Origin of the sequence: Microbacterium sp. NPDC006705, from assembly GCF_044903545.1 — a bacterium.
Lineage (GTDB): Bacteria > Actinomycetota > Actinomycetes > Actinomycetales > Microbacteriaceae > Microbacterium > Microbacterium plantarum.
In genome coordinates this window covers 54516-166250 of record NZ_JBJDQQ010000002.1, presented here as the reverse complement: position 1 = coordinate 166250, position 111735 = coordinate 54516, and the positions used below count along the sequence as shown (strand labels likewise).

Sequence of the window (111735 nt, the reverse complement as noted above, 5' to 3'; positions counted from 1 at the left end):
GGTCCTCGTCGGTGGGGTTGACGATGGCGGCGAGGAAGTTGCCGGCCGTGCCGGACTCGTCGGCGATGACCATCGCGTTGCGGACGTCGAGCGGGCCGGACGGCGGGATGTTCACGCCGTCCGAAGCGGAGAAGTCGATCGTGGTCGCCTGCGGCGCGATCATGCTGCAGCCGGCGGCTCCCAGGGTCAGGGCGGCGCCCACGGCAATCGAAGCGACGATTCGCAGTTTCACGGATCCTCCAGGCAGGCAGACGGCGTCCTCAGCAGTCTAGAGGGTGACGAGGCTGGTCCGCCGACATCGGCTGGATGCTGCGGGGCATAAGCGGCGGCAAACCTTACTGTATGCCCCCTGTGTTATCCTGGATGTTGCCGAAGGGATATAACTCCATGCTTTTTGAGGTTGGCGAAACCGTCGTCTACCCCCACCACGGGGCAGCCACGATCATCGAGGTCAAGGACCGGATCATCAAGGGCGAGACGAAGAAATACCTGAAGCTCAACGTCACCCAGGGAGACCTCATCATCGAGGTCCCGGCTGACAACGTCGACCTGGTCGGCGTTCGCGACGTCATCGGCAAGGACGGTCTCGAGCGCGTGTTCGACGTCCTGCGCGCTCCCTTCACCGAAGAGCCGACCAACTGGTCGCGTCGGTACAAGGCCAACCTCGAGAAGCTCGCCTCGGGCGATGTCATCAAGGTGAGCGAAGTCGTTCGCGACCTGTGGCGTCGCGATCAGGACCGTGGCCTGTCCGCGGGTGAGAAGCGCATGCTCGCCAAGGCGCGTCAGATCCTCGTCTCCGAGATCGCGCTCGCGCTGAAGGCCGATGAGGACCACGCTTCGGGCGTCCTCGACGAGGTCCTCGCCTCCTGAGGCCGATCCGGCATCCGCTGCCGTGGGCATCATCCCCGTTCCGCGCGTCGCTATCGTCGTCGTCGCGGCCGGTTCCGGAACACGATTGTCGGCCGGGGCGCCGAAGGCTTTCGTCGGTATCGACGAGCATTCGATCCTGAGGCACGCCCTCGACGGCATTGCCGCGGCGCCGGCGGCGCAGGTCGTGATCGTCGTTCCCCGCGGACGTCAGGGCGACGCGCAGACCGAGGCCGAAGCGGCGTTCGGCGGGCGGTCCGATCTCGTGTCGGTCGTCGTCGGTGGCCAGACGCGGCAGCAGTCGGTCGCCGCGGGGCTCGCAGCGCTGTGGGCCGACGTCGAGACCGTCCTCGTCCATGACGCCGCTCGCGCCCTCACCCCGCCGGATGTCTTCGAACGGGTGATCGCCGAGGTCGAACGCACCGGCGCCGGGGTCGTCCCCGCCCGACCGGTCGTCGATACGCTCAAACGCGTGACCGGCGCCGTGGTCGACGAAGCCGTCGATCGCGCTCCGCTCGTAGCGGCGCAGACTCCCCAGGGTTTCCCCCGCGCGCTCCTCGAGGCGGCGTACGCCGCGGCGACGGAGGAGTACACCGACGACGCCGCCCTGTTCGCGGCCGTCGGTCACCCCGTCCACACGGTGATGGGCGACGATCTGTCGTTCAAGATCACCACGCCCGCCGACCTCGATCGAGCGCGTCACCTGTTGCGGCCGGCGACTCCTGCGGCATCCGTGATCCCGCTCGTCGGTATCGGTACCGACGTCCACGCCTTCGGGGGGGACGGGGAATTGCGGCTGGCTGGGCTCGATTGGCCCGGCGAGGCCGGACTGCGCGGTCACTCCGACGGTGACGCCGTCGCCCACGCGATCGTCGACGCGGTGCTCGCGGCCGCGGGCCTCGGCGATATCGGCACCCACTTCGGCGTCGACCGTCCCGAGTACGCGGGTGCCTCGGGCGTCGTCTTCCTGCGGCGGGTGCGCGAGCTCGTGTCTGAGGCCGGGTTCGCGATCGGCAACGTCTCGGTTCAGGTGCAGGCCAACCGCCCGCGATTCGCGCCGCGCCGTGCCGAGGCCGAGGCGGTCTTGACAGATGCCCTCGGGGCGCAGGTTTCCGTCGCCGCGACGACGACCGACGGGCTCGGGTTCACCGGCACCGGCGAAGGCGTCTCAGCGACCGCCGTCGCCCTCGTTCACCGCATCCGCTGACGGGTCAGCCGGCATCCGGCACGGGTCGGGCGCAGTTGCGCGGATGAAGCGCGGTTCGAGCTGCGCCTGATGCATCGAAGTGCGCCCGACGTCGACCGTGCTGCGGCTCAGCGAGCAGCGGACTCGGTCGCGGGATCGAGGTCGCGCGTCATGAACACCGACAGCGGATCGGGGGAGTAGTCGCCGAAGGGCGGGCAGTACGAGAACCCGGCGCTCTCGTAGAGTCCGCGTGCCGGGACGAAATCCGCGCCGGAGCCGGTCTCGAGTCAGAGCGAGCGGATGCCGGCGTCCCGGGCTTCCCGCTCGAGGTGCTGCAGCATCGCGCGCCCGAGCCCGCGCCCGACGAAGGCCTCCGAGACGCGCATGGACTTGATCTCCGCGCGGTCGCTGCCGAGAACCTTGAACGCTCCGACGGCGGCGATCTCGTCGCCCAGCCAAGCCGAGTACACCCGCACGGAGGGATGCTGCAGCGCCGTCAGGTCGAGTGCGTGCACGCTCTCGACGGGCGTGTTCGCGAGCATGCCGGCCAGATGTGCGGCCAGCAGCCCGCGCGTCGCGACGCCGGAGAGATCATCTCGGACGATGGTGAGCGATTCCGTCATGTCAGGCCTCCAGGGGTGTCGGGGCGGGGTTGCTGCGAGAGCGCGAGGTCGCGGCGAGCAGCACCAGGCCGGCGGCGAGCACCGCCAGCCCAACGAGCGCGAGCGGAGCGAGACGTTCACCGAGCAGGATGACGCCGAGCAGACTTGCCGTCAGCGGTTCGGCGAGGGTGAGAGTCGCCGCGGTCGCGGCGCTCAGACCGCCGAGCCCCCAGGTGAACAGGGCGTAGGCGAGCGCGACGGTCGCGAGCCCGAGCCAGAGAGCCATCGTCCAGCCGCGGGCGTCGGTGAGCCAGCCCATGTCGGTGAAAGGGAGCATCGCGACGCCGCACGCCGCAGCTCCGGCTCCCATCGCGCCCGAGACGGTGAAGGCGTCCCAGCCGCCGGAGATCAGCCGCCGCTGCGCGTTGGCGATCACCGCGAACGAGGCGCCCGCCCCGAGTGACCCCAGCACGCCAAGACCGTCCGCCCCCGCCGAGCCGCCTCCCGCGACGGCGAGCAGGGCGACTCCGGCCGTGGCCAGGGCGGTCGCTGTCATCCACGACGTCGTCGGCCGCCGCCGTGTGAGGGCCCACTCGAGCAGTCCGGCCAGCACCGGCGCGGATCCGAGTGCGATGACCGTCCCTACGGCGACACCGTTGCGCGCCGTGCCGAGGAAGAACAACGGCTGGTAGAGGGCGAGGCAGAGTCCGGACAGTGCCATGAGGGCGACGGCGCGCGAACTTGCGACCGGGCGGATGCCGTCGCGTGCGAAGCGTGCGCGCTGTCTTCGGGCCCCGACCGAAAGGCCGACGGCAGCGAGCGCCGTGCCGCCGACGATGAGCCGGGCGGCGCCGACCCCCAGCGGTGTGGTGCTCTCGGGGCCGAGAGCCTGTGCGGTGCCGGTCGTGCCGAACAGCACTGCCGCGGCGAGGACGGCGATCACGGGCAGCACCCTCCAGTTCTACCGCGTCTCGGAGCGCGCTCATGCCACGGCGGCGTGGCAGCCCGCCGGTAGGCTGGTGCAGTGACCGTTCGCCTCTACGACACCCGCGCGCAGGCGCTGCGCGATTTCGCGCCGCGCGACCCGTCGAACGTCACGGTCTACGTCTGCGGTCCGACGGTCCAGTCGGGGCCCCACATCGGCCATGTCCGGGCCGCTGTCGGGTTCGACATCCTGCGTCGCTGGCTCGAGTACCGTCACGGGCGGGTGACTTTCGTCCGCAACGTCACCGACATCGACGACAAGATCCTCGCCAATGCGACGGATGCCGAGCCCTGGTGGGCGCTCGCCTACCGGATCGAGCTCGAGTTCACTCGCGCTTATGCGGCGGTCCGCGTGCTCGCGCCGACGTACGAGCCGCGCGCCACGGCATCCGTTCCGCAGATGATCGAGCTCATCGAGACCCTCATCGAGCGCGGCCACGCCTATGCGGCGCCGGACGGATCGGGAGACGTGTACTTCGATGTGCGGTCGTGGCCCGATTACGGCTCGTTGACGCGCCAGTCGCTTGACGCGATGGAGGCCGCGGCGGACGCCGACCCGCGAGGCAAGCGCGATCCGCGCGACTTCGCCCTGTGGAAGGGCGCCAAGCCCGAAGAGCCGTCGGACGCCGCCTGGAGCTCCCCCTGGGGACTCGGCCGTCCCGGCTGGCACATCGAGTGCTCGGCGATGAGCCGGCGCTACCTCGGCGGCGAGTTCGACATCCACGGCGGCGGGCTCGACCTGCGCTTCCCGCACCACGAGAACGAGCTCGCGCAGTCCACCGCCGCGGGTGACGCCTTCGCGCGCTACTGGGTTCACAACGGCCTCGTCACGGTCGGCGATCAGAAGATGTCGAAGTCGCTCGGCAACTTCCTGCTCGCCGACGATGTGCTGCGTGAGCACGACCCCCGCGTCGTGCGATACGCGCTCGGAGCCGCCCACTACCGATCGAGCCTCGACCTGACCTCACAGAGTTTCGATGAGGCGGAGGCGGCGGTCGCCCGCATCCAGGCGTTCCTGCAGCGCGCCGCGCGCGTGCTTCCCGACGCATCAGCGCCTCGCGACGTCGAACTTCCCGCCGCCTTCGCCTCGGCGATGGACGACGATCTCGCCGTCCCGCAGGCGCTCGCCGTGCTGCATGAGACGGTTCGGGCGGGCAACACCGCTCTCGACGCGGGCGATCGAGACGCAGTGGCGCATGCCGTCGCAGCCGTCTCGGGAATGCTCGCTGTGCTCGGACTCGACGCCGCCGGCGAGGCGCGCGGCGACGACGCCGAGACCATCGCTCTCGATGCGCTCGTGCGCACCATGATCGACCAGCGCGCCGAGGCGCGCGCCACCAAGGACTGGGCGACGGCCGACCGCATCCGCGACGCGATCGCGGCGGCCGGCATCGTCCTCGAAGACGGTCCCGAGGGGACCCATTGGAGTGTGAACCGTGGCTAAGCCAGGAAACCCGTCCGCCGGACGCGGCAAGAAGAAGGGCCCCACCAAGGGCACCGGCGGCAAGAACCGTCGCTCGCTCGAGGGGCGCGGCCCGACCCCCAAGGCCGAAGACCGCGCCTGGCACCCCGCCGGTAAGCGCAAGGCCGCCCAGGAGCGCTACGTCGCTGCCGGCGGCAAGCCGCAGCAGCGCCAAGGCAGCTCGAACCGCGCGCCCAAGTCGAAGTCGGGTGACGACACCGAGACGGTCACCGGCCGCAACAGCGTCCTCGAGGCGCTGCGCGCCAAGATCCCCGCCACCGCCTTCTACATCGCGCAGCGCGTCGAGATGGACGACCGCGTCAAGGAGATGCTGTCGATCGCCACGAACCGCGGCATCCCCGTGCTCGAGGTCACGCGGCAGGAACTCGACCGCATGGCCGGGTTCGACGGCGTGCACCAGGGCGTCGCGATCAAGGTGCCTCCGTACGAGTACGGCCACCCGCAGGATCTTCTCGAGCAGGTCATCGACTCGGGCGAGACGCCGCTGCTGGTCGCGCTCGACGGCGTCACCGACCCCCGCAACCTCGGGGCGATCATGCGCTCGGCGGCCGCCTTCGGCAGCCAGGGCGTCATCGTGCCGCAGCGCCGCTCGGCGGGCGTCAACTCGGCCGCCTGGAAGACCAGCGCCGGCGCGGCCGCGCGCATCCCGGTCGTGATCGCACCGAACCTGACGACCACGCTGAAGGAGTTCAAGAAGCAGGGCGTCTTCGTGCTCGGTCTCGACGGCGGGGGAGATGTCGCGCTGCCGGCACTGCAGCTGGCCGACCGCCCGGTCGTCATCGTCGTGGGCTCGGAGGGCAAGGGTCTTTCGCGTCTGGTGACGGAGACGTGCGATCAGGTCGTCTCGATCCCCATCTCGTCGGCGACCGAGTCGCTCAACGCCGGCATCGCGGCGTCCGTCGCGCTCTACCAGGTCGCCACGATCCGCGCCGCCCAGGAGTGATCGCGGTGACGCCGGCTGTGACCGAGCGATGACCTTCCTGTAAATTCCGGGCGGTCCATCAGAGACGACCCCGCGGGATGACGATCCAGCGGGTAGTTTCGAAGCGTGAGCGAGAACGACAACACCTCCGGCTCCCGCACGATCATCGCGACCCACCCGCTGGCGCTCGCGCCGGTGAGCTCGCCTCCGGCCACGGTCGACGGTTTCGTGCGTGAGTTCCTGCTGAACCTCAACATGGAGCGCGGCGTCGCGCTGTCGGCGGCCACCGAGACCGACAAGTACATGGCGCTCGCGGCGACCGTCCGCGATTACCTCGTCGCGCGGTGGCTCGAAGATCAGCGACGTCAGCGCGAGGACCAGCGGAAGGCCGTCTGCTACCTGTCGGCGGAGTACCTGCTCGGGCGCCAGCTCGACAACAACCTGCTCGCGTCGGGGCTCACCGACATCGCCACCGAAGCACTGGCCGCGTGCGGCATCGACATCGACACGATGCGTGCCCACGAGGTCGAGCCGGGCCTCGGCAACGGCGGTCTCGGGCGACTGGCCGCGTGCTTCGTCGACTCGCTGGCCACCCTCAGCGTGCCGAGTATCGGCTACGGCATCCGCTACGAATACGGCATCTTCCGGCAGGTGTTCCGGGGCGGCGAGCAGATCGAGAAGCCGGATGCCTGGCTCGCACTCGGCTCGCCGTGGGAGTTCCGTCACCCCGAAGCGGCGCAGACCGTGTCGTTCGCGGGTCACACCGAGACCTACGACGATGACGGCGTCATCCGCAGCCGGTGGGTGCCGGCCTGGAGCGTCCGTGCCGTGCCCTACAACTACATGGTCCCCGGCTACCAGAACGGTCGGGTGAACACCCTCCGCCTCTGGAGCGCCGAGGCGACGAAGGCCTTCGACCTGCGCACCTTCAACAGCGGCGACTACGTCGAGGCGGTGCGCGCGCAGACCTTCGCCGAGAACATCTCGAAGGTCCTCTACCCCGAGGACTCCACTCCGCAGGGCAAGGAGCTGCGCCTGCAGCAGCAGTACTTCTTCGTCGCGGCATCCATCGCCGACTACATGACGAAGGTGCTGCCTGAGGACTTCGATCTCGAGGATCTGCCCGACCGCGTCATCTTCCAGCTCAACGACACCCACCCCGTCATCGCCGTCCCCGAGATGATGCGCGTGCTGGTCGACGAGCGGAAGCTCGACTGGGATGCCGCGTGGGCGATCACCCAGAAGTGCTTCGCCTACACCTGCCACACCCTGCTGCCCGAGGCGCTCGAGGTCTGGTCGGTCGATCTGCTCGGACGCCTGCTGCCGCGGCATCTCGAGATCATCTACCGCATCAACGACGAGTTCCTGCTGCGTGTGCGCGAGCGGTTCGGCGACGACGAGCAGCGTCTGCGCGACATGTCGATCGTCTCCGAGCACCGGGCCGTGCGCATGGCCTACCTCGCGACGGTCGCCGGGGCGAAGGTGAACGGCGTCGCCGAGCTGCACTCGCAGCTGCTGCGCGAGAAGGTGCTGCATCAGTTCGACGAGATGATGCCCGAGAAGTTCACGAACGTCACGAACGGCGTCACGCCGCGCCGATTCATGCGGCTGGCGAACCCGAAGCTCTCCGAGCTCATCACGGCCGCGCTCGGCACGGGCTGGCTCACCGACCTCGAGCGGTTGCGTGAACTCGAGTCGTACGCGGAGGACCCGGACTTCCGCGCTGCCTTCGCCGACGTGAAGGCCGCGAACAAGCGGCGCCTCAACGACGTTCTGATGAAGCGCGACGGCTTCGAGATCGCCGACGACCATCTGCTGGACGTCATGGTCAAGCGGCTGCACGAGTACAAGCGTCAGACGCTGAAGCTGCTGCACATCGTCACCCTCTACGAGCGTGTCGTGTCGGGCCGAGTGGCGGTATCCGACCTGCAGCCGCGCACCTTCATCTTCGGCGCGAAGGCGGCTCCCGGCTACGCGATGGCCAAGCGTGTGATCCATCTCATCAACGCGGTTGGCGCAGTCGTCAACAACGACCCGCGCCTCGAGGGGCGCCTCAAGGTCGTCTTCCCGCCGAACTACAACGTCACCCTTGCCGAGCGGGTCATCCCCGCCGCCGACCTGTCGGAGCAGATCTCGCTGGCCGGCAAGGAGGCTTCGGGCACGGGCAACATGAAGTTCGCCCTGAACGGCGCGCTCACCATAGGCACCGATGACGGCGCGAACGTGGAGATCCGTGAGCTCGTCGGTGACGACAACTTCTTCCTGTTCGGCATGAGCGAGCCCGAGGTCGAGGAACTCTGGGCCGCCGGCTATCGGCCGGGAGAGTTCGCCCAGGCTGACGACGAGCTGCGCCGTGCCCTGGACCTGATCGGGTCGGGCGCGTTCTCGGAGGGCGACCGCTCGACCTTCGAGCCCGTCGTGTCGAACCTGCTCTACGACGACCGGTTCATGGTGCTGGCCGACTACACGTCGTACATCGCGGCGCAGGAGCGGGTGGATGCCGCCTACGCCGACCGCGATGCCTGGACCCGTTCGGCCATCCTGAACGTCGCCCGCACGGGTTTCTTCTCGTCGGACCGCTCCATCCGCGACTACATCGACCGTATCTGGCACACCCAGCCCGCTCGCTGACTCGCCACACGCGCGGACCGCGGTCTGCGCTCGACACCCAACGGAGGTAACAGTCATGGCACGCATCGCTGTCATCGGAGGCACCGGCTACGCCGGCAGCCACATCGTCGAGGAAGCCGTGTCGCGCGGCCACACCGTGGTCTCGGTCGCCCGCAAGGTTCCCGCTGAGCGCGTCGAGGGTGCGACCTACCTCGAAGGCACCCTGCTCGACGTGCCGGCGCTCGTCGGTCAGCTCGAGGGCGTCGATGTCGTGGTCTCCGCCGTCGCGCCGCGCGGCGACATGCAGGGCCAGGTGCGCCCGAACACGGCGCTGCTGGTCGAGAGTCTTCCCGAGAACGTGCGCGTCGGCGTGGTCGGCGGCGCGGGTGGCAGCCTCGTCGCGCCGGGCGGTCCGCGCCTGATCGACAGCGGCTTCCCCGAGGAGTTCAAGGACGAGGCGCTCGAGGCGATCGGCATCCTCGACGACCTGCAGGCCGACGAGAGCGGTCGCGACTGGTTCTTCATCCATCCCGCCGGCGGCTTCGGCTCATTCAACCCGGGCGAGCGCACCGGACACTATCGCGACGGTGGAGACGTGCTCGTGACCGACGAGAACGGCGACTCGTTCATCTCGGGCGCCGACTTCGCCATCGCGGTCGTCGACGAGATCGAGAACCCGAAGCACGTCCGCGAGCGCTTCACTGTCGGCTACTGACCGGCGGCACCCCCTCGGAGCGCGGGCGACCTGGCGCTCAGACCAGGTCGCGCCAGTCGACCTCCGCCTCGTCGTCGTCGACCGGGACGGAGTCGGTGACGATCGGCACCGACATCGTCTCGGTCGGCGGCCCCATGACGGTCGCCTCGTCGCGCCGGTGACGGAGCACGTTCTCGACGTACGACGACAGCACCTCCGCGAGGGGAACGGACCGCCCCTCGGTCTGCGAGAGGTACCAGCGGTGCTCGAGCACCTGATGGAAGAGCTCCGCCGGTTCGAGCTTGGCGCGCAGGTCCCACGGCACCGAGAGGACGACGGGCTCGAACACGCGGGTGAGCCACTCGTGCGCGACCATCTCCTCGTTCGACCCGAGGCGTGACACACGCGCGCTGAACTCATCGAGGTCGTTGAGCAGGCGGCGGGCCTGGTTCTCCTCGACATCCAGTCCCGTCAGGCGGAGCAGGCGACGCTGGTGGTGGCCGGCGTCGACGACCTTCGGTTGGATCGATACGCGTGTGCCGTCGGCGGCCGCGTCGATCGACATCTCGCCGATGTCGAACCCGAGCGAGTTGAGCTTCTGGACGCGCTCGGTGATGCGCCACGACTCGTTCGCCGAGAACGTCTCCTGGTCGGTGAGGGCCGCCCACAGCGAGTGGTACGACGACATGATGCCGTCGGCGATCGCGATGGCGTCCACACCGCCTTCGAGGCGGCCACCGGCTTCGAGGTCCATGATCTCGCCGGCGATGTTCGTGCGTGCGATGTCGAGGTCGTGCATCCGCTGACCGCGCGTGAGGCCCCGCTCATGCAGCTCGCCGGTCTCGGCGTCGACCAAGTACGCGGCGAACGCGCCGGCGTCGCGGCGGAAGAGCGTGTTCGACAGGGAGACGTCGCCCCAGAAGAAGCCGACGTTGTGCAGGCGCACGAGGAGCACGGCGAGGGCGTCGACGAGACGGGTCGCCGTGTCGGGACGCAGCACCTGGGTGAAGAGGGCGCGGTAGGGGAGGGAGAACTTCAGGTGGGCCGTGACGAGGGCAGCGGGCAGTTCCTCGCCGTTCTCGTCGCGACGTCCGTCGATGACTGCGACGCGCTCGACGCAGGGCACGTCGAGGCGCTGCAGCGAGCCGAGCATCTCGTACTCGCGCCGAGCCATCGTCGCCGTCGTCTCCTTGATCGCCACGACGCGTCCGGACAGGTTCGCGAAGCGCACGAGGTGACGCGAGATGCCCTTGGGAAGGTAGACGATGTCGGGCGTCGACCAATCGGCGAGGGTCGTCGACCAGGGGAGGGCGAGCAGACCCGGGTCGACGCTGCTGGCGGTGATCGAGAGCGAGGCGGTCACGGATTCTCCGATCGGATGTGAGGCGCAAAGACTGCGGCGCGGGCGACCAGAGGCCACCCGCGCCGCAGCGTACGAAGATACCGGATCAGGCCGAAGCGATGGCCTTGTCGGTGAGGCGCTCGCCGGTCTCGCCGTCGAACACGTGGACGTGTCCGGTGACGGGGGCGAGGACGACCCGGTCGCCCGCGTTCGGGTGACGGCGGCCGTCGACGCGCGCGACGATGTCGGTGCGCTTGCCGTTGATGTCGGTGTGGCCGTAGAGGTAGCCGTCAGCGCCGAGCTCCTCGACCAGGTCGACGTCGACGGTCAGGCCCTGGCCGTCCTCGGGGTTGACGATGATGTCCTCGGGGCGGATGCCGATCGTGACCGTCGAGCCGTGAGCCTTGCCGAGCGTGTCGGCCTCGACCGCGGCGACCTTGGTGCCGAACTGCACACCGCCCTCGGCGAGCGACGCCGTGAACAGGTTCATGGCGGGCGAGCCGATGAAGCCGGCGACGAAGACGTTGTTCGGCTTCTCGTACAGGTCGCGCGGCGTGCCGACCTGCTGCAGGATGCCGTCCTTGAGGACCGCGATGCGGTCACCCATGGTGAGGGCCTCGGTCTGGTCGTGCGTGACGTAGACCGTGGTGACCCCGAGGCTGCGCTGCAGCGAAGCGATCTGGGTGCGCGTCTGGACTCGGAGCTTGGCGTCGAGGTTCGACAGCGGCTCGTCCATGAGGAACACCTGGGGCTTGCGGACGATGGCGCGGCCCATCGCGACGCGCTGACGCTGACCACCCGAGAGGGCCTTCGGCTTGCGGGTCAGGTACTCCTCGAGGTCGAGGAGCTTGGCGGCCTCGAGCACGCGCTGCGCGCGCTCTTCCTTGCCGACGCCGGCGATCTTGAGCGCGAAGCCCATGTTCTCGGCGACCGTCATGTGCGGGTAGAGCGCGTAGTTCTGGAAGACCATCGCGATGTCGCGGTCCTTCGGGGGAACGTCGGTGACGTCGCGCTCACCGATGCGGATGCTGCCCGAGTTGACCTCTTCGAGGCCGGCGAGCATGCGCAGCGAGGTGGACTTTCCGCAACCGGAGGGGCCGACCAGGACGAGGAACTCGCCGTCGCCCACTTCGAGGTTGAGCTTGTCGACCGCGGGGCGCGTGCCACCGGGGTACAGACGGGTTGCGTTGTCGAAAGTGACAGTCGCCATCGTTTCTTCTCCTTCACCGGCAGGTACGTGCCGGACGATCCGTTGTGAATGGAACGGGGTCGCCCCCGTACGCCCCTCATCGGGCGCGCTCTCAGTATGGCACGGGCGCGGGCGTGCGGGAGACAACGCATTCCGGGTGGTGCTCTGGGCTTTCCCAGGCTGGCTGATTACCATCGAGTGACCCGTGAGGCCCGCCGCGAGTCGCCCCGCGCGGCCTCATCCTTACTTCTGTTCCCCGAGGTTCCATGTCTTCTGACGACACTCCTGACGCTCCCGAATCGCCGGCAGTCATCGACCGTCGCGAGGCGGTGCGCGAGAAGGCGCTGCAGGTTCACACCCGGCAGTCGCGTGCGCGCATCGCGCGTCGCTCGGGTCTCGGGGTGCTCGCCGTCGGAGTCGTGGCAGCCGCAGCGGTGGCAGTCACCATGACCGTCTCGAGCGCCGGCAGCAAGCCGCAGCTCGAGCCCGCCACCGCGTCGGGCGACGGCTTCGTCGTCGCCGACGTCGTCAATACCTCGGTCTCCACCGACATCGCCGCCGAGACCGACGCGTCCGCGCCTGCCGAGCCCGCCCCGGATGCCGCGGCCGCGACTCCCGCCGAGGGCCTTCCTGCTCCGACCTCCACGACGGCACCGCCCGTCGAGATCCGGGTCTACGTCGACTACCTCTCCGCCGGCGCGCGCGAGTGGCAGGTCGCCAATGCGCAGCAGCTGACCTCGTGGGTCGACGACGGTGCGGTCACGCTCAGCTACTACCCGGTCGCGATGCTGACGGCGAAGTCGAACGGGACGAAGTACTCGCTCCGCGCGGCCAGTGCTGCAGCCTGCGTTGCGACGAACGCGCCCGACGCCTTCTTCGCGTTCAACAACGAACTGCTGACGCGTCAGCCCGAGGTCGACTCCGACGGCTACTCCGACACCGAGCTCGCCAACATGGCGCAGGCTTCCGGCGTCGACTCGACCCGCGTGGTCCGCGACTGCATCGAGTCGGGCTCGTACGCCGCATGGGCGAAGTCGGCGACCGAGCGCGCCGTCGCCGGCATCCCTGACACGAATGGGCTGGCGCTGACCGGAACACCGATGGTGCTCGTCAACGGCAAGCAGTACATCGGCGACCTGAGCGACCCGGCCGAGTTCTCGCAGTTCGTGCTGACGACCGCGAGCGACGCGTACTACAAGTCCGCGCCCACCCCGACTCCGACCCCGACCGAGGCGCCCGCGTCCTGACGGGCCGCCTGCGGCCGCCGACGTTTCGGCGCCGCTCGCGTCCGTCGCTAGACTGGACGCCTTGCCGACTTGGCGCAATTGGTAGCGCACCGTACTTGTAATACGGGGGTTACGGGTTCAAGTCCCGTAGTCGGCTCCGTAATGTCAGCTCAGCTCGTGGGGATCCGTCCCATCACGTCGCGTGCGAGTTCCGCGGCGGTCGTCTTGGTGACGAGCGTGCCGTCGACGATCACCCATAATCCGTCGCTCAATGCATATGCCAGGACACTCCCGATGCCGTCTTCGACATCGCGGTGGAAGACATCGACACGCGAGAAGCTCTCGTAGGTGTACTCGTTCGAGGCCGTGAGCGCGGTCCGCAGCTCCTGCTCTACCTGAGGCTCGAGAAGGGCGACTTCCACGTTCACGACTCCGTCCGACATCGGAATACCCCAGCCGCAGCTCGTCGTTTCGCGAGCGCCCTCATATGCGGCGCGAGCCAGCGGGCCGGGCAGAGCTTCGGCGCTCCACGCGATGGTGGAGAGAGGGCCGATTCGGGCGTCATCGTTAGCCGCTGCACGCACCTGCTCGGTGGTCAGCATCTCAGCGCACGACGGTACGGAGACGACCCTGGGCGTCGGCGCCGCCGTTGGCGTCGACGGCGCGGGTTCAGCCGTCTGCTGCGGAGCTTGCGATGGAGGAGGCGTCGTCGTGAGCCTCGTCTCCTCGTCGGGAGTATTCGCCGTGCACCCTGTCGCTGCGAGAAGGAGGGCTAGCGAGAGCAGGCTGAGGCGGCGCAGACGATGGCGGGGCTTCATGTCTCGCAACGCTATCGCAACGCCTCGGCTCAGTAGCCCTCGAGATCGGGGTCCCAGTCGTCCGTGTCGATCGGCGTCATCGGCTGCGCCTGTCCGGCGGGGCGCCGATAGGGGTAGTGCGGGTTCATCCGGAGCAGGGTGGCACCGGTCGAGAAGTCCGGTTCGTCTCCGTGCCACGGAGCGGGCTCGGACATGATCGCGATGCCGGGGCCGAGGATGAGGTCGACGCTGCTGTCCGCGGAATCGCCACTCGCGACGGGAATCGTCACCCGCTCGGAGTGCGCAAGGTTGGCGAGGGCGACGTTGAGTCGGAGCAACACGTCGGCGACGTCGTCCGTCGTGAGGACGACGCCCGTTCCGTAGTGGATCCGACGCACCGGACAATTGTCGTCGGGTGGCGAAAGTATGCAAGGTGGCTTGCGCGAGCGGGGGAGCGCGACGCATCATTTGCACCCTCGGCGCGGTCTCCCGACGCCCGACGGGCGCGGTACATTTTGGTCAGCCGCTCGGACGCTCAGGCGTCAGAGGAGCCCCGGTCCGGGGCGGGTCGGGACCGCTGCTCGAGAGGGAGAACCATGGGACATCTGATCTACGGTGTCGCACCGGCCATCAACATCGACGACTGGGCGCTGCAGCATCTCCGTGCGGTCATCGTCACCAAGCTCCGTCGCGACGAGAGCTTCGTCTTCACATGGGGCAGCGAGCCGGACACGCATGGTGACGACGCGGCCGCGGGGCAGGAAGGCGAGTACGGAAGCGTCTGGATCTCACGCGCCTCCTCGCTGTACTTCAGCTTCACCGAAGCGCCGACGGGGACCCTCAACCGGCGGTGGCTCGTGGTTCTCAATGAGGCGGCGAACAGCGCGGCCGGGTTGCGGTTGGTCCCGGAGCCGCCCGGCGACTGAGTCCTCAGGCCGCCCGGTTGGCGATGAACGCGGCGGACTTGGACTGCAGGAACGAGCACAGAGCGGACACCATCGCGAGCTCTGAAGAGAGTTCGAAGGCGCGGCCCGCGTCGAGCTTGACGTCCTGCTCGCGCGCTTCGAACGTGATCGCCCAGTGCGTCGACCCGACGGGCTCGGGCTGCAGGTAGGTCACGGTGCCGGCGTTCACCAGGTCGAGGCCGATGAGGCCGGTGTCGTGGCCCCCGGTGCCGTCCTGAGGCATGACCCGCAGCCGCTCGCTGATCGGGTAACCGAGCTCAGCGAACTCGGCCAGCCAGGCCTCCAGTGTTTCCTTCGTGCGAAACGGCATGCGCTCCTCCAATGGCACCCGGCAAAACACCCTGTCGTGTTGCCAGCGCTCATTATCACCTGAGCTCGCGACCGTTCCCGACGCCCGCGCCCGCGGCGTTCGCTTCGATGCTCGCCTCTACTGAAACGGGATCAGCACGTCGCGTTCCACAGCTCCGTGCCACACTGCGGCAGGCATCAGATGATGTCGATCGCTCCGCCGAAATCGTCGTTCCACGACGTGAGGTCGTCGGTGTCGGCTGTCGGTCCTGGCTCAGGCGCGAGCCGGGGATAGTCGGGATGAAGCTGCAGCCAGCCGACGGCATCCTCGAAATCCGGCTCCGGGATGTCGATGGCGGCGGGCCGGGACAGGATGTGGATGCCCGTCCCGATCACGAGGTCGACCTGCGCGGGTTCCTCCGATCCCGGCTCGATTGCGAGGATGGTGACGACTTCACTTCCCGATGTGGCGGCGACGCTCGCGGTCAGAGCCAGCAGCGCGCGGGCGACGGCGTCGCTGGTGATGAAAGTCTCGCCCCCGTACTTCACGTAACGCATCGCCGTGCACGATGCCACCTCACCCCGCGATGCGGCACGGGGTTGCCAACTCGCGCTCGGCGGGCTAACCGCGCCTGTGGTCGCTCCGACGCGTGACGGCGTTGCGCCAGACGACCGTGTTGAGCTCGCCGGCGGGGCTCATCCAATGCACCACCACGACGCGGTCGTTCCATCCGTGTGCGACAGCCGCGACCCGTTCGGCCGGCTTGTGCGGCCACGACACCCATGCCCACACCGTGGGCCGCTCCGCCGGCCACTCGAGCGGGTCGGGGCCGTAGGCCTGCATCGGGATCGTGCACGGCGGGATGCGCATGAGGACCCGCTCGGTGCGCTCGTCGGCACGGCGATCGATCGCATCGGCGTAGCGCTTGTTGGTCCCCACAGGCCGGGTTCTCCTCTCCCGGCCCGAAGACTGTCATGGCCCGACGACATCCCGACGAGATGGCGCGCGGACGCGTCGTCAGTGCTTGCGGATGTTGACGAGCTGCCAGCCCTCCGGCACCTGCGCGAAAAGCGCCTGCCGGTCATCGGCCTCGATGTCGCGCAAACCGTCGCGCCGCTGATACGTCGCGGTCGCCTTCAGCTCTGTGCTGCCCTTGATCATCTGGACGGGAGCCGACACGAGGTCGAAGCCCTCCGGCGCGGCAGCCTGCGCCTGATCGCGGATCTCCTCGAGCGAGTGCCCGGCAAGCTCGACGGTGGTGTTCTCGACACGACGAATGGTGCCCACGTACATGGGACAAGCCTAAGCGTCGCGTCAGTGCAGCCCGATCATGTCGGCACGATCGTGCATCGTCACGGCATCGCGACCGCCGCGACCGCGAGGGGTCGGCTCCGGGGTCAGGTACAGACCGCTCCCGGAATTCGCGACGGCGGTGAGCGCCTCGAGCCAGTCGCGGTTGAGCTGCGGCGAACGGTGACCGTGGTACTTGAATACCAGGTCGGCGTTCTGATGGATCCAGACCGACCGCCGCCCGTCGCCGATGCTCACGTCGTCGCGCCACGTGAAGAAGAAGCACTCGTTGCGCCGCAGCTTCGACCCGATCACCTGCTGCAGGTGCGCGAGCGCGCGGTCCTCGATCTCGACTTTGGTGTTGCCGTTGCCATAGATGAATCGCCCCATGATGGTCCCCGAGAAGAACGATTCGCGGGTCGGCCGCCGCACCGAGGGGGGATGTGCGACGTGCGGACCAGACCCGCGAACCGTTCCCCGTTCTCCTTCTCCACGGTCCCGGTTCGTCCTGCGAGCGTCAAGAGGGGGCGGATGCAGTGCTCGCGGGTTCGTGGCGTGCGGCGCTCCTGATGCACTATTGACCGAGTGACCGATCAGACTCGACCCCCGGCTCTGCCGCTCGGAGCGGCGATCGCCGCGACGGTGTTCATCGGCGTCCTCACCGCCGTTCAAGCGCGCATCAACGGCGCGCTCGGCGCAGCGATCGGTGACGGGTTCGTCGCGGCATCCATCTCGTTCGGAAGCGGGCTGGTGCTCATCCTCGCGATCACCCTGCTGGCTCCCAGCGGGCGGCGGGGACTCCGTCTCCTGATCGCGGGGGCGGGGCGCGGCATCCCGATCTGGATGCTGCTGGGCGGCCTCGCGGGCGCCGTCACGGTCGCCACGCAGGGACTCACCGTCGCCACGATCGGAGTCGCGCTCTTCACCGTCGGGTTGGTCGCCGGCCAGACGGCGGGCGGACTGGTGCTCGACCGCGTCGGGTACGGACCCGCCGGGGTGGTCGCCGTGACCGTGCCCCGCCTGGTCGGGGGACTGCTCGCGATCGTCGGCGTTGTGCTGTGCGCGCTCGGTCAGCGGGGTGAGCCGGTCGCGTGGTGGATGCTGGCGCTGCCGCTCATCGCCGGAGCCGGCATCGCCTGGCAGCAGGGCACCAACGGGCGCCTGCGCCAGGAGCTCGGCAGCCCGTTGTCGACGACGGTCGTGAACTTCACGGGCGGGTCCGTCGCGCTCGGCATCGCGGCTGCGGTGAGCGTGACCCGCAATGGAATGCCCGCGGCGCTGCCGTCGGAGCCCTGGATGTACCTGGGCGGCGCGATGGGGGTCGTCTACATCGTCATCTCGGCCGCGCTGGTGAAGCGCACCGGGGTACTGCTCCTGGGCCTCGGATCGGTCGTGGGGCTGCTCGCCGCATCGATCGTCCTCGATGCGATCGCGCCCCCTCCGGCCGGACCGTCGCTGCTGGCCGCCACGGTCGCGGCCGGTGTGGCCTTCGTCGGCGTCGTCATCGCCGTCGTACCCTGGCGGCGCCGAGTCCGCTGAGGTGTGATGAGCGCGACTCAGCGACGAGCGGCGTAGTGCTCCGCGAGGCGCGCGAGGCCCTCATCGATCGAGACGGTCGGCGCCCACTGCAGGTCGCGCCGGATGTCGGTCTGATCGAACCAGTGCGCGGTCGACAGCTGTTCGGCGAGGAAGCGCGTCATCGGCGGCTCGTCGGCGCCGGGACGCACCTCCCAGACCTTCTCCACGGCGGCTCCCGCCGCGCGCGCGACGGCAGCCGGTAGGCGCAGCTTCGGCTCGGGGGCTCCCGCCGCGCGGCAGATGCCGGCCATCAGGTCGCCCACGGGCCGCGGTTCGCCGTTGGTGAGCACGTAGGCGCGACCGCCGACGGCATCCGCCCGGTGCAGCGCCGCGACGATGCCGGAGGCGGCGTTATCGACGTACGTGGTGTCGATCAGCGCCGTGCCGCCGTTGAGGAGGGGCAGGGTGCGCCGCCGCGCGCGAGCGACGATGCGCTCGATGAGCTGCGGGTCGCCCGGCCCCCACACCAGGTGCGGCCGCACCGCGACGACGTGCATGGCTGCGCTGTCGCGGCTCAGCGCGATGAGCTCGGCCTCCGCCTTCGTGCGCGCGTATTCGCCGCGCGCGCGGACGGGGTCGGCCGGGTCGGCCCCCGCTCCCGCGAGCGCAGACCCGGCATGGGCGACCGATGGTGAGGAGACCTGGACGAAGCGCGCCACGCCGGCTGCCGCCGCGGCGTCGAGGAGGGTCGTCGTGCCGCCGACGTTGACGTCGTGGAACTCGCGCCGGTCACCGGCGAGCGACACCTTCGCGGCGAGGTGGACGACGGCATCGGCGCCCGCCACCGCATCCGACACGGTCGTCGTATCCGTGACGGATCCCCGGATGTCGTGCGCGCCGACGCCACCCGAGGGGCGACGCTGCAGGGTCCGCACCTCATGTCCGGCGGAGATCAGCTCGGCGACGACGGCGCGACCGAGAAATCCGGATGCACCGGTGGCGAGGACGATCACGGCGCGCTCGCCTTCGCGCCCGCGAGCACGCGCTCGGCCCATGCCGCCAAGCGCGACCGGTCGATCTTGGAGTTGTGACGGATGTCGGTCGGCAGTGCCGGGACGACGAGCGCCGCAGCGACGGGCGTGTCGGATGCCGTGCGGATGCGCTCGGCCAGATCCGACGGTGCGAGGCCCGGCCGACGCGCGCCGGGTGTCGTCTCGACGACCGCGACGCAGACCTGGCGGCCACGTGGTCCGACCCCGACGATCGCGGCACGGCGAACGTCGTCGATGCTCTCGATCTGCTGCTCGGGACCGACGGGCGTCACGGGGCCGTCGGCCGTGACGATGACGTGGGGGAGCCGCCCCTCGACCCAGAGCCTGCCTTCGCCGTCGAGGTGGCCGACATCGCCGGTGCGATGCCAGCGTCCCGGATGCGCCTGAGTGCCGCGTACGGCATCGCGGTCGGTAGCCCAGAGGCGGTGATATCCGCGCTTGAGGTGCGGTGCCGAGACGACGATCTCACCCGTCACGTGCGGCGTGTCGGACAGATCGCCCGTTGCGCGCCCATCGTCGTCGAGAGCCGAGATGCGCACCGTGCCCGATCCGATCGGCGTGCCGACGCAGACCCCGGCGTCGGGTGCCTGCTGTGCGCTCTCGAGCTCGTCGAGGGTGACGTCGGTGACGAGCAGGCACTCGGTCATGCCGTACGGCGTATGCGCCGCGGCGGCGGGCATGAGCTGGTGCGCCTGACGCAGGAGATCGATGCTCACCGGCGCGCCGGTCGAGAGGAACGTCCGGACCTGCGCGAGCGCTGCGCGATCGTCGGGAGTGAGCGCGCCGGCTGTGGCGCAGACGTTCGCGACGGCGGCGGGGGAGAGGAACACGATTCGCGCACGCGAGGCGCGCACGGCTTCGGCGACGGCGGAGGCCGTGAGGGTGCGCGGTGCCGAGACGTCCATGCGCGGCGTCGCCGAGCGCGTCCCGAGCGCGGGCCCGAGCAGCGCGAACGGAGCGAAGCCCGTGACCAGTCCGACGTCCGGGGTGACGTCGAAGTGCGCCCCCAGGGTGTCGCGCAGCGCGGCCAGTTGCGCGTGCGTATAGACGACGCCCTTCGCCGGTCCCGTCGAACCCGACGTGAAGAGGATGGCCGCCTCGTCGTGCGCGTCCGGGGGTGCCGGAACGGTGGCACGCGACCCGGAAGCCGCGATCTCGGCCAGACTCGCCTCGACGCCGAGCGCGCGCGCCGCCGGCGCCGGGAGGTTCGGCGCCGAGACGCGTCGGCCGGGCCATCCGAGTGCGCGGGCCGCTGCGAGGCCCGCCTGCTCGCCGATGACGAAAGCGGGCTCGGTGCCGCGAACGGCCCGCGAGAGTCCGCGGATGCCCAGCCCCCGGTCCGCGACGACCACGACGGCACCGATGCGAAGGCATGCGTAGAGCACGGCCGTCAGGGTCGGGCCGGGTTGGACCAGGAGCGAGACGCGGTCTCCGGGACGGATGCCGAACGCCGCGAATCCGGCGGCGAGCTGGTCGACGCGCTGCGCGAGTTCGTTCCAGCTGACATCGAGCGGTTCGCCGCCGACCCGACGGGTGAGGTCGACCACGGCGGTGTCACCGTCGTCGCGGCGGTCGTACAGTCGCTGCCAGATCGGAACGAACGGCTGAGCGTCGTCGTGCGCGTTCTCCTCCTCGGCGCGGACGCCGCGGTCGACGGGGTCGCCGTGGTCGCCGCCGGACAGGCCCCTGTCGTCGAGCCAGTCGAGCACCAGCTCTGCGTACGGTCGTTCCTCGGCGAGCATGTGACCGGCGCCTTCGAAACGGTGGACGTCGGCGTGCGGGAGGCGACGCGCGAGATCGTCGAGGTGGTGCTCGCCGAAGACGGGGTCGCGCGGTCCGCGCAGCAGCAGGGCGGGCACGGTGAGGTCGACGAGACCGCCCGCGAGCTCATCGAGCGCCGGCGTGCTCGGGTGGTCGGGAGTCGCGGGAATGTCGGCGACGAAAGCGCCGATGCCCCGGCGGAGCTCGCTCGACGCGTAGGGCGCCCGGTAGGCGGCGCGCACGTCGGGCGCGAGCGGGGGATCGGCCAGCGCGAGAGTCGTGTCGAGGAACGCGGTCGTCTTGACCGTCGTGGTGGCCAGCAGCGATCGGGCTCCCGCGACGCGCAGCGCCGAGGGCAGCGGCATCCCGGCCGGGTGGTGCACAGCCGTGTTGAGCACGGCGACGGCGTCGACCCGGTCACGATTGCGCACGGCCCACCCGAGAGAGACCGGGCCGCCCCAGTCGTGTCCGAGAGTGACGAGCGTGCCGGCGATGTCGAGATCGTCGATGATCGCACCGAGGTCGGCGATGCGCTGCGGCAGGCCTCTCGTCAGCGACGTCCGTTCGGAGTAGCCCATCTCGAGCTGGTCGACGGCGACGATCCGCCAGGCCGGCCCGCCGGCCCGTGCACGCTGCAGCGACGCAGCGACGAGCCCGCGCCAGAGATACGACCAGGTCGGGTTGCCGTGCACGGCGACGATCGTCCCGACGGGCGTGATGCCTTCGCGCGCGAGCAGCGGGGCGGTGTCGAGCAGGTGCCACCGGCGCTGCGACCCGGCGTCGGCGCCGACACCGGTGACGACGCGGGTCGTCGATACGTTGCTCTCTACTCCGGGCAGCTCCCGCGGCACCGAGGGGATCACCAGGCGAGCTCCAGCATGCTGGTGTTCAGGCCCGACCCGACCCCCATCAGCAGGACCCGGTCGCCACGCTGCAACGTCGACTTCTCCGCATCGAGGGTGATCGGGATGGACGCCGGTCCGACGTTGCCCAGGTGAGGGTAGGTCACCGGCACACGACGCCGGTCGAGACCGACCGCCTTAACGATCGCGTTGGTGTGCACGGACGAGACCTGATGCGTGATGTAGCGGTCGATCGTCGACCACGAAAAGGTCGACTGCGCTTCCTTCCACGCATCGACGACGAGCGCGAGCCCGCCTTTCAGGAGCGCTTTGGCGTCGGTGAACATCCCGTCGACGCTGCCGACGCACAGCTCGTGGAACTGCGTGGCCGCGCGGGTGACGCCACCGACGATCCGGTGCCCGCCGGGGTTCTCGCTCGCCCGCCCCAGCACGGCCGCGGCGGCGCCGGAGCCGAGCGTGAGCGACGCGAACTCGCTCATGAAGCCGTCGCGGCCGAGACCGCCGCGATTGAGTCGCTCGACGGTGTTGACCTGGATCTCGTCGGCATCCTCGCCGTTGACGATGATCGCGTAGTCGATCTGGCCCGATTGGATCATGCCCGACGCGAGGCTCATGCCGTTGATGAATCCGAGGCAGGCATTGGCCACGTCGAAGTTGATGGCCGAGGTGGGGAGGCCGAGCCCGTGGTGCAGCCGCACCGCGACCGACGGCTCGAGATGCTTGCGCGACACGGAGGTGTTGATGAGCAGTCCGATCTGGTCCGGGCGCACACCCGCCTCGTCGAGCGCTCGCCGACCGGCCTGGATCGTCGCGTCGTCGGACGACTCGCCCGCCGCCCAATTGCGTCGCTCGTTCACGCCCGCGACGCGTCGCAGCAGTCCGGGCTTGAGCTTCAGCTGACGCAGCACATCCGACAGCCGCTCCTCTATCGCGTCTGACGGGGTGATGCGGGAGGGGAGGACACTCGCCACCGAGAGGAGGGCGACGTCGTCGTAACGAGTGGTGGCGTTTCCGTGCAATGCGACTCCCGCGGTGTCTCCGGTGGCCAGCGGCTTCTGCCTCCGACCCGCGCTCGAGGCGCCTCCGGGCATCCCTCGATTTTACGTCTCGACTCATGCGGTCGGCTGCATGCGGATCGCTGTGCTACCGCGGCGCGCCCGTCGGAATGTCTGGCATACGAAGGGTGCGAGGGTGCCGGAGCGTGCGTTGGAAGGCCCGGATGAGGTCGACGGTCACGTCGAGCTCGAGGGCCATCGCATCCACGTGTCCGTCGTGGATGCTCTCGGCGCGCGCGTACTCGTCGACGGACACCAGCATCCGCGCCGCCCATTCGTCGGCTCTCGCCTCTTGCCGTTCGGCGTGGTGCGGGTCGCGAAGCGGCACGTCGCCGTGCACGGCGTGGGCGCACTCGTGCGCCAGGACCGACCGGTGGAGGCGTCGGGCCATTCCCGGCCGGAGTCGGACGACGCGGAGCCCGTGCTCGTACTCTCCGTCGCGGTCGGGAGGCAGGTCGGTGATGGTCAGGCGTACGCCGAGAAGATCGAGTGTGTCGAGAAGTTCGTCATCCGTCACCGTCGTCCCCTCCGCGGTCATCGTGTGGCGCTTTGGCCACCGCCCGCTCAGTATCGCGTGAGGTGCCGACATCGATGCGGGGGAGGGGAGACCCGTCGCGGGTCCGGCGAGACTGCCGGCCCGGCATGACGACGACCTGCGCGATGGGAATGCCGACCGCGCGGCAGACGGCGTCGAGTTGGTCGATCGTGAAGACCTTCTTGGCAGCGAGCACCCGCGACAATTGCGAGGCCGACATGCCCGCTTGGGCGGCGACGTCGGTCTGGCGCAGTCCGCGGCGTGCGATCTCGGTGGCGAGCAGACTCGCCACATGACGACTGAGCGGGCCGGCTTCCGGGGTCTTTCCTGAGGGCACGTGCCCAGTTTGGCGGAGTTGTCGGCATTCTGCCGCTCGGCTGCATCATCCGTCACACTCGTCCGCTCCGCGGTCGTTCTGCGGCGCCTTGGACACGGCGATGTCGACGGCTCCGCTGCCGGGCCACCGCCGCCGGCCGGGCATGACGACGACCTGCCCGATGGGGATGCCGACGGCGCGGCACACCGCGTCGAGCTGATCGATCGTGAAGACCTTCTTCGCGGCGAGGACGCGCGACAGCTGCGAGGCCGACATGCCGGCCTGGGCGGCGACATCGGTCTGACGCAGTCCGCGACGAGCGATCTCAGCGGCGAGCAGATTCGCGACATGACGGCTGAGCGAGCCGGGTTCCGGTGTTCTTCCTGTGGGCACGTGCCAAGTTTGGCTGGACTATTGCCATGTGGCAAGGGCGTCAATAGTGTTGCCATATGGCAGACGGCTTGCTAAGCGCTCGAGTGGCTCGGTCCATCCGCGCGGTTCTCGCGGATGAGCGGTTGACGCAGGAATGGCTGGCAGAGGCGAGCGGGATCCCGATGCGAACGCTCGCCCGCCGCTTGCACGTTCGGCAGCCATCGGCGATGTCGATCGAGGAGCTGGCGCGGATCTCGGCAGCGCTCGACGTCGACATCGCCGACCTCCTCGACGAGCGTCGTCTGTCGGCCCGCAGGCTCCGATCCCGCTCGCAGCCTCCGACCTGAGGGCGATTCAGGGCATCGGGCTCAGAAACGACTCGCCGTCGATCGACTTGCGGCGCCCGGAGTCGCGGTCTGCGGGCTTACCGCCGACATAGAGCCAGCCGAGTAGCTCTTCGCGCTTGCCGAGCTTGTGCGCCTTCGCGACCGCCTTGGATCGCGTCGCGCCGCCCGTGCGCCAGAACACGCCCCACCCGGCCTCGTCGAGAAGCAGGCTCAGCATGTGAGCGACGCCCGATGCCACGGCCTCCTGCTCCCACCGCGGGACCTTGCTCTTCTTGCTGTAGCTGGCGACGACCGCGATGAGCAGCGGGGCGCGCATCGGCTTCGTCGAGACACCGCGTTTGCCCTCGGCCTTGTTCAGCGCACGGCCCAGCCGCGTCCGCCCGTCGCCTCGGATCTCGATGAGCCGCCACGGACGCAACGACGAGTGGTCGGCGACCCGCCCCGCGGCCGAGACCAGTCGCACGAGCTCCTCGTGCGAGGGTGCTTCGTCGGTGACCTTCGACCACGACCGGCGTGCGCCGGCGGCCTCGAAGGCTCCGGTCACTTCTCCTGCTCGGGAGTGAACGACAGCGACAGCGAGTTCATGCAGTAGCGGTCTCCAGTGGGCGTGCCGAAACCGTCGGGGAAGACGTGCCCCAGGTGCGAACCGCAGTTCGCGCAGCGCACTTCCGTGCGCACCATGCCGTGCGAGCGGTCCTCGATCAGCTCGACGGCCTCGGGGCGCACCGACTCGTAGAAGCTCGGCCAACCGCAGTGCGAGTCGAACTTCGTTCCGCTCTGGAACAGCTCGGCGCCGCAGGCGGCGCAGGTGTACAGGCCCGCGCGGCTCTCGTCGAGCAGCTCCCCGGTCCACGCGCGCTCGGTGCCGGCCTGCCGCAGCACCGCGTACTGCTCAGGGGTGAGCTCCTCGCGCCACTGCTCGTCGGTCTTGTTCACGGAATAGGTCATGTCTGCTCCTTCGCCTCGTCCTATTCAACTCGACGTTGCGGGTCGATGTTCCCTGAGAATGGCTTCATGTCCGACGAGTTCGCCGCCGTGATCGAGCGCTACCGACGCTTCGCCGTCTACGAGGCACCCGGGCGATCGGATCTCTACGCGGCATGGGCGCGGCGCGTCGTCGAAGACCGCGACCTGCAGCAGGTGCTGTCGCGGCTTCCCGCGAACCGGCGCCAGCCGCCGCTCGTGTTCGCGGTCTGCCGCCTGCTCGGTTCCGGCGACGTGGATTCGTCGTCGTGGGCATCGTGGGTGCTCGATCATGCCGACGCCGTCGTCTCGGAGACCCTCGTCCGCTCGGTGCAGACGAACGAGCCGCTCCGCTGCGCGGCGCTTCTTCCGACGCTGTCGCGCGTCTCGGGGCCTATCGCGCTGCTCGAGATCGGAGCGAGTGCCGGGTTGTGCCTGTATCCCGACCGCTACTCGTATCGGTACCGGGGTGACGACCGCGAGACGCGCCTCGACCCGCCCGCGGGGGCAGCCGTGGTCGAGCTGCCGAGCGAGGTGAGGGGGGTGCGGATGCCGCGCGTGCGGCATCCCGAGATCGTCTGGCGCGCCGGCATCGATCTCGCCCCGTTGGACGTGCGCGATCCCCGCGACGTCGACTGGCTGACGCGCCTGGTGTGGCCGGGCGAGAGCGGGCGGGCGGAGCGCATCCGAGCGGCGGCGGCTGTCGCGGCATCCGACCCGCCCCTTCTGTTCGCCGGCGACGCGTACGACCTTCTTCCGGACGTGGCAGCGCTCGCCCCGGCCGACGCGACGCTCGTGATCACCACGCCCGGGGTGCTCGTGCACATCCCGCGGGAACGACGCGCGGGCGTGGTCACGCGTGCGCGCGGACTGGGGCGCTGGCTGACGATCGACGAGCCCGCCACCCATGACGGCTGGGCAGGCGGTGCTCCCTCCGGCTGGCGCGACGGCTTCGCGGTCGCCCTCGACGGGGAGATCGACGCTGCGGCCGACCCGCTCGGGCGATGGTGGGAGTGGCGTCCCGGCTCCGAGCGCGCGCGGTCGTAGCGTGGAGACGTGGCACTTTCCGAACGCGACCGCTCGATCCTCGATTTCGAGGCGCGTTGGGGTGCTCACAGCGGCGCGAAAGAAGAGGCCGTTCGCGAAGAGCTCTCGCTGAGCCCTGCGCGGTACTACCAGCTGCTCGGGCGGATCATCGAGTCGGTCGACGCGGTGTCGCACGACCCCCTGCTCGTGCACCGCCTGCGGCGCATGCGTGCGGCGGCCGAGCGCTCGCGCGCCGACCGCGCGGCCATGTGACGCGAAGCTTCGGCAGATAGCATTCCTCCGTGCCGACAACGACATACCCGAAAGACCGCTTCGACGAGCTGCCCGCCGACACCACCCGCGTCGGCGCCCACCGGGCCGAGAACCCCCGGCTGCGTGCCGGCGTGCTCCTGGTCTGGGCTGCCGTCGCGGTCCTCGTCCTGGTGGCGGCGGGCGTCCTCGGCACGATGATCGTCACCGGTCGCATCGGGCTGTTCCCGGCGGCGCCCACGGCGACGTCCGTGGTCGAGGCTCCCGTCGAGGCCGATCCGGTCGTCGACACCTCGTATCCCGTCCTGATCCTCAACGCGACGTCGGAGCGCGGACTGGCGACCGCCCTCCGCGACACCGTCGTCGGTGCCGGATGGAACTCGGATGTCGTCGACGCGGGTGACGCCAGCACTCATGACTTCGCGACGACCACGATCTTCTACGTCCATGCGGAGGACGAGGGTGCCGCGCGGGGCCTCGCCCAAGTGATCGGCGGAGCGGACGTGGAGATGAGCGAGGCCTATGCAGGCCCGGACGGCGCGGACGGGGAGCCCAGCAAGCAGCTCACCGTGGTCGTCGGCGAGGACCGCGCGGGCGGTGGCGGCGAGGGCTGACGACCGGGCGTGTTTCACGCTCGTGAAATTCTCGATGCGGCCGTGTCAACAGTGACCGGAAGCGCCGGATCCGGCGGAACGCCCTGCATACGATGACGCTGTCGCACAGCATCAGGAGATTCGCATGACACAGGGCACCGTCAAGTGGTTCAACGCCGAGAAGGGTTTCGGCTTCATCACCGTGAACGAAGGGCAGGACGTCTTCGTCCACTACTCCAACATCGAGATGAGCGGCTTCCGCGTGCTCGAAGAGGGGCAGGCGGTCGAGTTCACCGTGGGGACGGGGCAGAAGGGTCCGCAAGCGGAATCGGTGCGCGTCGTCGCCTGAATCGCAACACTCCACGGAGCGCACCGCCATCGCGGTGCGCTCCGTCGTTTCCCCGGGTCGCGTCACCGGCCACGCGGCTTGCACTCCCCATGGGCGAGTGCCAGAATGGCTTTAGCACTCACGTTCATCGAGTGCTAAAGACTGTTCTCCACCGTCCGGGAGGGACGACACACACATGGCAAAGATCATCGCTTTCGACGAGGAGGCCCGCCGCGGCCTCGAGCGCGGCCTGAACACGCTGGCCGACGCCGTCAAGGTGACGCTCGGCCCGCGCGGTCGCAACGTCGTGCTCGAAAAGAAGTGGGGCGCCCCCACCATCACGAACGATGGCGTCTCGATCGCCAAGGAGATCGAGCTCGACGACCCGTACGAGAAGATCGGTGCGGAGCTCGTCAAGGAGGTCGCCAAGAAGACCGACGACGTCGCCGGTGACGGAACGACCACCGCGACCGTCCTCGCTCAGGCGCTCGTCCGCGAAGGCCTGCGCAACGTCGCAGCCGGCGCCGACCCCATCTCGCTCAAGAAGGGCATCGAGAAGGCCGTCAAGGCCATCACCGACCAGCTCCTCGCTGACGCCAAGGAGGTCGAGTCGAAGGAGCAGATCGCTGCCACCGCTTCGATCTCGGCTGCTGACGCCTCGATCGGCGAGCTGATCGCCGAGGCCATCGACAAGGTCGGCAAGGAGGGCGTCGTCACCGTCGAGGAGTCGAACACCTTCGGCACCGAGCTCGAGCTCACCGAGGGCATGCGCTTCGACAAGGGTTACATCAACCCCTACTTCGTCACGGACCCGGAGCGCCAGGAGGCCGTCTTCGAGGACCCGTACATCCTCATCGCGAACCAGAAGATCTCGAACATCAAGGACCTTCTGCCCATCGTCGACAAGGTGATCCAGGAGGGCAAGGAGCTCCTCATCATCGCCGAGGACGTCGAGGGCGAGGCTCTCGCGACGCTGGTCCTCAACAAGATCCGCGGCATCTTCAAGTCGGCTGCCGTCAAGGCTCCCGGCTTCGGCGACCGTCGCAAGGCTCAGCTGCAGGACATCGCGATCCTCACCGGCGGCCAGGTCATCACCGAAGAGGTGGGCCTCAAGCTCGAGAACGCCACCGTCGACCTGCTCGGCCGTGCGCGCAAGGTCATCATCACGAAGGACGAGACCACGATCGTCGAGGGTGCCGGTGACTCGGCTCAGCTCGAGGGCCGCGTGACCCAGATCCGTCGCGAGATCGACAACACCGACAGTGACTACGACCGCGAGAAGCTCCAGGAGCGCCTCGCGAAGCTCGCCGGTGGCGTCGCCGTCATCAAGGCCGGAGCTGCGACCGAGGTCGAGCTCAAGGAGCGCAAGCACCGCATCGAGGACGCCGTCCGCAACGCCAAGGCAGCTGTGGAAGAGGGTGTCGTCGCCGGTGGTGGTGTCGCGCTCATTCAGGCCGGCAAGAACGCGTTCAGCGGTCTCGAGCTCTCGGGCGACGAGGCGACCGGTGCGAACATCGTCAAGGTCGCGATCGAGGCTCCGCTGAAGCAGATCGCTCTGAACGCCGGCCTTGAGCCGGGCGTCGTCGCCAACAAGGTGGCCGAGCTCGAGATCGGACACGGCCTGAACGCCGCGACCGGCGAGTACGGCAACTTGTTCGAGCAGGGCATCATCGACCCGGCCAAGGTGACGCGCTCCGCGCTGCAGAACGCCGCGTCGATCGCGGGCCTGTTCCTCACGACCGAGGCGGTCGTGGCGGACAAGCCGGAGAAGACCCCGGCTCCCGCGGGCGACCCCACGGGTGGCATGGACTTCTGATCCATCGCATACAGAACGGCCCCTCCTTCGGGAGGGGCCGTTCTGCGTTTCGGAGGGGCCTCAGCGGAACAGGCCCGCGGCCGCAGCCTCGGCCTGCAGGTACTGCTGGCCGGCGGCATCCAGTGCCGATCCGATGTCGCCGAGCGCAGCCTCCACCTCGCGCTGCGCCGCGCGCCACCTCTCGACGACGGCCTGGAAAGCGAGAGCGGCGCTGCCGGTCCACGAGCCCTGCAGTTGTGTCAGTTGTGCCATCATCGCGCCGGTGTCGCTCTCGAGGCGTTCCGAGGTGGCGCGGATGGCGGCGGTGGCGCTCGCCACGGCGTCGCTGTCGATCGAAAAGGTGGCCATGTCGCTCCTTGCGTCGTGTGCGGTGGATGCCGACACGCTAGGTCGCCGTCGACCCGCTGCGCTCGCGCGCGGATGCGATCGGGGAGAGGCCAGTGCCCGGTGCGGCGGGGGAGAAGCCGCCGCGACTCCGCTCAGCGCTCGTCGCGCAGACGCGGCAGCGGTTGGGTCTCGATCCAGAGATGCTCGGCGGCCTCGCGGCGATCGGCCAAGGGGAATGCGACCCGGAACGTGGCGCCGCCGCCCGGCGTGGCCTGGACGTCGATCGAACCGTGCAGCGCCTCCACGATCGAGGCGACGATGGACAGGCCGAGGCCCGAGCCGCCGGTCTCGCGCGTGCGCGACGTGTCGGCCCGCCAGAACCGCTGGAAGATCTTCTCGCGCAGGGGTTCGGGGATGCCTTCGCCGTGATCGATCACCGAGATCCATCCCATGCGGGCGTCGCGGTCCAGGCCCACGGCGATCTCGATCGGGGTGCCCTCCGGGCTGTAGCGCCGCGCGTTGCCGATGAGGTTGGCGACGACCTGGCGGATGCGGTTCTCGTCGCCGAGGACGACCGGTACGAGCGGCGGCTCGCTCGGCTGCAGCAGCGGCTTCGTGTCCGCGGTCGCGCCGGGTGACGTGTTCGCCGACGCGGCATCCGTCTTCCGGGACGCCGTGCCGGAGTCTCCCGAGCGTGCGCCCCGCTCGTCCTTCGGTCGCCGACGCAGGCGGGAGAGCGTCTGGCCGGTGCGGTTGCGGGCACCGCCCGAACGCTTCGTCGTCGCGCCGGTCCCCGTGTTCGTCGGCAGATCCACCGTGAGCGTCTCATCGGAGTACTCGATCACCGAGACATGGCGCTCGGGCGCCGCCGCTCGCGTGTCGAGCGCGGCGTCACGGGCGATGGGACGCAGGTCGACCGGCGTGATGACCAGGTCACGGCGTTCGTCGAGGCGCGCGAGGGCCAGGAGGTCTTCAACGAGGCCGCTCATCCGAACGGCCTCTTTCTCGATCCGCTCCATCGACTGCGCGGTGTGCTCGGCGTCGGTGATCGCGCCCATGCGGTACAGCTCCGCGTATCCGCGGACCGTCACGAGCGGTGTGCGCAGCTCGTGGCTGGCGTCGCCGATGAACCGCCGCATCTGCTGGACCGTGGCGTCGCGCTGGGCCAGGGCGGTGTCGATACGGTCGAGCATCGCGTTGATGGCGATCTTCAGCCGGCCGACCTCGGTACCGGGGGAGATGTCGCCCATGCGCTGGCTCAGATCGCCCGCCGCGATCGTCATCGCGGTCTCCTCGACCTGGCTGAGGCTGCGGAAGGTGAGGGTCACGAGCCAGCGGGTGCCGAGAGCGCCGGCCACGAGGATGAGGGCGGCGATCACGGTGTAGATGCTGATGAAGTTCGCGACGGTCTGTGTCACCGAGGTGAGCGGCAGCGCGACGAGCTGCGTATAGCTCTCACGCGACCCCTCGGGCTGGAGGACATCGACACTCGCGTGGAAGGTGCCGGTTCCCTGACGGGCGGCGAGCTCGAAAGGCTCGGTGCCCTTGACGACCGTGCGGTCGAGGGGGAACGAAGCGGGCAGATCGGGGCGGACCGACTCGGGTCCGCCCGCGACCGACAGCAGCTCGCCCTCGGCGCTGTAGATCGCGACGACGAAGGTGGTCGGCGCCGGTGACTCCTTCGCCTCGAAGAGCGCGATGCCGTCTTCGACGGTGACATCCATCACCGTGCTCGCCAGGTCGGTCGGGGCCAGCGAACGGAGGCTGCCGTCGAGCGCTGCGACTTGGGCGTTCCGGAGGAAGATCATCGTGCCGACGCCCGCGGCGATCAGACCCATCGCGAGCAACGTGACGATGACCCCGGTCACCTTCGTGCGCAGGCTGATGCCGCGCCACCATCGGGTGACGCCGTCGTTCGCGGAATCGCTCAGGCGTCTGCGCTCCCGCGGATCAGGCCGACTTGTCGGCCTTGAGCATGTATCCGAAGCCGCGCTTGGTCTGGATCAGCGGCTCGGACGAGTGCGGATCGATCTTGCGCCGCAGGTACGAGATGTAGCTCTCGACGATGCCGGCATCGCCGTTGAAGTCGTACTCCCAGACGTGGTCGAGGATCTGCGCCTTGCTCAGCACCCGGTTCGGATTGAGCATCAGGTAGCGCAGCAGCTTGAACTCGGTGGGCGAAAGGTCGATCGAGACGTCGCCGACCTGGACGTCGTGGGTGTCCTGATCCATCGTCAGCTCGCCGGCGCGGATGATCGACTCCTCGTCGGCCTGCATCGTGCGGCGGAGGATGGCCTGGATGCGGGCGACGATCTCGTCGAGACTGAACGGCTTCGTGACGTAGTCGTCGCCGCCGGCGTTGAGCCCCTCGATCTTGTCCTCGGTCTCGTCCTTGGCGGTGAGGAAGAGGATCGGCGCGGTGTAGCCCGCCCCGCGGAGCCGCTTGGTGACGCTGAAGCCGTTCATGTCGGGCAGCATCACATCGAGCACGATCAGATCGGGCTCCTCCTCGAGCACCGCCGAGATCGTCTGCGCGCCGTTGCCGACGGCGCGGACCTGGTATCCGGCGAACTTCAGCCCGGTGATCAGCAGGTCACGGATGTTCGGTTCGTCGTCCACGACGAGAATGCGCGGTGCTGTCATAGGCCCATACTTGCACCGGATCCCATCGGTTTGCTGGATATCGCGCCGCAGGGGGTCGACCTGGTAGGGGTCGCGAGAGGATGGAGGCATGCCGCGTCCGATCGATTCCGACCGTCTCGCATTCCATCGGCTCGTCTTCGCACGTCGTCGTTCGGGGTGGTGGACCCCGCTCGCGGTGGGCGCCGTCGGCATCGTCTTCTTCCTCGCCATGCTGCTCGTCGTCGCGCTCGCGGCGCTTCTCGTCGCGCTGTCGAGCGACGACGCGGCTCGGGCGCTGAACCGCGTGCTCGAGACCTCCGACTCCCTGGATGTCACGAACCCGCTGTCGCTGCTGGTCGGCCTCGGCGCGATCGCGCTGCTGCTGCCCGCGTACCTGCTCGCGTCGCTCCTCATCAACGGACGTCGTCTCGGGTTCGCCTCCGCCGTGTTCGGGCGGCTGCGCTGGCGGTGGCTGATCGTGTGCGTCGGGCTCGCCGCGGCCATGGCGGTCGTCGTCGCGATCGTCACCTCGCTGCTCCCGGCCGAGCAGGGCGGAGCATCGCTCACGCCCCCGGGCGCCACGCTGTGGCTGAGTCTGCTCGTGGTCATCCTCGTGGTGCCGGTCCAGGCCGCCGCAGAGGAGTACATCTTCCGCGGCTACCTGATGCAGTCGATCGGGCGGTGGCTGCGGCATCCGCTGTTCGCCATCCTGCTGCCGGTGCCCCTGTTCGTCATCGGACACCTCTACGACCCGGTCGGTCAGGCAGCCGTCGCGCTCTTCGCGATCGCCGCGGGCTGGCTCACGTGGCGCACCGGCGGACTCGAGGCCGCGATCGCGGTGCACATCGTGAACAACCTGCTGGCCTTCGTGACCGGGATCGTGGCGGGAACCGACCCGTCGGCGGCGGATGTCGGCTGGGTGAGCTTCGCCACCTCGGTGCTGCTGCTCGGGGGCTACTGCCTTGCCGTCGAGTACGTGCTGCGGCGGCGGCCGATCGCGCGCACGTACGGCCTTCCGCGGACCCAGCTGCCGCCGCCGATCCCCATGCCGACGCCTACGGCGACCGTGCCGCTTCCCGGCGAGCCGACGCCCGAGCTCACCAAGCCCTGACACGGCCGCCGTGGGGCGACCGGCTCAGGCCGCTTCGAGCTTCTCGGCGTCGAGGATCGTGTAGCTGTACCCCTGCTCGGCGAGGAAGCGCTGCCGGTTCTGCGCGAAGTCCTGGTCGACGGTGTCGCGCGCGATGAGCGTGTAGAAGCTCGCGGTGTGACCGTTGGACTTCGGACGCAGCAGGCGCCCGAGTCGCTGCGCCTCCTCCTGGCGCGAGCCGAACGATCCCGAGACCTGAATGGCGACGGAGGCGTCGGGGAGGTCGATCGAGAAGTTCGCGACCTTCGATACGATCAGCACCGGGATCTCGCCCGTTCGGAACGCCTCGTACAGCTCCTCGCGCTCGTCGACGGGCGTCGAACCCGTGATCTTCGGCGCTCCCAGCGCGTCGGACAGCACATCGATCTGATCGAGGTACTGGCCGATCACGAGGATCTGCTCGCCCGTGTGCTTCGCGACGAGGTCGCGGACGACCCCGATCTTCGCGTGCGCGGTGGCAGCCAGGCGGTACCGCTCGTCATCGGCCGAGGCCGCGTACTCGAGGCGGTCGGATGCCGGGAGGTCGACGCGCACCTCGTAGCAGACGGCGGGGGAGATGAAGCCCTGGGCCTCGATCTCCTTCCACGGCGCGTCGAAGCGCTTGGGGCCGATGAGGCTGAACACGTCGCCTTCGCGGCCGTCCTCCCGGACCAGGGTCGCGGTGAGGCCGAGCCGGCGTCGCGCCTGCAGGTCGGCGGTGAGCTTGAACACGGGGGCGGGCAGCAGGTGCACCTCGTCGTACACGACGAGACCCCAGTCGAGCGCGTCGAGGAGAGCGAGGTGGGCGTATTCGCCTTTCCGCTTCGCGGTGAGGATCTGGTAGGTCGCGATCGTGACCGGCTTGACCTCCTTCGACTGACCGGAGTACTCGCCGATCTCCTCCGGAGTCAGGCTCGTGCGCTTGAGCAGCTCGTTGCGCCACTGCCGCGCGCTGACGGTGTTGGTCACGAGGATGAGCGTGGTCGTCTTCGTGTCGGCCATCGCTGCGGCTCCGACGAGCGTCTTGCCGGCGCCGCAGGGGAGTACGACGACGCCTGAGCCGCCCTCGGTGAAGATGTCGACCGCCTTGCGCTGATAGGGGCGCAGGCTCCAGCCGTCTTCGTGCAGCTCGATCTCGTGCGGCGTGCCCGGCGTGAAGCCGGCGAGGTCTTCGGCGGGCCAGCCGATCTTCAGCAGCTCCTGCTTGATCTGGCCGCGGGCCCAGGCGTCGATGACATACGTGTCGGGCGTGGGGTTGCCCAGGAGCAGCGGCTGGATGCGCTTGTTGCGCGTGACCTCCGAGAGAACGGCCGCGTCGCTCGAGCGCAGGATCAGGGTGCCCTCGTCGTCGCGCTCGATGACCAGACGTCCGTAGCGCGTCACTGTCTCGCGGATGTCGGTCGACACCGACGGCGGCACGGGGAAGCGCGACCAGCGGTCGAGTGTGGCCAGCATGTCTTCGGCATCGTGCCCCGCGGCGCGTGCGTTCCACAGGCCCAGGCGCGTGATGCGATAGGTGTGGATGTGCTCGGGCGCCCGCTCGAGCTCGGCGAAGATCGCGAGCTCGTGCCGCGCATCCTCGGCGCTCGGGTGGGCGACTTCCAGCAGCACGGTGCGGTCGCTCTGGACGATCAGGGGGCCATCAGCCATAACGAGCAATCGTACCGGTGCTCAGCCCACGTCGGCCTGTGCGGAGGGCGCCTGCGATGCTCAGGTCAGCCGGGCGGAGACAATGCTCGACACCGGCAGAGTGCGTTCGACATCCGAGGCGCGGTCGCGTCCGCGCAGCCGGCCGCCGCCCAGCCCCGTCGCTTCGAGCACGAAGTCACGTGTCGAGCCGTCCGGCAGACGCACGCTCACCTCGATCACCGCGCGTGCTTTGACCGCCTGCTCGAGCTCGCGGCCCAGCCACGCGGCATCCGCGTCGTCGGAGGAATGGGCTCGACGCATTCGCTCGATGAGAGGCAAGAAGCGGGTGTCGTCGCTCCCCGCCGGTGCGTCGTCCGCCGGTGCGGCCAGTTTGGCGCGGTCGAGGATCCGTACCTCTCCGTTCTCGTCGACCGCGGCGACGGGGTAGCGAGCGTCGCTCAGCATCCAGAAGACAGCGTCGACCGAGCTGCGGCTGAGCAGCCGGTCGCCATCGCGCACGAGCCCGAGCGGTCGCAGCGCCTGATCGACGGCGAGCGTGTCGAGGGCACCCTGGTCGGATGCCGTGACCTGCGTTCGACCGGTGGGGTCGGAGCCCACGCGCAGTCGGCCGTGGCGGCCGGCCGCCCGTTCGAGCTCGTACGCCAGCGGCTGCGGCAGGCCGGTCAGCGAGATCGCGGCGAGGAACTCGGCGAGGGATGCCGGATCCTCTCCGGCCGCGAGCGCCGCTCCGATCGATTCGGCGGAGAACCGGTAGGTCGACGCCTGCGCGCGCGACTCGCGCCGCGCCGCCCGGCGCAGCCGCGCATCGATCGCGGGCTCGAGCGGCCCGGGCGCGATCGCCGTGAGGTCGTTCTGGAGGAAGATGCGGTCGACCTCGCCGGGCAGGTGCTCCTGCAGCGTCGTCCGGTCGACGTCGCCTCCGTTCGCGAGCGCCGTCGCCCAGGCTGCCGGGCGCCCCGATGCGTCGATGATCGCCCACAGCCGCCACTGCGCCGTCAGGCGGTCGGCGCGGGCGTACCACTGCGGGTCGAGCGGATAGGCGAGGTGCCACTGCGCCGGCGGCCGCCATCCGCCGTCCGTCGTCCGCAGAGCTGCCGGGAGCGCGTCGCGCAGGCGGCCGGCGGTGTCGGCCCAGCGATCGGCGGAGCCACGGAGCAACCAGGCGGTTCCCTCGGTCGTGACCCGCCACTCGCGGTCGACCGGACCGAGGAGCCCGGCGTCGAGACCGATCCCGATCACGAGGTCGGCTGTCTCGGCATCCGCCACCGCTCCTGCTTCGATCAGGCGGCGGCGGTCGGCGGCACCCAGGGTTCCCGCACCGGTGCGTCCGAGGGGCGACGGTTGCGTAAGCGACAGGACATCGGCGAGTGACGAGAGCGCGGTGAAGGCGCGTTCGGCCAGCTGCGCATCATCCTCCGGCGAGCCCGTCGTGATGAAACGGCCGGGGGCCTCGGGGCGGGGGATATCGCGCCACGCCGTAGCGGCACCGGCGTAGGGCATCCCGCCAGGAGAGACGAGCCCGAGATGCAGTAGAGCGTCCCGTGCCGGACCGGGCGGAACCGCATCGCCGGAGGCGACCGCGTCGTCCATGGCCTCGACGAGCGGCCGGGTGAGAAGCGGAGCGGCCTTGGCCACCGCCGCGGGATCGAGCAAGGCCTCGGCGGCATCGAAGAAATCGGCCCAGGCGGCGTCGGGCGAGACGCGGCGTCGACGGAGCAGGTCCGTCAGGACGTCGTCGTCGACCGTGGCGAGCCAGCTCGCGAGGGCACGGGCGTCGACGGGAGACACGTCACCGGCCCTTGTTGGCCCGGCTCCGTCGGATGAAGGTCATGATCAGCACCGTCAGCAGCAGGGCGAACGCGACGGGCGGCGCGATCCACACGATGGCGCTCACCGTGGGCCACGCTCCGGTGCCGAAGTCTGCCTGCTCCATGCCGGTCGCGGTGCCGATGATGATCGCGAAGAAACAGACGATCGCCAGAATCAGCAGCCCCAGCGACATGAACGCGAGGATGCGGTCGATACGGCGGACCGGAAGGTCGTCGCCCGTGCTGCGCGTGCTCATCCGCATCAGCGTAGCGGTTCGCAGTGGTGCCGTAGGCTGGTTACCGGGGCTGACACGGCCCCGGCATTCCGTTCTGCCCGCGAAACGCGGTCCGTGACAGCGAGGTACGCACATGCCCACCGGCAAGGTCAGGTTCTACGACGACGAGAAGGGGTTCGGCTTCATCTCCTCCGATGACGGCCAGGACGTCTTCCTGCACGCCACGGCACTCCCGGCGGGCACCGAGTCGCTCAAGCCCGGCACGCGCCTCGAGTTCGGTGTCGCTGATGGCAAGCGCGGTCTGCAGGCGCTGGCCGTCCGCGTGCTCGAGGCTCCCGTGAGCCTGAGCAAGCGCAACCGCAAGCCCGCGGACGACATGGCGATCATCGTCGAGGACCTCGTGAAGCTCCTCGACGGCATCGGCGCCGATCTCCGTCGCGGTCGCTACCCCAGCTCGGGTCACGGCAAGAAGATCGCCGCGGTGCTGCGCAAGGTCGCCGATGACCTCGACGCCTGAGCCCGCCGACACGTCGGCGACGGACGAGGTCGAAGTCATCGAGCCGGCGTCCGGCGAGGCCGCAGCGCCCCAAGATGCCGTAGCGTCCGAGCCGGTCGCGGTCGACGAGCGTTTGCTCGCCGCTCACGATCTCGCCCTGGCTGCGCTCGCCGAGATCACGCCCCCGTCGACCGTCGGCGATCCCGTCGACTACGTCGTCGAGGCCGACGGCGTCGTATCTCTGCGCTTCGCCAACCGTCTGGCCGGCTACCCCGGGTGGCTGTGGACGGTCAGCGTCGCCGTGGTCGAAGACGCCGAGCCGACGGTGCTCGAGGTCGAGCTGCTCCCGGCCGTCGGAGCGCTGCTCGCTCCCGAGTGGGTTCCGTGGGCTGTGCGGCTCGCGGACTACCAGGCCGCTCAGGCCGCCGCGGACGAGGACGATGACAGCGACGACGACGCGGACGATCTCGACGACGACGCGGCCGATCTCGATGATGACGCGGACGACCTCGACGACGACGCGGACGAGGACGACTTCGCGGACGGCAGCACAGCGGTCACCCACGCGGGCGACGTCGACGGGGTCGACATCGACGCGCTCGATTCCGGCGCTGCCGATGACGACGAAGACGACTCGGATGACGACGAGTTCGACGACGATGATGACGACTCGGACGAGGACGATGATTCGGACGAGAACGACGACTCCGACCATGACGAATCGCCCTGGGAGCGCTGACCGCTCGAACGGGAACGAAGAAGGGATGCCGCGCGGTGCGGCATCCCTTCTGTCGTCTCAGCGGCGTTACGCGCTCAGAGACGGTCGATCGTGTAGTCGATGCACTTGATCAGCTGGCGCACGTCGTCGGGCTCGATCGAGACGAACGTCGCGATGCGCAGCTGGTTGCGGCCCAGCTTGCGGTACGGCTCGGTGTCGACGATGCCGTTGCCGCGCAGGCTCTTGGCGACGGCAGCGGCATCGACGGTGTCGTCGAAGTCGATCGTCACCACGACGGGGGAGCGGTCGGCGGGATCGGCGACGAACGGCGTCGCGTGCTCGGACGCTTCGGCCCAGTCGTACAGCGCCGAAGAGGACTCTGCGGTGCGGTCAGCCGCCCACTGCAGGCCGCCGTTGCTGTGGATCCACTCGAGCTGCTTGTCGAGCAGATAGAGCGTCGCGACGGCGGGCGTGTTCAGTGTCTGGTTGAGTCGCGAGTTGTCGAGCGCGTTCTTCAGGCTCAGGAACTCGGGGATGTAGCGGCCCGACGCGGCGACCTGCTCGATCCGCTCGATCGCGGCGGGGGAGACCGCGGCGAACCATATGCCGCCATCCGAGCCGAGGTTCTTCTGCGGGGCGAAGTAGTAGACGTCGCACTGCGAGACCGAGAAGTCGATTCCGCCCGCCGCGCTCGTGGCATCGATGACGGTCAGCGCGCCTTCGTCGCCGACGACGCGGCGCACGGGGGCGGCGACACCGGTCGACGTCTCGTTGTGGGGCCAGGCGTACACGTCGACGCCCTCCACAGCCTCGGCCGAGATGCTCGAGCCGGGCTCCGCCTTGCGGATGTTGGGAGCCTGGAGCCAGGGCGCGGATGCGGCCGCGCCGAACTTGCCGCCGAACTCGCCGAAGACGAGGTTCTGGCTGCGGTTCTCGATGAGGCCGAATGCCGCGGCATCCCAGAACGCGGTCGATCCGCCGTTGCCGAGGATGATCTCGTATCCGTTGGGCAGCCGCAGCAGATCGGACAGGCCGGAGCGGACCTGGCCGACGAGGCTCTTCACCGGCGATTGGCGGTGCGACGTGCCGAGCAGGATCGAGCCGGGACCCGACAGGGCGGCGACCTGCTCGGGGCGGATCTTGGCGGGACCGCAGCCGAAGCGGCCGTCGCGGGGAAGGATGTCTCGGGGCAGGGTGACGTGCGCCATGAGCCGATTCTAGGGGCGGCGTCCGGGCCCGCCGTGCCATGAGCAGGAGGTAAGGGCAGCCTCGCATGTCCTCACCAGCGGATAGGCTGGGATCCTCCCGACCACGCGCACGACAAGGGCTGTGATGACCGATCTCATCGACACGACAGAGATGTATCTGCGTACCATCCTCGAACTCGAGGAAGAGGCGATCGTCCCCCTGCGTGCACGCATCTCCGAGCGCCTCGGGCACTCCGGCCCCACCGTCTCGCAGACGGTCGGCCGCATGGAGCGCGACGGACTCGTCGTCGTGTCGGAAGACCGCTCGCTCGAGCTGACCGACAGCGGTCGGCAGAAGGCGGTCGACGTCATGCGCAAGCACCGTCTCGCCGAGCGCCTGCTCAGTGATGTCATCGGACTCGACTGGGCCTATGTCCACGAAGAGGCCTGCCGCTGGGAGCACGTGATGAGCGAGCTCGTCGAGCGTCGCCTCATCGAGCTGCTCGGTCACCCCACGGAATCGCCCTACGGCAACCCGATCCCCGGTCTCGACCAGCTCGGGGATGTGCCTGCGCGCACCTTCGACGACGGTGTGGTGGGCCTCGTGCGTCTGCTGAACGAGGCCGGCGGGCCGATCGAGGGCACCGTGCGACGGCTCGCCGAGCCGGCCCAGGTCGACCCCGAACTGCTGCAGCAGCTGCGGGCGGCGGGCGTCGTCCCCGGCCGTGAGGGCACGTTCCAGTTCTCGGAGGGGTACGTCCTCGTTCAGATGGACGGTGTCGACGAGGGGCTCGAGCTGCCCGTCGAGGTCGCGTCGCACATCTTCCTCACGCGTCGCGACTGAGTCCGCGAGCGTTTGGCCACCGGACCTGAGCGTCCGGTGGGGAAGGGAACGACAGCGTGACTTATTCGTTACCTTCCGGTAGCCTCGAGAAGTCTTCAGGCGAGAAGCCCGCCCGAGACCGCTGCATGGATTGCCTCTTCGGCTCGTCGTCCACGCGGTGACACCCGAATGTCGCGTGGACCTACACGCGCAGTGTCGACGAGCCAGCGCAGACCATCGCGCAGAGGCGCCGGAGGACTGATTTGGCTGAACACAACGATTCGTCGGTAGACGTACCCGAGGTCGACGCGACGAATCCCGAACGCTCTGGTCGCGCCCTGCGTGGCCGCCGCTTCCCGATGGCGAAGAAGCAGAAGCGGGACGTCGCGACCATCGAGAACCGCGCTTCCCGCCGGAGCCGTCGCCGGGTCCACCCCGTTCGCAGCACCTTCACCGTCGCTGCCGTGGTCGGCCTTGTCGCCACCGTCGCCATCCCGGCCTTCGCCGCCGTGCGCGGTACGTCGGCCGACGCGATGACGCTGCAGCAGGTCGCCGCCAACAACGCGCAGTCGATCGTCGTCGCGTCCGAGGTCGGACCCGCGTCTCTCGACCGCAGTGGCTTCACGGCGACCACGCCCGAAGAGATCAAGAAGAAGAAGGACGAGGAGGCCGCCGCCAAGGCAGCCGCCGAGGCCCTCGCGAACCGCATCTCCGCGAGCAGCTCGACCGCCTCGTCGTCGACGTCGTACAGCCAGTCGATCCCGCTCGTCGCGCCGGGTTCCGGTCTCGTGCGTCGTCCGCTGATGTCGTTCAACAACTTCGGCACCCCGTACGCCGGTCACCGCGGCACCGACTACATGGCCGACCGTGGCACGCCGATCTACTCGGTCGCCGACGGCACGGTCGTCGCCTCGAGCGAGAGCGGTCCGGGCTGGGGCGTGTACGTCAAGGTCGCGCACAACATCAACGGCACGAACGTCACGAGCCTCTATGCGCACATGGACTGGGGCACCCGCGCGGTGCAGGTCGGCGACACCGTCTCGGCGGGACAGCTGCTCGGCCAGGTCGGCGATACGGGCCGCGCGTTCGGAACGCACCTGCATCTCGAGATCGTGGTCGACGGCGCGTACATGAACGCCGAGTCGTGGCTCGTCGCGAACGCGGGCTGACGACACGCATCATCCGTTCATCTCCCGTCGACCTTCCTGGGTCGAGGGTGTATTACCCTGAACGCGACGCTCGCGCACGCCGAGGGGGAGCTGATGGGACCAGTACCGGGCATTCGAACCGTGAATGCGATCGGTCGCTACGTCCTGCGGCATCGTGTGCACCACTGCGGCCTCGGCCGTGAATCAAGGCGCTGTCTTCATGACAGCGCCTTTTTTCGTGCTCGCACCCTCGCGGGGCCTGCCCGCACGGCTCGCGCGACGTCGGTCATCGAACATCCGCTGAAGCCGTCAGGGCAGTTCGTGAGGACAGGAAATGCGCACTCTGGTACTGAACGCCGGGTATGAGCCACTCGCTGTGGTGTCGTTCCGTCGGGCCCTCCTCCTGGTGTTGAACGACAAGGCGACGATCGTCGAGCACGTCGTCCACGATCCCGTTCTCGGGATCGATGGAACGTACGAACGCCCGGCCGTGATCGTCCTGACCCGGTACGTCCGTATCCCGAATGCGCGCCGCGTGCCGGTGACGCGGCGTGGCGTGCTCCGCCGCGACGCGCACCGATGCGCCTATTGCGGGAAAGCGGCGTCGACGATCGACCACGTGATGCCGCGTTCGCGCGGGGGCAGCAACTCGTGGGAGAACCTCGTCGCCTGCTGCCTGCGGTGCAACAACCTCAAGAGCGACCACACTCCGCAGGAGATGGGGTGGGAGCTGCGATGGCTGCCGAAGCCCCCGCGAGGCCCGCAGTGGGCCGTACGGGGCACGGAGCGATCCGACCCGCGCTGGGAGCCGTACCTGAGTCTCGCCGCCTGATCGCCGCGGTGCGCGCCTACCGCGCTCTCGGGCCGTAGGCGCGCAGGAATGCGCCGGCGCCATCGGTCATGATCTGTCGGACCCGCTCGGCGTCCGTCCGGCGGCGAGCGGGCTCGTTGAGAACCCGGAGCGTCGTGAGCGCGTGGAAATGCTCGGCGGCGAGTCCCGGGTCGTCGAGGTCGAGCAGACCCTCGGTCGCGAAATGAGCGAAGCGCTCGGCGAGAACGTCGGCGTGCGCTCGGTCCAGCGGGTGGTCCTCGAGTTCGGGCAGGAGCGACTCGTTCTCCGAGATCAGCTTGACAGCGGCTGCGTAGTTCGTCGACGTGGCGAGGAACCCCCCGAGTTCGGCGGCGAACGCGATCACAGCCTGGTGCAATTCATCGCGGCCGTCGATCGCGATGGTGTCCGGCAGGTGCGTCTCGGACAGCTCGCGGAGGGTGTTCACGGCCGTCTCGCCCGCGCTCTCGACCACTCCGAGCAGCAGCCGCCGTTTATCGCCGTAGTAGTCGTAGACGGTGCGCTTGGAGACACCCGCGCGCGCCGAAACGGCATCCATACTCGATCGCTCGACGCCCACCTCGACGAAGAGCTCTCGCGCCGCCGCGAGTATCGCGGAGCGCTTCTGCTCCTGGCCCTGCCTGACCGGCCTCGCATCGCTCATCGTCATCCTTTGCTCTTCCCGAACTCTACACCGACCAGTGCAGCAAAACTACACGGTACGGTGTAGTGTACCTGCCGTGCAGAAGACAACGCAGGCATCTCTCCAAGCTCACGATCTCGTCAAGCGCTATGGAACCGTCACCGCCGTGGACGGTCTGTCATTCCAGGTTCGGCCCGGGATCGTGACCGGCTTCCTCGGGCCGAACGGGGCGGGCAAGTCCACCACTCTCCGCATGTTCCTCGGCCTGGACAAGCCCACGAGCGGCGCCGCGACCGTGAACGGGCATCGTCTGCATGAGTTGCCCCATCCGATGCGCGTGATCGGCGCGATGCTCGATGCGCGTGCCGTTCATCCGCGGCGTACGGCCGTGGATCATCTCGCGTCCGTCGCGCGTGCTGGAGGCGTGCCGCGGGGTCGAGTCGGGGAGGTTCTGGAATTGGTGGGCCTGGCTGAAGCAGGGAGCCGGCCGGCCGGCGACTTCTCGCTCGGGATGAAGCAACGGCTGGGGATCGCCACGGCGTTGATCGGCGACCCCGGCATCGTCATCTTCGACGAACCTCTCAACGGGCTCGACCCGGAAGGCATCCGCTGGGCTCGATCCCTGATGCGCGAGCTCGCTGCGGAAGGCCGATTGGTGCTGTTCTCGAGCCATCTGATGGGTGAGATGCAACTGACGGCGGATCACCTCATCGTGATCAACCACGGTCGTCTGCTCGCCGACCAGTCTTTGGACGCATTCATCGCCTCGCACACGAACGAGTACGTCCGCGTTCGGACTCCGAATGCCGACGTCCTGCGTGATGCGCTCCGGCGAGCCGGGCTTCCGGTTCGGGCAGACGCCGATCGCAACGACGTCCTCATCGTCTCGGGGGCGACGACGGAGAGCGTCGGCCGCATCGCCTCCGCCGCCGGCGCCGAGGTGTTCGAGCTCACCCTCGTTCGGGACTCGCTCGAAGACGCGTTTCTCGCCATGACCACGATCGAGCAGAAGGCCGCCTGACATGAACCTCTTCGCTTCCGAATGGATCAAAGCCCGCAGCGTCCACAGCACCTGGATCCTCGCTGCCTCGGCCGTCGTCGTGACGGTGATGGTCAGCCTGCTGGGGGTGAGCGGGCTCGTGGCCGACTGGCAGGCCGCGCTCCCTTCCGATTTTGACCCCACCGGCATCAGCTTCAAGGGCATCCTGGTCGGTCAGATCCTCCTGGCGACCATCGGATCGCAGGCCATCACCAGTGAATACGGCTCGGGGCAGATCATCACGAGCCTCGCCATCGTGCCCCGGCGCGGGGCTCTCCTGGCTTCGAAGCTGGGAGTCTCGGCGCTCATCGGCTTGGTCGTGGCAGTCGCGGCGGTGGCAGGCAGCTTCGGTGCCACGCAGGCCGCGCTCGCTGCGGCCGGCCTGCCCGTGTCGGCACTCGATGACCCTGGAACTGCTCGGGCCATCGTCTGTGCGATCGTGTACCTCGTCCTCACGGCCGTCCTCGGCCTCGGATTCGGCATCATCACGCGAAGCTCTTCCGGTGCGCTCGCGATCATCGTGTCCGTTGCGCTTCTCGTGCCCGCTCTCGCCCCGGGGATGCCCGGGGTCATCGGTGAGTTCGCGGGTACCTACTGGCCCACGACGGCCGGCCAGGCCTCGTACGCTGTCGGGACGACGAGCGGGATGCCGCCGCTGGTGGGACTCGGGATCATGGCGATCTTCACGCTATGGACGACGCTCGCCGCTCTTCTCGTCCTCAGAACGCGTGACGTGTGAGAGGACCTTCCGCATCCGGTAGTTCGTCAGCGGCCGACCGGTAGGGGCGCAGGGTCACGGGCGGGGTGTCGGAGGCGTTCACGCGATCCAATCTGCCACGCGATGTCGGACGTCGGTCGTATCTTCGATCTCGACATTGATGGTCTAGAACATATGTTCTACCCTTGCTGAGTGAGGTCGATCATGCGCAATCCTGCTGCCGCCGAGGACGTGCAGCGACTGCGCGCGCAGATGGAGCGGATGCAGGGGCGCCGCCTCGACGCTCCGGTGCTGCCGACCCATCCTGCCCTGGCCGGACTGCTGCCCGGGCGGGGGCTGCGTCCCGGCGCGGCCTATTCGCTGGGCTCCTCGTCGTCGCTCCTGTTCGCCCTGCTCGCCCAGCCGTCGCAGACCGGGTCGTGGTGCGGTGTCGTCGGGATGCCGGGCTTCGGTGCCGAGGCGGCGGAGCACGCCGGGGTCGACCTGTCGCGCGTCGTGCTGATCCCCGATCCGGGCGCACGCTGGCTCGCCGTCACCGCGACGATCGCCGACGTGCTTCCTATCGTCGCGGTGCGTCCGCCCGAACGGGCGAAAGACTCCGATATCGCCAAGCTCGCCGGCCGGCTGCGCGACCGCGGCACGGTGCTGCTCGTGCAGGGGCCGTGGCCGCAGACCGAGGCGATGCTCGACGTCACCGATCCGCGGTGGTCGGGGTTGGGCGACGGCGATGGCTACCTCAGCGACCGCGAGCTGACGGTCACCGTGTCGAGCCGGCGGTTCCCGGTTCCCCGATCGGCGCGGATGCTGCTGCCCGCGCCCGATGGCGCGATCTCGGCTGCTCCGCACGAGCGGGCTCTCGCGGGCGGCCCGGTCGTCGAGCCGATCCCGATGCGACGGGCGGTCTGACGTGGGGGAGCAGGAGGCGACGGCACCGGTACGCAGCCTCGTGGTGTGGGTGCCCGACTGGCCGGTCGTGGCGTTCGTGCGCGAAAGCGGCGGCGATCCGAACGCGCCGATCGCGGTCTTCGAGAAGGGCGTGGTCATCGCGTGTTCGGCGGCTGCGCGGGCCGACGGCGTCGCACGTGGGCAGCGTCGCCGCGACGCTCAGGCCCGATGCCCCGCGCTGCAGGTGGCCGACGCGGATGCGGTGCGCGATCACCGGGAGTTCGCTCCCATCGTCGCGCGCCTCGAAGAGATGGCGCCAGGAGTGCAGGTGCTCGAGGCAGGGCTCTGCGCGCTGCGCGTGCGCGGCCCCGCACGTTTCTACGGCGGTGAGACCGAGGCCGCCGGCGCGCTGCTGGCCGCAGTCGCCGAGGGCGACCTCGACGTGCGGGCCGGTGTCGCCGACGGCCCCTTCACGGCGCAGCAGGCCGCGCGGATGAGCACCCGCCCCGACCGGCCCATCCGGGTGGTCGAGGCCGGACGCTCGGCGGAGTTCCTCGCACCGTTGACGATCGCGGTGCTCGACGACGACTCCGTCGACCTCTTCGCCCGGCTCGGCGTGCAGACCCTCGGCGACCTCGCCGCGATCGAGCCCGAACGACTGGTCGAACGCTTCGGCCCCCGCGGCGCGCGCTTGCACGGCCTCGCCTCCGGCGCCGATTCACGCCCGGTGGTCCCGCGCACTCCGCCGCCCGAGCTGCACCGCGAGGTCTCGTTCGAGCCTCCGCTCGACCTCGCCGACCAGGTCGCGTTCGGCATGAGGGTCGCGGCCGAGGAGTTCATCTCCGGACTCGGCGCGGTCGATCTCGTGTGCACCGAGCTGCGGGTCATCCTCACCGGCGACCGGGGCGAGACGAGCAACCGTGTCTGGCTCCACCCCGGCACCTTCGACGCCGCCGCCGTCGTCGACCGGGTGCGCTGGCAGCTGGCCGAGAGCGGCAAGCTCACCAGCGGTGTCGCTCGGGTCAAGATCGAGCCCGAAGCGGTGGATGCGGCATCCCATCACGCCGTGTCGCTGTTCGGCTCCGGTCCCGAGCAGCGGGTGCACCACGCCCTGTCGCGGGTGCAGGCGATGCTCGGCCACACGGGCGTCGTGACCCCGGTCGTGGGCGGTGGCCGCTGGCTCGCCGAGCGGCAGGTGCTCGTGCCGTGGGGCGACCGGCCGGTGACGAGCTCGCGCGAACGGCCGTGGCCGGGCAGCCTGCCCGATCCGCTGCCCTCGACGGTCTTCGAACGGGCGCTGCCGCTGGCTGTCGTCGATCGGGAGGGCGACATGGTGGCCGTCGACGGGCGGGGCGAGCTGACGGCGATCCCGGCCGCCCTGGTGTCGTCGACCGGGTCTCGCGGCATCCGCTCGTGGGCGGGACCGTGGCCGGTGATCGAACGGGCGTGGGATGCCGCGCGAGCGCGCCATGCCCACCGCTTCCAGATGGTCGATGCCACCCAGACCGCGTGGCTGCTGGTGTGCGACGGCGGCGAATGGTCGGTCGAGGGGCGGTACGACTGATGGGCTTCAACAACCCTTCGGTGCCGTGGTCCGAGATGGAACGGCTGCTCAGCGGCAACCGCGCGCCCAGCGCGCCGCCGGGTGCGGACGGGGGCGACAGTCCCGCGTGGTCGCGCAAGCGCGGAAAGTACTCGGCGCCGAGGATCGAGCGTCCTGAGAACGCGGTGCCGTATGCCGAGCTGCACGCGCACACGTCGTACTCGTTCCTCGACGGAGCGTCGTCGCCCGAAGAGCTGGCCGAAGAGGCCGAACGGCTGGGGTTGCACGCTCTCGCCGTCACCGACCATGACGGGTTCTACGGCATCGTCCGCTTCGCCGAGGCCGCCGAGCAGCTGGCCGTGAAGACCGTGTTCGGGGCGGAGCTGTCGCTCGATCTGCCGCAGCGCGTCGGCGCCGCGCGCAACGAGGCCGACCCGCCGGGCGAGCATCTACTCATCCTCGCCCGCGGTGAGGAGGGGTACCACCGGCTGGCGCGGGCGCTCACGCAGGGCCAGCTCGCGGGAGCGGAGAAGGGCAAGCCCCGGTACCGGCTCGACGATCTGGCCGACATCGCCGGAGGCGAGTGGAGCATCCTCACCGGATGCCGCAAGGGCACCGTACGCCGTGCGCTCATCGAGCGCGGACCGGATGCCGCCGCCGCCGAGCTCGACGCCCTGGTCGACCGCTTCGGACGCGATGCCGTCGAGGTCGAGCTGATGGATCACGGTGAGCCGCTCGACTCGCGGCACAACGACATCCTCGCCGGCCTGGCGCGCGAGCGCGGCCTGCCGATCCTCGCGACGAACAACGTGCACTACGCCGTACCCGATCGCGCCCACCTCGCTGCCGCGATCGCGGCGGTCCGGGCCAACCGCGGTCTCGACGAGCTCGACGGGTGGCTGCCATCCCACGCCGGGGCGCACCTGCGGTCGGGAGCCGAGATGACGCGGCGCTTCCGGCGGTTTCCCGGAGCCGTGGCGCGCACCGTCGAGCTTGCCGACGAGCTCGCTTTCCCGCTGCGCCGGGCCAAGCCCGCCCTGCCGAAGCTTCCCGTTCCCGAGGGGCACACGCCGATGTCGTGGTTGCGGCACCTCGTGTGGGAGGCCGTGCCGCGCAAGTACCCGAACCTTCCGGCCGAAGACCGCGACCGCATCGAGCGAGAGCTCGCGGTCATCGAGCAGAAGGACTTTCCGGGCTACTTCCTCATCGTCCACGGCATCGTGCAAGAGGCACGGCGTCGCGGCATCCTGTGCCAGGGGCGAGGATCGGCGGCCAACAGCGCCGTCTGCTACCTGCTCGACATCACCGCGATCGACTCCATCTACTACCGGCTGCCGTTCGAGCGCTTCCTCTCGGCCCTCCGCGAGGAGGAACCCGACATCGACGTCGACTTCGACTCCGACCGGCGCGAGGAGATCATTCAGTGGGTCTACACCACCTACGGGCGCGAGCGGGCGGCGCAGGTGGCGAACGTCATCCAGTACCGGCCCAAGAACGCCGTGCGCGACATGGCGAAGGCCCTCGGGCATTCCCCGGGACAGCAGGATGCCTGGTCGAAGCAGGTCGAACGCTGGGGTGCGACCCTCGACACGGGTCCCGACCACGACATCCCCGAGCGGGTGCTCAGCTACGCCGCCGAGCTGCTGAAGGCACCCCGGCATCTGGGCATCCACTCGGGCGGCATGGTGCTGACCGATCGTCCTGTCGGCGAGGTCGTGCCGATCGAGCACGCCCGGATGCAGGACCGCACCGTCATCCAGTGGGACAAAGACGACGCCGCCTGGATGGGCCTGGTGAAGTTCGACCTGCTGGGCCTCGGGATGCTCGCCGCGCTGCAGTACTGCTTCGACCTCATCGAGGGAGCGACGGGGGAGAGACTCGAGCTCTCGACGCTGCCGAAGGAAGAGGCCGCCGTCTACGACATGCTGTGCCGGGCCGACTCGATCGGGGTGTTCCAGGTCGAGTCTCGCGCGCAGATGGGCCTGCTGCCGCGCCTGCAGCCGCGACGGTTCTACGACCTCGTGATCGAGATCGCGCTCATCCGGCCGGGGCCCATCCAGGGCGGTGCCGTGCACCCGTACGTGCGCCGCAAGCTCGGGTACGAGAAGACGACGTATCCGCACGAGAAGCTCAAGCCCGTGCTCGAACGCACGCTCGGGGTGCCGGTCTTCCAGGAGCAGCTCATGCAGATGGGCATGGTCATCGGCGGACTCTCGGGCGAGGATGCCGACCTGCTGCGTCGTGCGATGGGCTCCAAGCGCGGCATCGAGCGCATCGACTCGCTCAAGCAGAAGCTCTACGAGGGCATGGCCGAGAACGGCCTGGTGGGGGATGCCGCCGACGACATCTACGCGAAGATCCAGGCGTTCGCGAACTTCGGCTTCGCCGAGAGCCACTCGCTGTCGTTCGGCCTGCTCGTCTACGCCAGCTCGTGGATCAAGCTGCACTACCCGGCGGCGTTCCTCGCGGGGCTGCTGCGGGCTCAGCCGATGGGCTTCTACTCGCCGGCGACGCTGGCGGCCGATGCCCGCCGTCACGGAGTCGAGGTGCGGCGCCCCGACCTGCAGCTCTCGGGAGCCGAGGCCGTGCTCGAATCCGTGTCGGGTGAGGCGGGGCGGCCGGGTCCCACGGGGCTCGACAGCTGCCTCGGCGAGCAGCCTCCCGTGCCGGTCTTCGACATCAACGCCCCCGACGAGTCGGCGGCGCATCGCCGCGACGGTGCATTCGCGGTGCGGCTCGGGCTCGCCGCCGTCACCGGCATCGGCAAGAGGTTCGCCGAGCGGATCGTCGCCGAGCGCGAGGCATCCGGCCCCTATCGCGACATGCGCGACCTGGTGCGCCGCACCGGCGCCGACACGACGCAGCTCGAAGCGCTCGCCACCGCGGGAGCGCTGGAGTGCTTCGGGCACACCCGTCGCGAGGCGATCTGGCTGGCGGGATCGGCCGCGCAGGACCGCATCGAGTACCTGCCCGATTCGCTCATCGCCGTGCAGCCGCCGTTGTTCACCGACCAGTCGAGTTACGACGTGCTGGCCTCCGACCTGTGGGCCACGGGCATCTCACCCGATGACCATCCGATGACCCACTACCGTTCCCAGCTCGACGCGCGCGGCGTGCTCACCGCGAACGATCTGCGACAGCACGAGTCGGGGCGCCGTGTCGAGATCGCCGGGCTCGTCACCCACCGGCAGCGCCCGGCGACGGCATCCGGCATCACGTTCCTCAACCTCGAGGACGAGCACGGACTGATGAATGTCATCTGCTCGACGGGCATGTGGCACCGCTACCGGCGGGTGGTGCGCGACAGCCCGGCGCTCATCGTCCGCGGCATCCTCGAACGGTCGAACGAGGGGGTCGTGAACATCCTCGCCGACGCGTTCGAAGACCTGCGGGTGGGGGTGAGGCACCAGTCACGAGACTTCCGCTGAGCCGGCGCCGTGCCCGCACGACCCGAACCCGATGCGAGCCGACGCGAATTGTCGTCACGCGCGGGTGAGAGCAGCCATTCGTGTCGGTTCGGGGCGACGCGGGTCAGGCGGGGGTAGCCGACAGCACTGCCCAGCCGCGCGGGGGAAGAGATGCCTCGGCGGTGTGTCCGTCGAGGCCGCCTGCCAGTACCCCGGCGAGCACCCGCGTCGCATCGGCCACCGGCACGGACACCGGCGCGTCGCCGACGTTGAGCGCCGTGACGACGGCATCCGTTCCGGTCGCGGTCCGCAGCACCATCGCGGTGTTGTCGATGTGGATGACGTCGGTGTGGGCGCGATGCAACCAGGGATGCTGCCGGCGCACGGCGATGAGCTGCTGATGGGTGCGGAGGATGTGCTGCGCGGTCTCGGGCAGCGACTCGGGGGCGGGCGGCGCATCGGGAAACTCGGGGCGCACCGCGTCGTCGCCGCCGAGTCGTTCCTCCTTCACCGCCTCGTAGCCGTACTCGTCGCCCGCATACACCGACGGCACCCCCGCCACGGTGAACAGCACCGCCAGCGCGTGCGGCACCAGGTCGGGGCCGATCGCCGAGGCGATCCGCGTGACGTCGTGGTTGCCGACGAAGGTCTGCGGAGCGAAGACCGATAGGAGCTCGTTGTTCCGCTCGATCGCGTGCCTCAGCTCGAAGAGGTTGCGGTCGGCGATGCCGTGCCAGATGCCCTGCCACAGCTCGTATTGCGTCAGCGAGTCGATCGTCGACTCCTCGACGATGCGGGCGGCGTCGCCGTGGATGACCTCGCCGAGGAACCATGCCTCGGGGTACTCGGCGCGAACCCGCGGCAGCACTCTCGCCCAGAAGGCGGACGGCACAGCGTAGGCAGCATCCAGGCGCCAGCCGTCGATGCCGCGGCCCAGCCAGTGGGTCATCACCTCGACGACGAGATCCGCGACGGCGGGGGAGTCGTGGTTCAGTGTCACGAGGGCGTCGTGCCCCTCGAAGACGTCGGCGTCGACCGGCTCGCCGGGCTGCCAGCCGTCCCACCGCACGCGGAAGAGGTCGGCGGTGTCGGCTTCCGGGCCCCGTTCCTCGAGAGCTTCGAATGCCGGATGCTCGCGCCCCACATGGTTGAAGACACCGTCGAACAGCACGCGGATGCCGCGGTCGTGGGCCGCCGCGATCAGACGGTCGATGTCGCCGTCATCACCGAGCCGGGCATCGATGCGGAAGTAGTCGACGGTGTCGTATCCGTGCGTGCTCGAGGGGAAGACCGGGCCGAGGAGCAGGCCGTTGAGGCCGAGCTCGACGACGTGATCGAGCCAGGCCTCGATGCGGTTCAGTCGGTGCTCGACGGGCTGGTCTGCGGCGCCGGCATCCGACTGGCCGTCGTCGTCGGCGCCGTCCGGCCGGATCGGTGCTCCCGTGAACCCCAGCGGGTACACGTGCCACAACATGACGGTCTCGGCCCAGTTGCTCATCCCGGCAGTCAACACGAGCGGATGCCGGATAGGGAACGACGTGCGAGACGTGGCGCAGGGGCCTAGAGTGCCGCCTGTTCGTTCGGTCGCCGTTCCATCAGCCGCCAGGCTCCGCCCGTGAGGGGTGCCGTCGTGACCACGGTGTAGATGATCGCGACGATGCCGAACGATGCGAAGAGACCGAGGCCATCGGCGGCGATGCCGCCGAGCAGCGCGCCGAGCGGGACCCCTGCCCACGTGCCGGCGTTGAGCAGGCCGAAGACGCGACCGCGCATGGGCGCCGGGACGCGCTCGAGCTGCACCGCGCCGAGGATCGGGTTCAACGCGCCGGCCGCGAGCCCCGAGACGCCGGCGGCAGCGACGAGCACCGGGAACGGCGCGCCGAGGGCGAACACCGCGCTGGACGGGCCGCCGGCGACGAGGAAGCACAGCGCGAAGGTCACGCGCCGCGGCATCCGGTGCGCGATGAAGCCGAACGCGATGTTGCCCATGAGCGCGCACCCGCCCATGACAGCGACGATGACGGCGAGGGCTCCGGCGCCGCCGAGCTCGGCGTTCGCGTAGAGCGGCATCAGCGAGGCGCTGCGGGCCGCATCGAGCAGGTTGGTGATGAGCACCATGCCGACGATGAGCCGCATGAGCGGATCATGCGCGACGAACCGGAACCCGTCGCGCAGCTCGCGCCAGTACGAGCGCCGGGCTGCGGCATCCGTGTCGCCGACAGCGGCCATTCGCACCGTCGTCGCGGGGACCATCAGGCGGGTGATCGCAGCCGAGATGAAGAATGCCGCGGCGTTCGTGACGAGCGCCGCCATCGGTCCGAGGAGAGCGACGAGCGCGCCGGCGACGGACGCGCCGATGAGCTTGGAGAGGCGCTCCGAGCCGTCGAGGAGTCCGACGCTCCGTTCGAGCCTGACGTGCGCCGCCTCCGTGAGCTCGGGCAGCATCACGCGGCGGGCGATCTGGCCGGGGGTGTCGAGCACGCCGCTCGTGAAGACGAGTGCCAGCAGAGCCCAGAAGGGTAGGCCCACCGTGAGCGCGAGCGCGGGGATCGCGAGAACCGTCACACCGCTCACGATGTCGGCGACGATCGCGGCGCGACGGCCGCCGATGCGGTCGACGACCACCCCGCCGAACACGCCTCCCACGATGACGGGCGCGGTCGCGGCGAACGCGGCCAGCCCGACCTCGACGCCCGAGCCGCCCGTGGCCAGGACGTAGAAGGGGATCGCGAAGGCCGTGATGACGTTACCCGTCTGCGAGATCGCGTGCGCCGACAGCAGGGCGTAGAGGGCGCGGGATGCTGCGCGCCGACGCGTGACATCGGCCGAACGGGCAGGGGAGTCGGTCGTGGTCATGGCCGGCGGTAGGCCTGGTAGACGAGGGCGACCGGTACGGCGGTCTCGTCTGCGTCGTCGTGCCGCGCGCTCGCTTCTTGCCACCGGTGCATCAGCGACTCGAGTTCGGTGCGCATCGCGGTCAGCTCGTCGAGTGTGAGGCGCAGCGTGCGGTCACCGGTCGCCCCGGCGGCCACCCACTCGGGGGGAAGAGTCGGCATCGCGTCGACGTACTCGCTGTAGCGGGCGGCGTAGATCTGCGCGATCGACTTCTCCAGCGCCGACGATGCGGCTCGTTGGGCCGGGTCGTCGAGGTGTTCGGCCGGCTCCCACGTCGTCTCGGCAGCGGCGGCCTGCCACCAGCGCTCGCGCTGATCGGCGCTGCGCGGCTCGGCGGGCTCGATGAGATCGATCGAGGCGAGTTTGCTCAGGTGGTAGCTGATCGTGCCCGGCGCTTCGTCGACGATCTCGCCGAGCTGAGCCGCCGTCTGCGGGCCGTTCTCGCGCAGGATGCCGAGGAGACGCAGTCGGGTCGGGTGCGCGAGCACGCGCATGGAGGCCGCCGTCTCGAGTCGAGAAGCGGAGCGATCGGCAGAGGTCATACCCGCAACGCTAGATGCACAAGAAGCCTTGCGCAACAGTTCTTGTGCTTTATGAGTTCCGCGGCCTCGGTGGCGCCCCTCTCAGCTCTGGTTCGCGAGCCACTGCGCGAACGTGACGGTTCCGCGTTCGGCGTTCGCGTGCCCGCGCAGGCGCCCCGACGACATCGCGCGACCGAACGAGCCCGGCAGGCGCATCTCGATCGTGGTGCGGCGGATGCCTCGGGCATCGAGCAGCGCTCGCACCATGTCGATGAGCAGCTCGTCGCGCGGCCCGGTCAGGTCGCGCGCGCGGCCCACCGGCTCGCCTTCCGCGAGCGTGACGAGGTGGTCGGCGACCTCCTCTGCCGCGACGGGGCGAACCCGGGCCGCGGGAACAACCGTGAGCGGACCCATCTTCCCGCGGACGAGCGTCTGCTCGGCGAACTCGTGGAACTGCGCAGCGCGGAGCAGCGTGTGGGGGAGCGCCCCGCGCTGCACCGCCCGCTCGTGCGCGAGTTTGCCGCCGTAGTACGCGGCATCCACCCCGTCGATGCCGACGATCGAGAGAGCGACGAGGTGTTTGACACCCGCGGCCGTTCCCGCCTGCTGCAGGTTGGCCGACACCCTCTCGAAGAACCGGCGCGAGCGATGCCGCGAGAGCGTCTGGATGCCGCTGACGTCGACGATCGTGTCGACACCGTCCAGCACCGAAGGCGGGAGCGAGGCATGCTCGAGGTCCTGACCCTTGCTGCGCGCGAGCGCGACGACGTCGTGTCCGCGTTGGGTGGCGATGCTGTGGACGAGCTTGCCGACGGTGCCGGTGCTGCCGGCGATCGCGATCCTCACGAGGTCAGTATGCATCGACTCACGCGGTTCACCTGGCAGCCGTGGCCCCACCCCCCGAGCTGAAGGAGCATGAGGTGCCAAATGAAGCGCGGACTGCCGTGGGAGCCTGGGCTGCGCGAGGTGGGCATCGGCGAGGCGGTTCACTTGGCAGCTGTGGCCCCCACCCCCGACCCGAGGGGGCGCGAAGTGCCAGACGAAGCGCCGGCCAGAGTGAGCCACACCGCCGTACCGTGCCGCAAACAGGCTCAGCGGTCGACGCTGACCACTCCGAGCTCGTAGGCGAGGATCACAGCCTGTACGCGGTTCGCGAGGTCGAGCTTCACCAGGATGCGGCCGAAGTGCGCCTTCACCGTCGATTCGCTCAGGTGCAGCGCCTCAGCGATCTCGGCGTTGGTCAGCCCCTGCCCGACGAGGCGGAACACGTCGCGCTCGCGCGGCGACAGCGCCGAGAGTGCCTCGGGGGATGCCGGCCGGCCGGTGCCAGAGAGATGCGGCATGGCCGCGTCGATGAGTTTCGCGGTGATCCGGGGCGACACGACGGCATCACCCGCCGTGACGGCCCGCACCGCCGCGACGAGCTCGTCGGGGCGGGTGTTCTTCAGCAGGAAGCCGGCCGCGCCCGCCCGCAGTGCGCCGAACGCGAACTCGTCGAGGTCGTACGTCGTCAGCACGATGATCCGCGTCTCGGGCAGAGCCGCGGTCAGCCGGCGGGTGGCCTCGATGCCGTCGAGTCCCGGCATCCGGACGTCCATGAGCACGACGTCGGGACGCAGCCGCTGCGCTGCCTGCACGGCTTCGGCGCCATCGGATGCCTCACCCACCACGACCAGGTCGGGCTGAGCCTCGAGCACGAGGCGCAAGCCGTACCGGATCAGTTCCTGATCGTCGACGAGCAGCACCGCCGTACGGGCCTCGGGCGCGCCGGGCTGGGTCATCGTTCCTCCGTCGAGAGGCGGACGAGAACCCGCCAGCCGCCGCCGGCGACCGGCCCAGCCTCCACCGAGCCATCGTAGAAGGCGGCCCGTTCCCGGATGCCGACGAGCCCGCGCCCCGGCGAGGTAGACGGGGCAGCCGGCGCCGACACGTCCTTCACCAGGATCCTCACCTCCGCTCGCTCGAACACCAGCCGCACGAGCACGTCGCGCACGTCACGTCCGTGCCGCAGGACGTTCGTCAGCGCCTCCTGCACGATGCGGTAGATCGTCAGGCTCACCGCAGCGCCTTCGGTCACGGTTCCGGTCTGCTCCAGCCGCACCGGGATGCCTGCTGACCGGAACTCCTCGACGAGCGCCGGGATCCGTTCCACCCGGGGCGCCTCTGTTGCCAGCGCCGTGTCGCGCTCGCCGCGCACCGCGGTGAGCAGCCGCCGCACCTCGCCGAGGGTCCGCCGCCCGGTCTCGCTCACCCGACCGATGGCGCGGTGCGCCTCGTCGGGCCGCTGGTCGACCGAGGCCTGCGCGCCGTCGGCGAGCGCGACCATCACCGCGAGGCTGTGCGCGATGACATCGTGCATTTCGCGGGCGATGCGTTCCCGCTCGGCCGCGGCCGCGATGCTCGCCTCTTGATCGCGCTCGCGCCGCAGGTGCTCCGCCCGCTCGGCGAGCGCTGCGGCCTGCCGCCGGCCGTGCCCGGCGTTGATGCCGAGCAGGGTCGCGATGAGGCTCGCGGCGATGACCACGACGGCGATGCTCGCCCAGTCGGTCGCCCAGGCTGCGGCATCCTCTCGTGGTGCCAGGCCGAGCAGCGGTGGACCGACCCTCACCCGCACCGCGAGCGCGAGCGACGCCACGAGCGCTCCTGCGGTCGCCCACCCGAACCAGACCCACGCGCGGCGTGCCTCGTCGAGACCGGCGCGGTAGAGCGCGACGACCACGAGGAGGGCTTCGGCCCCCGTTCCCGCGGCGAACGACACCAGCATCAGGGCGACGGCAGCGCCGAAACCGATAGCCGGATGCCGCCGTGAGGCTACGATCACCGCCACCCCGGCGAGCGCCAGCAGCAGCACCGGCCACAGGGGAGTGGCGATCGTCGATTCGACGGACAGGTACCCGAGGAACGCTGCGACGATCAGGTAGGAGACGAGGATGACGGCATCCGCCACGTCCCGTCGCCCTGGGGACGGGCTCACGCGTCCCTCGTCCGCAGCGCCACCGCGCCGATCACGATTGCTGCACCCGCCCAGACGGCCGCGATCAGCCAGCCGGCTCCGACGCTCATGTGTCCGCTCCAGAGGTCGAGGAAAGGTCCGCCTTCGATTCCCACCCGGCCCATGGCGTCACCGGCGTTGCCGAGCAGGCCGAGGCGGATGACGCGAGAGAGGAGTCCGAACGGCAGCAGCGAGCTGAGTACGGGTAGCAGCAGCGTCGCGGCGAAGACGATGATCGATCCGGTGGTCGTCGAGCGGACGAGAGTCGTCACGCCGAGTCCGAACATTGCGCAGAAGCCGAGGTAGACAGCCGAGCCGACGAGGGCGAGCAACACCCCGGGTGCGGTGAGGGGAGCGCCCAGACCGAAGCCGTCGTAGATCGGGTTCGTCACCGCCCACGCACCGAACACGGTGACGAGGGCGACGGCGGTGACGGTCGTGAAGGTGACGAGGGTCTTGGCCGTCAGCATCCGCATCCGATGCGGCACCGCCGTGAGGGTCGTCTGCATGGCACCAGAGGAGTATTCGGCGCCGATCGTCATGACGCCGAAGATACCGGCGATGATCTGCCCGAGCACGACCATCGGTACCGTGACGTCGGCCATGGTGCGCTCGATGGATGGAACCGAGGGCACGCCGGATGATTCGAGGGTCAGACCCAGGAACAGGCTGCCGCCGACTCCGACCGCCAGGATGCTGACGAGCGCGAGGACGGATGACGGCAGGCTCAGGGCCTTGATCCACTCGGAGTGCACCACGGCGGTGAAGGGCGGACGCTGCGTGCGGGCGTCGAGGCGGTGGGGCTTGGTGGTGAGGGCCATCAGTTGTCCTTATCGTTCCGGCTCGGTGCGGACGGGTATTCAGTCGCTTGCGCAGTGAGCGCGAGGTAGGCGTCTTCGAGCGATCCCGACACCGATGCCACTTCGTACAGCACGATTCCCGCGGCGCCGGCGATGCGCGCGACCTCTTCGGCGGTGAGGTCGGTGATGTCGAGGGCGCCGTCTTCGCGCGTGATGACCGTGACTCCCGGGCGTGCGACCGCCGCCACGAGCCGCTCGGTGTCGTGCGTGCGCACCCGGACGACCGGTTGCGTCGCTCCCGCGATGACGTCGTGCATCGGTCCGTCGGCGATGATCGCGCCGCGGCCGATGACGATCAGGTGGTCGGCGGTCTGCGCCATCTCGCTCATGACGTGCGAAGAGAGCAGCACGGTGCGACCCTCGGCGGCGAGCTCGCGCAGCAGGCGGCGGATCCAGAGGATGCCGTCGGGGTCGAGTCCGTTGATGGGCTCGTCGAGGATGATCGTCTGCGGGTCGCCGAGGAGCGCTGCGGCGATGCCGAGCCGCTGGCCCATTCCGAGCGAGAAGCCGCCGACGCGCTTGTTCGCCACGGCGTCGATGCCGGTGCGCTCCATGACCTCGCGCACGCGTGGGACGCGAATTCGGTGGGTCGCCGCGATCGCGAGGAGGTGCTTGTAGGCGGTGCGGCGCTTGTGCGCGGCGCGTGCGTCGAGCAGCACCCCCACCTCGCGCAGCGGCGCGGGCAGGTCGCGGTACGGGCGCCCGTTGACCTCGGCCGTGCCGGATGTCGGCTTGTCGAGGCCCACGATCATGCGCATGGTGGTCGACTTACCGGCGCCGTTCGGGCCGAGGAACCCCGTCACCCGGCCCGGTTCGACGGCGAAGTCGAGGCCGTCGACCGCGACCTTCTGCCCGTACCTTTTCGATAGCGATCTAACGCGAATCATGTGTCACCTTTCGTCCCCATCGACGCTACGAACGGGCGCGAAATGCCACATCGGACTCCGGTTCGGACTTGCCCGGCGCACCAGTACCTGGGTCTACATGGGCGTGAGGGTCGCCGTCTTCTTGCTGCGCGCGCGAGGCTCGGTGAGGGTCGAGGGATGTCCGATTCGTCGCTGCGTCCGGTTCGCTCCCTCGTCATGATGCTTCGGAGCCCGCGGTTGCGGGTTGCTTTCGCCGACCTGATCGGGCCGACGCCGTCGGCGTCCGTCGATGGAGAGTCGGAGTTCGTCCGGAGCGGCGTCGCCGAGCGAGCGGATGACGGCGTGCGCCTGAGCGAGAGCTTTCTGGATGACGCGCTCGCCGCGCTCGACGCTCAGCTCGGCGCGCTCGCCGTTCTGCAAGGGCCGCGGATCTCAGCCGTCGACCTCGCGCTCGACGAGCTCGACCCCGCCGTGGCGGCGGTGGCCCGCCGGGTCGTCAGCGCGGGCGAACAAGTCACCGAGCCGGCGCTCAACGAGCGGCTGAGCATGTTCGTGACGGATGCCGCGTTCTTCCGCCGCCACGCCGTCGACACCGGAGTGCTCGAGCGCACGGCCGACGGTGCGGTGTACTGGCTCGCCGATCGCGGGAAGTGACGGCGAGCAATTTTTTGCGGGCCTCGGGCTACGGGGTGACCGCGGTCACCTGTCGAAGCGTGCCCCGGCCGGGTTGCTCGGCAGCGCGCAGAGCACGAGGACGACGACGCCGCCGATGGGGAACACGAATCCGAGGAACCAGAACGGACCGGCCAGGTTGGCATCGTGCAGCCGGCGCCACGACAGGGCGATCATCGGGATGAAGGTTGCGAGCTGCCAGAGCACCAACAGGAACGCACCCACGCCGATGAGCGGCCCGGGCTGGTCCCGTCCCGTGACGGGATCGGTCGTCATCCCGGCGAACGCACCGACGAACATGAACACGAAGATCGCCGTGACGATGAGCGCGTGCGCGAGGTAGAACCACCAGAACTCGCTCCGGCTCGCGCGACCCGAGAAGGTCACGTACTTCCGCCAGAAGCGGGCGAACGCCTGGCCGAACGAGGCGCCGTAAAGAGGCTGTGACAGGGGAGTGGGCCCGGAAACGGGAGCTTGCGGAGCGGCGGCGTAGGTCACAGGATCCTCCAGTGGGTGGTTCGACTCACGAGAATGGTGCGGGCCCATCCTGCCGTATCCGCGCGCTCGCCCGCGGGTTATCTCGTGAGGATCTTCTGGAATAGTCGGTGGTCCTGCCAGCGCCCGGCGATGAGCAGGTATCGAGGTGCGAGCCCGAATTCGGTGAAGCCGCACTTTCTGAGCACGGTTTGCGAGGCGACGTTGTCGACGAGCGTGCCGGCCTGGATGCGGTGCAGCTGCAGCTCGTCCGCCGCGAGGCGTGAGATCTCGTTGACCGCGGCGGTCATGAGGCCGCGACCTGCGTAGCTCTGGTCGATCCAGTAGCCGAGGTTGCCGCTCTGAAAGGCTCCGCGTGTGATGCCCGAGAGCGTGGTCCGCCCGATGATCCGCGATCCGTGGGCGAGGACGAGGGGGAGTGCCGTACCGGCCTCGCGGCTCGCGGTGAGCGCGGCGATCTCGGTGCGCTGACCTGCCTCGGTGGTGAAGTTCGCCGGGCGCAGGGGCTCGAAAGGTGCGAGGTATTCGCTATCCACGCGGTACGCCTCGGCGAGGGCCGCGGCATGCTCGGTGCGGAGCGACTGCAAGACGACGTCGTCGTGCAGGTCGATCTCGACGGGAGATGTTGTCATCATGCTGCCTCGGTTGCCGCCAGCGCCGCTTTGGTGCCGACGCGGGTTCCCCACATCATCACGATGACCATGAGCGCGGCGCCCACCAGCACCATGATCCCGAGCGCTGCCGGCGGCATCGGCACGAGAGAAATCACGCCGATTGCGATGGACAGGTAACCGGTGAGGAGGGTCGCCCCCTTCGAACGTTCGTGGGCAGCAAGCCAGGCTTCGTCGCTGGCCATGGTGCTGGGTGTGCGGATGCCGGCGAGCGAGTTCCGCCTCAGCTTTCCGGATGCCGCGGCCCGCGCCATCCAGATGAGCAGCGCACCCGAGCCGGCCATCGTGACAAACAAGACTATGCGGGGGATGATCTCGGCTTCCATCCCTTCGACCCTATCGAGGGCCTTTCCGCGTGCCTTCGCTCGGAAAGACGAGAGCCCCGGCCTCCGCGCTGAGGATGCGGATGCCGGGGCTCTCGAAGTCTGTCGGGGTATCAGCCCCGGACGCCGAGCGCGAAGCTGATCGCGCCCTCGCCGTCGACCTGCGCGTCGAGCACGCGATCATCCAGCGCGAGGGCTGCGGCCGGGTCGACGAAGATGCGGGCGCCGTCGGCTTCGACGACGGCATCCTCGCTCTGCGGGGCCTCGGCGAGGGAGAGGGCGAAGCCGGTTTCGGGGGAGCCGGAGTCGCTGATACGGATACCGCCGGTCTCGGCGGGGATCTGGGCGGTGAGGTTCTTCACCGCGGTGGCGGCGTTCTCGGTAAGCGTGAGCATGAAGCTCTCCTTCCGTGGATTGCTGCGGAGCCCGCCACGATTCCGAGAATCCGAGCCGAACGCAAACGTGAGCGCCGACTCCCAGGGGATTCTGAAGGTCGGCGGACGGCTACCGCGTCAGAGGGTTCTGGCGAGAACGAAGCTCACGATCAGCCCGAGCAGCAGGCAGCAGACCCACGCGGTCGCCGCCGAGACGTACCAGTTCTGGCGGAGCTCGAGACTGAGGCGATCCGGGTGATCGCGCGGGGTGCGGCGGAGGCTCCGCTGTGTGATGAGCATCGGCGGAACCATCAGCACGAAGCACAGCAGCAGACCGATCAGCTGCAGGAGCGCGCTCGATGACCGTCCGCCCGGAGCGATGATCTGCCACGCCTCGGCCAGGGCGAGAGTGATGTTGCGCGGCCCGCACAGCGCGACGAGCCCCGCCGCGCCGACGACCATGACGAGGATGCGCAGAGCGCGATCCGGTGTCGTCACGGAGGCTGTCGGCGGCGTGTCGCCGTGGTGCTGGTGAGCCCAGAACTCGCGGTGCGCTCGCCGTCCCGCGAGCGGCCACACCGCGACGGCGACGAGCCCCGCGAGCACCCAGCCGAGCCACTCGTCGCCTTGCATCGGGATGCCGAGCGCGTCGAACGCAATGAGTCCGCCGATCCAGGTGGCCATCGTGGCGAAGAAGATAACGAACGCGGCGAGGATCCCGAGCGCCGCCCGCAGCGGCCTGCGCGCTGGCGCGGTCACTGGGGTGTCTCGGGTCACGCTGGTCAGCATAGGGCGGGGGCGCCCTGGGGTTGAGGAGCGAGGGGATGCCGCGGCCCGCGGCCGTCTAGACTTGGGGTGCCTTGCCTCTGTAGCTCAGTGGAAGAGCCACTCCGTCCTAAGGAGCGGGTCGGGGGTTCGAATCCCTCCAGGGGCACCTCTATCCGACTCTCTATCGGACCGTTCGAAACGTGCCTGTTGTGGCGCACTGCCGGAGACAGAAGGCCGTTCACGGAGCCGGCCTGCTTCTCTTCGCTCAGACCTGCGAGATCGGAGGCTCACGGCCTCGACCGCGATTGAGCTGGGCGCCGGGTTGCCGAAGTTCTGCGACATGAGAAGCGCCGATTAGACTCATCCCAACTTGTGCAACATCCGTGTTCGACCCGTTGGGGGCGTGATGATTGGGTCGTGGCTCTCTGCTGCCGGCGTGGCCGTGACAACGAGTACGCACGCCGTCTCCGGCTTTGGCATGGGAATGGCGGCGGGTCGGGGCGAGCGTCTTTGCACTTGGCAGTTGACCCAGTTCGGTGCTCCAGTTTGCACTGGGGGTACGAGTGTCTGGGGTGTGGAGTAGAACATGCGGATCATCGACAATGTGTCCGACCTGCTCGGTGACGACCTCAAGTCCGAGATTGGTCGGGGCTCTAAGGTGCGCATCGCCGCGTCGACCTTCTCGATCTTCGCGTTCGAAGCCTTGCGCGAGGAGCTTGAACACGTTGAGGAACTCGAGTTCATCTTCACATCGCCGTCGTTCAGCAACGGTCAGGATACGGATAAGCTTCGTAAGGGCCGTCGCGAGTTCTTCATTCCGCCCGCCGAATCATCGCTCTACGGGTCTGAGTTCGAGATCCGGCTCCGCAATAAGCTCACGCAGCGTGCGATCGCTCGGGAGTGCGCCGCGTGGGTCCGTGAGAAGGTGACCTTCAGAGCGAACGCCAGTGGCGGCCAGATGCAGCAATTCGCCGTCGTAGATGATCGCGCGGCATACCTGCAGCTCCAGGGGCTGACGACTGCCGACCTCGGCTACGAGCGAGGCAACTCCGTATCCAACCTGATCACCAAGCTCGAGGGGGCGACGGAGACTCGGGCATTCCTCACCGTGTTCGACCAGATTTGGGCCAACCCCGCTCAGCTGAACGACGTCACAGAAGCGGTGTACGACCACATCGCAAGTGTGTACGCCGAGAACTCCCCGGCTCGCATCTATTTCCTCATCCTCTACAACCTCTTCGCCGAGTTCCTCGATGACATCAGTGAGGACGTGCTCCCGAACGACCGCACCGGCTATCAGGACACCAAGGTCTGGCAGAGCCTGTACGACTTCCAGCGGGATGCTGCGACTGGCATCATCAACAAGCTCGAGACGTACAACGGCTGCATCCTCGCGGACAGCGTCGGTCTCGGAAAGACGTTCACCGCCCTGGCTGTCATCAAGTACTACGAGCTCCGCAACAAGTCCGTCCTGGTACTCGCGCCGAAGAAGCTCGCCGAGAACTGGACGAACTACAACGCCAACCTCATCACCAACATCTTCGCAAGCGACCGTTTCAACTACGACGTCCTTGCCCACACCGACCTCTCCCGAACGCGGGGCGAGTCCCTCGGCCTCCGACTTGACCGCATCAACTGGGGTAACTACGATCTCGTCGTCATCGACGAGTCCCACAACTTCCGCAACGCTGACTACGCCGAAGAGAAGGAATCGCGCTACCAGCGTCTCATGCGGCAGGTCATCCGCGAAGGCGTGAAGACCAAGGTGCTGATGCTCTCGGCGACACCGGTCAACAACCGCTTCAACGACCTCAAGAACCAGCTGCAGTTGGCGTACGAGGGCGACAGTGACACCCTCGCCGCGAAGCTCACGCTCTCTACATCGGTGGAGCGGGTATTCACGGACGCACAGACGGTATTCAACGAGTGGTCGAAGCTCCCCGCTGAGGAGCGCACCGCCGACCGCATCCTGCAGATGCTCGACTTCGACTTCTTCGAGCTGCTGGACGCTGTCACCATCGCACGATCCCGCAAGCACATCCAGGCGTTCTACGACACGAGAGAGATCGGTGCCTTCCCGCGGCGCCTGCCTCCGGCCTCCATCCGCGAACCGCTTACCGACCTCGCCGACGTTCCCTCCTTCAATGACATTTTCGAGCAGCTGCAGGTGCTGACGCTGGGCGTCTACACACCACTTGCCTACGTGTTCCCGAGCCGCATCAGCAAGTACCAAGACCTCTACAACGTCACGACCGGCAGCGCGCGCTCGAACCTCGGTCAGCAAGGACGTGAAGAGGGCCTCAGGAAGCTCATGACCGTCAACCTGCTAAAGCGCCTCGAGAGTTCGGTCGAGGCCTTTCGCTTGACGCTGGCGAAGATCGAGTCCGCCGTTGACAGCACGCTCACGCGGCTAAGCAACCACTTCGGCTCCCTCCCAGAGATCCGCGGCATGGACGATCTCGACTTCGACCTCGACTATGAGGACGACTCCAACGCCGAAGCGCTGTCTTTTGGCGAGAAGATCCGCATCGACATCGACGACATCGACGTCGAATCGTGGCAACGAGACCTCTGGCACGACCGCGAGACGCTGCGCGAGCTCTTGGACGAGATGCGCAAGGTAACCCCGGCACACGACCTCAAGCTGTGCAAGCTGCGGCGCCTGGTCCAGCAGAAGGCGGAGCACCCGCTCAACCCTGAGAACCGCAAGGTGCTGATCTTCTCTGCCTTCGCCGACACGGCGAACTACCTCTACCGTGAGCTCGCACCGGCTCTTCAACAGTCCGGATTGGAAAGCGCGGTGATCACGGGCGGTAGCCACGGCGCGAAGTCGACCATCGGCACGGGCTTTGACTTCCAGCAGATCATGTCGATGTTTTCGCCGCGATCCAAGCAGCGGCACCTGACGATGCCGAAGGAGACCTGCGACATCGATGTTCTGATTGGCACCGACGTCATCAGCGAGGGTCAGAACCTGCAGGACTGCGACTACCTCATCAACTACGACATCCACTGGAACCCGGTCCGGATCATCCAGAGGTTCGGTCGTATCGACCGCATCGGGTCGACGAACGAGGTCATCCAGCTCGTCAACTTCTGGCCCGACATCTCACTCGACGAGTACATCAACCTCAAGGAGCGCGTCGAGAACAGGATGGTGATCGCCGACCTCGCTGGATCAGCGGACGATAACGTGCTGAACCCGGAGGATTCGGATGCCGCGTTCCGCAAGGAGCAGCTGCGCAAGCTGCAGAACGAGAACATCGAACTCGAGGATGTTCGCGCAGGTGTATCGATCACGGATCTCGGTCTCAACGACTTCCGGATGGACCTGCTCGCCTACATGAACGAGTACGGCGACATCGCTGGTGCCCCGCGCGGCTTGCATGCGGTCATCCCCGCAGACCCCGCCATCGGCCTCCTTCCCGGCGTGATCTTTGCCCTGAAGAACGTCAACGCTGACCCCTCCGTCGATCGGGGCAACCGGCTTCACCCCCACTACCTCGTCTACGTCGATGACAACGGGGGAGTCATCGCTGACCACACCGAAGTGAAGCGGCTCCTCGATCTCGTTCGCGCTGGCTCGCGGCCTCATGACGAACCCGTAGCCGATGTCACCCGTGTCTTCAATGAAGCCACCCGCGAGGGCGCCGACATGAGCAAGTACTCCGCCCTTCTGGCGGATGCCATTCACTCGATGATCGACGCCACTGAAGAACGCGACATCGACAGCCTGTTCAGCGGCGGGCCCACCACGGCCCTCACGCAGCAGATCGCGGGGCTCGACGACTTTGAACTGATCGCCTTCATCGCCGTCGTGGATCGGGCAAGCACGCCGTGACCGACATCCTGTACGAGTGGCCTGTAGCTGCCCGGTTCGGCGCACGAATCCCGAAAGAGCGGTTCTACGAACGGACCGCGGGCAGCTCCGCGCTTCGAGAGAAGTTCGTCTCCGACGTGCAACGCATCACCTGGATGTACAAGCTCGCACCCGACACCATCAACCTCCCCGCATCCACCGAAGTCCCAGAGATCGAGGTGTTGTGGTTGCACGCGAAGACGAGTGATGTCAGCGAGTCTGTCCTGGCGGCAATCGATCAAGCGATCCCGAACCCCACCCTCTTTGAGATCCACCGCGACGACACCCGAAGCCCGTTGGTGCGGCTGGCGGCCGCGCACAAGATCGTTCGCGCGGGCGCGCCCCGACCGTCGACGTACTACTCAACGGGGTGGATGTCAGCGGCCACAGCTCGCGAAGCAATGCCCACCGCCATCTCGCTCCCGACGCTGTATTCCGCCCTCATCGCGCCGCTCACCCCGATCTCCGCGTACGCCGGAGAAGACGTGTCGGTGACCGCTGAGAGACTGGCCGCAGTGCGCAAGCTCGAACGCGAGATATCCACTTTGGAGCGCAAGCTCCGCAACGAACCGCAACTCAACCGCAAGGTCGAGTTGCGCCGAGAACTGAAGGATCGCCAGGCCGCACTTGCGGCGCTGGTGTGAGAGGGAGAGATGACAAAGCTGGACAAGCTGGAGCTGCAATCAGTCGACGTGACGCGCAGGAACGTCGAGGCACTGGCCGCGCTATTCCCGCAAGTCGTCACTGAGGGGCTTGATGACGACGGCAAGCTCATCCATCAGGTCGACTTTGAGGCGCTCCGGCAGGAACTCAGCGATTACGTCATCGAGGGCAAGGAGGTCTATCAGATCGACTGGCCGGGCAAGCTCGCCGCTGAGTTCGCTTCCAATGCCCCCATCACCAAGACGCTGCGACCCAACATAGGCGACTCCATTGACTTCGACACCACGAAGAACCTCTTCATCGAAGGCGACAATCTCGAAGCGATGAAGCTGCTCCAGGAGTCCTACCTTGGCAAGGTCCGTCTGATCTACATCGACCCGCCTTACAACACGGGCGGCGACCTCGTCTACCGGGATGATTTTTCGTCCTCGACACAAGAGTTCCTCTGGAAGTCGCACCAGGTGAACGAGGCCGGCGAGAAACTCGTGTCGAACACCGAGGCGAACGGGCGGTTCCATTCCGACTGGCTGAGCATGATCTACCCCCGGCTTCGACTCGCCAAGCGCTTCCTCGCCCAAGACGGGGTGATCCTCGTGAGCATCGACGACGCCGAGCAGGCATCCCTTCGCCGTCTCATGGACGAAGTCTTCGGAGAGCAGAATTTCATCGCGCAGCTCGTCTGGGAGAAGGGACGCAAGAACGATGCGAAATTCTTCTCAGTCGGGCATGAGTACGTCATGGCTTATGCGAAGTCCCAGTCGACGCTTCGTGAGCGCAAGACCGCTTGGCGCGAGGAGAAGCCCGGAGCACGTGAGATCTGGGATGAGTACTTGCGCTTGCGTGAAAAGCACGGCAACAACGATGCCGCGATCGAGACTGATCTTTCGGCGTGGTTCCGTGCCCTTCCGACTTCCGATCCATCGAAGAAGTGGGCACGATATAAGCGCGTCGATGCCAACGGTCCGTGGCGTGATCAGGACATCTCGTGGCCTGGTGGAAATGGGCCAAGGTACGAGATTCTTCATCCGGTCACGAAGAAGGCGTGCAGGATTCCGGAACGCGGCTGGATCTATAGCGACCCAGAGAAGATGCAACAGATGATCGATCTTGGTGTCGTTGTATTCCGAGATGACGAGTCCGAGCCGCCGTTCCGTAAGGCTCACCTGAAGCCGCTCGACTATGAGGCGGTCGCTGATGGCGATGACGAGGCCGACACGAGAGCACAGGACGCGGAACTTGCGACCCAGGTACGTGGCTCCTACTTCTACAAGCAATCGCAGGTGTCTGTCCGCCACCTGCGTGACCTCATGGGCGCGAAAGTGTTCAACAACCCCAAGGACCACGAGGTCTTGTCACGACTGTTCGAGTACGTCCTGGGCGGCAAGGATGGCATCGTCATGGACTTCTTCGCGGGGTCCGGCACGACTGCCGAGGCTGTGTTCGATCTCTGCGCCCGCTCGGGGCTCAACTGCCCGGTGATCCTGGTGCAACTGCCCGAGTTGCTCGAGGACAACCTAAAGTCGGCGACCGGCTCGGCGAAGACGACCATCCAGAACGCGATCAAGCTCCTCAACCAGCTCGAGAAGCCCCTGACCATCGCCGAGCTGACCAAGATCCGCATCCAGAAGGCCGGTGAGCAGATTCTTGCTAGCCACAACTCGTCCGGTTGGAACGGCGACGTCGGCTTCCGCACGTTCACCGTCGACACGAGCAATTTCGCCGATATCACCACGACTCCGGATACCGTCAATCAAGACACATTGCTCGACCTCGTCGAGAGCGTCAAGGGCGACCGCGGCGGCCTGGATGTCTTGTTTGAGGTGCTCCTCGCATGGGGGCTCGACCTCGCGGCCCCGATCAGTCTCGAGACGGTCGCGGGGCATCAGGTGTACGACGTCGAAGACGGGGCACTTCTTGCCTGTTTTGACGATCAGCTCGACGAGGCGTTGATCCATGAGCTCGCACTGCGCGCTGCCGCCAACACCACGCAGAAGGTCGTGTTCAAAGACGCGGGCTTCGCCTCGGACGCGGCCGCGATCAACGCACACCAGGTCTTCGAGCAGCTCTCTCCCGACACCACGGTGAAGGTGATCTGATGAAGCTGCACTTCAAGGTCCAGGACTATCAAACCGCCGCCGTCGACGCGGTGGTGGACTGCTTCCGTGCTGTGCATAGGCAGCCGTTCGCCGACAACATCACCTACAAGATCGACCCCGGTCGGACGGCTGGTCGACGTGGCCAGCCCGAGTTGGCGCACGGCGTCGATGAGGCCGCCGCACAGACGGGTTATGGCAACAGCGCCGTTCTGCTGAACCCAAGCCAGCTCCTCGACAATGTCCAGGCCGTCCAGCGACGCACGAGCGGACTTCCGCTGTCGGGGGAGCTGATTTCCAGCCCAGCGGCGGCGCTGAACCTGGACGTCGAGATGGAGACCGGCACTGGAAAGACCTACGTCTACATCAAGACGATCATGGAACTCCACCGGCAATTCGGCTGGTCAAAGTTCGTCGTCGTCGTTCCCAGCATTGCGATCCGCGAGGGCGTGAAGAAGTCCTTCGAGATCACGGCCGACCACTTCCTCGCGGAGTACGAGACTCAGGCCAGAGCGTTCGTCTATGACTCGGAGCATCTCGAAGACGTTGAGACATTCTCGTCTGACACCGGCATCCAGGTCATGATCATCAATGCGCAGAACTTCAATCGTGACGCCAAGAAGGCCGACCAAGATGCAGCCAAGACTGGTAAGGCGTCGGGCCTGAAGATGTTCAAGGAGCTCGACGGTTTCAAGTCCCGTCGCCCCATCGACGTGATCGCCGCGAACCGCCCGATCCTCATCATCGACGAGCCGCAGCGCCTCGGTAGCAACCCATCGAAGCCCAGCGAGACGCTGAAGGCGCTCGGGCGGTTCAACGCCCTCTTCGCCTTGCGCTACTCGGCGACGCATGCCATTCCACACAACAAGGTCCACCGACTGGATGCGCTCGATGCGTACAACAAGAAACTCGTCAAGAAGATCGCCGCACGCGGCATCAGCGTGAAGGGCCTCGCCGGCAGCAGTGCATACCTCTACGTCGACGGTATCGAACTCGGGAAGGGACCTGACTTTCCCAAAGCACGCATCGAGATCCAACACCAGCCGAAGAACGGGAGCATCACCCTAAAGACCATCAAAGTCAAGAAGCGCGATCGGCTCCATGACATCTCAGGCGGCATCGAAGCGTACAACGGTCTCGTCATCGACGACATCGACGCGATCGCGAACACCGTGACGCTCATGGATGGGCAAGTGCTCCACGGTGGACAGGTCACGAACGATGTGACCGACGAGCAGAAACGACGTCTCCAGATTCGGGAAGTCATCCGGGCGCACCTCGACAAGGAGCGGCAGCTCTTCGGGCACGGCATCAAGGTGCTATCGCTCTTCTTCATCGACGAGGTGCTGAAGTACCGCGATTACGACCAGCCCGATCGGCTCGGCGAGTACGCCCGCGTCTTCGAGCAGGAGTACGAGGCGCTCAAGATCGAGCGGCTCAGCGAACTCGACCTCGACGAATCAGGTGAGGCGTATCGGGCATTCCTCGAGCGCGACGCGGTTCGTGATATCCACAACGGCTATTTCTCCGTCGACAAGAAGACCGGGCACTGGATCAATAGCGATGCGTCCGACGCGTCCGACGAAAAGGGCAAGGGCCTTTCCAAGGACGCCGAGGCGTACGACGCAATCCTGCGTGACAAGGAGAAGCTCCTCGACAGCGACTACCCACTGCGGTTCATCTTCAGCCACTCGGCACTGCGAGAGGGCTGGGACAACCCGAATGTGTTCACGCTCGGGTTCCTCAAGAAGGCGACCGCAGGCGATTCTCGTCGCCAGGAGGTCGGTCGCGGTCTTCGCCTCGCCGTCGACCATAACGGCGACCGGGCGGACAACCCCGTAACGGTCCACGACATCAACGTGCTCACTGTCGTCACTGAGGAGTCCTACGCTGACTTCGTTCGAGGGTTCCAGACGGAGACGCTTGGCCTGCTCACCGCGCGGCCGCGGAAGGCTACGCCCGAGTTCTTCGTCGGGGCTGTCCTGCGTGACGTGATCGCTGGAGCTGAGCACAAGCTCACGCTCGACGAGGCGAAGCAGCTCCAGCACTGGCTCATCAAGCACGACTTCATCGATTACGACCAGCAACTCACTGACAAGTGGCTCGGACGCGGCGACCTCCCCGAGATTCCGTCCATGCCACATGAGCTGCAGCCCTACTTCTACCAGGTCGCCGAGCTGATCGACTCGCTCCACGTCCAGGCGCCGAAGGTCGACGACGGGCGCAAGGCGAAGGTCGTGCCGATGAACAAGGCGAACTTCCACAAGAAGGAGTTTCAAGAGCTCTGGGCGCGCATCAATCGCCGGGTCGTCTACCAGGTTGAGTTCGACTCGCAGGAGCTCATCGACAACTGCACCCGAGTTCTCGACACGTCGCTTGAAGTTGCTCGGCTCCAGTACGTGGTGACCGAGGGTATCCAGCGAGACATCATCCAGGCAGAGGACCTAGAGTCTGGGGAGAGCTTCAAGACAACCCGAACTAAGTCGTCGGAGTCGACTCTGAGCGCCAGCTCGACAGTCCCATACGACCTGGTCGGCGAGATAGCGGAGAAGACCAACCTGACCCGCCTCACCGTTGCGACCATCCTCCGAGGCATCCGACCTGACACGTTCGCGAAGTTCAAGCAGAACCCAGAGCAGTTCATCACGGAAGCGGCGCGGCTCATCCGTGAACAAGCCGCAGCGACGATGGTCGAACACATCGAGTACGACATCCTTGAAGACCGCTATGACGCGTCCATCTTCACGGAGAATCAGACAGCTCAGGACCTTTCGAAAGCGATCCACACGCCGAATCGGAACGTCTACGAGTATGTCCTTGACGATTCCCAGGTCGAGCGCGAATTTGGCGCCGCGCTCGATATCAGTGAAGAAGTGGCGGTCTTTACCAAGCTTCCACGAGGCTTCAAGATCCCCACACCTATCGACTATTACAACCCCGACTGGGCGATCGCCTTTCAGGAAGGGTCTGTCAAGCACGTCTACTTCGTCGCCGAAACTAAGCACTCGCTGTCGTCGTTGGAGCTGCGCGGCGTCGAGAAGGCGAAGATCGACTGTGCGAACAAGCTCTTCGAGAAGCTAGATCAGGTCGCTGGGACTCCGGGCATCAAGTATCACGGCGTGACGAGCTACGACCAACTGCTGCAACTCGTGGGGGCATAGTTTCAGCGGTATCAAGCTGTGGTCGGCCAGCCCGTTGAAGTAGTGCTTGGACGCGGTCCGTGGCCGATCTCAGTTGTGCAGTCACTCAACGAACTCGGAGCGCCCGATGTACTCGGTCCGCAGGCCGAGCGCACTGGCGATGGCATCGAGGAAAGCCTCGTTGGTGAGGAACCATTCTTTGCCTACCTCACTCCGTTGCGCCACCACTCTCCGAGGATTGTCGTGACCCGCCGTGCTCAGGAGTCGATGGAAGTCCCGCTCCGTCTGGTCGAGGTCGCGGTCTCCGACGCCATACACCCGTACGACAACCAGAGGCTCAGGAATGTGCGCTCGTGCGCCGAGACGATGCTGGCGGATGCGCACACCGACGTTCTCGGACTTTCCGATCTTTATAAGCGTGTTCGCTTTCGCGTCGACCGGGTTCTCGAGATACCAGCCGTATGAAAAGGCGTAGATGCCAATCTTTCCTTCGAGCGCGCCAGTTACCGCACGAGTTTCCTCGTCCTGTTCCGCTTCGGATAGCGATTCATCTGCGGCGTCATCGGACGTTACTGCTTGCTCGGCCAGCGCAAGATGCGTGTTTAGTATGTTCAGAGCTTCAACGCTGAGTGCGGTCTTGTTCCGTTTGATCAACGATCTGAGGGCGCTGGCGGTCTGGCGTCGGAGCTGCACCCCAGTCGAGACTTTTCCGTTGAGGATTGCTTCGATGTAAGCGCGGTAGCTGTAAACGAAGTTGGGCGTCTCAATGTTCAGTCGGTCAGCGACTTCTTGCGGGCTGAGTCCCCCATCGATGTACAGGCGGTACACGTCGCCAAGTCGTGACTGGTCTTCGTAGAGAAGCTGCCGGATCTCCTCGAGCGGGGCGAGAGGAGCATCGTTAGCGGTCTCGTCATCATCGATGTTTTGCCCTTCGGACACCACGGGTATGTCAGCGGATGGTCGGCTTGACTCAACGTCGTCCACATTCGGTACTGCAGCAGAGGCGCCCTCTTCGAGCTTCGATGGGGCTAGCGCGCCTCCGGATGGCGCGGCGGAGAATGATTCGCTCACTAGATATGTCTAGCGCATTGCGGTCGCCTTGATCGATGCGCACGGGTGCCAACAGCTGCACACCGTCATCAACGCGCAGGACGAGCTCGTCGCCAGCACCGACCCGGCGTGGATCGGAGCGCTCGCGCGCCACGGATACACACTCGACGACGCGGGAGAGATCGCCCAACTCGCCGGCGCGGTTCGGCCTCTCTTCCGGCGGTCAGCGCAGATCGTACGCGGCTGATCGCGGAGTGGTCGGCGGCGTACGGCGGTTCGGCACCGATCATCGACACTCTGAACCAGATCGATAGACGCGCCTGGCCGGTGACGCGTCCGAACAAGCCGACCGATCTCGACGAGACCTCGTGGGAGACGACGGTCCGCGACGAGATCGCAACGATCCATCCGCGCCTGGTCCTCCCGCGCGCGGCCGGCCCCGTCGAGGCCGCAGATCTGCAGGCCGTCGACCTCGAGCTGCTCGCGGCGCAAGCGGTCATCGACGCGGATGAGCGGTCCACTTCGACCGGCGGACGCTTCAGCGCGGTCGACCTCCGCGCGGGCGCGATCCGCGCGCTTTCTCGCACCGGGCTCGTCGCCGAGCGCACCATCGGCCGCGGCGCCGCGGCTCTACTGTGAACCTAGGCCACACTCGGATACCGGGCATCCGAGTGTGAGCGCCCGCGTGCGGTTCCCGAGCGGAGCCCTGATTGCGCTCACCGCCCGCGCGCCAACTCCAACGCCAGCGACGTCCTATCGGTGTGCGCAAACTTCCTCAGCAGCGCCGAGACCGCGTTCTTCACGGTGCCGTGAGCCAGGTGCAGGCGAGCCGCGATCTCCGCGTTCGGTAGCCCGAGCGCGAGCAGGTCCGCGACGGCCTGCTCCGTCTGCGTCAGCACGGGTGAGAGCGGGGGAGCGGCACTGCTGTCACGGCTGAGCGCGACGCGTGCGACGCGCGGATCGATGACCAGGCCACCGTCGACGACATGCCTGATCGAGTCGAGCAGCCGGTCGGGTGAGACATCCTTCAGAAGGAACCCCGCGGCGCCCGCTTCGAGCAGCGACCGAACGAGTTCCGCGTCGTTGAACGTCGTAAGGGCCAGCACGGGCAGACCCGGATGATGCACCGCGCACTCTCGCACGAGCCCCAATCCATCCAGGACCGGCATGCGCGCATCCGCGAGCACGATGTCGGGGCGGACGGTCGGGATGAGCGCAAGCGCTCGCGAACCGTCCGCCGCTTCTCCGACCACCTTGATGCCGCTGTCGGTCTCGAGGATCATTCGCAGGCCGCGTCGAAGAAGCTCTTGATCGTCCACGATCAGCACACGGACGACGCTCACGCGACGCCCGCCGGCACGATCACGGCCTCCGAGGCGCCCGCGGTCTCGCCACTCGCCTCAATGGGCAGCAGCATCGAGAGTCGGAAACCCGACGCCCCTCCCTCAACCGCCAGCGAGCCACCAAGCTCTTCGGCCCGAGCACGCAGCGAGCGCAGGCCGAAGCCTCCTGCCGGCGGTGTCCCACCCTGGGACGCACTGCCGTCGTCGTCGAGCGTCGCCTGGATCGACGAGGGGCCAACCTCAATGCGCAGGCTGGCGGTTGCGGCATCCGCGTGTCGAATGACGTTCGTCAGACCTTCCTGAACGAAGCGGAGGAGGAGCAGTGCGTGCTCGCGTGCCAGAGAGCGCTCGCCCTCGATCTCGACCATGACGGTGAGCCCCGTGCCGCGGAAGCTCTCTGCCAGCGTGCGGAACGCGTCGAGGTCGCCGAGCTCGCCGAGGTCGATCGGATGCATCGCACGGACGAGTCGCCGCATCGCTTCCAGGCTCTCGCCGACGACGGCTCGGGCGTGGACGACCTCGTCGCGCGCTGCAGCCGGATCGGCGACGCGGCTCGCGTAGTCCAGTGAGAGCCCGACCGCCGTGAGGCGATGGCCGAGGTCATCGTGCAGTTCGCGGGCCGTACGCTCCCGTTCCTGCGCGAGGACCAGATCACGATCGGCGGCGTACCGTCGCTGCAGCTCGGCGTGCGCCGCGTCGAGCCGCGCGAGAGCATCCTGCAGATCGTCGTTCACACGCAGACTGTCTCGCAGCACGACCGCGACCGCCGCAGCGATCCCCGCGAGAACTGCCGTGCCGATGGCCTCCGCGAGCATGAACTCTGCCGGACTTCCGCTGGCGAGATGCAGGGACAGGACGATGACGACGAGCGTGGTCGCATAGCCCCACAGCGCTCTCGTCGCGGAGAACGTGACGCCGAGCATCAGCAGAGCCGCCCAGATGATGCCGTAGTAGAGGGCGCCGTTGCCGAACGACATCACGACGACGGCGATGACGGCGAACAGGGCGGCCGCAACACGCGAACGCTGGCGCGATCTGCGCCACAGCACCCAGACGGCAATGGCGACAGCCGTCAGAACCGTAACCGTCGCGGTGAGCCAGAGAGGGCGGATGTCGTAGGAGTAGAGCACCATCAGAACCGGACCGGCCAGCCCCAAGCTCATGGCGATGTCGAGCAGACCGGTACGGAGAGTCGGAATGCGCGCCATGGCTTCAGCGTATGCAGGCGACGCGGGTCGTGGTGGTGACCCGAGTCACGACTTCCACCCGGCGAGCAGTGACCGCCGGAATGAGCGGGACTGACCCGAGGACGATGCTCAGCCAAGGGCCGGCTTCTAGCTTTGCGACATGACCTCCTCACCGGCATCCAGCGCCGCACCTTCGGGCGACTTCGTTCATTCACCGGGCCAGCCCCGACTCGGTGTTGGCCCGGTCGGCATCATCGTGAGAGCAGTCGTCGCGGTCACGATCCTGATGGCGGCAAACCTCCTGGCGGGGGTGATTCCCGCCGTTGTGGTTCTGATTCCGGGGGCGGCGGAGGTCTTCGGCGGTTCGTCCCCGTGGGGGTTCGCGCTCGCCGCAGTCGTGCAACTATCGGTGCTCGGATTCGTCCTACTCGTGCTGCGCATCTGGATGACCACGGTCGAGCGCGCACCCCTGCGAGCCACGGGCTGGAGCTGGCGACGCAGTTCGGGCCTGTGGCTTGCGCTCGGCATCGGAGTCTCCGCGCTCACCGTGGTCATCGTCTATGCAGCGCTTCCGGCGATCGGCCCCGTCCGAAACGACGAACTTCCCGGCGGAGAACAGGATGTCGTGCTCGTAAGCGCGCTACTGATCATCTATTACCTCGGGCTCGCCTTCGTGCAGCAGTCACTGCCCGAGGAACTGCTGTTCCGTGGATGGCTGCTCTGGCGGCTGCGTGACCGCCCCGTCTTGGCGATCACGGTCACCACGCTCGTCTTCACCGCCATCCACCTGGTGTCCCAGGGCGGACAGCAATCGGTCGCGGAGCACGTGCTGTACCTCGCGCTTCCGCTCGGCTTCTCCCTGCTCGCCGTCGGACTGCTGCTGTGGACCGGGTCGCTGTGGGCCGCCGTCGGCGTGCACGGAGGCTTCCACGTCGGCAACTACATCGCCGTGGCGGCGATGCCGGAAGTGGATGCCGTCAGCTCGTGGCTCGCGATCGGGGGAGTGCAGGCGGTTATCGGGGTCGCGTTGACAATCCCCGCACTTCGAGGCGGAAGGGTATTCGCGTGACTGGCGAGGTGCTCGATAGCCGGTAACGTCCCTAGGGACGCACTGGGGCGTTGATTTTCATCTGGCGAGACGAATGTTTGGAACACCTGGGCGCGTTCGCTCGACCACATGACAACGCCACAGGCGCGGGCAACTGATCGAGTAAGTCGATGGTCTGGTGTGACGTCGAGATAATGGCGCAGACCGGACCGCGCTGCGTACGCCCATCGAAGGCCGACGGGGTACCGAAGCGCCGGGCGTTTAAGCTCAACTGAGTCGATCCGCTCGACATCGACATCTGGGGGTCCCATGAAAACTCGTCCTGCTATCGCAGCGCTGATTGCCGTTGCCGTTCTGTCCCTCGGCGCGTGTTCGGCGGGTGGCGAGACGCGCCCTGACGCGTCCTCGACGACTCCGGCGATCGAGGTAGAAGAGGCTATCGCGACGGTCGACATCCGTCTCCCGCGCACCCTGATCGATCAGGAGGGCGTGCTCGCGGACGAGCAGATCGTCGACGCCGCCGAGCAGGAGGGCATCTCGGCAGTGATCGACGGCGACGCCGTGGTTTACACGATGACGCGAGCGCAGCAGGCGGACATGCTTGCGCAGATGCGTGCGTCCGCGCAGACAGCCGCGGACGGTTTGGTTGCGGATGAGACGAATTCGGTCACAGCGGTTGAGATCGATGAGGCGATGACATCGTTCAAGGTCCACGTGGATGCCGAACGGTACGGCGCGCTCGAGAGCCTTCTCGCCCTGGGTTTCTACATCCAGGGCGCACTGTTCCAGCAATTCAGTGGCGTCGGTGCCGACGACGTCGACGTGGTCGTGGACTTTGTGGACGATGCAACCGGGGAGGTACTGGACAGCGGTTCCTACGAGGACATGCGTCAGCGCATTCAGCAGTGAGTCACTCGCATGCGCGACTACCACGGTAGAGCCGCTGCTGGATCGGGTCCGCCAGCGCAGGTTTGTGCCGAAGGGCAGCATGGTCAGGAAAGCGAAGGTTCTCGTCGCCGCTGACCCCGAGTCGATGTCGGGCAAGGCAGGGCACGCGCGCTTGGTGGATTCTGATCATCAACGGAGACGGACTCGAAACACTGCTCGGGCTGACAGGGAGTGACCGGCGATGATGGGCGAGCGGCGTCACGCGGGGTTCACCGAGCTGTCGCCGATCACTCGGAATCGCACGCGTCTCCCGCGGCGGGCCGGTCGCCTGCGCCTCGTTTTCACCCTCTGCGCGATATTCGGCGCCGCGCAGTTCCTCGTTCCATTGATCGCCCGCGTCGCATTCAACGGTGGTCGCGTGTGGCCCACCGACGAGGGGCACTCCGTGTGGGGGTCGGTGATCGAGGGCCACGTGCTCGGCGTTCCGGCGTGGCTGACGATCGCGACCGGCGCCGTCGGGATGGTCGCTGCCGTGGCGTATGTGCTTGGCAGCCGCCGCGACGCCGGCGCGGACGCCCCCCTACGTGAGCCTGGTCTCGCTGCTGATCTTCGGCGGCTTTCCGTGGGCCATTGCCGCCCTCGACACGGACCCGACCAGGATCGTCCGCACGCCCGGGCCGGAAGGGTATCCCATCGGATGGCACTGGGCGCTGTCGCCGGTCGCGGCGGTGGTGCTGGCGGTCGGCATCGTCGTGTCCCTCCAGTCGCGCGGGAACGCCCGCGGCGCCGGAGCACAACGCTGAATCTCCGTGCCGAGTTGGGCGCGCCCGCCTCGCCGGTTGGCTAGATCCTGCTGAGTCCGACGGGCGCCGGTTCCCGGCGGCGCCGGCGGGACGGGATCACCTGACCACGCGTCAGCGGCGGAGGCTCCGGGCGGCGATCAGATCAAGGACGAACAGCGCCGCTCCCTGCAGCACGATGGCCAGGCCGTGACCGCGCGCGTCGGCCGGCCGCAGGCGGCCTCCGAGCGTCGGCGTCCGAACGGCGAGAAGGGCGCCTGCGGCGACGTAGCCGATATCGAGCGCGGCGTTGACGAGCAGTATGCGGCGCAGGATCCGCGCCCGCGGGACTCGATCCCTCCCTCGGGTGACCGCCGCGAGCATGAGGTCGATCGCGCCCCACATCAGGGTCTGCACCCCGAACCCGCGCGTGCGTCGCGGGAGCGCGAGCACCCCGCCGACCAGGACGGATGCCGTGCCCCACCGTGTCAGCCGATGGACGACGGTGCTGGTCACGATGCGCGCGGAGCTCACGCACCCATCATGGTGTGGCGAGGCCACGGCATCCCACCCCTGTCGTCCCACCCGCCGGCGACCTAGACTCGCCGTACCATCAGAGCGTCAGCGTTTCAGCACGCGCCGCCCCGCCATCTTGCGTACGACCTCGAGCAACCCGGGGGCGTAGTCGCCCCACGAGTCGGTGACCTTCGAGACGTCGATCTTGCCGGTGTGCACGTTCTCGCACAGACGCAGCCAGGCCTCGCCAGTCGCGGCAGTCAGGGCGAAGGCGACTCCGGCGTTGATGACGCTCCCGGCGCCCGGGATGAGCTTGAGGAAGCTCCGCGCCAGCGCCTGTCCGCTGATCTGGACGCCGAGCTGGGCGAGGGCTCCCGCTGACATCATCGTCGTGAGCTCGAGGTCGTAGATCGCGGCGATCCGGCCCATCATCGCGAGCTGGATCGGCGCGAGAACCACGGCGTCGGCAACCGGAACGGGAACCGCCGCGGCTCCCGCTGCGGCTCCTGCGGCGCCGGTGATGACGGGGCGGGCGAGTTCCCTCTTCCACGGAAGTTTGAGTCTCTGCGCGATGCGAAAGGCGTCCTTCTCGTTGTCCGGCGAGAGGGTCAGGGTCTCCGCCACGAGCTCACCGAGGCCGTGCCCCTTGCCCTTCCCGTGCTTGCCGGCGGTCGAGGTGAGGACGACCCGCTGGATCGGGATGTGGATCGGCTGCCCCTCGCCGTCGACGGGGTCTTCGAGCCACTCCTGGAACTCGGTCACGTCGTCCGGAGCGCTGCGTTTTCCGGTGATCGGGTTCTTCGACCAGTCGACCTTCGTGAGCACGAGAATGACCGGAAGCCCCGCGGCATCCAGCTCGCGGATCATGTCGATGTCGGGCTGCGTGAGCCGCGGCAGCTGCGAGAGCACGCAGTACCAGACGACGGAGACCTGCTCGATGGCCGGGCGCTCGGAGATGGTGCGGAGGTGCGCTCGCAGGATGTCTGCCGGGGGAGTGGCGGATCCGATCTCGAACCCTTCGATGTCCCAGATGCCGAGGGACGTATCGCTGTAGTACTTCACGCCCCGCGTGACGGGCAGGCCTTTCCCGACCTTCGCGAGGTCGCGACCGAACACCGCGTTGACGAGCGACGACTTGCCGACTCCGGTGCCGCCGATGACGGCGAGGTTGAAGCGCCCGTACCGCGACTTTGCCTCGGAGTTCGCCTCGATAAACGCCCGCTCATCGGCCGCCGAGGCTTTCGGCGTCTCCTTGTCACGCTTGTCAGTCACAGGTCGATCATCCCTCGTCCTGCTCCTCTGAAGCGCCGATCCGATTTCGACGTCGAAACCGGCGGTGTCAGACCTCTCGTACTCGCTCGGACGTGATGAGTCTTGAACTCTGCGAGGCAACCGAGTGCGTCGTTCGCGCGCAGATCGAGGATCGCGAAGCGCCCGGCTGCCGAGCTCGTTATGGACGCGCGCGCTCGATCGCGTTGGTGAGGTATGAGAGCCTCAAGGCCAGCGCGTACTTCCGTTCGGCGGGTAGCGAGCTCGGGTCGCGAAGCGCCACGGCGAGGTCCGCGGAGTCGAGCTGCGCGAGCAGAGCGATGTTCTCGAGAGTGAGATGGAACTGCGTCGTCAGTCCTTCGAGGATCGCCCGCAGACGCTCGTCGTCGCCGATGTCGAAGCCCTGAAGGATCTGCGACGCGAGGACCGACAACCGGGTCGTCTCGTCTGCGGAGAGCGGCTGAAGATCCGTCCTGACACCGTAGGTGTCCTTTTCAGAGCCGGTGAGGAAAGCTTGAAGCGTCGCGGTCGGCGTCTGGGTGATGGCCTCGAGAGTCGTCTTGGAAATGCGCCCGTCAGCGACGGCACGGCTGAGTTCCTCGGCGGTATTGAACATTTGAGCGGCCACGGTCAACTCCTTCGATCGGCATGGGCAGAGCGACGGTGGCGGGAGGAGGCAGGCTCATCCCGCCACCGGTGTTTCGGATTTTATCCCGTGTATGTGTAGAGCGTGTAGTTCGGGACAACGGTGGCAACCGGCACTCCCACGAGGAATGCCGTACCGGTCAGCGCTCCGGAATACCGATGACCGCGCAGACGGCTAGTCGGCACCGAACCGGAGAACCCAGACACGATAGTCGTGCCGCCCGAAAGGCCATGACTCACGTCGGTGACACTGAACGAACCGGTGAAAGACGTCGCCGGAATCGACATAGAGATGCTGTAGTGAAAGCTGCCACCCGAACCGGTCACCGTCAGCGTGCCCGCGTCGCCCGGGTACACCGCGTCGGGCGTCATCTGGCCCGGCACCGAGGGTGAGGCGACTCGCTGCAAGGTGAAGGTCGCTGTTTCACCCTCTCGGAGCGTGTAAGCTCTCCCGTCCACTTCCAGGAGATACTCCGCTGCGCCGAAGCGTTCGCTCGCGTTCGCAGCGGATGCCGTTGTGCCGAGCGAGAAGAATCCGATCAGCATGACCAGGATCACACCGATCGGACGCCTGCTGCGGGCCCCGCGCTGAGATGCCATCGATCTAGCGTTATTCGCCCTAGATCCCGGTGCAGTCGGCTCTTGCGTTGCCGTGCTCATGATCTTTCCCTCCACATGGATGAATCGTCGACGCCGGCTCAGAATGCAGCCGATCGCTTTGTACTGTTTGGTCACCCGGAGGTTCCTGACAGCGTGTGCTCGACGCGGCCCGCCGAGCCGTAACTTCCGAGGAGACAAGAAGTCAAGTGTCAGGTTTGGCGTCTTCGGCAAACTGCTCATAGGGGTGCAGGGAGGTCACATGCCACAGGCGTTCGCTGCTCTTTACGAGGCCCACTCTCGAGTCGTCGAACACTACATCCGTCTGCGCGTCGACGACGTGGACTTAGCGCAGGATCTGACGGCGGAAACTTTCACCATCGCATGGGAGAAGTACTCCACCGGCACTGCGATCACCAGGGGATGGCTCCTGAAGACGGCTCGAAATCTCATCGGTAATGAGTACCAACGACGAGCGCGTGTCAGGGAGCGAACGCAACGTTTGGTCGCAGCGCAACTCGTTGTAGCGCAACACGAGATCGATGACATAGCGGACGTGGAGCTGAAGGCCGCGATAGCGCGGCTGCGGCCAGCAGATGCGCTTGTATTGAAGCTCACCTACTGGTGCGGTTTGCCCGCCGCTGAGGCCGCGCAGTTCCTCGGCTGCACAACGGTCTCGTACTGGCAACGTCTAGCGCGTGCTCGTGCGGCGCTACGTGCAGAACTCGGGGCGCCCGGGACGGCCGTCCTCTAGTCATGTAGTCGAACCGGCGCCGGAGTGCACAGTCCCGTGGCGCCCCCGAGCCGCGTCAAAGGAGACGCTGGCGTGTCCGGCGGAGGAAAGGAGCGGCCATTCGGGGATGATCTCTCCTAAGCGCGAATCCGACGCCGACCCGCCCCGCGCCGGCCAGGGGGGAGCGCTCGAGTAGCCTTTCCTCATGCCGGATTCCACCCCGATCACCGACGTCTCGATCGGGAGCGACGGCATCCGCCTCGGCCAGTTCATGAAATTCGCGGGCCTGCTCGACTCGGGTGGCGACGTGAAGGAAGCCATCATCGATGGCTACGTGACGGTCAACGGCGAGGTCGACCGCCGACGCGGGCGACAGCTGCAGACGGGTGACGTCGTCACCTATGACGGGCGCTCCGTCCGCGTGCAGCCCTGACCGTGGATCACGGGTTCACGTCCCGTTAGGCACAAGGCCGACACAGGCACCGACCCGGCGCCCACCCCACCAGGTGGAAGAATCGTCCGGTGACCGCAACTCTCGTCGCTCAGGGCCTCGCCGGCGGATACGGCCACCGCACACTCTTCGAGGGCGTCGATCTCACCGTCAGCCCGGGTGACGTCGTCGGTGTCGTCGGGGCCAACGGTGCCGGCAAGTCGACGCTTCTCCGCATCCTCGCCGGGCGCGATGCCCCTCAGGCGGGAACCGTGAGTCTCGCTCCAGCCGACGCGTTCGTCGGCTGGCTGCCGCAGGAGCACGAGCGCGTCGAGGGCGAGACCGTCGCCGCGTACATCGCCCGCCGCACCGGGTGCGCGGAAGCGACGGCGGAGATGGATGCCGCGGCATCCGACCTCGGCGATCCCTCGGTCCCCGGCGCCGACGACCGGTACGCCACGGCCCTGGAACGCTGGCTCGCGAGCGGCGCCGCCGACCTCGACGAGCGCCTGCCGATCGTGCTCGCCGACCTCGGGCTCGAGCTCGACGCCGACGGCACCCACATGACATCTCTTTCGGGCGGTCAGGCAGCGCGCGTCGGACTCGCCGCGCTGCTGCTCTCGCGCTTCGACATCGTGCTGCTCGACGAGCCGACGAACGACCTCGACCTCGACGGGCTCGAGCGACTCGAAGCGTTCGTGCGCGGCCTGCGCGGGGGAGTCGTGCTGGTCAGCCACGACCGTGAGTTCCTCGCGCGCAGCGTCACCCGCGTGCTCGAGCTCGACCTCGCGCAGAACTCCCATCGCATCTACGGCGGCGGCTACGACGCCTACCTCGAAGAGCGGGCGACTGTGCGGCGTCATGCGCGCGAGAAGTACGACGAGTTCGCGGGCAAGAAGGCCGACCTCGTCGCTCGGGCCCGTGTGCAGCGCGAGTGGTCGAGCCAGGGCGTCCGTAACGCGATGAAGAAGAATCCCGACAACGACAAGATCCGCCGCAAGGCCGCGACGGAGTCGAGCGAGAAGCAGGCGCAGAAGGTGCGCCAGATGGAGAGCCGCATCGCCCGGCTCGAAGAGGTCGAGGAGCCCCGCAAGGAGTGGCAGCTCGAATTCACGATCGGTGCTGCGCCGCGGTCGAGTTCCGTCGTCTCGACGCTCAACGGCGCGGTCGTCCGGCAGGGGGCGTTCACGCTCGGACCGGTCTCGCTGCAGGTCAACGCCGGCGACCGTATCGGCATCACCGGGCCGAACGGTGCGGGCAAGTCGACGCTGCTGCGCACGATCCTCGGTCGGCAGGCTCCCGACGAGGGATCGGCCGGACTCGGGTCGAGCGTGAGAATCGGCGAGATCGACCAGGCCCGCTCGCTGCTCGTGGGCTCACGTCCACTGGCCGACGCGTTCGAGGCTCTCGTGCCCGAGATGGCGTCGGGGGAGGTCCGGACGCTGCTCGCGAAGTTCGGTCTCAAGGCCGATCACGTGCTGCGCCCGGTCGATGAGCTGTCGCCGGGGGAGCGCACGCGCGCCGGTCTCGCCCTGCTGCAGGCGCGGGGCGTGAACGTCCTGGTGCTCGACGAGCCGACCAACCACCTCGACCTGCCCGCGATCGAGCAGCTCGAACAGGCGATCGAGTCGTACGACGGCACGCTGCTGCTCGTCACCCACGACCGGCGGATGCTGGATGCCGTGAGCACCAACCGCCGCTGGCACGTCGAGGGTGGCCGCGTCACCGAGGCCTGAGACCGCCCGCGCCCGCGGCGTGACGGTGCGCCGCAGTCAGACCGTTGCCGGCTACTCCGTCTGAGCGCTCCACTGCGCCCGCAAGACGCTGACGACATCGTCGAGCCCTGTGCCCGCGCGGAGCGCCTCGTCGGTCAGCTCGCGGATGCGCTTGAGCACGCTGTGGGGGAGCACCGCGGCCGATTCGGCGACGCGGGTTCCGGCGGCGGTGCGGCTGACGACGAGCCCTTCCTGCTCGAGCAGCTTGTAGGCCTTCGCGACGGTGCCGGGTGCGACGCCGAGGTCGGCGGCGGTCTGACGGACGGTGGGCAGGCGCTCGTTCGCCGCGAGCATGCCCGACACGATGAGCCCGCGCAGCTGCAGGTAGATCTCCCTTGACGGAGTGCTCTCGTCGGTGGCGGACAGTGCCCGGGTGATGGTCATCGGGCGTACCCGACATCCGTGCCCGATGACCGGGGCGCGGGCGAAGCCGGAGCGACGGCCGAGGCGTGATCGGCGCGGGGCACGAGCGACCCTCCGACGACGAGGAGCATACAGAGCGCCACGATCTCGACGATCGGTGCGGCTCCGCCGGCGATGGCGGCGAGCTCCGCGTAGCGCCAAGCGACGTCGTACGACGTTCCGCCGCTCGCATCGTCGATCGTGAGTGTCGTCACCGAGCCCGCGTTGCCGACGAGACGCCACGCTGCCGCCAGAGCGAGCAGGCATGCCCCGGTCGCCAGCCATACGATCCCGCCCGCGGTGCGGCGTCGGGCCGCGCGTTCGATCGCGACGGTCTCGGGTCGAAGGAACGAACGCACCGCATTCCGGTCGAGCGCGCGCCACACCACGAGCAGCAGCAGCCCGAGGCCCACGAGAGCCGGCACGCCGTAGACCCATCCGTAGAACGAGACGCGGAGCGGGTCGACATCCGCAGCGTTCGGGATGGGGATGACGAGCCAGAGCCAGTCGCCCTCACCGTTCGGCGACGACGCGATTCCCGCTGCGACCGTCGTTGCGAGGAGCGCGAGGCTCGTCACCGCGAGAGCGGTGAGCGCGACGGGAGAGCTGAACGACAGCCACGATCGGCGCACCGGCGGCGACACGGGATGCTCGGCTGCGCCCGACCCGCGCGTGAGGATGAAGGCGAGGGCCACGGCGACGCCGGCGAAGGCGACCGCCAGGGGTGCGGCGACGCGCCACCACGACGTCCCGGATCCGTCCCAGACGTATCCGCGGAAGAGGAACTCGAACAGGAAACCGAGGGCCACAGCGACCCCCGCGATGCTCAGCGACACGTGCTCACCGGCGTATCGCCGGCGGAGGGACGTTCGACGTTCTCCGGTGAACCCCGCACCGCGCTCGGCGGCGTGACCTGTGTTCGCTCGGATCGCCACGACGGTGGCGGCGGCGACGAGCCCGAGGACGAAAGACATCGGCGGCCACGACGCGATCGCGCCGGTGAGGTCGAGCGGGCCGAAGGTTGCGAGGGAATGGGTGAGCATGCACGTCGCCTTTCGCTTGTGCCTCAGATGTGGAACAAAATGTATCAGATCGTCGGTACAAGAGTTCGCAATCACGGTTGACAAGTCCGCGGCAGCAACCTAGGTTGCTTACATGGAATCGACTCAGATCGCCGGCGTCGCCGCAGACACGCGTGATCCGCGCGCGGGCCTGCGCGCCATCGCCTCGCTGCGCTCCCTCACGGAGCGCCTCGAGCTCGCGCAGGTGGAAGCAGGCCTGCGCGCCGGCATGAGCTGGCAGGAGATCGCCGAAGCACTCGGCGTCTCGCGCCAGGCCGTGCACAAGAAGTACGCCAAACGCATCGACCCGACCATCGACATCCCGAGGAGAACCCGATGAGCAAGCTGACGGTCGCGACCGCGACGATGTACGAGCTCTCCCTCGCGGGGGCGGAGGAGGCATCCCGTCTCGGCGAGCAGAGCGGTGACATCGACCACCTGCTGCTGGCCCTCACGATCAGCGAACAGGTCGCGGGTCAGGTTCTGCGCGCGCTCGGTGTCGACCTGGAACGCACGCGCGCGGCGGTCGAGCAACAGCACGCCGATCAGCTCGCTTCGCTCGGCGTGCGGGCCGCGGCGTCGGGCCCGGGGCGCATCACCTTCCACGAGCGCGGCGAGTTCGACTGGAACGATCGCGCTCTCGACGTGCTGCGGCGCGCGGCTAAGGGCGGGAAGCGCGGAGACGCCGCAGCGGTGCTGCGGGAGCTCGTTCAGGAGGGGAGCGGACTGATCGAAGCGATCCTCCAGCGGCTCGGCACGACGCCACAGCAGGTGCGCGAGCTTCTCGATCAGGCGGAGCGGTATCCCGCGCCGCCGAACCGGGCAGCCGACAACGGCCGTTCGATCTCGGGCGCCGGTGCTGCGCACGTCACCGCACCCGTCGCGGAGGTGTGGGCTCTGCTCAGCGACCCCGCCCGGATGCCGGAGTGGGACCTCGGGTTCGGCCGGGTCGACGACCTGCCCGACGACGTAGCTCTGGGCGCCACCTGGACCGCGTATGCGCTCGAGACGGCACCGAACGGCAAGCCGCAGCGGATCAACTCCGAGCGTCGACGCGCTCGCATCGAACTCGTCGAGAGCGAGCCCACGACGGCGATCGAATGGATCACGACCTGGCCCGACTCGCCGACGTCGAACAAGCGCCGGATGAGGATCGAGCTCGAGCCTGCGGCCGGCGGCACGCGCGTCGTGATCCGAGCGGCGTGGGAGCGCATGAGCTCGCGGCGAGGAATCCCGTTGCTGCGGTGGGCCATGCGACCCTTGTACAGCTTCATGATCTGGCTGCAGATCTCGCAGATCGGTGGATCGATCGGGCGCGTGTTCCGATAGACGCCGGGGTGTGGGAACCGACGAGCATCGCGGTGGCGGACGACACGGATGACGGCAGCGATGCGCGCAGCCTGCGCCTCACCTACCGGTAGCGTCGGGGGCGATGAGCAGTTCCTTCGCCGAAGTACCGGTCCTCCCTGTCGTCATCCCCTTCGGCATCGTCGTCTTCGCCATCCTCCTGACAGTGTTGTGGGCTCGACGCAGCTGCTCGCCACCCCGTGCGGCTGTCACCGCGGCGGTCGCCGTCTACGGCGCAGGCATCGTGGGCAACACGATCTTCCCGATCTTTCTCGACAAGCCCGTTTCGGGCGCTCCGTGGACGCCGGGTTTGGCGCTCATCCCGTTCGCCGACTACGAGCTCGACGACGCGCTGATGAACATGCTCGTCTTCGTGCCGCTCGGCATCCTGGTCCCGCTCATGCTCGCTCGGCCGACCTGGCTGAAGGTCGTCGCTGCGGCGGCGATCACAAGCCTGACCGTGGAGTCACTGCAGCTCCCGGCGCAGGCCTTCTTCGCCGGCGGACACATCGCCGACATCAACGACTTTCTCTCGAACGTCGCCGGCGGTGCCCTCGGCTACGGCCTGCTGCTCCTGCTCGCGCGTGTTCCCGCGCTCGCCCGGCTCATCGACCTCTTTCGCTGGAACCCGCGCCGACAGGATCGTCCCGAGGACATCGAGACGGCCGCCACCCGCGGCTGAGGCCTCACCGTCCCTAACGCTTCTCGTCCGGCTTGGCGGGCCCGCGACGATGGGGGCGCGACAGTGCAACACGGCCGCCGAGTACGCCCGGGATCACGAGGTCGTCGAGTCCCGGGTCGACCGCTCAGCCTGCGAACGGCACGAGAACCCGCGGCGCGCGCACGTGTTGCGCCGACGCGATCTCCGCGCGCCCCGCAACCCGATCGGCTCGTACCCGGCTGTCGACGAAGAAGCCCGTCTCGCCGTTCCACGGCAGGATCTCGATGCGCAACGGGCGACCGGCAAGCTTCAGCACTGCGAGGTCGAGCTCCCACGTGCGGCCGTACCAGAACTGGTCGGCGACGAGCTCGTCGCCGATGTAGGCGCGCGCAACATCGCCGAACCAGGTGAGGCGCAGCACGCTCGCGGCATCCTCCTCGAGGGCGAGCTCGGACGGATCGATCTCAAAGACGGCCGCCCGCTCCCATTCCGCTTCGAGGGGCGCGCTGAAACGGTTCGCGGTGCCACCCCGTCGAAGCTCCGGGGCGCCCGAAGCCTCACGGACGGACCGCACGGCCACCGGTGCTTCGCCGTCGACGGGCGCCAGCGTGAGTCGTGAGAACACACCGGCACGCTCGGCGCCGTCGAGCGCCGGGATCGTCAGGATGTCGGCCGCCTCGCTCCAACGCTCGAGAAGAAGGCCGTCGCGGGTGAAGATAAGCCCACCGTCCCACAGCGCCACGACACGCCGGTCGTCCACCTCGCCGGCCCAGACCCGGGCGCTCGAGTCCGGGTCGAGGACGACCAGCCGGGTGGAGCCGACCGTGATGACGCAGTCGGGCCCAGGCGCCGCCGTCGGCACCCAGCGTGCGCCCTGCGGCGTCTCGATCTCCTGGGCGCCCGAAACGGCAACACCGGCGTCGACGCGCAGGTCGAGCTCGACGTCGATGCCCGCGGTCGTCCCGAACACCACGACGAGACCCTCGGCGGTGTCGATGCGCGTGATCGGCTGCACGGTGCCCGACAGGGCCGTGACGTCGCCGTAGGGCTGCGCGATCGGCCAGAACGCCGCGGCCCCGGCCGGCAGATCGATGGGCGAGGACGGGAACACCGAGCCGTCCGGCAGTGTCAGCTGCACGTTCGACAGGGCCGGGAGCGCGGCGGCGGCGGGCTGGTGGTTGTTCACGAACACGTATCCGCGGCCGTCGGCGACGCGCACGGCCGAGCGGACACCGGCATCCTCGATGTCGGTGAAGACAGCCGGCAGTTCCAACAACTCCGCTCCCCACTCCTGCAGGAACAGGTGCTGGGTGCGCAGCAGGTGGTAGTGCGGCCGAAGCGTGCCCGCTGCTCCGATGGGTGCGAAGAAGTCGTAGTCCTTGCGCGGCAGGTCGTTCGGATACGCCGTCGCCTGCGACTCCTGCATCCCGCTCAGCCGCCCGTTGACCTGCGTCGTGCCGTGGTAGACGTAGTAGCCCTGCCACGCCGAACGGCTGCCCAGCTTGGTCAGCGCAAGCGCGGCGATGTCGGCGGAGTCGACGTGGGGGCGGCGGTGGTAGGCGACGGCCATGCCGCCGCCGAGTTCGCACGTGATGAACGGATACCGATGGTCGTCGCGACCGTCGGTCTCGGGGGCGTTGCGCACGTCGGCGCCGACGCTCAGGTCGTCGCGCACGTCGCTGAAGATGAAGTGCATCCGCGAGAACGCGGGCAGCTCGACATCCGATTCCTCCCAGAAGCCGTCGGAGTAACCGGCGTAGACCGAGATGAGCTCGTCCTGCGGAACCTGGGCGCCGCCCCACCCCGTGGCGACCCAGAACGGCGCGGTCATACCCACCGATTCGGCGAGCCGTCGCAACGTGGCGAGGTGCTCGGGCTGGTCGTAGAGCTCGTTGTCGACCTGCACCGCGATGATCGGCGCGTTGGGAGCATCATCCGATCGGAACTGTCCCCGCAACTGACGCTCGATATCGGCGTACCAGTCCTCGACGAGGTCGAGATAGGCGGGGTCGTTCGTGCGATGCCGCACCGGCAGAGCCTGGAGCCAATCGGGGAAGCCGCCGTTGCGGGCCTCGCCGTGAGCCCAGGGGCCGATCCGCATGACGACGTTCATCCCGACGCGTCCGGCTGTCTCGACGAACCGGCGCACGTCGAGGTGGCCCGTCCAGCTGCGCTCGCCGCGGATCTCTTCGTGGAGGATCCAGATGAGGTAGGTCGCGACGGTGTCGATGCCACCGGCCTTCATTTTGCGCAGCTCGTGCTCCCACCGTTCGGGCACATCGCGGCTGAAGTGATACTCGCCCATGACGGGGAACCAGCGCTCGCCGCCCCGGATGAGCGATGTCGCATCGATCTCGAGGCCGGCACCGCCCTGACGCGTGACGGGGGCTGCGGAGGTGGAGCGGGAGATCGTGGGCATGCGATCGACGATACGGGCGCCGCGCCGGTGCACATCAGCACAATGCGCGCGCTGACATGGACGTTCCTGCGGTGTCAGCCCTTGTGCTGTGCGCGGTAGGTCGTGGGGTTGACGCCGTGCACCCGGCGGAAGTGACGCGAGAAGTACAGCGGATCGGCGTAGCCGACAGCGGTGGCGACGTCGGCGATCGGAAGCTCGGTGGTGTCGAGCAGCTCGCGGGCGCGCGCCATCTTGACGCCGGTATGGAAGGCGCCCGGTCCGCCGCCCGTCGCCCGGCGGAACAGCGCGCTGAGATGCGAGGGTGACATGCCCACGAGGTCGGCGAGCTCGGCGACCTGGATCGACCCGTCCACGCGGGCCTCGAGGTAGCGCATCGCCCGCTCGAGCGGCGAGCCATCGGCCGGCAGCACGCTGTCGGCCTCGATGCGCGTCAGCAGATGCCACGCGAGACCGGATGCCGAGAGCAGGTGCGCTTGCGAGAGGCGGCGCTCCAGCAGTGAGACGATCTCGTCGAAGAGCGCCGACACCCGGTCGACCGATCGCAGACGCGTCAGCGGGCGAGGGGCGCCGAGCATCGAGGACGACAGCTCCGCGACATCTGAACCGCGCAGGTGCATCCACCAGATCGTCCATGGGTCGGTGTGGGAAGCCTGATAGACGTGCGATCGATGCGGCGGGATGATCACGCAGGCGCCGCGGGTGAGCGCGTGCTCCTGTCCATCGATCGACACGGTGCCGGAACCGGAGACGCAGAGGATGATGATCGTCTCACTGGCGCCGTGCGCACGGACGCGGCGGTGCCCGGCAGCGGCGGGGAAGTAGCCCGCATCCGTCACCGTGAGGCGACGTGTTCCCGGCCGATCGAGGGCGATGTCGACCTGCGGACGCGGAACGACCACGAGGCGCTGATTCTCGAACCCATCGATCCGGTCGTGCGGCCGGATGCGTGGCTGATCCTGGGCCTGGTTCGCTGATTCGTCCATGTATGTCCTCGTTCTCACCATATTCCCATCGCGGCGGCGCGCATAGCGTTGCCCCAGGCGTCACCGACGTCGCCCCCTCCGCCACGCCGAAACGGAAAGGTCAGCGATGACCCTTCATCACCCCGCACCGTCCGATCCCCGCCCCGCCGGCGGCCCCGAGAAGCTCGTGCTGCCCGAGGGCGACGCCGACCTCGCGTCGGACATCGCCGCCGGCCGTGCGGTGGCGTGGAGCGAGTCGGTCGAGATCCTGACCTACGAGGCGGGTACGCCGAGCCCGTACCCGATGTTCCTCGATCAACGCGTCTATCAGGGGTCCCGCGGCACCGTGTACCCGCTCCCATTCACCGAGTCCGTCGCCGACGAGCCGGTGCGCCGTTCGTGGCAGGCTGTGCACCTCGAGAACGCGTACGTGCGCGTCATGGTGCTCCCGGAGCTCGGCGGACGCATCCACATCGGGTTCGACAAGACGACCGGATACGACTTCTTCTACCGCAACAACGTCATCAAGCCCGCGCTCGTCGGGCTCGCCGGCCCGTGGATCAGCGGGGGAGTCGAGTTCAACTGGCCGCAGCACCACCGGCCGGCGACCTACCTGCCCGTCGAGACCGTCATCGAGCATGACCCCGACGGCACGGCCACGGTCTGGTGTCACGACCACGACCCCTTCGCGCGGATGTCGGCGCAGCACGGCATCCGCCTGCGCCCGGACAGCTCGGTCGTCGAGCTCGTCGTGCGGCTGCACAACCGGACCAAGGAGCGGCAGACGTTCCTCTGGTGGGCGAATGTCGCCGCGCGTGTCGGCGACGACTACCAATCGTTCTTCCCCGAGGACGTGCGCTACGTCGCCGATCACGCCCGTCGCGCGCTGACGGCGTTCCCGGAAGCGGATCGTCCCTACTACGGCGTCGACTACCCCGAGCGGGCGGCAGCTGAGCCCGGGACCGACCGCATCGACTGGTACCGCAACATCCCGGTGCCGACGTCTTACATGATCGTCGACTCGAACGAGGACTTCTTCGGCGGATACGACCACGGTGCCGACGCCGGCTTCGTGCACTGGGCCGAGCGCCGCGTCTCGCCGGGCAAGAAGCAGTGGACGTGGGGCGATGCGCCGTTCGGCCACGCCTGGGATGCCCAGCTGACCGACGACGACGGCCCCTACGTCGAGCTCATGGCCGGGGTCTACACCGACAATCAGCCCGACTTCAGCTGGCTCCTGTCGGGCGAGACGAAGACCTTCACGCAGTACTGGTACCCGATCCCCGCGATCGGACCGGCGTCTCAGGCCACCCCGGATGCCGCCGTGCACGTCGACCGCAGCGACACCGGCATCCGCGCCGCCGTCGCCGTCACGCGACCGCAGCGTGGCGCAACGCTGCGCATCATGTCGGGCGCTGACGTCATCGCCGGGCGCACCGTCGATCTCCGTCCCGGCGACGTCGCGGAGCTGTCGGCCGATGCGCCCGGTGAGACGGATGCGGGCGACCTGCGGGTCGAGCTGACCGACGCCACGGGTCGCCTCCTCGTTCGATGGGCGCCGGTCGCGGTCGCCGACGACGAGCCGTGGGTGGCCGAGGAGCCTCCGCTCGCCGAGCAGATCGACTCGGTCGACGAGCTCTATCTCACGGGTCTGCACCTCAGCCAGTACCGCCACCCGACCCGCTCCCCGCTGCCGTACTGGAACGCGGCGTTGCGCATCGATCCGGGAGACGTGCGCACGAACCTCGCAGTCGCCGACCTCGACTACCGGGCCGGACGCTACGACGCGGCTCTCGAGCGGGTCGAGCGCGCGCTGACCCGACTGACCCGGCGCAACGCGAACCCGATGGATGCCGAGGCCTTCTATCTCCATGGCCTCGTGCTGCAGCGCCTCGGGCGCCGCTGCGAGGCGGAGCGCGCCTTCGGCAAGGCCGCCTGGGACGGCACCTGGGCCGCTGCGGCCGGCTTCGCGCTCGCGCAGTCGCTCGCGGAGCGCGCGCAGCACCGCGCAGCTTTCCGCGTGCTCGACGAGCTCGACCAGGTCGCCGGCCACGATGCGCGCCGTGCCGCCCTGCGCGTCATCCTGCTCCGTCGCGCCGGCGACGAGGATGCGGCCGCCGCGGTGCTGACCGCCGCCCGGGCGCTCGACCCGCTCGACGCGTGGCTGCGTATTCTCGACGGCGCAGAGGTGGCAGATCCCGGCATCCTGCTGGATGTCGCCCTCGATCTCCGCGACAGCGGTGAACGTGACGCGGCCGCCGCGCTCTTCGACCGGGTCGCCGACGCTGATCCCGGGCTCGCCGCGAACCTCTGTGCCGTCGCCTCGTACATGGCGGCGCAGCTCGCCGACACGAGCGGCGCCCCCGCGCGCGCTGCCGCCGAGCGCGCCCGCGCTCGTCGCTCCGACCTCACCCGAGCATTCCCGGCCGGTCTGGACGCCGCCGACGCGCTGACGGCGGCTCTCGAGGCCGACCCCGACGATGCCGTGGCGCATCACCTGCTCGGCACGCTCCTCTACGCGCACCATCGCCGGACCGAAGCGAGCGCGCACTTCGCGCGCGCCCTCGAGCTGGGCGACGCGACTCCCGTGCTTCTGCGCAACGCCGGCCTCGCCGCGTACAACATCGACGCCGACGATGAGCGCGCCTGGCTGCTCTACGAACGGGCGGTCGAGGCCGCGCCGGGCGATGCCCGCCTGCTCTTCGAGCGCGATCAGCTCGCGACTCGACTCGGGCACAGCACGGGTGAGCGTCTCGCGCGCCTGCGCCCGCTCGAGCATGTCGTGCTCGGACGCGACGACCTGACGATCGCCTACGTGACGCTGCTCGTCGCCGAGGGTGACGCGAAAACGGCGTACGAGATCCTGACCACGCGATCGTTCCATCCCTGGGAGGGCGGAGAAGGGTTGGCGATCGCCGCCTGGGACGCCGTTCACGACGCCCTCGGGATGCCGCCGGCCGAGCCCCCCGCGACGCTCGGCGAAGCGCGCAGCCCGTACACGGCACCGGTCGCGCGACACGACGACGGGGTCACCGACTACTTCGCCACGAGCCTTCCCGAACTGCTGCTCTTCGTCCGAGAGCCGGCATCCGACCACCGTCACGATGCGTCGTTTCGTCCATGAATGCCAGCGATTCGCCCATCGTTCGAGGACCGGGTCCGACCTAGCCTGAGGCGCAGGTTCGATGTCGAACCGAAACCGCACCACACCCGGCGATGTCGATTCCCGGTCCTGTCGCACGCACCACCCGATCATCCGGCGCGCCCTGCACCGAGCCGCCGGACCTCACGAGGAACAAAGGAGAACCATCGTGAAGAATCCTGTGAACAAGCCCGTGGTCGCCGCCGCGGTCATGGCCATCTCGGCGCTCGCCCTCGCCGGATGCTCCGGCGACAACGGCTCGGGCTCCGCGGGCGGCGAGGGCGACGCGGTCACTCTCGTGGTCTGGGAGTCACTCGAGGGTCGTTCGGACTTCATCAAGCAGGCCGGCGAGGCCTACACGGAGCAGAACCCGAGCGTCACCATCGAGTACAAGAACGTCGAACTCGGCGATGCCCCCGCCCAGATCGCCCTCGATGGCCCGGCCGGCGTCGGACCCGACGTGTTCGCAGCGCCGAGCAACGCCACCGGTGAGCTCGTCGCCGGTGGCCACATCCTCGCCGTCGCCGGCGCCGATGAGCTCAAGGACGAGCTGCTGGAGGGGGCCGTGCAGAACGTCACCTATGAGGACGAGATGTGGGGCGTGCCGGTCACGATCGACACCTACTCGCTGTTCTACAACAAGGAGTACGTCGCCGACCCGCCGAAGACCTGGGCCGACGTCGTCGCTTTCTCGAAGCAGTTCGCCGCCGAGAACCCCGGCAAGTACGGCTTCGCGATGAACCCGGGCGTCGTGTACTACGCGGGCTCGTTCCTCTTCGACAAGCCCGACAACCTGCCCTTCGGCGAGAACGTCGACGATCCCAGCCAGCCCAACACCGACACGGCGGCGACCGCCGAGGGCGCAGCCGAGCTCGTGAAGCTCCGCGAGGTCCTCGACGTCGCCGCCGATGACCTGGATGACGCGACGGTCGACACCCTGTTCGAAAGCGGCCAGTCGGCGATGACCCTCACCGGCTCCTGGAACATCCCCGTCTTCGACGATGCTGGCCTCGACTACGCCGTGACCACGATGCCCGCGGCATCCGGTTCGGACGAGCCGTCGGGGTCGTTCTCGAACTCGCGCACGATGTACGTCTCGGCGTACTCCGAGCACAACGAGGCGGCACAAGACTTCGCCGCGTTCCTCGCGAGCCCGGAGATGCTCCAGCTGGCCTACGACCTCACCGGATCGGTGCCCTCCGCCGACATCCCGGTCGACAACGAGGCCACCCTCGGCCTGATCGAGCAGGGGAACTACGCCTTCCCGAGCCCGTCCATCCCCGAGGCCGCCCAGTTCTGGCTCGCGATGGATTCGGCGGTGAAGAACATCTGGAACGGTGCCGACATCGACACCGAGCTCGCCACGGCCACCTCGGTCATCGAAGGTCAGTGACGCCTCGTCACCGTCCACGCAGCGGCGCTCCCGCCCTTCGCTCGCGCGAAGCCGCGGGAGCGTCGCTGCCCGGAGAAGGGTTCACGACATGTCGCTTCTGACGCGACGACCGGCTGACGAGGCGACGCGCCCCGAGACTCCGGCCACTCCCGCCCCCGACGCCCGCCGCGTGCGCCTGCTCGCGCTCGCGTTCATGGGCCTCGCCCACATGACCGTGCTGAAACAGCGCTACAAGGGCGCTGCATTCGCAGCGGTCGAGGTGCTGTTCCTCGTCGCCGCGCCGTTCCTCATCGGCAACGTCGTCGGCATGATCACCCTCGGCACGCCGCAGCCCGAGCTGCCGGTGCGCGAACGCGACAACTCGCTGTTCATGCTCATCGACGGTGTTCTCGCGTCCGCCGTGATTGCGGTGTTCCTCGCCGTGTACGCGATCTCGGTGCGCAGCGCGATGCTCGATCACCGCCTCGGCGTGAACCGGGAGAAGACCTCGGCGCGCCGCCAGCTCTCGGCCATCACCACGCGCGCCTTCCCCGTGCTCGGCCTCGCGCCGATGGTTGTGCTGATCCTCTTCTTCGTGCTCGTGCCTCTGGTGTTCTCAGCGCTCGTCGCCTTCACCAACTACTCGTCGCCGAACAGCATCCCCCCGGCCAACACCGTCGACTGGGTCGGCTTCGACAACTTCGCCGCGATGTTCGGAGGTGACCAGCTGTGGGCGGGCGCGCTCGTGCGCGTCTTCATCTGGACGCTCGTGTGGGCGGTGCTCGCCGTGGCCACGTGCTTCTTCGGCGGCATGATCCTCGCCGTCATCCTCAACGAGTCGAACTTCCGCATCAAGCCGATCTTCCAGGCGATCTTCATCCTCCCGTACGCCATCCCGGCGGTCGTCTCACTGCTCGTCTGGCGCAACATGCTCAACGGGGCGTTCGGTTCGGTGAACAAGCTTCTGCTCGACCTCGGCATCATCGACACCGCCATCCCGTGGCTCACCGAGCCGACCCTCGCTCGATTCACCGTCGTGCTGATCAACCTCTGGTGCGGGTTCCCGTACTTCATGCTGCTGACGATGAGCGCGATGACGGCTATCCCGCAGGATGTGCGTGAAGCCGCCGCGCTCGACGGCGCGACCGGCATCCAGCGATTCCGCTTCATCACGTTCCCGCTCGTCCTCTTCCAGACGGCGCCGCTGCTGATCATGTCGTTCGCGGCGAACTTCAACAATTTCGGCGCGATCTACTTCCTCACCAACGGCGGGCCCAACGAGGCGGATACGACACGCACGGGCGCAGGCTCGACCGACATCCTCGTCAGCTGGATCTACAAGATCACGATCGAACTGCTCCAGTACAACTACGGCGCGGTGATCGCGGTCGTCATCTTCCTGGTGCTCGCTCCGTTCGCGATCCTGCAGTTCCGCCGCACCAAGGCCTTCAAGGGAGAACTGTGATGCGCATCGATAAAGTCCGCGCCGCGGTCTGGACGACCGTCGTCATCATCGGCTGCGTGATGCTGTCGATCGTGGTGATCTGGCCGATTCTGTTCACCCTCAGCTCGGCCGTCTCGCCGGGCCGGTCGGCGGCGTCGCTGTCGCCCATCCCGTTCGCCAACGGGTTCACGCTCGACAACTTCTCGAAGCTGTTCACGCAGACCCTCTACCCGCAGTGGTTCCTGAACTCGTTCATCATCGCCGCGTGCACCTGTATCGGGACGCTCGTGATCGCCTCGCTCTCGGCGTACGTGTTCTCCCGCTTCTCGTTCACGTTCAAGGGGTCCCTCCTCACGAGCATGATCGTGCTGCAGATCTTCCCCTCGTTCGTCGGGATGATCGCGGTCTACGTGATCCTCATGCGCATCGGCGCATTGGACACCCTCTGGGGCCTGGTTCTGGTCTACCTCGCGGGCAACCTGCCCTACAGCATCTGGCTGGTCAAGAGCTATCTCGATACCATCCCGCACGGGCTCGACGAGGCGGCCCGCCTCGACGGCGCCTCGCACCTGCGCACCTTCGCGACGATCATCATGCCCATCGCGAAGCCGATCCTGATCTTCCTCGCCGTGACCACGTTCGCGGCACCCTGGATGGACTTCATCTTCCCGAAGCTCGTCCTGCGCAGCCCCGAGATGCAGACCCTCGCCCTCGGCCTCGTGAGCTTCGTCTCGCAGAAGAACAGCGATTTCACCGCGTTCGCGGCGGGCGCGATCATCGTGGCGATCCCGTTCATGATCTTCTTCCTCGTCACCCAGAAATCCCTCATCACCTCGCTGTCGACCGGAGCCCTCAAAGAATGACGACGCCCGCGCCCTACGTCCCTGTGCCGATCCCCGCCCATCTGCCCGAGAAACTGACGATCACGCTGTGGGACTTCTCGTGGTACGTCCGAACCGGCGCGGGGGAGCCGTTCGAAGACCTGGATGCGGCCGCAGCCGACGCCGTCGCCCGCGGCTACAACACGGTGCGCATCTGCGCGATGCCCTTCCTGCTCTTCGGTACGGACATCGATACGTCGGCACTCGAGCTCGACCGGCTCGGCGGAGACTACGCGCAGAACGTCCGCTGGTACGACGTCGCCTCGCCCACCCGCATCGACGCCCGGGCACACCTCCTCGAGCTGTTCCGGGTTCTGAAGCGGCACGACATGTTCGTGATCCTCTCGTCGTGGGAGTATCAGCAGTCATCCGTCTTCGCCACCCACCCGGCCTGGTGGGAGGCGCTCATCGCGGTTGCGCCCGAGGACCGACCGCTCCGCCTGGCCGAGAGCCTCGCCGACCTCGTCTCCTTCGTCGCGGCCGAGGGACTCGACGATCGCATCGCGTTCACCGAGCTGCACAACGAGGTCCAGGCGGGCTATCTCGGCGAGGGCCTGCCGGATGCCGCGACCGAGCCCGACGCCGCGATCGCGGCGCTGACGCCTCGCCTCGACCGCGGGCTCGCCGCCTTCCACGGTCGCCACCCCGCGCACCCGGTCACCGTCAACTACGCCGGCGTCCCCGTCGCGGCGATGCGGACGCTTCCGCGCGAGATGGACGTCCTCGTCACCCACCCCTACGTCTACGGCGTCCTCGACGAGATCACCGCCGCATTCGACCTGCGGGGGAGCCTCGACGACTTCCCCGTCGAGGCGGTGCGGGCGGCGGGCCTGCTGCGCGCGGACGCCCCGGAGCCGACGAGCTGGGTGCTGCCCGACGAGGTGGCGTGGAAGATGCAGGCGACCATCGTCGGCAAACCTGAGATCTACCTCATGGACTGGGTGGACGCCGCGGCCTTCGACCGCTTCCTCTACGAGCGCTACCAGGTCCACCACCACGAGATGGTGCTGAAGCTAAGTCTCTGGCTCGACGTCGCCGCCGACCGTGCCGCCGAGCGCGGCATCCCCACCGTCTTCGGCGAAGGCTGGGTCGGTTACACGCCGTTGCACGGCGACTTCGAGGAGGGGCCGATCGGCGCGCAGTTCTGCCGCCTCGCGATGGCGGAGTCGGCTCGGATCGGCGCGTGGGGAACCATCGTGTGCTCGAACGCGGCGCCGCATCATCCGATGTGGCGTGACGTCGCGCTGCAGCGCGAGTGCAACGAGGGGTTCCTCGCCTCAGCGGGCGTGTGAGGAATCGGCTCGCGTCGCCGATCGCTCACCGCATCCGGCCGCGTAGCAGTGTTTCCGAGCGTGCACGACGGCGGCATCCCGAGTGTTACTCTCTGCCTGAACGAGCCACCATACCCCGGCTCCCCGGTCAGGAAGAGCGCCGTATGACCTCTCGCAGCAGGGCGACCCTGGAAGGGTGGATCGCCGAGTTCCACGAGCGGCACGGCGAGGGCGACCTCATCAAGGTGGCGCTCCAAGACAGCTCGGACGGCGAGGACGGCGGCCTGATCGTCGTACCGCTGCGCAACGCATCGACAACGGTCTACACGCGCCCGCCGACGACGGATGACCCCCGCTGGCGCGTGGTCTTCGAGCCGCAGCCCGATGAGATCGCGCTGTCGCACGAGCAGGTCTCGGCGCTCACGGCGGAGCTCGATACGGCAGCCGCGCTGTGCGCCTTCCTCGAGTCGAAGGATGCCGCAGGCCCGAAGGTCCCCTGAGGAGCGCCGTCTAGGCTCGGGGAATGACGAGCGACGCGACACCCCGGCCGAACCGTCTCATCGAACCCCCGCTGGCCCAGCCCTGGATCGGCGCGCCGCCGCTCGCGGCCCTGCGGCGATGGTTGCAGAACTACGCGACCTTTCGCGGACGCGCGAGCCGGTCGGAGTTCTGGTGGCCGATGCTCGTAATCGTCCTGTTTCCCGTCGCCGTGCAGGTCGTCAACGGTGTCACCGCAGGCGACTGGCGGCCGATCGACACACGCGTGGTCCAAGACGTCCCCGACGTGATCGTGCTCGTCTTCTCGCTGGCGACTCTGCTGCCGATGCTCGCCGTCACCTGGCGTCGCCTGCACGACACGAACCGCAGCGGCGTGTGGTTCTTCTTGATCGTCTTGCCGCTGATCGGCTGGATCGCCCTTGCGATCATGCTCTCGATGCGCGGCGAGCGCGGGGGAGCGCGGTTCGATCCCGTTACGAGCGGCGGGCGATGAGGAGCGCCACGACGGCGACGACACCGATGACTGCGGCGATGCGCGCGGCCTTGCCGGTGCGGCGTGTGAGCGTCAGCGCGCCGTCGACGACCGTGACGTTCTGATCGATCCGGGCGGTGGCGAAGCCGGCAGCCGCGTCGACGATCTTGTCAGCGACGTCGGGAACGGCATCGGGAAGCGCGTCCTTCGCGGCATCCTGCACCTTGTGGATGGCGCCCTTGCCGGCATCCGCGACACCGTGCACGACCCGCGACGCGGCGCGGGTGACGCCCGTGGTGTTCTCGGACGCCTCCGGGGTCGGGGTCTGAGCGTCGGCATCGTCGACTGCGGCGTCGTCGCCCGTGGCAGGTGAGGTGTTGGCGTCCGTCATGACGGCTCCGTTCGTCGGTGCGAGAGGTCCGGACGAAACTCTCGCACCGACGCCGAAGAATCGAGAGGCCCTAGCCGACGCGGCGGATTTCGCGTATGCCCGCTCCGCTCAGGGCGTGGATGACCTCGACCCGGCCTTCGCCGAACGTTCCGATAGCGTCGACGGCGATGAGCAATCCCTTCACCGAAGTACCGGTCCTTCCCGTCGTCATCCCTTTCGGCATCGTGGTCTTCGCCGTGCTCCTGGCCGTGCTGTGGGCTCGGCGCAGCTTCTCGCTGCCTCGTGCGGCCGTGGCCGCGGCGGTCGCCGTCTACGCGGCGGGCATCGTGGGCAACACGATCTTCCCGATCTTCCTCGACAAGCCCGACTCGGGGGTGCCCTGGACGCCGGGCCTGGCGCTGATCCCGTTCGCCGACTACGAGCTCGACGACGCGCTGATGAACATGCTCGTCTTCGTTCCGCTCGGCATCCTGATTCCGCTCATGCTCGCCCGGCCTACGTGGCTGAAGGTCGTCGGCGCGGCGGCGATCACGAGCCTGACCGTGGAGTCGCTGCAGCTCGCGGCGCAGGCGTACTTCGCCGGCGGACACATCGCCGACATCAACGACTTCCTCTCGAACGTCGCGGGCGGTGCGCTGGGCTACGGTCTGCTGCTCCTGCTCGCGCGCGTTCCCGTGCTGGCGCGCTTGATCGACCGGTTCCGCTGGTACCCCCAGGGGAATGCGGGGGCGCGAGACCGCGAGACGGTCGCCTCCCGCGCCTGAGGGGTCAGCGTCCCTGGCGCTTCTTGTACGGCTTGGGCTGACCCTTCACGATGGGCGCGCGACCCGAGCCCTTCGACGCCTTCGCCTTGCCGCCGCCTGACGCTTTCTGTCGGGGCGCGACCGCCGGGGCCGGAGCCGCGGCGACCTCGGCGCGTGCGTCCGCGAGCAGCAGTGTGCCCGCCGGGGTCAGACGGGGCTTGCCGCCGTCCTTGACGAACAGTGGCTGCCCGACCTCTTCTTCGAGCCGGTCGATCGACGAGTACAGCACGGGAAGCGAGACACCGATCTTCTCGGCAGCGCGCGGGAAATGCAGGGTGTCGGCGACGGCGACGAAGTGGACGAGATCGCGGATCTTCACAGGGCACCGTCGGGCGGGGTGGCGCGATCATCGCCGAAGCGGCGCTCGAGCACCGCGCCGTACTCGCTGCCCGTCAGATAGAGGCGCAGTGCGCGGGTGAGGCCGAGGAGGTCCTCGGGGTCGAGTTGGGCGTGGGCTCCCTCGTCGACGGCGCGGTCGATCTCACGAAGCTGCGGGGCCAGCGCCTTTCCCGCCGCGGTCAGCTGCAGCGCCACCGCGCGGCGGTCGGCCGGATGCGTCGCGCGTTCGACGAATCCACGACGCACAAGCGTGTCGACGATGCGACTGGGGCTGCCCGTTTCGCAGACGATGAGGCCGCCGAGCTCCTTGAGAGAGATCGGCCCGTAGGAGTCGAGGACGAGCACGATCTCGAATTGCGACGACGTCAGTCCGAGGGGCGCGAGCTGCCGGCTGAGAGCGCGATTGCCTTCGCGCTGCGCCGCCAGTACGAGATAACGCAGCTCGAACGGTGCCAGTCCCGATTCGCGCGGGTCGGTCGTCGGCGAGGTGGCCGTGTCGGTCATTGCGGGTTCCAGCTGTTCGGGGGCGGTGGGGTGGAGCTTCCCGCCCCATTGTGTCAGGAAGTGTCGAGCGGACCGGCCGCCGCGCCTGGGCGGGCGGCCGGTCCGCTCGACCGCGGGTCAGGTGAGCGCGGGGACCGGCGCGGGGATGCCGGTGGCGGCGGCCGTCGACGGTGCGGACGGCTCCGTGCGGCGACCGAACGAGCGTGGCCCGAGGGCTCGCAGGATGCTCGGCATCACCAGCATCCGGATGACCACGGCGTCCAGCGCGACCGCGATCGCCAGGCCGATGCCGATCTCGCGGACGATGCTTATCTGAGCCGTCGTGAACGACAGGAACACCGCGATCATGATCAGAGCGGCGCTGTTGATCATCGTCCGCGTTCGGGCAGCGCCCTGCAGCACCGACTGCTCGAAGGGCATGCCCGCCCGGTAAAGCTCCCGCATGCGCGACATGATGATGACCATGTAGTCCATGCTCAGCCCGAACATCACGGCGAAAAGCAGAACCGGTGTCACCGAGTTGAGCGGATCGTCGCTCATCCACCCCTGCAACAGGGTCAACACGCCCAGGCTCGCGCCGACGACGAGGAGGTTGAAGACGAGCGCGAGCGCCGGCAGGATCACCGATCGCCACGCGAAGGCGAGCATCAGGAACGTCAACGTGAGGACGATCGCGGCGATGAGCGGGATGCTCTGGATGATCGTCTCGTCGAAGTCGAGTCCCTGCGCGGTCGCGCCGGTGACCGCGACGTCCGCGCCGTCGGGGAGACGATCCACGAGGCCCGTGCGGATGTCGCTGACGAGGGCGTGAGCACTGACGGAGTCGGGCCCCTCGGCGGTCGTCGCCAGCAGGCGCACCGTGATGCCCGCATCGTCCGCGTGCCACAAGCGCTGCAGCGGCGGGGGAGTCTCTCCCGCTTCGAGTGCGATCGCCGCAGAACCGCCGAGCGGCGCGAGCGACGCTGCGTCGAGAACGGTGTCGGCGCCGGAGAGATCGGCGATCCACGCGCTCGCCGTGGCTGTCGCCTCGAGCGCATCGACCGGCTGGGTGCCCTCGGGGAAGGTCACGATGACGTCGACGGGGAACAGTCCTTCCTGCCCGACGTTCCGCTCGAGCAGTTCGAGGCCCTGCCGGGCGGGGTCGTCTGCAGGCAGCACCGTCGCGCTCGCGACGGGGGATTGCAGCGACAACCCGAGAACCGGGATCGCCGCGAGAGCGAGCGCAGCGACGCCGGCGGCGCCGACGAGACCGGGGCGGCGGATGCGCGATCGCACGACGTGCTGACCGGTGCCGGCGGGTCGCCGTCGCCGGCCGAACGGGATGCGGCCGGCGTCGATACGCGTACCGAGCAAGGCGAGCCCCGCCGGCAGGACGAACATGGTGACTCCGAGGGCGACGAGCGAGACCACGACGCCGCCGAGGGCGATGCTCGTGAGAGCCATCACCTGCGGCACGAAGAGGGCTGAGAGGGCCAGGGCGACGGCGATACCGCTGAAGAGCACCGAATGGCCGGCGGTCGCCATGGTCACGGTGATCGCCTCAGGCGTGCTGCGCCCCGCCGCGAGCTCCTCTCGGAAGCGTTTGATGATGAACAGCGAGTAGTCGACGGCGACGGCGAGGCCGATCATCGACACGATGTTGGAGTAGAGATTCGAGATCTCCGTGACGCCCGTGGCGAGCGTTCCGAATCCGAGCGAGATCATCAGCGCTGAGCCGGCGACCAGGAGAGGGAGAAAGGTCGCCATGATCGAGCCGAAGACGAACAGGAGGACCACGATCAGCACGGGGAACACGATGATCTCCGCACGCAGGGCGTCCGCCTTGGAATGATCATTCAACTGGTAGTCGAGTGCCGGCTGCCCCGTGACGAAGGCCTCGCCCGGTATGCCGGCGTCGTCGAGGGCGGCCTGCAGTCTCGGCACGATGTTCTGCACCGCTGTACTGCCCTCGGTGAAACCCGCGATGATCGCCATGGTGCGGCCATCCTCGGACACGAGTCCGGGCTGATCGAACGCGGTGGTAATGGTCTCTGCGCCAGCGTCGGTCGCCAGATCGATCGCGTGCTCCACGTCGCTTGGCGTGAGGGGAACGTCGGCGTCGAGAACGACGACCAGCTGATTCGGTGCCTCATCGAACGTCTCCTCGACCGTCTCCTGGGCCAGCAGCGCCTCGGCTCGCGGGTTGGTGAACCCGCCGCCGCTCAGCACACCGTCCAGGCGGAGAGCAAGCAGAGCGCCCACCAGGAACAGCAGTGCCCAGGCGATGAGGACGGTCCGTGGCCGTCGGATCGCGAGGGTGGTCATGGCCTTCATGGTGTCTCCGATCTGCGTGGTCGAACATGCGTGATGTATCATGTATACAGCATGTTGCGCCAGATGGAGATCTGATGCGCCGGTATTGCGAGCTTGACTCGCGCCCCACTAGCTTCGAGTCACACAACACGCATGCTGGGGCAATATATCCGATGTCATCAATAGGACCGCCCGAGAACGGCGGCCCACGTATGAGGGGGAACACGATGACCATTCAGCTCGACCACATCGCCGCGGACACCGTTCTGGATCCCGCTTCGGAAGCCATCGCCGCCATCGCACGCGGCGAGATCGTGGTGATCGTCGACGACGAGGATCGTGAGAACGAGGGGGATCTCGTCGCGGCCGCAGACCATGCCGACGCGGGCGTCATCAACTTCATGATCACGCACGGACGAGGACTGGTGTGCCTCGCGCTCCCGGCCGCTCGCGCCGCGGAGCTCGAGCTTCCCCCCATGGTTCCGCACAACGAGGACCACATGGGCACAGCCTTCACCGTGTCGATCGACGGAACGCCGGCACGCGGCGTGACGACGGGAATCTCGGCCGGCGAGCGCGCGACGACGATCGGTTTGGCGCTCACCGGCACGGCAAGTGACCTGCAGCGTCCAGGGCACATCTTCCCGCTCATCGCGCGTGACGGGGGAGTCCTCACCCGCACCGGTCACACCGAAGCCTCGGTGGACATCGCTCGGCTGGCGGGATGCACGCCGGCGGGTGTCATCGTCGAGATCATCGGCGAGGACGGTGAGATGCTTCGACGCGACGCCCTGCGCCTGTTCGCCGATCGACACGGCCTCGTCATGACGAGCATCGACCTCATCCGCCGCCACATCCTCGACGGAGCACGCTGATGCGCAGCGAGGTGCTCGTGCGTCGGATCTCGCGAGCCATCGTGCGACGGCAGCTGCGCACGCACCTCGCCGGGGTCGAGGGGCTGCACCACTTGCCGACGACCGGATCGTTCGTCCTCGTTCCCAACCACCGCAGCTACTTCGATCACTTCGTCATGGAGCTGCTCGTCGGGGCAGCCGTCGGCAGGCCGGTGTGGTTCCTGACGAAGCAGGAGAGCTTCGAGCGTCCCCTGTCTCGGGTATGGACGAAAGCCTGGTACGGCATCCCGGTGGAGCGAGACCGCCCCTCCCCGGGCACGCTCCGTGCCGTCCAAGCCGTTTTCGCCGCCGACGAGGTGCTGTGTGTCTATCCCGAGGGAACGCGGAACGCCACCGACGAGATGCTCCCGTTCCAGGCGGGGGCCTTCCGGTTCGCTTTGACTGCCGGTGTCCCGATCATCCCGGTGGCCCTGACCGGCACCGAGTCTGTGCTACCGAAGGGCAGCCGCCGCTTCCGTCGGGAGGGTCGCGTCCGCGTCGCGTTCGGCGCTCCGATCGTCCCGGATCTGGCAGGGGGCAAGCAGCGCGCGGCGCAACGGTTGGCCACGGAGACGAGGGCCGCCATCACAGCTCTGCTCGCGACCGACTGGCGCGCTGCGGACGGCTCGGCCGCCCCACGTGCTCTTGATGACCTCGTGACCGCGGCGCTCGACCCCGCAGGCAGGCTGGCCGTGGCGGACGAGCGACGTCTGCGCTTCGTGCTGCGGCTGATGTCGTCGTCGCACGCGCGGTCGGCTGACATCGAGGTGCAGCACGCCCGGTTACGCGGCCTGGCGATCCTGCGGCGTCCCGCACCTCTCCGTGCCCTGCCGGCCCTGGTGGTGCGTCGCCGCCTCGAGCGTGTGCTCCGCGCCGACCCCGAGCACTCCCTGGCGAACTACCTCCTCGCGCGCTGGCACCTGGCGATGCCGGCAGCACTCGGCGGTGACTCCACCTCGGCCGAACAGCTGTTCTCGCGGAGCGCGCAGGCAGCGACGGAGGGCGACACGCGCGCTTTGAGCGGTCTGGTCGAGCTGCAGCTCGGGAGCGGGCGGGTGGATGCCGCGCGCGAGACCTTGCGGCGGATCGCCGACGCTCCCGCGGTGGTGGGGTCGCGGGCGGAAGCTCGGGCGACGCGTGCCCGCCTGCAGCTCGTGACGCTGGCGGACCTCGCCGATCCTTCACCCTCCGGGGTGCTCGCATGACCGCGACCCTGAGAAGCGGATCGATGACGGTGCTGGGCGATGTCGCGGTGGTGTTCGACGACGGCTCCCGTATCCGGTGGGCCCGCACGGGCGGCAACCGATGGACCCTGTCGGAGCACTGGCCGAACGCCGAGGAGGGTGCAGCCATCGAGAGGCACCGTGCGCGAGGAGGCTGTTTGCTTGTCGTCTCGGATGGGAGACCGATCACCGCGGACGCATTCGCGAGCGAGGTGCCGCTGGGGGCGGGGGCGTCCCAAGGTGCCGACGTCGTCGAACTCTCGGTGGACCATTTCGATTGGCTCCCCGAGCTGGTGCGTGCGCGCGGGACGGCCTTCCTTCAGGAACAGGCCGATCGGTGGAACGGGCTGCCCGCTCTGCTCAGACCTGCGGTCGTGCTCGACACCGCCATAGAAGAGCCGTTCACCCCGGGCCAGATCACGTTCGCACTCCTGGCGCCTGGCATCAGCCGCAGTCGCATCGAACGCGAGCTCGTCGACTATCTGGCCTTCGTGCGAGGCGGTGGCGCCGCGGCCGGACGGCGCAGCGCATGAGCTACGGCGGACAGGCGGTCATCGAAGCGTCCGCTGATGCGATCGTCGATGTTCTCACGGACGTGGGCGCGCTCGCCTCGTGGAATCCCGCCTTCGGAACGATAGAGGGGGCGGGGTCGGCCGCCGTCGGTCAGGAGTTCCGCACGCGCGTTCGCGGTCTCGTGCCGGCGTCGATCCGTTTCACGGCGATCTCCGCTGTCGAGGTTCGGTACGAACTGCACGCGCCGGGGGTACGCGAACGCGGCGTCTGGCGTCTCCGGCCGAGTCCGGCCCCCGAGAGCGGGACGATCGTCGGCCACGAGTTCACTCACACCGGGGTCGTTCTCGCCATCATGAGGCGAGCGTTCCAGTCGGTCGCGTCGTGGCGCCTCGCACGTCTGCGTCAGGAGGTGATGCGCCGGCGGGCCCCGCAACCGCGCGGGTTCAGCCGTTCGAGTTGACGCGGCGGACGAGCGCCGTTCGCAGAGAACGCAGCAGCAGCAACAGGCCGCCGAGCCCGACCACACTACCCAGGAACGGGAACACCGACACCGAGTCGGTGAGCAGTGGACCGTGCTGGACGACGCCCATCATGACGCCGACGATGACCAGGGTCGCTCCCACGAGCGTCGTGGTGAGGCGTCCGGTGAGCGACTCGACCCACGAGCGGTCGTCGGGGGACTCCAGAGCGCGGAGTCGTACGGTGAGGCGGCCCGACTCGAGGTCGCTGAGGATGCCGTCCACGCGGCGGGGCAGCTCACGCGCTCGCTCGAGCCCGAGCTGCAGCTGCACCTGAGCGGTCATCGCCGCCGAGCGCGGATCGCCCATGTGCAGGGCGTACTGCGGGGCCCGAGAGAGCGCGCGCTTGATCATGTCGTAGTCGGGATCGAGGCGCCGCAGCGTCCCCTCGATCGCGCCGAGCGTCCGGAACCCCAGCAGCAGACCGGGCGGGAGTGCGAGTCGGTGGCGCCGGAGCACCTCGATCAGCGCGGTGAAGAGATGTTGGTCGGAGGTGGAGTTGTGCAGTCGTGTGAGGATGACGCCGATGTCGTGCTGAAGCGCTCCGACATCGAGCTCGGCGTCGCCGCGCGGCTTCACGAGCATCAGGACGGCATCCGTCGCGCCGGAGTCGTCCTCGTTGTGCAATGCCACGAGCATCGGCAGCAGAAGGCGCCGCATACTGCGCTCGATGATCCCGACCGACCCGAAGTCGATGAGGGCGACGATCCCGTCGGGCTGCAGGATGAGGTTGCCGGGATGCAGGTCGGCGTGGAAGACCCCCCGCAGTGCGATCTGCCCGACGATGACGTCGAGCACGGCGTCGGCGATGCGCGTCGCCTCCGCGGGCGCGACGGCGCCCGGCGCGTCGCTGCCGGGCTCGGGCAGCCGGCTGAACGGGATGCCCTGGACGTGCTCCATCACGATCAGCTGCTCGGTGCACAGGTCGGGATAGACGTCCGGGATCCGCACCGCGCGAGCGTCGGCGGCCGTCATCGAGTCGCGCAGCATCTCCATGTTCGCGACCTCGACGCGGTAGTCGAGCTCTTCGCGCAGAGCGGCGGAGAACTGCGCGGCGAGGGCCGAGGCGCCGACATCCTTCGCCCACGTCGTGCGCCGCTCGAGGTCGGCGGCGGCACGCTCGATGATGTCGAGGTCGGTGGCGACCTGCGCGCGCGCCTTCGGTCGCTGGATCTTCACCACGACGGCGCGTCCGTCCTTGAGCCGTGCGCTGTGGACCTGACCGACGGATGCCGCTGCCAGCGGCGTCTCGTCGATGCCGGCGAAGACGAGTTCGATCGGCCGGCCCAGCTGCTTCTCGATCGCGGCCTTGGCCTCCGGCCAGGGGATGGGCGTCGTGTCCATCTGCAGCGAGGCGAGCGCACTCGTGATCTCGGCGGGGAGCAGATCGTTGCGGGTGGACAGGATCTGACCGAGCTTGACGAACGTCACGCCCGCGTCGTCGAGGGTGGCCGCGAGCGCCCGAGGCAGTTCGGCTCGCGCCGACTCGCTGCGCATCCCGCCGAGGCCGTGCCGCGAGGCGATCGCGACGATACGCGCGTACCTCACCGCCCGGCGGCGGCGGTGCAACGCCTCGCGGACGTAGGTGACGGGACCGACCGGCGGCCGCGCCGGCCACATGAGCTCGAGCGTGATGAGGGCGATGAGGACGATCGCGAAGAGCCAGGCCAGCACGAGCAGAACGAAGCCGAAAGCGACGGGCTGATCCGTGAGCAGCCCGCCCTGCTCCTGCAGCACGCCCGCTCCGCGCAGCACCCAGATGCCGAGCGGGCCGAAGACGACGAAGACGATGAGCGAGACGACAGGACCGCGCACCCAGCCGACCCGCGCCTCGAGCGCCCGCTTGGCGAGCCAGGTGGCCGCGATCGAGAAGACCACCGCGGCGATGGTGAAGAGCAACCACTCCGGCATCGATACCCCCTCGAGTCCGTCGACCTGCTTCGAGGCTAGGGCACCGGGCTCCGTCGCGCCGGGCCGATCATGCGATCTCGGCAGAGGCGGACTACCCTGAAGCGTGTCCACTTCTGCTGAACAGTCTGTGCCCGAGTCCGTCGACGAGCCGCCCGTCATCACTTTCCGCGACCTCGGGCTGGGAGAGCAGGTGCTCAAGGCGCTCTCCGACGTGGGCTACGAGACCCCATCGGCGATCCAGGCCGCGACCATCCCGACGCTCCTCGAGGGGCGCGATGTCGTCGGCCTCGCGCAGACCGGTACCGGCAAGACCGCGGCTTTCGCGCTGCCTATCCTCGACCGGCTCGACCTGACTCAGAAAACCCCGCAGGCCCTCGTGCTCGCCCCGACCCGCGAGCTCGCGCTGCAGGTCTGCGAGGCGTTCGAGAAGTACGCGTCGCGCACGAAGGGTGTCCACGTCCTCCCGGTCTACGGCGGTCAGGGCTACGGCGTGCAGCTCTCGGCGCTGCGCCGGGGAGTCCACGTCATCGTCGGAACGCCCGGGCGCATCATGGACCACCTCGACAAGGGCACGCTCGACCTGTCCGAGCTGAAGTACCTCGTGCTCGACGAGGCCGACGAGATGCTCAAGATGGGCTTCGCCGAGGACGTCGAGACGATCCTCGCCGACACCCCGGACACCAAGCAGGTCGCCCTGTTCTCCGCAACGATGCCGGCGGCCATCCGCCGCATGTCGAAGCAGTACCTCAACGACCCCGAGGAGATCACGGTCGCGTCGAAGACGACGACCTCCTCGACGATCACCCAGCGCTACCTGATCGTGTCGTATCAGCAGAAGATCGATGCGCTCACCCGCATCCTCGAGGTCGAGAACTTCGAGGCGATGATCGTCTTCGCCCGCACGAAGAGCGCGACCGAGGAGGTCGCCGAGAAGCTGCGCGCCCGCGGCTACTCTGCCGCCGCCATCAACGGCGACGTGGCTCAGGTGCAGCGCGAGCGCACCGTCAACCAGCTGAAGTCGGGCAAGCTCGACATCCTCGTCGCCACGGATGTCGCTGCCCGCGGCCTCGACGTCGAGCGCATCTCGCACGTGGTCAACTTCGACATCTCGACCGACACCGAGTCGTACGTGCACCGCATCGGCCGCACCGGGCGTGCCGGCCGCACGGGTGACGCGATCAGCTTCGTCACGCCGCGCGAGCGCGGGCTCGTGAACGCGATCGAGCGCGCGACGCGCCAGCCGCTCACGCAGATGCAGCTGCCGAGCGTCGACGAGGTCAACGTCACGCGCTTGTCGCGCTTCGACGACCGCATCACCGCTGCGCTGGAAGACACCGACCGCATCGAGCGGTTCCGCGACATCGTCGCCCACTACGTCCGTCACCACGATGTGCCCGAAGTGGACGTCGCCGCCGCGCTCGCCGTGGTCGCGCAGGGCGAGACCCCGCTGCTGCTCGAGCCCGACCCCGAGCCGCGCGCACGCGCGCCGCGCGAGGACCGTGCCCCGCGCTCGTTCGACCGCGACGACCGCGACGGGCGGCCGGAACGCCGCCCGCGTGCGAGCAACCCGAACATGACGACCTACCGCATCGCGGTGGGCAAGCGCCACCGCGTCGAGCCCCGTCAGATCGTCGGGGCGCTCGCGAATGAGGGCGGTCTCAGCCGCGGCGACTTCGGCGCGATCCAGATCCGTCCCGACTTCTCGCTCGTCGAGCTGCCGTCCGACATGCCCCACTCGACGCTCGACCGCCTGGCCGACACCCGCATCTCGGGCAAGGCGATCGAGATCCGCGTCGACACCGGCGGCCCGAGCCGCAGCTCGCGCGGCCGCTTCGACCGCGACGACCGACCGCGTGACCGCGACCGCGACGGCGACCGCGACGACCGGCCGGCTCGCAAGCCCCGCCACCGCTCGGAGACGCGCGACTGACCGCGGCTTCCGGGAGCGGTGCGGCTCGCACGCATCCGCTCCCGGTGCAACCCCGGTTCGCGGCATCCGATCCGCGTGCAGAGTGGGAGGTGCCGCCGCAGTCGGGGGCGCCACACGAGCCGATCGGAGAAGCCAGATGAGTGCCGACCACCACGGACGAGACGACGAGCACCAGCACGAGGACAACGAAGCGGCCTCGGCCGGTTCCGAGTCGCCGGAAGAGGGCGCCGAGGCCGAAGAGGCCGCCGAGGACGCGCGTACCGACCGCTGACCAGTGCGCCTACGGCGATGCCCGTAGCGCCTGAGAGCACCCGGCGCAACGGGCATCGCTGTGAGCGCGGTGGCGGTGATGCTTCGAGCATGGCTGCTTCCTCGCGTCTCGCCGACCTGTCCGGGCTTACCGTCGTCGTCGTGGGGGCCTCGACGGGCATCGGGCGAGGCGTCGCCCTGCGCGCGGCGAGCTTCGGAGCGGCCGTCGTCGTGTTCTCCCGGCGACCGGACGCGCTGACGAGCCTCGTCGAGCGCATCCGGGATTCCGGCGGACGAGCTCATGCCGTGGTCGGGG

114 protein-coding genes and 2 tRNA genes (2 of these 116 running past the window's edge) are annotated in these 111735 nt (G+C 68.3%); 59 read left to right on the top strand and 57 right to left on the bottom strand.

The window, feature by feature from the left end; all coding sequences use genetic code 11:
• A protein-coding gene (locus ACI2K6_RS11375; protein ID WP_114588359.1) for a DNA modification methylase crosses the window boundary here: on the bottom strand, positions 1-232 show its 5' end (the start). The gene continues 284 nt to the left of window position 1, outside the view; only the first 232 of its 516 coding nucleotides appear in the window; its start codon is at positions 230-232; its stop codon lies off the left edge, out of view.
• Between the two features lie 155 nt (positions 233-387).
• Between ACI2K6_RS11375 and ACI2K6_RS11370 the strand changes: the two genes are divergently transcribed.
• Together ACI2K6_RS11370 and ispD are read left to right on the top strand one after the other, a co-directional pair.
• Positions 388-870 carry a CarD family transcriptional regulator gene (locus ACI2K6_RS11370; protein WP_023954865.1) on the top strand — a complete coding sequence of 161 codons (483 nt, stop codon included), beginning with the start codon at positions 388-390 and terminating at the stop codon, positions 868-870.
• 22 nt (positions 871-892) lie between these two features.
• Positions 893-2074, top strand: coding sequence for a 2-C-methyl-D-erythritol 4-phosphate cytidylyltransferase (ispD, locus tag ACI2K6_RS11365; protein ID WP_404568665.1), 1182 nt, complete (start codon positions 893-895; stop codon positions 2072-2074).
• Between the two features lie 266 nt (positions 2075-2340).
• On the opposite strand, the gene ACI2K6_RS11360 is transcribed toward ispD, so the two are convergent.
• Positions 2341-2676 (bottom strand): GNAT family N-acetyltransferase, encoded by a 336-nt coding sequence (locus tag ACI2K6_RS11360; RefSeq protein WP_404568664.1) that lies wholly within the window; start codon positions 2674-2676, stop codon positions 2341-2343.
• Position 2677: 1 nt separating this feature from the next.
• Positions 2678-3607, bottom strand: a complete 930-nt coding sequence (locus tag ACI2K6_RS11355; RefSeq protein ID WP_404568663.1) for a DMT family transporter — start codon at positions 3605-3607, stop codon at positions 2678-2680.
• A gap of 72 nt (positions 3608-3679) precedes the next feature.
• On the opposite strand from ACI2K6_RS11355, the gene cysS reads away from it, so the two are divergent.
• The 4 genes from cysS to ACI2K6_RS11335 all read left to right on the top strand — a co-directional run bounded on the left by cysS (position 3680) and on the right by ACI2K6_RS11335 (position 9369).
• Positions 3680-5083 (top strand): cysteine--tRNA ligase, encoded by a 1404-nt coding sequence (gene cysS, locus ACI2K6_RS11350; protein WP_404568662.1) that lies wholly within the window; start codon positions 3680-3682, stop codon positions 5081-5083.
• On the top strand, positions 5076-6065 hold the full coding sequence (gene rlmB / locus ACI2K6_RS11345; protein WP_274178664.1) for a 23S rRNA (guanosine(2251)-2'-O)-methyltransferase RlmB: 990 nt from the start codon (positions 5076-5078) through the stop codon (positions 6063-6065). The genes cysS and rlmB overlap by 8 nt, the downstream gene beginning before the upstream one ends.
• A gap of 141 nt (positions 6066-6206) precedes the next feature.
• A complete protein-coding gene (locus tag ACI2K6_RS11340) occupies positions 6207-8675 on the top strand; it encodes a glycogen/starch/alpha-glucan phosphorylase (RefSeq protein ID WP_404568855.1) in 2469 nt (822 codons plus the stop codon).
• 55 nt (positions 8676-8730) lie between these two features.
• Positions 8731-9369, top strand: coding sequence for an NAD(P)-dependent oxidoreductase (locus tag ACI2K6_RS11335; RefSeq protein WP_404568661.1), 639 nt, complete (start codon positions 8731-8733; stop codon positions 9367-9369).
• 37 nt (positions 9370-9406) lie between these two features.
• On the opposite strand, the gene ACI2K6_RS11330 is transcribed toward ACI2K6_RS11335, so the two are convergent.
• The gene (locus tag ACI2K6_RS11330) at positions 9407-10711 is read right to left on the bottom strand and encodes a DUF4032 domain-containing protein (RefSeq protein WP_112617117.1); all 1305 of its coding nucleotides are present in this window, start codon (positions 10709-10711) and stop codon (positions 9407-9409) included.
• 85 nt (positions 10712-10796) lie between these two features.
• The gene (locus ACI2K6_RS11325) at positions 10797-11900 is read right to left on the bottom strand and encodes an ABC transporter ATP-binding protein (protein WP_274178662.1); all 1104 of its coding nucleotides are present in this window, start codon (positions 11898-11900) and stop codon (positions 10797-10799) included.
• A gap of 245 nt (positions 11901-12145) precedes the next feature.
• Here ACI2K6_RS11325 and ACI2K6_RS11320 point away from each other — a divergent pair, with 245 nt between their 5' ends.
• Both ACI2K6_RS11320 and ACI2K6_RS11315 read left to right on the top strand, forming a co-directional pair.
• Positions 12146-13126 (top strand): DsbA family protein, encoded by a 981-nt coding sequence (locus ACI2K6_RS11320; protein WP_378719288.1) that lies wholly within the window; start codon positions 12146-12148, stop codon positions 13124-13126.
• Between the two features lie 63 nt (positions 13127-13189).
• Positions 13190-13262 (top strand) — tRNA-Thr (locus ACI2K6_RS11315).
• A 13-nt stretch (positions 13263-13275) separates the two neighbouring features.
• Here ACI2K6_RS11315 and ACI2K6_RS11310 read toward each other — a convergent pair.
• Entirely contained in the window at positions 13276-13707 is a 432-nt protein-coding gene (locus tag ACI2K6_RS11310; RefSeq protein WP_404568660.1) for a hypothetical protein, read from the bottom strand.
• 245 nt (positions 13708-13952) lie between these two features.
• Entirely contained in the window at positions 13953-14300 is a 348-nt protein-coding gene (locus ACI2K6_RS11305) for a hypothetical protein (RefSeq protein WP_404568659.1), read from the bottom strand.
• Between the two features lie 198 nt (positions 14301-14498).
• Between ACI2K6_RS11305 and ACI2K6_RS11300 the strand changes: the two genes are divergently transcribed.
• Complete coding sequence (locus ACI2K6_RS11300) at positions 14499-14828, top strand: hypothetical protein (RefSeq protein WP_274178658.1); 330 nt, start codon at positions 14499-14501, stop codon at positions 14826-14828.
• A 4-nt stretch (positions 14829-14832) separates the two neighbouring features.
• Here ACI2K6_RS11300 and ACI2K6_RS11295 read toward each other — a convergent pair whose 3' ends face one another.
• From ACI2K6_RS11295 to ACI2K6_RS11275, 5 genes are all read right to left on the bottom strand, one after another.
• Positions 14833-15177 carry a hypothetical protein gene (locus ACI2K6_RS11295; protein ID WP_404568658.1) on the bottom strand — a complete coding sequence of 115 codons (345 nt, stop codon included), beginning with the start codon at positions 15175-15177 and terminating at the stop codon, positions 14833-14835.
• Positions 15178-15353: 176 nt separating this feature from the next.
• A complete protein-coding gene (locus ACI2K6_RS11290; protein WP_274178656.1) occupies positions 15354-15713 on the bottom strand; it encodes a hypothetical protein in 360 nt (119 codons plus the stop codon).
• 64 nt (positions 15714-15777) lie between these two features.
• Positions 15778-16095 (bottom strand): hypothetical protein, encoded by a 318-nt coding sequence (locus ACI2K6_RS11285; RefSeq protein WP_274178655.1) that lies wholly within the window; start codon positions 16093-16095, stop codon positions 15778-15780.
• A 78-nt stretch (positions 16096-16173) separates the two neighbouring features.
• Complete coding sequence (locus ACI2K6_RS11280; protein ID WP_112617109.1) at positions 16174-16449, bottom strand: hypothetical protein; 276 nt, start codon at positions 16447-16449, stop codon at positions 16174-16176.
• 21 nt (positions 16450-16470) lie between these two features.
• The gene (locus ACI2K6_RS11275) at positions 16471-16836 is read right to left on the bottom strand and encodes an ATP-dependent DNA ligase (RefSeq protein WP_282501161.1); all 366 of its coding nucleotides are present in this window, start codon (positions 16834-16836) and stop codon (positions 16471-16473) included.
• 195 nt (positions 16837-17031) lie between these two features.
• Here ACI2K6_RS11275 and ACI2K6_RS11270 point away from each other — a divergent pair, with 195 nt between their 5' ends.
• Entirely contained in the window at positions 17032-17985 is a 954-nt protein-coding gene (locus ACI2K6_RS11270) for a DMT family transporter (RefSeq protein ID WP_282501160.1), read from the top strand.
• A 17-nt stretch (positions 17986-18002) separates the two neighbouring features.
• On the opposite strand, the gene ACI2K6_RS11265 is transcribed toward ACI2K6_RS11270, so the two are convergent.
• The 6 genes from ACI2K6_RS11265 to ACI2K6_RS11240 all read right to left on the bottom strand — a co-directional run bounded on the left by ACI2K6_RS11265 (position 18003) and on the right by ACI2K6_RS11240 (position 23939).
• A complete protein-coding gene (locus tag ACI2K6_RS11265; protein WP_282501159.1) occupies positions 18003-18977 on the bottom strand; it encodes an NAD(P)-dependent oxidoreductase in 975 nt (324 codons plus the stop codon).
• Positions 18974-21628: an alpha/beta fold hydrolase gene (locus ACI2K6_RS11260; RefSeq protein WP_323986046.1), complete on the bottom strand. Its 2655-nt coding sequence runs from the start codon at positions 21626-21628 to the stop codon at positions 18974-18976. The genes ACI2K6_RS11265 and ACI2K6_RS11260 overlap by 4 nt, the downstream gene beginning before the upstream one ends.
• Positions 21629-21636: 8 nt before the next feature.
• The gene (locus tag ACI2K6_RS11255) at positions 21637-22659 is read right to left on the bottom strand and encodes a 3-oxoacyl-ACP synthase III (RefSeq protein WP_240309742.1); all 1023 of its coding nucleotides are present in this window, start codon (positions 22657-22659) and stop codon (positions 21637-21639) included.
• 124 nt (positions 22660-22783) lie between these two features.
• On the bottom strand, positions 22784-23212 hold the full coding sequence (locus ACI2K6_RS11250) for an ImmA/IrrE family metallo-endopeptidase (protein ID WP_282501157.1): 429 nt from the start codon (positions 23210-23212) through the stop codon (positions 22784-22786).
• Positions 23202-23567 carry a helix-turn-helix domain-containing protein gene (locus tag ACI2K6_RS11245; RefSeq protein ID WP_404568657.1) on the bottom strand — a complete coding sequence of 122 codons (366 nt, stop codon included), beginning with the start codon at positions 23565-23567 and terminating at the stop codon, positions 23202-23204. Before ACI2K6_RS11245 ends, ACI2K6_RS11250 begins: the two co-directional genes overlap by 11 nt.
• Before the next feature lie 45 nt (positions 23568-23612).
• Positions 23613-23939, bottom strand: coding sequence for a helix-turn-helix domain-containing protein (locus ACI2K6_RS11240; protein ID WP_282501155.1), 327 nt, complete (start codon positions 23937-23939; stop codon positions 23613-23615).
• A gap of 56 nt (positions 23940-23995) precedes the next feature.
• Between ACI2K6_RS11240 and ACI2K6_RS11235 the strand changes: the two genes are divergently transcribed.
• On the top strand, positions 23996-24265 hold the full coding sequence (locus ACI2K6_RS11235; protein ID WP_112617105.1) for a helix-turn-helix transcriptional regulator: 270 nt from the start codon (positions 23996-23998) through the stop codon (positions 24263-24265).
• Between the two features lie 7 nt (positions 24266-24272).
• Here ACI2K6_RS11235 and ACI2K6_RS11230 read toward each other — a convergent pair whose 3' ends face one another.
• The gene (locus tag ACI2K6_RS11230) at positions 24273-24809 is read right to left on the bottom strand and encodes a nitroreductase family protein (protein WP_282501154.1); all 537 of its coding nucleotides are present in this window, start codon (positions 24807-24809) and stop codon (positions 24273-24275) included.
• On the bottom strand, positions 24806-25213 hold the full coding sequence (gene msrB, locus ACI2K6_RS11225; RefSeq protein ID WP_023954808.1) for a peptide-methionine (R)-S-oxide reductase MsrB: 408 nt from the start codon (positions 25211-25213) through the stop codon (positions 24806-24808). The genes ACI2K6_RS11230 and msrB overlap by 4 nt, the downstream gene beginning before the upstream one ends.
• A gap of 66 nt (positions 25214-25279) precedes the next feature.
• On the opposite strand from msrB, the gene ACI2K6_RS11220 reads away from it, so the two are divergent.
• From ACI2K6_RS11220 to groL, 5 genes are all read left to right on the top strand, one after another.
• Positions 25280-26275, top strand: coding sequence for a DUF2332 domain-containing protein (locus ACI2K6_RS11220; RefSeq protein ID WP_282501152.1), 996 nt, complete (start codon positions 25280-25282; stop codon positions 26273-26275).
• 9 nt (positions 26276-26284) lie between these two features.
• Positions 26285-26527, top strand: a complete 243-nt coding sequence (locus ACI2K6_RS11215; protein ID WP_112617103.1) for a DUF3263 domain-containing protein — start codon at positions 26285-26287, stop codon at positions 26525-26527.
• A gap of 29 nt (positions 26528-26556) precedes the next feature.
• Positions 26557-27138: a LytR C-terminal domain-containing protein gene (locus tag ACI2K6_RS11210; protein WP_112617102.1), complete on the top strand. Its 582-nt coding sequence runs from the start codon at positions 26557-26559 to the stop codon at positions 27136-27138.
• Between the two features lie 124 nt (positions 27139-27262).
• Entirely contained in the window at positions 27263-27466 is a 204-nt protein-coding gene (locus ACI2K6_RS11205; protein ID WP_023954799.1) for a cold-shock protein, read from the top strand.
• Between the two features lie 175 nt (positions 27467-27641).
• Complete coding sequence (groL, locus tag ACI2K6_RS11200) at positions 27642-29261, top strand: chaperonin GroEL (RefSeq protein WP_112617101.1); 1620 nt, start codon at positions 27642-27644, stop codon at positions 29259-29261.
• Between the two features lie 60 nt (positions 29262-29321).
• Here groL and ACI2K6_RS11195 read toward each other — a convergent pair whose 3' ends face one another.
• The 3 genes from ACI2K6_RS11195 to ACI2K6_RS11185 all read right to left on the bottom strand — a co-directional run bounded on the left by ACI2K6_RS11195 (position 29322) and on the right by ACI2K6_RS11185 (position 32231).
• On the bottom strand, positions 29322-29609 hold the full coding sequence (locus ACI2K6_RS11195; RefSeq protein ID WP_282501150.1) for a WXG100 family type VII secretion target: 288 nt from the start codon (positions 29607-29609) through the stop codon (positions 29322-29324).
• Positions 29610-29740: 131 nt separating this feature from the next.
• Positions 29741-31396: a sensor histidine kinase gene (locus tag ACI2K6_RS11190; protein WP_404568854.1), complete on the bottom strand. Its 1656-nt coding sequence runs from the start codon at positions 31394-31396 to the stop codon at positions 29741-29743.
• A gap of 142 nt (positions 31397-31538) precedes the next feature.
• Complete coding sequence (locus ACI2K6_RS11185; RefSeq protein WP_023954791.1) at positions 31539-32231, bottom strand: response regulator transcription factor; 693 nt, start codon at positions 32229-32231, stop codon at positions 31539-31541.
• Positions 32232-32319: 88 nt separating this feature from the next.
• Between ACI2K6_RS11185 and ACI2K6_RS11180 the strand changes: the two genes are divergently transcribed.
• The gene (locus ACI2K6_RS11180; protein WP_404568656.1) at positions 32320-33321 is read left to right on the top strand and encodes a lysostaphin resistance A-like protein; all 1002 of its coding nucleotides are present in this window, start codon (positions 32320-32322) and stop codon (positions 33319-33321) included.
• Between the two features lie 24 nt (positions 33322-33345).
• Here the strand turns inward: ACI2K6_RS11180 and ACI2K6_RS11175 are convergent, their stop codons facing one another.
• From ACI2K6_RS11175 to ACI2K6_RS11165, 3 genes are read right to left on the bottom strand one after another with little or no spacing between them, the layout of a single operon-like run.
• The gene (locus ACI2K6_RS11175; RefSeq protein WP_114588339.1) at positions 33346-34989 is read right to left on the bottom strand and encodes a DNA repair helicase XPB; all 1644 of its coding nucleotides are present in this window, start codon (positions 34987-34989) and stop codon (positions 33346-33348) included.
• Between the two features lie 60 nt (positions 34990-35049).
• On the bottom strand, positions 35050-36777 hold the full coding sequence (locus ACI2K6_RS11170; RefSeq protein ID WP_282501146.1) for a helicase-associated domain-containing protein: 1728 nt from the start codon (positions 36775-36777) through the stop codon (positions 35050-35052).
• Between the two features lies 1 nt (position 36778).
• Entirely contained in the window at positions 36779-37054 is a 276-nt protein-coding gene (locus ACI2K6_RS11165) for a multidrug ABC transporter ATPase (RefSeq protein ID WP_269267569.1), read from the bottom strand.
• Positions 37055-37166: 112 nt separating this feature from the next.
• On the opposite strand from ACI2K6_RS11165, the gene ACI2K6_RS11160 reads away from it, so the two are divergent.
• Together ACI2K6_RS11160 and ACI2K6_RS11155 are read left to right on the top strand one after the other, a co-directional pair.
• A complete protein-coding gene (locus ACI2K6_RS11160; protein WP_023954781.1) occupies positions 37167-37550 on the top strand; it encodes a cold-shock protein in 384 nt (127 codons plus the stop codon).
• Positions 37534-38268 (top strand): DUF3027 domain-containing protein, encoded by a 735-nt coding sequence (locus ACI2K6_RS11155; protein ID WP_274178640.1) that lies wholly within the window; start codon positions 37534-37536, stop codon positions 38266-38268. Before ACI2K6_RS11160 ends, ACI2K6_RS11155 begins: the two co-directional genes overlap by 17 nt.
• A 74-nt stretch (positions 38269-38342) precedes the next feature.
• On the opposite strand, the gene serC is transcribed toward ACI2K6_RS11155, so the two are convergent.
• Positions 38343-39455 (bottom strand): phosphoserine transaminase, encoded by a 1113-nt coding sequence (gene serC, locus ACI2K6_RS11150; RefSeq protein WP_404568655.1) that lies wholly within the window; start codon positions 39453-39455, stop codon positions 38343-38345.
• A gap of 124 nt (positions 39456-39579) precedes the next feature.
• Between serC and ACI2K6_RS11145 the strand changes: the two genes are divergently transcribed.
• The 3 genes from ACI2K6_RS11145 to ACI2K6_RS11135 all read left to right on the top strand — a co-directional run bounded on the left by ACI2K6_RS11145 (position 39580) and on the right by ACI2K6_RS11135 (position 42237).
• Complete coding sequence (locus tag ACI2K6_RS11145; protein ID WP_274178638.1) at positions 39580-40278, top strand: metal-dependent transcriptional regulator; 699 nt, start codon at positions 39580-39582, stop codon at positions 40276-40278.
• A 242-nt stretch (positions 40279-40520) separates the two neighbouring features.
• Positions 40521-41426, top strand: coding sequence for a M23 family metallopeptidase (locus tag ACI2K6_RS11140; protein ID WP_112617091.1), 906 nt, complete (start codon positions 40521-40523; stop codon positions 41424-41426).
• A 313-nt stretch (positions 41427-41739) separates the two neighbouring features.
• Positions 41740-42237, top strand: coding sequence for an HNH endonuclease (locus tag ACI2K6_RS11135; protein WP_114588335.1), 498 nt, complete (start codon positions 41740-41742; stop codon positions 42235-42237).
• A gap of 16 nt (positions 42238-42253) precedes the next feature.
• Here ACI2K6_RS11135 and ACI2K6_RS11130 read toward each other — a convergent pair whose 3' ends face one another.
• Positions 42254-42898, bottom strand: coding sequence for a TetR/AcrR family transcriptional regulator (locus ACI2K6_RS11130; protein ID WP_274178636.1), 645 nt, complete (start codon positions 42896-42898; stop codon positions 42254-42256).
• Between the two features lie 76 nt (positions 42899-42974).
• Between ACI2K6_RS11130 and ACI2K6_RS11125 the strand changes: the two genes are divergently transcribed.
• From ACI2K6_RS11125 to ACI2K6_RS11105, 5 genes are all read left to right on the top strand, one after another.
• Positions 42975-43898 carry an ABC transporter ATP-binding protein gene (locus ACI2K6_RS11125; RefSeq protein ID WP_274178635.1) on the top strand — a complete coding sequence of 308 codons (924 nt, stop codon included), beginning with the start codon at positions 42975-42977 and terminating at the stop codon, positions 43896-43898.
• Position 43899: 1 nt separating this feature from the next.
• Positions 43900-44655, top strand: a complete 756-nt coding sequence (locus ACI2K6_RS11120; protein ID WP_274178634.1) for an ABC transporter permease — start codon at positions 43900-43902, stop codon at positions 44653-44655.
• A 183-nt stretch (positions 44656-44838) separates the two neighbouring features.
• Positions 44839-45540 carry a hypothetical protein gene (locus tag ACI2K6_RS11115; RefSeq protein ID WP_064954983.1) on the top strand — a complete coding sequence of 234 codons (702 nt, stop codon included), beginning with the start codon at positions 44839-44841 and terminating at the stop codon, positions 45538-45540.
• Position 45541: 1 nt separating this feature from the next.
• Entirely contained in the window at positions 45542-47083 is a 1542-nt protein-coding gene (locus tag ACI2K6_RS11110) for a DNA polymerase Y family protein (protein WP_404568654.1), read from the top strand.
• Positions 47083-50490 carry an error-prone DNA polymerase gene (locus tag ACI2K6_RS11105; RefSeq protein WP_404568653.1) on the top strand — a complete coding sequence of 1136 codons (3408 nt, stop codon included), beginning with the start codon at positions 47083-47085 and terminating at the stop codon, positions 50488-50490. Before ACI2K6_RS11110 ends, ACI2K6_RS11105 begins: the two co-directional genes overlap by 1 nt.
• Before the next feature lie 103 nt (positions 50491-50593).
• On the opposite strand, the gene ACI2K6_RS11100 is transcribed toward ACI2K6_RS11105, so the two are convergent.
• From ACI2K6_RS11100 to ACI2K6_RS11065, 8 genes are all read right to left on the bottom strand, one after another.
• A complete protein-coding gene (locus ACI2K6_RS11100) occupies positions 50594-51967 on the bottom strand; it encodes an alpha-amylase family glycosyl hydrolase (protein WP_404568652.1) in 1374 nt (457 codons plus the stop codon).
• 62 nt (positions 51968-52029) lie between these two features.
• Entirely contained in the window at positions 52030-53325 is a 1296-nt protein-coding gene (locus ACI2K6_RS11095) for an MFS transporter (protein WP_404568651.1), read from the bottom strand.
• Positions 53322-53906, bottom strand: a complete 585-nt coding sequence (locus tag ACI2K6_RS11090) for a helix-turn-helix domain-containing protein (RefSeq protein ID WP_282501139.1) — start codon at positions 53904-53906, stop codon at positions 53322-53324. Before ACI2K6_RS11090 ends, ACI2K6_RS11095 begins: the two co-directional genes overlap by 4 nt.
• An 81-nt stretch (positions 53907-53987) precedes the next feature.
• On the bottom strand, positions 53988-54731 hold the full coding sequence (locus tag ACI2K6_RS11085; RefSeq protein WP_282501138.1) for an SDR family oxidoreductase: 744 nt from the start codon (positions 54729-54731) through the stop codon (positions 53988-53990).
• A 245-nt stretch (positions 54732-54976) separates the two neighbouring features.
• The gene (locus ACI2K6_RS11080; protein ID WP_282501137.1) at positions 54977-55666 is read right to left on the bottom strand and encodes a response regulator transcription factor; all 690 of its coding nucleotides are present in this window, start codon (positions 55664-55666) and stop codon (positions 54977-54979) included.
• Entirely contained in the window at positions 55663-56859 is a 1197-nt protein-coding gene (locus tag ACI2K6_RS11075) for a sensor histidine kinase (RefSeq protein ID WP_282501136.1), read from the bottom strand. Before ACI2K6_RS11075 ends, ACI2K6_RS11080 begins: the two co-directional genes overlap by 4 nt.
• Positions 56856-57698 (bottom strand): ABC transporter permease subunit, encoded by an 843-nt coding sequence (locus ACI2K6_RS11070; RefSeq protein WP_404568650.1) that lies wholly within the window; start codon positions 57696-57698, stop codon positions 56856-56858. The genes ACI2K6_RS11075 and ACI2K6_RS11070 overlap by 4 nt, the downstream gene beginning before the upstream one ends.
• Positions 57698-58624 carry an ABC transporter ATP-binding protein gene (locus ACI2K6_RS11065; protein WP_274178625.1) on the bottom strand — a complete coding sequence of 309 codons (927 nt, stop codon included), beginning with the start codon at positions 58622-58624 and terminating at the stop codon, positions 57698-57700. Before ACI2K6_RS11065 ends, ACI2K6_RS11070 begins: the two co-directional genes overlap by 1 nt.
• A gap of 156 nt (positions 58625-58780) precedes the next feature.
• On the opposite strand from ACI2K6_RS11065, the gene ACI2K6_RS11060 reads away from it, so the two are divergent.
• Positions 58781-59257, top strand: coding sequence for a DUF2087 domain-containing protein (locus ACI2K6_RS11060; RefSeq protein WP_404568649.1), 477 nt, complete (start codon positions 58781-58783; stop codon positions 59255-59257).
• A 45-nt stretch (positions 59258-59302) separates the two neighbouring features.
• Here the strand turns inward: ACI2K6_RS11060 and ACI2K6_RS11055 are convergent, their stop codons facing one another.
• From ACI2K6_RS11055 to ACI2K6_RS11035, 5 genes are all read right to left on the bottom strand, one after another.
• A complete protein-coding gene (locus ACI2K6_RS11055) occupies positions 59303-59773 on the bottom strand; it encodes a DUF805 domain-containing protein (protein ID WP_274178623.1) in 471 nt (156 codons plus the stop codon).
• Positions 59774-59850: 77 nt separating this feature from the next.
• Positions 59851-60405: a GNAT family N-acetyltransferase gene (locus tag ACI2K6_RS11050; RefSeq protein ID WP_404568648.1), complete on the bottom strand. Its 555-nt coding sequence runs from the start codon at positions 60403-60405 to the stop codon at positions 59851-59853.
• Complete coding sequence (locus ACI2K6_RS11045; RefSeq protein ID WP_404568647.1) at positions 60402-60767, bottom strand: SdpI family protein; 366 nt, start codon at positions 60765-60767, stop codon at positions 60402-60404. The genes ACI2K6_RS11050 and ACI2K6_RS11045 overlap by 4 nt, the downstream gene beginning before the upstream one ends.
• Before the next feature lie 110 nt (positions 60768-60877).
• A complete protein-coding gene (locus ACI2K6_RS11040) occupies positions 60878-61159 on the bottom strand; it encodes an iron-sulfur cluster assembly accessory protein (protein WP_071917931.1) in 282 nt (93 codons plus the stop codon).
• A gap of 117 nt (positions 61160-61276) precedes the next feature.
• Positions 61277-61915, bottom strand: a complete 639-nt coding sequence (locus tag ACI2K6_RS11035; RefSeq protein ID WP_404568646.1) for a hypothetical protein — start codon at positions 61913-61915, stop codon at positions 61277-61279.
• Positions 61916-62000: 85 nt separating this feature from the next.
• Here ACI2K6_RS11035 and ACI2K6_RS11030 point away from each other — a divergent pair.
• From ACI2K6_RS11030 to ACI2K6_RS11010, 5 genes are all read left to right on the top strand, one after another.
• Positions 62001-62072: transfer RNA gene (locus ACI2K6_RS11030), tRNA-Arg, on the top strand.
• Positions 62073-62492: 420 nt separating this feature from the next.
• Complete coding sequence (locus ACI2K6_RS11025) at positions 62493-65747, top strand: helicase-related protein (RefSeq protein ID WP_404568645.1); 3255 nt, start codon at positions 62493-62495, stop codon at positions 65745-65747.
• Positions 65744-66409, top strand: a complete 666-nt coding sequence (locus tag ACI2K6_RS11020) for a DUF4391 domain-containing protein (RefSeq protein WP_404568644.1) — start codon at positions 65744-65746, stop codon at positions 66407-66409. Before ACI2K6_RS11025 ends, ACI2K6_RS11020 begins: the two co-directional genes overlap by 4 nt.
• Before the next feature lie 9 nt (positions 66410-66418).
• Positions 66419-68524, top strand: coding sequence for a site-specific DNA-methyltransferase (locus tag ACI2K6_RS11015; protein ID WP_218823002.1), 2106 nt, complete (start codon positions 66419-66421; stop codon positions 68522-68524).
• The gene (locus ACI2K6_RS11010) at positions 68524-71682 is read left to right on the top strand and encodes a DEAD/DEAH box helicase family protein (RefSeq protein ID WP_404568643.1); all 3159 of its coding nucleotides are present in this window, start codon (positions 68524-68526) and stop codon (positions 71680-71682) included. The genes ACI2K6_RS11015 and ACI2K6_RS11010 overlap by 1 nt, the downstream gene beginning before the upstream one ends.
• An 81-nt stretch (positions 71683-71763) precedes the next feature.
• Here ACI2K6_RS11010 and ACI2K6_RS11005 read toward each other — a convergent pair whose 3' ends face one another.
• Complete coding sequence (locus tag ACI2K6_RS11005) at positions 71764-72732, bottom strand: GIY-YIG nuclease family protein (protein WP_404568642.1); 969 nt, start codon at positions 72730-72732, stop codon at positions 71764-71766.
• A gap of 28 nt (positions 72733-72760) precedes the next feature.
• Here ACI2K6_RS11005 and ACI2K6_RS11000 point away from each other — a divergent pair, with 28 nt between their 5' ends.
• On the top strand, positions 72761-72958 hold the full coding sequence (locus ACI2K6_RS11000) for a hypothetical protein (protein WP_404568863.1): 198 nt from the start codon (positions 72761-72763) through the stop codon (positions 72956-72958).
• Between the two features lie 80 nt (positions 72959-73038).
• Positions 73039-73350 carry a hypothetical protein gene (locus ACI2K6_RS10995; protein ID WP_256977326.1) on the top strand — a complete coding sequence of 104 codons (312 nt, stop codon included), beginning with the start codon at positions 73039-73041 and terminating at the stop codon, positions 73348-73350.
• Between the two features lie 77 nt (positions 73351-73427).
• Here the strand turns inward: ACI2K6_RS10995 and ACI2K6_RS10990 are convergent, their stop codons facing one another.
• Both ACI2K6_RS10990 and ACI2K6_RS10985 read right to left on the bottom strand, forming a co-directional pair.
• The gene (locus tag ACI2K6_RS10990; RefSeq protein WP_404568641.1) at positions 73428-74054 is read right to left on the bottom strand and encodes a response regulator; all 627 of its coding nucleotides are present in this window, start codon (positions 74052-74054) and stop codon (positions 73428-73430) included.
• Positions 74051-75262, bottom strand: a complete 1212-nt coding sequence (locus ACI2K6_RS10985) for a sensor histidine kinase (RefSeq protein WP_404568640.1) — start codon at positions 75260-75262, stop codon at positions 74051-74053. Before ACI2K6_RS10985 ends, ACI2K6_RS10990 begins: the two co-directional genes overlap by 4 nt.
• 139 nt (positions 75263-75401) lie before the next feature.
• Between ACI2K6_RS10985 and ACI2K6_RS10980 the strand changes: the two genes are divergently transcribed.
• The 3 genes from ACI2K6_RS10980 (at position 75402) to ACI2K6_RS10970 (ending at position 77980) form a co-directional block, all read left to right on the top strand.
• Complete coding sequence (locus ACI2K6_RS10980) at positions 75402-76310, top strand: lysostaphin resistance A-like protein (RefSeq protein WP_404568639.1); 909 nt, start codon at positions 75402-75404, stop codon at positions 76308-76310.
• Between the two features lie 288 nt (positions 76311-76598).
• Positions 76599-77198 (top strand): hypothetical protein, encoded by a 600-nt coding sequence (locus ACI2K6_RS10975; protein ID WP_404568638.1) that lies wholly within the window; start codon positions 76599-76601, stop codon positions 77196-77198.
• A 563-nt stretch (positions 77199-77761) separates the two neighbouring features.
• Positions 77762-77980: a hypothetical protein gene (locus ACI2K6_RS10970; protein ID WP_404568637.1), complete on the top strand. Its 219-nt coding sequence runs from the start codon at positions 77762-77764 to the stop codon at positions 77978-77980.
• A 111-nt stretch (positions 77981-78091) separates the two neighbouring features.
• Here ACI2K6_RS10970 and ACI2K6_RS10965 read toward each other — a convergent pair whose 3' ends face one another.
• From ACI2K6_RS10965 to ACI2K6_RS10950, 4 genes are all read right to left on the bottom strand, one after another.
• Positions 78092-78490, bottom strand: coding sequence for a DUF6992 family protein (locus tag ACI2K6_RS10965; RefSeq protein WP_404568636.1), 399 nt, complete (start codon positions 78488-78490; stop codon positions 78092-78094).
• A gap of 87 nt (positions 78491-78577) precedes the next feature.
• The gene (locus ACI2K6_RS10960) at positions 78578-79744 is read right to left on the bottom strand and encodes a DUF697 domain-containing protein (protein WP_404568635.1); all 1167 of its coding nucleotides are present in this window, start codon (positions 79742-79744) and stop codon (positions 78578-78580) included.
• A gap of 178 nt (positions 79745-79922) precedes the next feature.
• Positions 79923-80369 (bottom strand): HTH domain-containing protein, encoded by a 447-nt coding sequence (locus tag ACI2K6_RS10955; protein WP_404568634.1) that lies wholly within the window; start codon positions 80367-80369, stop codon positions 79923-79925.
• An 80-nt stretch (positions 80370-80449) separates the two neighbouring features.
• Positions 80450-81121, bottom strand: a complete 672-nt coding sequence (locus tag ACI2K6_RS10950) for a hypothetical protein (RefSeq protein ID WP_404568633.1) — start codon at positions 81119-81121, stop codon at positions 80450-80452.
• A 124-nt stretch (positions 81122-81245) separates the two neighbouring features.
• On the opposite strand from ACI2K6_RS10950, the gene ACI2K6_RS10945 reads away from it, so the two are divergent.
• The 3 genes from ACI2K6_RS10945 (at position 81246) to abc-f (ending at position 83882) form a co-directional block, all read left to right on the top strand.
• The gene (locus ACI2K6_RS10945) at positions 81246-81737 is read left to right on the top strand and encodes an RNA polymerase sigma factor (RefSeq protein ID WP_404568632.1); all 492 of its coding nucleotides are present in this window, start codon (positions 81246-81248) and stop codon (positions 81735-81737) included.
• A gap of 184 nt (positions 81738-81921) precedes the next feature.
• Complete coding sequence (locus ACI2K6_RS10940) at positions 81922-82149, top strand: RNA-binding S4 domain-containing protein (RefSeq protein ID WP_404568631.1); 228 nt, start codon at positions 81922-81924, stop codon at positions 82147-82149.
• Positions 82150-82238: 89 nt separating this feature from the next.
• Complete coding sequence (gene abc-f / locus ACI2K6_RS10935) at positions 82239-83882, top strand: ribosomal protection-like ABC-F family protein (RefSeq protein WP_404568630.1); 1644 nt, start codon at positions 82239-82241, stop codon at positions 83880-83882.
• Positions 83883-83933: 51 nt separating this feature from the next.
• Here the strand turns inward: abc-f and ACI2K6_RS10930 are convergent, their stop codons facing one another.
• On the bottom strand, positions 83934-84305 hold the full coding sequence (locus ACI2K6_RS10930) for a GntR family transcriptional regulator (protein ID WP_404568629.1): 372 nt from the start codon (positions 84303-84305) through the stop codon (positions 83934-83936).
• A complete protein-coding gene (locus ACI2K6_RS10925; protein WP_404568628.1) occupies positions 84302-85366 on the bottom strand; it encodes a hypothetical protein in 1065 nt (354 codons plus the stop codon). Before ACI2K6_RS10925 ends, ACI2K6_RS10930 begins: the two co-directional genes overlap by 4 nt.
• A gap of 112 nt (positions 85367-85478) precedes the next feature.
• Between ACI2K6_RS10925 and ACI2K6_RS10920 the strand changes: the two genes are divergently transcribed.
• From ACI2K6_RS10920 to ACI2K6_RS10910, 3 genes are all read left to right on the top strand, one after another.
• Complete coding sequence (locus tag ACI2K6_RS10920; RefSeq protein ID WP_274178602.1) at positions 85479-85724, top strand: helix-turn-helix domain-containing protein; 246 nt, start codon at positions 85479-85481, stop codon at positions 85722-85724.
• Positions 85721-86713, top strand: coding sequence for a Clp protease N-terminal domain-containing protein (locus tag ACI2K6_RS10915; protein ID WP_404568627.1), 993 nt, complete (start codon positions 85721-85723; stop codon positions 86711-86713). Before ACI2K6_RS10920 ends, ACI2K6_RS10915 begins: the two co-directional genes overlap by 4 nt.
• Before the next feature lie 103 nt (positions 86714-86816).
• Positions 86817-87413 carry a VanZ family protein gene (locus tag ACI2K6_RS10910; RefSeq protein ID WP_404568626.1) on the top strand — a complete coding sequence of 199 codons (597 nt, stop codon included), beginning with the start codon at positions 86817-86819 and terminating at the stop codon, positions 87411-87413.
• Between the two features lie 124 nt (positions 87414-87537).
• On the opposite strand, the gene ACI2K6_RS10905 is transcribed toward ACI2K6_RS10910, so the two are convergent.
• Both ACI2K6_RS10905 and ACI2K6_RS10900 read right to left on the bottom strand, forming a co-directional pair.
• A complete protein-coding gene (locus ACI2K6_RS10905; RefSeq protein WP_404568625.1) occupies positions 87538-89811 on the bottom strand; it encodes a beta-galactosidase in 2274 nt (757 codons plus the stop codon).
• Between the two features lie 74 nt (positions 89812-89885).
• Complete coding sequence (locus ACI2K6_RS10900) at positions 89886-90794, bottom strand: AraC family transcriptional regulator (protein ID WP_323985981.1); 909 nt, start codon at positions 90792-90794, stop codon at positions 89886-89888.
• Between the two features lie 106 nt (positions 90795-90900).
• Between ACI2K6_RS10900 and ACI2K6_RS10895 the strand changes: the two genes are divergently transcribed.
• The 7 genes from ACI2K6_RS10895 to ACI2K6_RS10865 all read left to right on the top strand — a co-directional run bounded on the left by ACI2K6_RS10895 (position 90901) and on the right by ACI2K6_RS10865 (position 99874).
• The gene (locus tag ACI2K6_RS10895) at positions 90901-93897 is read left to right on the top strand and encodes a DUF5107 domain-containing protein (RefSeq protein ID WP_404568624.1); all 2997 of its coding nucleotides are present in this window, start codon (positions 90901-90903) and stop codon (positions 93895-93897) included.
• A 187-nt stretch (positions 93898-94084) separates the two neighbouring features.
• The gene (locus ACI2K6_RS10890; protein ID WP_404568623.1) at positions 94085-95308 is read left to right on the top strand and encodes an extracellular solute-binding protein; all 1224 of its coding nucleotides are present in this window, start codon (positions 94085-94087) and stop codon (positions 95306-95308) included.
• Between the two features lie 88 nt (positions 95309-95396).
• Positions 95397-96752: a carbohydrate ABC transporter permease gene (locus ACI2K6_RS10885; RefSeq protein ID WP_404568622.1), complete on the top strand. Its 1356-nt coding sequence runs from the start codon at positions 95397-95399 to the stop codon at positions 96750-96752.
• Positions 96752-97594 (top strand): sugar ABC transporter permease, encoded by an 843-nt coding sequence (locus ACI2K6_RS10880; protein ID WP_404568621.1) that lies wholly within the window; start codon positions 96752-96754, stop codon positions 97592-97594. The genes ACI2K6_RS10885 and ACI2K6_RS10880 overlap by 1 nt, the downstream gene beginning before the upstream one ends.
• A complete protein-coding gene (locus ACI2K6_RS10875; RefSeq protein WP_404568620.1) occupies positions 97591-98904 on the top strand; it encodes a cellulase-like family protein in 1314 nt (437 codons plus the stop codon). Before ACI2K6_RS10880 ends, ACI2K6_RS10875 begins: the two co-directional genes overlap by 4 nt.
• Before the next feature lie 143 nt (positions 98905-99047).
• Positions 99048-99383 carry a hypothetical protein gene (locus ACI2K6_RS10870; RefSeq protein WP_404568619.1) on the top strand — a complete coding sequence of 112 codons (336 nt, stop codon included), beginning with the start codon at positions 99048-99050 and terminating at the stop codon, positions 99381-99383.
• A 23-nt stretch (positions 99384-99406) separates the two neighbouring features.
• The gene (locus tag ACI2K6_RS10865; RefSeq protein WP_323985971.1) at positions 99407-99874 is read left to right on the top strand and encodes a DUF805 domain-containing protein; all 468 of its coding nucleotides are present in this window, start codon (positions 99407-99409) and stop codon (positions 99872-99874) included.
• Here ACI2K6_RS10865 and ACI2K6_RS10860 read toward each other — a convergent pair.
• Positions 99855-100244 (bottom strand): hypothetical protein, encoded by a 390-nt coding sequence (locus ACI2K6_RS10860; protein ID WP_404568618.1) that lies wholly within the window; start codon positions 100242-100244, stop codon positions 99855-99857. The two genes, ACI2K6_RS10865 and ACI2K6_RS10860, sit on opposite strands and share 20 nt — an antisense overlap.
• Before the next feature lie 167 nt (positions 100245-100411).
• Between ACI2K6_RS10860 and ACI2K6_RS10855 the strand changes: the two genes are divergently transcribed.
• Positions 100412-101008, top strand: coding sequence for a VanZ family protein (locus ACI2K6_RS10855; protein ID WP_404568617.1), 597 nt, complete (start codon positions 100412-100414; stop codon positions 101006-101008).
• Between the two features lie 4 nt (positions 101009-101012).
• On the opposite strand, the gene ACI2K6_RS10850 is transcribed toward ACI2K6_RS10855, so the two are convergent.
• The 3 genes from ACI2K6_RS10850 to ACI2K6_RS10840 all read right to left on the bottom strand — a co-directional run bounded on the left by ACI2K6_RS10850 (position 101013) and on the right by ACI2K6_RS10840 (position 104194).
• Positions 101013-101366, bottom strand: a complete 354-nt coding sequence (locus ACI2K6_RS10850; RefSeq protein WP_282501102.1) for a LysR family transcriptional regulator — start codon at positions 101364-101366, stop codon at positions 101013-101015.
• Positions 101363-101890: a MarR family winged helix-turn-helix transcriptional regulator gene (locus ACI2K6_RS10845; RefSeq protein ID WP_404568616.1), complete on the bottom strand. Its 528-nt coding sequence runs from the start codon at positions 101888-101890 to the stop codon at positions 101363-101365. Before ACI2K6_RS10845 ends, ACI2K6_RS10850 begins: the two co-directional genes overlap by 4 nt.
• A 117-nt stretch (positions 101891-102007) precedes the next feature.
• Entirely contained in the window at positions 102008-104194 is a 2187-nt protein-coding gene (locus ACI2K6_RS10840; protein WP_404568615.1) for an MMPL family transporter, read from the bottom strand.
• 215 nt (positions 104195-104409) lie between these two features.
• On the opposite strand from ACI2K6_RS10840, the gene ribB reads away from it, so the two are divergent.
• From ribB to ACI2K6_RS10820, 4 genes are read left to right on the top strand one after another with little or no spacing between them, the layout of a single operon-like run.
• Entirely contained in the window at positions 104410-105057 is a 648-nt protein-coding gene (gene ribB, locus ACI2K6_RS10835) for a 3,4-dihydroxy-2-butanone-4-phosphate synthase (RefSeq protein ID WP_282501099.1), read from the top strand.
• Complete coding sequence (locus tag ACI2K6_RS10830; RefSeq protein ID WP_282501098.1) at positions 105057-106280, top strand: 1-acyl-sn-glycerol-3-phosphate acyltransferase; 1224 nt, start codon at positions 105057-105059, stop codon at positions 106278-106280. Before ribB ends, ACI2K6_RS10830 begins: the two co-directional genes overlap by 1 nt.
• A complete protein-coding gene (locus ACI2K6_RS10825; RefSeq protein ID WP_323985962.1) occupies positions 106277-106831 on the top strand; it encodes a hypothetical protein in 555 nt (184 codons plus the stop codon). Before ACI2K6_RS10830 ends, ACI2K6_RS10825 begins: the two co-directional genes overlap by 4 nt.
• Positions 106828-107271 carry an SRPBCC family protein gene (locus tag ACI2K6_RS10820; RefSeq protein ID WP_282501096.1) on the top strand — a complete coding sequence of 148 codons (444 nt, stop codon included), beginning with the start codon at positions 106828-106830 and terminating at the stop codon, positions 107269-107271. The genes ACI2K6_RS10825 and ACI2K6_RS10820 overlap by 4 nt, the downstream gene beginning before the upstream one ends.
• On the opposite strand, the gene ACI2K6_RS10815 is transcribed toward ACI2K6_RS10820, so the two are convergent.
• Complete coding sequence (locus ACI2K6_RS10815; RefSeq protein WP_404568614.1) at positions 107255-109240, bottom strand: ABC1 kinase family protein; 1986 nt, start codon at positions 109238-109240, stop codon at positions 107255-107257. The two genes, ACI2K6_RS10820 and ACI2K6_RS10815, sit on opposite strands and share 17 nt — an antisense overlap.
• Positions 109241-109343: 103 nt before the next feature.
• Between ACI2K6_RS10815 and ACI2K6_RS10810 the strand changes: the two genes are divergently transcribed.
• From ACI2K6_RS10810 to ACI2K6_RS10800, 3 genes are all read left to right on the top strand, one after another.
• Positions 109344-111170 carry a DEAD/DEAH box helicase gene (locus tag ACI2K6_RS10810; RefSeq protein WP_274178589.1) on the top strand — a complete coding sequence of 609 codons (1827 nt, stop codon included), beginning with the start codon at positions 109344-109346 and terminating at the stop codon, positions 111168-111170.
• 136 nt (positions 111171-111306) lie between these two features.
• Positions 111307-111441 carry a hypothetical protein gene (locus ACI2K6_RS10805; RefSeq protein WP_269268695.1) on the top strand — a complete coding sequence of 45 codons (135 nt, stop codon included), beginning with the start codon at positions 111307-111309 and terminating at the stop codon, positions 111439-111441.
• An 89-nt stretch (positions 111442-111530) separates the two neighbouring features.
• A protein-coding gene (locus ACI2K6_RS10800) for an SDR family NAD(P)-dependent oxidoreductase (protein ID WP_404568613.1) crosses the window boundary here: on the top strand, positions 111531-111735 show its beginning. It continues 698 nt past the right edge of the window; the window shows 205 of its 903 coding nt (coding positions 1-205); its start codon is at positions 111531-111533; its stop codon lies beyond the right edge, outside the window.

What these genes read in the sequence shown, in the direction of transcription:
- ACI2K6_RS11010 (WP_404568643.1), top strand. Translation starts at nt 68,524, where the DNA reads ATGAAGCTGCACTTCAAGGTCCAGGACTATCAAACCGCCGCCGTCGAC.
- ACI2K6_RS11080 (WP_282501137.1), bottom strand. Translation starts at nt 55,666, where the DNA reads ATGACCCAGCCCGGCGCGCCCGAGGCCCGTACGGCGGTGCTGCTCGTC.
- ACI2K6_RS10855 (WP_404568617.1), top strand. Translation starts at nt 100,412, where the DNA reads ATGAGCAATCCCTTCACCGAAGTACCGGTCCTTCCCGTCGTCATCCCT.
- ACI2K6_RS10980 (WP_404568639.1), top strand. Translation starts at nt 75,402, where the DNA reads ATGACCTCCTCACCGGCATCCAGCGCCGCACCTTCGGGCGACTTCGTT.
- ACI2K6_RS11095 (WP_404568651.1), bottom strand. Translation starts at nt 53,325, where the DNA reads ATGACCACGACCGACTCCCCTGCCCGTTCGGCCGATGTCACGCGTCGG.
- ACI2K6_RS11370 (WP_023954865.1), top strand. Translation starts at nt 388, where the DNA reads ATGCTTTTTGAGGTTGGCGAAACCGTCGTCTACCCCCACCACGGGGCA.
- ACI2K6_RS10815 (WP_404568614.1), bottom strand. Translation starts at nt 109,240, where the DNA reads ATGCCGGAGTGGTTGCTCTTCACCATCGCCGCGGTGGTCTTCTCGATC.
- ACI2K6_RS10915 (WP_404568627.1), top strand. Translation starts at nt 85,721, where the DNA reads ATGAGCAAGCTGACGGTCGCGACCGCGACGATGTACGAGCTCTCCCTC.
- ACI2K6_RS11195 (WP_282501150.1), bottom strand. Translation starts at nt 29,609, where the DNA reads ATGGCCACCTTTTCGATCGACAGCGACGCCGTGGCGAGCGCCACCGCC.
- serC (WP_404568655.1), bottom strand. Translation starts at nt 39,455, where the DNA reads ATGGCGCACGTCACCCTGCCCCGAGACATCCTTCCCCGCGACGGCCGC.
- ACI2K6_RS11310 (WP_404568660.1), bottom strand. Translation starts at nt 13,707, where the DNA reads ATGCTGACCACCGAGCAGGTGCGTGCAGCGGCTAACGATGACGCCCGA.
- ACI2K6_RS10925 (WP_404568628.1), bottom strand. Translation starts at nt 85,366, where the DNA reads ATGCTCACCCATTCCCTCGCAACCTTCGGCCCGCTCGACCTCACCGGC.
- ribB (WP_282501099.1), top strand. Translation starts at nt 104,410, where the DNA reads ATGACCATTCAGCTCGACCACATCGCCGCGGACACCGTTCTGGATCCC.
- ACI2K6_RS11295 (WP_404568658.1), bottom strand. Translation starts at nt 15,177, where the DNA reads ATGCCGTTTCGCACGAAGGAAACACTGGAGGCCTGGCTGGCCGAGTTC.
- ACI2K6_RS11175 (WP_114588339.1), bottom strand. Translation starts at nt 34,989, where the DNA reads ATGGCTGATGGCCCCCTGATCGTCCAGAGCGACCGCACCGTGCTGCTG.
- ACI2K6_RS11065 (WP_274178625.1), bottom strand. Translation starts at nt 58,624, where the DNA reads ATGATTCGCGTTAGATCGCTATCGAAAAGGTACGGGCAGAAGGTCGCG.
- ACI2K6_RS11180 (WP_404568656.1), top strand. Translation starts at nt 32,320, where the DNA reads ATGCCGCGTCCGATCGATTCCGACCGTCTCGCATTCCATCGGCTCGTC.
- ACI2K6_RS11105 (WP_404568653.1), top strand. Translation starts at nt 47,083, where the DNA reads ATGGGCTTCAACAACCCTTCGGTGCCGTGGTCCGAGATGGAACGGCTG.
- ACI2K6_RS11100 (WP_404568652.1), bottom strand. Translation starts at nt 51,967, where the DNA reads ATGAGCAACTGGGCCGAGACCGTCATGTTGTGGCACGTGTACCCGCTG.
- ACI2K6_RS10825 (WP_323985962.1), top strand. Translation starts at nt 106,277, where the DNA reads ATGACCGCGACCCTGAGAAGCGGATCGATGACGGTGCTGGGCGATGTC.
- ACI2K6_RS11090 (WP_282501139.1), bottom strand. Translation starts at nt 53,906, where the DNA reads ATGACCTCTGCCGATCGCTCCGCTTCTCGACTCGAGACGGCGGCCTCC.
- ACI2K6_RS10870 (WP_404568619.1), top strand. Translation starts at nt 99,048, where the DNA reads ATGACCTCTCGCAGCAGGGCGACCCTGGAAGGGTGGATCGCCGAGTTC.
- ACI2K6_RS11115 (WP_064954983.1), top strand. Translation starts at nt 44,839, where the DNA reads ATGCGCAATCCTGCTGCCGCCGAGGACGTGCAGCGACTGCGCGCGCAG.
- ACI2K6_RS11190 (WP_404568854.1), bottom strand. Translation starts at nt 31,396, where the DNA reads ATGATCTTCCTCCGGAACGCCCAAGTCGCAGCGCTCGACGGCAGCCTC.
- groL (WP_112617101.1), top strand. Translation starts at nt 27,642, where the DNA reads ATGGCAAAGATCATCGCTTTCGACGAGGAGGCCCGCCGCGGCCTCGAG.
- ACI2K6_RS11160 (WP_023954781.1), top strand. Translation starts at nt 37,167, where the DNA reads ATGCCCACCGGCAAGGTCAGGTTCTACGACGACGAGAAGGGGTTCGGC.
- ACI2K6_RS11335 (WP_404568661.1), top strand. Translation starts at nt 8,731, where the DNA reads ATGGCACGCATCGCTGTCATCGGAGGCACCGGCTACGCCGGCAGCCAC.
- ACI2K6_RS10880 (WP_404568621.1), top strand. Translation starts at nt 96,752, where the DNA reads ATGCGCATCGATAAAGTCCGCGCCGCGGTCTGGACGACCGTCGTCATC.
- ACI2K6_RS10975 (WP_404568638.1), top strand. Translation starts at nt 76,599, where the DNA reads ATGAAAACTCGTCCTGCTATCGCAGCGCTGATTGCCGTTGCCGTTCTG.
- ACI2K6_RS10820 (WP_282501096.1), top strand. Translation starts at nt 106,828, where the DNA reads ATGAGCTACGGCGGACAGGCGGTCATCGAAGCGTCCGCTGATGCGATC.
- msrB (WP_023954808.1), bottom strand. Translation starts at nt 25,213, where the DNA reads ATGACCTATTCCGTGAACAAGACCGACGAGCAGTGGCGCGAGGAGCTC.
- ACI2K6_RS11040 (WP_071917931.1), bottom strand. Translation starts at nt 61,159, where the DNA reads ATGCTCACGCTTACCGAGAACGCCGCCACCGCGGTGAAGAACCTCACC.
- ACI2K6_RS10860 (WP_404568618.1), bottom strand. Translation starts at nt 100,244, where the DNA reads ATGACGGACGCCAACACCTCACCTGCCACGGGCGACGACGCCGCAGTC.
- ACI2K6_RS11165 (WP_269267569.1), bottom strand. Translation starts at nt 37,054, where the DNA reads ATGAGCACGCGCAGCACGGGCGACGACCTTCCGGTCCGCCGTATCGAC.
- ACI2K6_RS10805 (WP_269268695.1), top strand. Translation starts at nt 111,307, where the DNA reads ATGAGTGCCGACCACCACGGACGAGACGACGAGCACCAGCACGAGGAC.
- ACI2K6_RS11015 (WP_218823002.1), top strand. Translation starts at nt 66,419, where the DNA reads ATGACAAAGCTGGACAAGCTGGAGCTGCAATCAGTCGACGTGACGCGC.
- ACI2K6_RS11070 (WP_404568650.1), bottom strand. Translation starts at nt 57,698, where the DNA reads ATGGCCCTCACCACCAAGCCCCACCGCCTCGACGCCCGCACGCAGCGT.
- ACI2K6_RS11220 (WP_282501152.1), top strand. Translation starts at nt 25,280, where the DNA reads ATGTCCGACGAGTTCGCCGCCGTGATCGAGCGCTACCGACGCTTCGCC.
- ACI2K6_RS10840 (WP_404568615.1), bottom strand. Translation starts at nt 104,194, where the DNA reads ATGACCACCCTCGCGATCCGACGGCCACGGACCGTCCTCATCGCCTGG.
- ACI2K6_RS10920 (WP_274178602.1), top strand. Translation starts at nt 85,479, where the DNA reads ATGGAATCGACTCAGATCGCCGGCGTCGCCGCAGACACGCGTGATCCG.
- ACI2K6_RS10875 (WP_404568620.1), top strand. Translation starts at nt 97,591, where the DNA reads ATGACGACGCCCGCGCCCTACGTCCCTGTGCCGATCCCCGCCCATCTG.
- ACI2K6_RS11145 (WP_274178638.1), top strand. Translation starts at nt 39,580, where the DNA reads ATGACCGATCTCATCGACACGACAGAGATGTATCTGCGTACCATCCTC.
- ACI2K6_RS10865 (WP_323985971.1), top strand. Translation starts at nt 99,407, where the DNA reads ATGACGAGCGACGCGACACCCCGGCCGAACCGTCTCATCGAACCCCCG.
- ACI2K6_RS10895 (WP_404568624.1), top strand. Translation starts at nt 90,901, where the DNA reads ATGACCCTTCATCACCCCGCACCGTCCGATCCCCGCCCCGCCGGCGGC.
- ACI2K6_RS10845 (WP_404568616.1), bottom strand. Translation starts at nt 101,890, where the DNA reads ATGACCGACACGGCCACCTCGCCGACGACCGACCCGCGCGAATCGGGA.
- ACI2K6_RS11120 (WP_274178634.1), top strand. Translation starts at nt 43,900, where the DNA reads ATGAACCTCTTCGCTTCCGAATGGATCAAAGCCCGCAGCGTCCACAGC.
- ACI2K6_RS10900 (WP_323985981.1), bottom strand. Translation starts at nt 90,794, where the DNA reads ATGGACGAATCAGCGAACCAGGCCCAGGATCAGCCACGCATCCGGCCG.
- ACI2K6_RS11205 (WP_023954799.1), top strand. Translation starts at nt 27,263, where the DNA reads ATGACACAGGGCACCGTCAAGTGGTTCAACGCCGAGAAGGGTTTCGGC.
- ACI2K6_RS11280 (WP_112617109.1), bottom strand. Translation starts at nt 16,449, where the DNA reads ATGTACGTGGGCACCATTCGTCGTGTCGAGAACACCACCGTCGAGCTT.
- ACI2K6_RS10945 (WP_404568632.1), top strand. Translation starts at nt 81,246, where the DNA reads ATGCCACAGGCGTTCGCTGCTCTTTACGAGGCCCACTCTCGAGTCGTC.
- ACI2K6_RS11130 (WP_274178636.1), bottom strand. Translation starts at nt 42,898, where the DNA reads ATGAGCGATGCGAGGCCGGTCAGGCAGGGCCAGGAGCAGAAGCGCTCC.
- ACI2K6_RS10910 (WP_404568626.1), top strand. Translation starts at nt 86,817, where the DNA reads ATGAGCAGTTCCTTCGCCGAAGTACCGGTCCTCCCTGTCGTCATCCCC.
- ACI2K6_RS11155 (WP_274178640.1), top strand. Translation starts at nt 37,534, where the DNA reads ATGACCTCGACGCCTGAGCCCGCCGACACGTCGGCGACGGACGAGGTC.
- ACI2K6_RS10930 (WP_404568629.1), bottom strand. Translation starts at nt 84,305, where the DNA reads ATGACCATCACCCGGGCACTGTCCGCCACCGACGAGAGCACTCCGTCA.
- ACI2K6_RS11060 (WP_404568649.1), top strand. Translation starts at nt 58,781, where the DNA reads ATGTCCGATTCGTCGCTGCGTCCGGTTCGCTCCCTCGTCATGATGCTT.
- ACI2K6_RS11235 (WP_112617105.1), top strand. Translation starts at nt 23,996, where the DNA reads ATGGCAGACGGCTTGCTAAGCGCTCGAGTGGCTCGGTCCATCCGCGCG.
- ACI2K6_RS11025 (WP_404568645.1), top strand. Translation starts at nt 62,493, where the DNA reads ATGCGGATCATCGACAATGTGTCCGACCTGCTCGGTGACGACCTCAAG.
- ACI2K6_RS11320 (WP_378719288.1), top strand. Translation starts at nt 12,146, where the DNA reads ATGTCTTCTGACGACACTCCTGACGCTCCCGAATCGCCGGCAGTCATC.
- ACI2K6_RS11050 (WP_404568648.1), bottom strand. Translation starts at nt 60,405, where the DNA reads ATGATGACAACATCTCCCGTCGAGATCGACCTGCACGACGACGTCGTC.
- ACI2K6_RS11290 (WP_274178656.1), bottom strand. Translation starts at nt 15,713, where the DNA reads ATGCGTTACGTGAAGTACGGGGGCGAGACTTTCATCACCAGCGACGCC.
- ACI2K6_RS11135 (WP_114588335.1), top strand. Translation starts at nt 41,740, where the DNA reads ATGCGCACTCTGGTACTGAACGCCGGGTATGAGCCACTCGCTGTGGTG.
- ACI2K6_RS11360 (WP_404568664.1), bottom strand. Translation starts at nt 2,676, where the DNA reads ATGACGGAATCGCTCACCATCGTCCGAGATGATCTCTCCGGCGTCGCG.
- ACI2K6_RS11185 (WP_023954791.1), bottom strand. Translation starts at nt 32,231, where the DNA reads ATGACAGCACCGCGCATTCTCGTCGTGGACGACGAACCGAACATCCGT.
- ACI2K6_RS10940 (WP_404568631.1), top strand. Translation starts at nt 81,922, where the DNA reads ATGCCGGATTCCACCCCGATCACCGACGTCTCGATCGGGAGCGACGGC.
- ACI2K6_RS11300 (WP_274178658.1), top strand. Translation starts at nt 14,499, where the DNA reads ATGGGACATCTGATCTACGGTGTCGCACCGGCCATCAACATCGACGAC.
- ACI2K6_RS10985 (WP_404568640.1), bottom strand. Translation starts at nt 75,262, where the DNA reads ATGGCGCGCATTCCGACTCTCCGTACCGGTCTGCTCGACATCGCCATG.
- ACI2K6_RS11325 (WP_274178662.1), bottom strand. Translation starts at nt 11,900, where the DNA reads ATGGCGACTGTCACTTTCGACAACGCAACCCGTCTGTACCCCGGTGGC.
- ACI2K6_RS11275 (WP_282501161.1), bottom strand. Translation starts at nt 16,836, where the DNA reads ATGGGGCGATTCATCTATGGCAACGGCAACACCAAAGTCGAGATCGAG.
- ACI2K6_RS10885 (WP_404568622.1), top strand. Translation starts at nt 95,397, where the DNA reads ATGTCGCTTCTGACGCGACGACCGGCTGACGAGGCGACGCGCCCCGAG.
- ACI2K6_RS10905 (WP_404568625.1), bottom strand. Translation starts at nt 89,811, where the DNA reads ATGCCCACGATCTCCCGCTCCACCTCCGCAGCCCCCGTCACGCGTCAG.
- ACI2K6_RS10830 (WP_282501098.1), top strand. Translation starts at nt 105,057, where the DNA reads ATGCGCAGCGAGGTGCTCGTGCGTCGGATCTCGCGAGCCATCGTGCGA.
- ACI2K6_RS11045 (WP_404568647.1), bottom strand. Translation starts at nt 60,767, where the DNA reads ATGGAAGCCGAGATCATCCCCCGCATAGTCTTGTTTGTCACGATGGCC.